Raw genomic sequence first — 110,669 nt, 5'->3', positions numbered from 1 at the left:
GCAGGGGCTCGAGCTCGTCCCCCTCGTCCCCCACCGCCTCCAGGAATTGAGGCCACAACCGGTCGAACGCCGCCCGGTCCCACCAGCCCGCAGCACGAAGCTCCTCTACCTCAAGGTAAAGCTTTTTGAGCCGCTCGAAGTCGGCCTTTTGGGGGCGTGGGCGGTTATGGGCAAGGGTCATGGTAAACCCAACTCCTCTCGAACCTTTCTGATCATAGCATAGCCGACAGGGTCATGCTTTTGGAGCAGGTCACGTTCGTAGGTATATGCCGCGAAACACTCCGCGAAATACTCCTTGGTGCCCACCGAGGCGCGGAACGTGAGCGGTGTGCCCAGTTTGGCAGCTTCTATAACAGCGCCTTCAAGTGGGGTGGCGAAGATTTTTCGGCTGAACACGTGGTGTGCTAGTTCATGGATCAAGCTGCGCTGGATGGCCTCTAAGAGGGTAGGGGCCAAAGCGGATACGGTGGGAGTTGCCCCCAATTTGAACGGCTGAGCGAAGGTCCGTTCGCTCCTGCGTGCATTGACCCATAACTCCTGCGTCTGCTCGTCATACTCCCCGTTAATTTGGCGGCCCCCTACTACCTGGGCCCTTACCACATCCAACCGAGCCAGAGGGTGTTCCCGCAAAAACCCTTCCAATCCTGCGGTGTTGATGGCACGGAATACCTGTTTGGTCTTACTACGCGACAACACGCTGCTGGAGGCGAGAACGTGCACGCCAATTTGAATTTGCTCTCGCTCCACGCCCTTCATCGTACCCTCGAGCACCACCCCCACCACCGTACACCGGCAGTTCACCACTTCCCCCGCCGGAGCCCCCAGGCTGCGGTCACCGGGGTACCGCAGCCTCGAGCCCGCCGGGGTGACGAAGGGCTCACCGATGGGCACGGTCACCCCGTCCATGCGGCGGTGGTCAAACCTCGACGAACCGTGAGCCGCACGCACCCGGTTATCCCGCGCGGTGAGCCAGCGCAGGTGGGTATAGCCCTGGGCCAGCAGCGCTTCGTACTGGGCGCGGTTGGCCCCGGAGTTGTAGAGCGTCCGGACCAGGCGCTCGGCGGAATAGAACTCCGCTCCGTATTCCCGCTGCACAGCCTGGATGATCTGGGCGGTGGTTTTGTTCTCCCCCCGCAGCTCGGCTAACCGCCGGGCCAGGGTAGCCGGGTCGGTGAGGGTGCGCCAGTAGCTCGAGAGGTCGGATTGGAGCAGGGCTTTGAACTCTTTCTCCAGCGTTGCCGTGCGCGGGTCGTTGGGGAGGAAGCCGTATTGCAGGGCGATCTTCCGCCCCAGATCGAGCAGGTCAGGGGCCAGGTCGGTAGCGTCCGGTTGGGGAATTTGCACCGCTGCTTGCCGGATGAGCTGCTCGAGCAGCACCGCCTCGGGGGGCGGGGTGCGAATGGAAATCAAGCGCTCGAGGTCGGGGCGTATCCGGCGCAACACCAAGCGCAGCCAGCGTAGCCGCCAAGCGGCCACTCGTTCCCAGAGCGGCTTGGCGTACTCAGCCACCGCCGCTTCCACCTCAGCCAGATGGCGGCGGCTGGTGCGGGGGCTATTCCGGGCTGCCATCGTCGGGGCCGGGTGGGGGAGTTAGTCCTCCTACCGGAACTAGCCCGGCAGGCACCAGCACCTCATCGTCCCCCCGCGGCTCGTAGCCGATCAGCTCACGGGCTTCGTCACCGGTCAGGATGGGGCGCCCAGCGGCTTTGATGACCGCCTCGATGCGCTGCTGCAGGATGTCCACATCACGGAACTCAGCCACCAGCCGGTAGTCGGTGATGCCCAGCCCAGAGGGCGGGGGAGTGCGCAGCACCCGATTGAACATCGCCAGCAGGGGGGCCGCGAAGGGCTCGAGCACCTGCCGGTCAAAGTTGTCGGATTGCTGCTCGGCGGTGGCCCGATAGCCGCCCTCGGGAAGCCCCAGGTTGATCAGACTCACGTGGCGCACCGCCATGATCTCATCGCGGGCGTTGCTGGCGGTGGTCCCGAAGGTGGGGTCTTCGATCTTCTGGTCCATCGGGGTGACCTTCACCAGGATGCCCCCCGGATAGGAGAGCACCAGATTCCGCCCGGCCATCTCCCCGGCGTTGGCTGAGAGGTAGTTGACGATGAGGGCCCGCACCTGATCCACCTGCTCCTGCGCCGGTTGGGGGCCGCTCCAGCTTGGGTCCTGGGTGACCTCGACCAGCCAGCGGGGGGCGGCGTGAGAGCGGAAGAAGCCCCGCAGGTAGGCCCGGTGGGCGTTGTCCACTTCGACGCTTTGCCGGGCCTCGATCCAGGGCGGCAGCCCGTAGACGTTGCTCACGCTGTTGGGTAGCCGTTGGTGGAGGAACTCGCGCTCGGGGGCCCAGGCTTTACGAGTCCCGAACGGCACGAACCACTGCTGGCCCCAGTAGGGATCGAGCTGGTAGAGCATCGGCCTGCGGATGCCCTCCTCGCGGCGGAGCACGTAACTCACGAATTGCGGAAGCAGCACCACCAGACGTACAGGGGCGCGACCGGCCCGGTCGCGCACCACCTCCACAAAAGCGTTGCCCGTCTGATCCAGATGCAGCGCCAGAGTACGCGCTAGCTCGGGCAGGCTGTACAGACTGAGCCCGTCCTGCCCCAGGTCCTCGCGCTCCAGCCAGGCCATGCCCTGGTCGTACTGCCGCTCGTCGTGGGGGGTCTGCCCCGGCCCCCGCCCCAGCCGGGTCCCGTCGGGGCGGCGAGGAATGGGCTCGAGGTCGTAGCGGGCTGAGGCCAGGGCGTCCCCTAGTAGCCGCCCGATGGCCCCCAGCCAGGGGCTCCCGTACCAGACGTCGATCAGGGTAGCGGGGTCCAGCGGCCAGGGAATGGGGCTGGCCTCGAAAGCGGTGAGGCTGGCTAGGCTCTCCTCGATGCGGGGGTTGGTGGCCGCGTCGGGGGATAGGCGCAGCTCGAGGGGGGGCGGTTCGGCCCACCCGACACTCTGACCGGTCACGTCAAAACGTTCTAGGCTCATCCGGCTTGCTCTCCTTTCACCTGCCAATCACTCGCCAGGCTCAGCCCGTCCCACAGCGCGGCCAGGGCATCCACTTGATCGTCGTGCTCATCGTCCAGGCCGGTGAATGCGGCTAGCTCGCTCAAGAATTGCTCGAGCCAGGGGGCGCTCCTGGGCACCCGGATGCGCCCCTCGTTCCAGGCGGCGATGGCCGCCTGGGCGCGGGTGAACTTGTCCCCCGCCCGGCTTGCGTCGCGCAACACGATGGGCAGGCGGTGATCGCGGCGGAACAGGTCCACCGCGCCCCGCTCCACTCCGTGAGCGTAGATGTACATGGGGCTGGGGTCCATACTGGCCCTGCGGGCGAACACCGGAGCCTCCACCTGGGCCCGCCAGCAGTCCTCGAGGTAGAGCACGCCCTCGCGCTCGAGGTAGCGCCCGGTGAGGATCACGCTGTAATCGCTGTGGGTGCGGGTGGAATACGCCAGGTCGAACCCGCGCCCACGGCGATAGCCGTCTACCGGCAGTTGGTCGTAATAGGTGGGCTCGCGGAACAGAGTGCCTCCCCGCGGCCTGGGCTGGCCCAGGTAGAGCGCATGCCAGTCGTACTCACCGATCTGGCGGCGCTGGGCCTCGAGCCACTGCAGGGGGCGACGCTGAGGCCACAGGGGCTCTCCCGCCTCGTTGATGGCCGGCAGGTTGACCCACTGCCAGCCCTCGGCGATCAGTCGCCCGGCCAGGTCGTCGGGGTGCCAGCGAGTAGCCACCACCACCACCGACGCTCCGGGGTGTACGCGGGTCAGGGCGGTAGAGGTGAACCAGGCCCAGGTGCGCTCGCGGTGGGTGGAGGATTCCGCCTCCTGGCGGTTTTTCACATAGTCGTCTACAATCAGCACCCCATCCACGGCGTAGCCGGTGAGCGGCCCGCCGATGCCGGTGGCCACCACTCCTCCCCCCTGGGCGGTGCGCCAGCGGTCGAGGGATTCGCTTTCGAGGGCTAACCCGGCTTCCCTGGCTAATAGCGCGGCTTGATACATCTGGTCGCGGGCGAACTGGGAAGCGTAGGTCACGTACGCATGACGGCGTGTAGGGTCGTGCAGCAGTCGCCAGATGAGCGAGTGCAGCACCACCGTGGATTTACCGTGCTGCGGGGGCGTGCTAATCACGGCCCGCACCGGCTCCCGCTCAGCCCGCTCGAGGGCCGTCACCACCGGCTCGAGGTGGCGGGGGGCCTCGAGGTGGGGGCTGACGCGGGGAATGAACTCCAGGAGTCCCTCAGCGTCAGGCCTGGGCGTGGATGGGAGGCTGCGAGGGAGCCACCGCTCCAGCTTCCGCACGCTGCGCTCTATCCGCTCCAGCGAGTCGAGCACCGATCACCTCCTTGGTCATGGACACCTCGGACAGAATTTTCAGCGCCCCCGCCACCGCATGGATCGCGTTGGGGTCGCCAGGGTCAGCCTCCCGGGCGGCGCGCTGGAGGAAGCGGATGGCCTCGCGGATAGCGGGGGCCAGCTCATTGGCCCACTCGCGCTCGAGGGCAGACTTTTTAGTAACAACAAATTGTAACAATTTAGGATCGTTTTGCATCCGCTTACGGTAGCGGTGTAGCGTCATCAACGATATTCCGTAGCGCTGCAATACTGTTGCCTCATCCGTGAACGCTGTCTCAGCCAGCACCGTGGCAGCGCGCTCGTAGTTAAACACCCTAGCCATTGCTTTCCTCCGCGCAGTACCGCACCCGCACCCCACCCCTACGCCAAGCTTCCCCCCACTCTTCCTGAAGAGCGCTGGAAGGGCGCACAATCCGCGTAACGCTCAAGCTGCTAATCTGCCCCCGGCGCTGGAAGAGCAGCCCCGACAGGGCGATCAGCACCGGCTCAGCCGCCGCCGTGATGCGCGGGATGCGGTGCTCGGCCAGATCGTTGGCCGTCGGTCGGTCCATCTCCAGGGGATAGTACAGGTCGAGTTGCAGCTCGAGAAAACCCTCGGGGATCAGCGGCGAGCGCTCGATCTGATCCAGCACGGCCCGGCTAGCGTGCATGCGCCAGCGCTCGAACTCAGGGGTGCCGAGCTTGGATTGAGGTCTACCGGGGATGAGCAAGACGCCCTCGGGGATGGCAGTTCCTCCTGCCGTTTCCCCTAAAGCGGGGTGTATGGATTCAGTATAGCGCAATCAATCCCCCCTCATAGTCGCCCCCGCCGCTCCCCAGGGGCTAGCTACTCCCATCCTTTGTCGCTTTCAGGGATCGGACCTGATAGCATTTGGCGGTACCTCGCGGCTAGGCCGCAGAAGGGTCAGATATTGCCATTCGCTTTGCTAAATCTTCGTAGGCAGCCCCTTGGCGCTCGAGCATCTGCCAGATTCGCCAAGCCAACCGAGCCCCATATCGCATCTCGTCGTCAGTTCGAGCTCCGTCCGGATCTTTCAAGTTACTCAAATACTCCCGGTACATCTCCAGATAATCAGGGAGCGCTTCGACAGGATCTTGCTCAAGGCTGGTGGAATCGTGCCGGGGGCCGTGGGTCTGAAGGGCGCAGCGGATGTCCAACAACAACGTGTAGAGCATTTTGTAGCCAGCGTCCCAAGGTTCTACCTGGCCGGGCAGTTCGTGAATGGCCCGCTCGATCTCGGCCAGATCGTGCAGGCGCGAGTTGGTGTTTGCGACCCCTTGAATGGGCATAGGTTCCTCCTTTTCTAGACCGATGAGCATTTCTATCCAGCTAGAGGCAGTGTTTGGGTAGGGAGTTTCCTGAATCAGCGACTCCACCAGGTAAATTTGCCAGCCCAGATCTTCCCGGGCTGCCTGATTTTCTTGATGGATGGCCCCGCGTTCCGTCCAGGGGGTTTTAATCAGCTCGCGCCAATGCCGATACCGTTCTAACCAGCCACGCAAAAGCGCGTAGCGCTTTTTCTGAGGATTGGCCCGCAGTTCTTTGAGCAAATGTATCGGAGGGCGGAGGCCGTGGCTTTCCAAACCATTCAAACAGTCCTGGCATAGCGTTCCAACCATTCGGCGCAATGGCGGTTCTGGTTGCAACTGGCGGCATTGTTCAGCGAGGGAGGAGCCCCAGAACCGGGCAATGCGGAGGAGGGGGGTGGGTTCAGTCATAAAGGTTCCCCTGTCCCACAGTGGGAGCGTAGTGGCCCCGCTAGTGGCCCCGCCTTTACCTCGTTCTGATCGATAAAAACTCTAAACGGGGCCACTGGGGCCACCAAAATAACCAACTTACAGAACAAAAATTCGGCAAAAATTTTTGCCCCCCGTACTAACAAAGTACTTAAGTACTTAATAGATGGGGGGGCTTCTACCTCCCGTTTCACGCGTATAGGGGTGATATAAAGAGTGGCCCCAGTGGGAACACTATGTGTTTTATTTGTCCTACACACAGAATTCCCCGGGGCCACTAGCGGGGCCACTACGGGGCCACGTGGCCCCGATTTAAGCTCCATTCTCATTCTCTTCGCCATAAACCATAGGAACAGCTACCCAGCGGTATTGTTCGCCCTTGTAGCGAGTTTTCACCTTATAGCGCCGTTTCCCCTCTACCTGCTCCACCTCAATCCACCCAGCTCGAGCCCACTCCGGCAGATGCACTTCCAACCCCCCATACCGCCGCATGACCCGCTCCACCTCCTGTCCGTTAGGGTTGATAAACCAAACCCCTCCCTTGTAAAACGCCTGTAGCTCCTCCCGTACCCGGATCTCATCGGTCGGCTGGTCGCCAGCTCCGGCATAACTGCGCAGAAAGTCGCGCAGCGCCTCCATCGCCCGCCCTGCCAGGCTGCCGTGCCGCTCGCGTAGCTCCACCAGGCTGCGGGCCAGGTAGGCCACAGCCGCTTCATCCTGGCTCTCCCCCTCCCACCCTCCAAGCACTTGAAGGATTTGTACCCCTAGCCCCACCAACCCGCACAGGTCGGTCATATCTGCCGGGGCGCCGGTCTCCAGGGCCAATCGGCCTAAGACATCGATTACCTCCCGCACGTTGAGGTCGGCGTACAACTCGAGCAGCGGGGTGCGGGCTTGCCCCCAATGCTGAGCCGCTTCGCGCAGGATTCGGGAACGTTCGGCCCCCTCCGGTCCTTTGCCCACGCCAAGAGGGTAGTCATCGAGCTCCACCATCCGGTTCACCGCCCCTGAACCCAATGTCTCCCGCAATGCGCTCACCTCGCCAGTGAGCAAGGCCACCCCTCGCCACCGCCGGGCCGGGCGCTCGCTGCCATCGCGCTTAAGCCGGGCTTTTTCGGCGCCTCCAGAAAGCAAGTGCACCAGTTCCCCTACTTTGCGGTCGTCATAGCGTTGTAAGTCGTCTAAACCTAGCGGCAGATCCTGGCGGGCCATCATTCGACCCATCAATCCGTTCACCGTGGCGTCTTCGAGGTAAAGCGTTTCGTTGTACTCCGGGCTCCCCCAGATGCTCAGCGCGAAGTACACCGCCGTGGTCTTCCCCGAATGGCTGGTGGTGGATAACGCCAAGATGGGGTTCTTGACCAGCCGTGCGGCCCGCACCAAAGGCGCTGTCGCACTGAGGGCTGCTGCGATAAGGGCCGGGGTCACCCCCCAGCTTAGAAGGGCTCTCAGGCCCTCCAGCCACCCTTCTAGATTGCCCCTTGGTCGCCAAGGCTCGGGATCCACCTCCAGCACTTCCACCTCGCCGCCGGGCAGGATGAACGTTTTCCCCTGCCAACCCAGGTGCGAGGTGACTCGCCGGTGGGGTAGCGCCCAGCGGTTGTGGGAGAGGTACATCTGTAAAAAGCGCGACAGCTGGGCAGCGTTGGGTTCGTCCACTGGCAACCCCTGGGCGGCCAAACGTAACAGCCCTTGCCGGGTCATGGCCTCCCCCATCGGTACCAGCCTCTCTACCACCGTGCCATCCAGGTCGGGCCAGAATAGCCGCAGGTGCTTTTCGCCGGTGGCCAGATCGGTGTACACCTCGCGCACCCCAATGGGGCGGGGGGCCAGTAGCTCTATGTCCTCCACGATCCCCCAACGGGTGCTGCGCACTTCGACCTTTACCAGCCGCCCCGCCTCGTCCAGGCGGTACTCGGGAGGGAGGGATAGGCTCTCGCCAGGGACGGCGCCTTCCAGGGCCTCGCTTTCGGAGGCGGAAAGCACCCCCAAGCTCACTCGGCCTTTCCCCTCCAGGCCAGGCACCATTTTGCGCAAACTGGAAAACCCCAGAATCGACAGCCCCTGCTGATATCGGCGGTAGCTGTTGGCCACCGCGCTGCGGCGGTTGGCGGGCTCCTCATCCCCTGCCTCGCGGCAAATCCGCTCTACCAAATCCAGCGCCACCTTCTCCGGCACCCCGTGGGAGGCGCACCATCCGCCAAAGGCCATGGCCTTCTGGTTACGCTCACCGACATGCCAGTGCTCCACCAATAAGCGTAAATCGTGCTCGGAGGGTTCCCAGGGGGAGAGCCCGGCTCGCATGGCCCGCTCCAGCGACGGGGGAAGCGCCGGAGGATCCTCGACCTGCAGAATTGCCTCCAGCCGTTCTCGCGGGAGGCGCTCGTCACCCAGGTACAGTAGCTCGACCGGCAGCGGTCGCTGGGGGTTTTTACTGTGGCATGTGCCGGGAACCCGCAGGATTCTGGCGCGGTCGTAGGCGGACTCCTCGGGGTTATAGGAGCGAAACAGCTTGATCAAGCTTTTGTTGAGCCCCTCCAGCCACTTCCCCTCCTGGGAAGTGGTGAGCCCCCAGTACACATGTAGCCCCTGCCCGCTATACACGGCGGCCAGCGGGGGTAGCCCCAGCTCTCGAGCTTCGGGTTCCAGGTCCGCCCAAAGCTGCTCCGCGCTCCGGCGAAGGATCTCGGGGGGTGCCTGTTTCACGCTCTTCTTGTCCCAATCGGGAAGGTAAAGGCTCCCTGCTAAATCCAGCTCGAGCCAAGCAACACTGCCTTGCCGTACGTGGGCGGCGTTGCCCTTACGGGTATCGCGCAAGAGAACCCCGAAGTAGATCTCTTCACGAGGAAACTCATAAAGCCCATCAAAATTCTCGGGCGGGGGCCACTCCTGCCAACTCTGCTTTTTAGAAGGCAAAGCGCGAAACTCCAAAAACCCGCGCTCCTCCGGAAGCCTGAGGTGCTGGAAAAAGGCGTAGGTGGTAGGAGGAGTTAAAATCCCGGTCATAGCAGCCTCTCCAGTGCTTCGACCCCGTCTATGACGTGCACCTCGCACCCTTCCTGGCGCAAACGTTCATGGAGCGCTTCTTGCTCGGGGCGTGGTCTCTGGCCGGGCCTTTTGACCTCGAGCCACAAGCTGCGCCCCTTCCGCACGGCGTAGAGGTCAGGAATCCCCTTAGTCTGAAATACCGTCCCCCCTCGCCGGGCGTTACCTTTGATCTCCAACACTACCCAGCCCGTAGCCCGTAAGTACCTCACAATCCCTTGCTGGATTTCCGCCTCGCTCATGGCCTCAGCCAGACGACGGCGGAAGCTGTGGATATCCATGGCCCCGGGCATCAACGAACCCCCACCGGCTGGGAGGCGTAACGCTGGAACCGCGCGAGCAAGCTGCTCGGCTCGGAGGGCATAGGCTTGGTGGCGTTGGCCCACCAGGTCTTGGTTCCCATTTGAGTGAGGATCGCGAGCTGTTCCTCAGCTCGCGAGATCGCCGTATACCACCAGCGCCGGGAGTCAAAACCAACTGCCCCCGGCTGCAAGATAAACACCTCCTTCCACCCTGACCCCTGGGCCTTGTGAGTGGTGATGCAATAGCCCAACTCGAGAAGATCTGGAGCCAGTTCCAACGGAACTTCTACACTTCGCCCTTCAATTTCTACAATTACCGAAACCGGTTCGTAGGTTTCGCGGTCGAGCCTAACATCCCGGACAATCCCGGTCTGACCGTTCATCACCTCCAGGGAGTAAATGTTTGCCCGCACCACGATTTTGTCCCCCGTCTTCACCGCGATCGGGGCTCGTTCTTCCCTGGGGAGGGCGCGGGGCCAGTACTCGAAAGCTTTCCCCCCGTGGGGGTTGAATATTTTTTGCAACTCCAGGTTGATCCGCTCGCGGTCAGCGTTTCTGTACGTGATGGCCTGCCAGTCCAGCAAAGGGGGTAGCCGACCCGGGTCGAGCAAGGCTTCACACCAGTAGTTGAACTCGTAGGCAGAAAGATTGGTGGCGCAGATCGAGGCGTGCAAAGGTGGGGGCTGGAGGGCTCGAGTTCGTACTGCTTCGGCCAGCTCAAAAATTTCCCGCTGGTTTTCCTGGCGATAGTTTTGGGTCAAAGTTACGGTGTGAACCCCAGCGTCGATAAAGTCTTTGAAGGGGAACCCGGCGTCTATTGGTGGCAACTGAGCCACATCGCCGACTAGCACCAACGTTGCCGAGGGCTCTAGCCGCGCCACTACCTGGGCCAGCAGCCAATTGGGCACCATGCTGGCTTCGTCGATGATTACAACGGACTCCGTAAAGCGTTCCCTGCGGAATCCCTCCCCGGGTTTGTAATCCAATCCGCGATGCAGTGTGCTGACTTCGGCAAAATCCTCACAACCACGCTCGGCGAGCGCCTGCCTGACCCGCTGGGCGGCCTTTCCCGTAAACGCCATGATTCTTGCTGCCCCGGCCCCTAACCGCCTCACTGCCTCAGCGATCACCGTGGTTTTACCGGTTCCTGCCCCGCCCGTGACGCAAAGAGCGGGGACAAATCCGGGGCAGGACATCTTTAATACCGCATCTACCTGAGCCTCGTTTAGATAAGTAGGAATGCCGTTAGGCATGATAAAAGGGTTAGTGGTTGGCCGCGTTGCCTTTCCCAAAAAGCGGGCCAAACTTTGTTCGGCCCTGAGCTCGGGCTCCAGCCAAACGTACTGTGCAAACTCCGGGGAATCTTGCAAATCAGGTTCTAGGAGGATGTCACAAAAAGCTCCCCATAGCTCGTGCCGACGATCAAAAAGTCCGATCTCCATTCGTCTGGCCTGGTAGAGGTCGAGGGGCATCCGCCCCCCGGCTTGCCGCAAAACCCAGTCGTTGCCGTAGCCGTGTCGGATGGGGTCATCAGGGGAAATCCCAAAATGCGCCTGGGCGATGCGGTCAGCCCGACGAAAACCGATGCCCTCTACTTCCATCAGCCGATAAGGATTTTCAGACAAGGCCGCCAAGGCTTCGGCTTCACTCCCAAAGTGGTTGGCGATCCGCTCGGCCAAACCGGGCCCCACCCCAGTGAGTTTGGTGAGTTTGCTATGGTCCATAGTCGTCCCTTCGAGCGTCAAGAAGCCCCTACCCAAAATCCTGGGTAGGGGCTTGCGGGATTCCTAAACAGGGCGCTTCTTCTTGCCGCTCTCACCACTGGAAATCGGCAATACGTTTTCGAGCTTGCTGTATTCGATCTCTTCGCCGCTGCTGTCACGCTTGGGTTTGCCGTCTTTGTCTTTTTTCTTTTGCGTGGAGAACACCAAAAGCACCTTGCTATCGGAGCTGATCAGTTCCTTGCCGTGGACCTTGATGCTCCTGACCTGGAGCGGGCGCACCTCGTCTTTTTTGGCAAACAAGTTAGGCATCTTATCTCGGGATAGCACGTCCTCCCAGGTGTCGAAGCCCGGCCCCAGATCGATCTCCACAGCTCCAGCGTCCTCTTCGGTGAGTGGGCGGCCAAAAAGGGCCCCTACATGCTTCCAAAAGCCGGCCTTTTCGTTGAACTGGAACGCCCGAGGGAAACGCATCGGCTGAGTCTGGTAGATATCTCCTTCAGCATCCTTGTAGGTGAAGCGGAAATGGGGATAAGGCTGATCCCGACTACCGTCGGGCTTGAAGGGCTCATACAGCCCAGCCTCGATCTTCTCCAAGGTGAACTCGAGCGGGGTGTTGGGGGGGAAGACCACGCTTTCAGTGCCAAAATCGTTTTGTTGCGGTTTTCCCATCACAAACGGCATACACACACTCCTTTTGCCCCCTTGGGGCTACACATTGCCAGCGGCATTCGCCGCGATTGGCCGATCAGAATCAAGCCGCGCCAGCCGCAACACCTGCCGCTCGGTCCAGGTCTGGCAGGTGTTGGTCTCTCGAGGATTTTTGGCCGGGGTGGTGGCGGGGCGATCCCAGCGGAACTGCCCCGCGCCATATACCGCGCGGAAACGGCGGAAATCGCGGAGGTCGTCGGGCATCACGGCAGCCTCCGATCCATCCAATCCAGGCCCCAGGGGACGCCGAAGGCCAGCCCCCAGGCGATAAGGGCCAGGAAGAAGGCCGCGAAGAAAGCAGGCCAGTCGAAGCGCTTACGCATAGAACTCCCCCGTGCGGTAGGCTTCCCGAAGCGGGCGCTTTACCCGCACGTGCTCGATGCCGTCTGAGCGCTCGAGGGCCTCAATCTCGTTGATGAGCCGCTTAGCGTCCTGCCAGCCCTGATAGGGCCGGGCGGCGTACTCTGGGGCCTCGGCGTCGTCCTCGAGGTTATTGACCAAAAACAAGGCGTATTGCTCATTGCCGCCATGAGCCCGATGTAGGGCAATCCGTAGGGCCTTCTCGAGCCTTTCTTTCATACCTCCACCTCCCTCAGCCGACCGTCGCACTCGGCATCGCAGCGGAGGCCATACGCTGCGACCCACTCGGGGTTATGGATCGCACCGCAACGCTCGCATTCAAATAGCGATCCGGCCATGCGCAGGGCGGTGCGCAGGTTGCGCCGCAGGGACCGGGCCTCGAACAGGGCCTCGTCAACCCAGCCCCATTCGAGGCTGTCCGGGGCCAACCGCGAGCGCTCCTCGCGCAGCCGGGCTACGTGATCCTCGACCTGCTGCAGCATCCACTCCAGCCGCGCCTTGTCTGCCTGTGCTATACTGTCCTTGAGCATTTGATCCTCCTTTCCCCCCCCGGAGCCGCCGGGGGGATTGCCTTATCGGGGGGCTGTCGCCTCCCGTTCAGCCCCAACGAATTCCGCAATGGCATTGACTGGTACGAGCCAGCGGCTACCGTTGCGGACAGCCCGGATATGCCCCGAGCGAATCTGCTCGTAGATTTGCCTGCGGCCCATGCGCAAAATGGCTGCTACCTCATCCGGGGTGTAGGTCACACGGCGGCCAAAGCCGAGGGATTCGGCTACTTGCCAGATGAGGGTGGGGTCAGTCATCGGGGGGCCTCCTGTTTGGATTCTATCAACAGTGCTGCTGATAGCTCTGAGCTAGGAATATCCAGTGCCAACGCTATTTTCTTCAGTGTAGCCAAGCTAGGGGTACTGATTCCTGTTTCTATGCTCGCCACTAAAGATCGAGAAATCCCGGCCATCTGCGCTACTTCTTCTTGCGTTAGATCGCGCATACGACGGGCCTTTCTGATCAGTTTGCCTAAGTTGCTGGTCATCTATCAGCCATACTGACACAAAGCTTACGATCAGTCAACACCCCTGACAGGCTGTCAGCTAGACTAACAATCAAAGGGGGAGGTATGGTTTTGGTAGAGGATCAAGCGGCAGATGCTATTCGTCGGCGCATACGCGATTTAGGTTTATCGCAGCCTAAAGTTTCCCGTATGGCAGGGAAAAGCGCATCGTGGTTGGCTACTCAGGTATTGCCCAATCCTGAAAGCTCTTTGCGTTATTTGTGGGCTAAGGAGCCCATTACTTTAGAACGCCTTCTTCGCGCTCTCCAATGGACCCCCGAGCAATTCACTCGAGAAACCGGTCTCGAGCTTCCCGGCTTCTCCCGTCCCCCCGACGCCCTCCCCGTCCGCCGCTACCGCATCCCTATAGTAGATGCCGGAGCGGGCCTCCCAATGTGGAACGAGGGAGGGGAGTTTGTCACCCTCGACCTCCCCGAGCTGCGGGGTAAACCGGAGTCTGAGCTATTTGCCGTTCGGGTGCGCGGCGACAGCATGAGCCCCACTTACCTCAATGGCGACGTGGTGGTGTGCTGGACCGAGGGGCAACCCGAGGCGGGCCGGGTGGTGGCAGTGCACCAGCACGGGGATGGGATCATCCTCAAGCGGTTGCAGTACGCTGGGAATCAGCCCATGCTGTACTCGGATAATCCCGCCTACGCGCCCGTCATGATGGGAGAGTATGACCGCATTTATGGCGTGGTACTGGGTATGTGGAGACCGGCACGGTAGGAAAGAGTAAATGACCTGACGATAGGCGAACATTGGTGTAAGTTCAAAGAAATATGAAGAACCTTTATATAACAGCTGTGTTAGTGGGAGGAATCTATGAATGCCCCTAAAAAGGTGGCTGAGCGTGTTAGTGCGGCCCTCAAGCGGTTTATACCCGTCCTTAATTCTGCCTATACCCGGGATGTGAACGAGTCAGATACGGTTATGATCGTATCCGACATTCTCCAAGAGCTATTTGGGTTTGACAAGTATTCAGAGATCACTTCTGAACTGGCCATCCGAGGCACATACTGTGACCTGGCGATTCGTACAGATGGAGCGATCCAGATGCTTATCGAGGTCAAAGCTATTGGCCTCGAGCTCAAAGACCAGCACGTCAAGCAAGCCGTGGATTATGCGGCCAATCAAGGCGTTGAGTGGGTTGCGTTAACCAATGGGCGAATTTGGCGAATCTATCGCGTGATCTTTGCCAAGCCAATCACCCAAGAGCTAGTGTTCGAAGTCAATTTGCTTGAGTTCAATCCTCGCCTGGCCAGTCATGTAGACACCTTGTACTTGCTTACTCGAGAAGGCTTGAGCAAGTCCGCCCTCCCTCAGTATTACGCCCAGCAGCAACTTGCCAACCGCTTCTTCATGGCAGCTCTGCTACAGACTCCGCCGGTTCTTGAAGTTATCCGTAAAGAGATCCGTCACTTCAATCCAGATATAAAGCTAAGTCTTGATGAAATTCAGCGGGTCCTGGTGAACGAGGTCATCAAGCGAGAAGCGCTCGAGGGTGAGCGTGCAGCCGAAGCTGCTAAAACGCTCAAAAAGCTTGAAGCTAGGCGCAAACGCACTAAAGCAAAACCGAAAGCGGCTGAAACGCCCACAGACAACAACCTTGGAGAAGGAGAATTTAAACCCACGAACTGACTTATGCCCTCCCATCCCACCCCCCGCCGCAACCCTTTGGCTTCAGTTAACCAGAGCTGTACTTAGGCGAAAGCTCGAGTGAGGATTGAAACGCTGAATGGTAAATGACCCTAAGTTGGGCGAACATTGATGTAAATTCAAAATAGATTAGGTGAAGCTTTGGAGGGAGATATGCTATACCTTTTATGGCCAATCGTTTTCATAGGGTTGTTGGTTTTCGCTTTTCGTAAACCCAAGGGGAAACGTTGGGGCTGGGTGCTAGGAGCAATCTTATGGCTATTAGTCTATCCCTCGCTTCTAGTCGCTATGACTCCTGGTTCTACTACAGCTACTACTCCCAAGCCAAGCATTGCGGCCAAACAGGGTCCTGGCTCGTTGCGAATTATTGTAACCCCCAGCGACGCTCGCGTTACCGTTCAAGGCCCGAATAATTACTACCGCAAAGCAACGGGATCAAACAAATTTGGTAATTTACCGCCTGGAGACTATACAGTTACCATCAGCAAGCCTGGTTATGACACACTAACTAAAATAGTCAGCGTGACCGCTGGGAGCAATCAATCCTTTACCTACCAAATTAAGAGCCTGGCCCAGATCACCGCTGAAAAGCAGGCCGCTGAACTGGCGGCACAAAAAGAAGCAAATTGCTCAGGTATACAACTTATCATTGAGGATTGGCATTGGAGCCAGATTAGCGACAGTTTTGTAAAGGCCGAGGGTAGGGTGACAAACGTGTCAGGCCAAAGCTTGGATAAAGTTGTTGCTAAAGTTTCTTTCTTCACCAAAAACGACGAGTTCATTACTTCTCAAGATGCTCTTATAGATTACCAGCCGGTGCTTAACGGTCAAACCAGCCCTTTCAGCGTAATTGCTACTTATAACCCGGCTATGCGCACCGCCCAACTTGAACTAGCTGAGTTTTGGGGAAGCACATATCGGTACACAGATCGCAAAACTTGGAACAAGTACGCGTGTGGGTCTTGATCAATGAGAGTGACCAAACCACTTACAGATTCTCTAGTTAAGGTGGTATAAATGGTGAACGGAGATTTTTATGCCCCACAAGCCTACCCCGGAAAGCGAACTCGAAAGGCTCACCCGCAAGGTCAGCCGGGTAACTTTGGCCATGATCGAGGGGCTAGAAGCAGGTTTTCGTCAGGCTGGGGTAAAACCGGAGGATCTCGAAGCGCTGGCAGCTCAGTTCGAGCAAGATCAGCAGAGTCGGCGCGCCCGGATGGAGGCCGAGCATGAGCAGCGCGTTCGATCTCTTCGGGAGCGATTCGGGCGTTCTTAAACACTTTCTCTATCTCGACGATTACCGGGTAGCCTCTTATATTTCGCAATTCAATGGGGGCTACACTTTCCTCAAACAACTGCGCGAGTTTTCGGCTGATGCGACGCAGGATGTACCCTTGGGGTATGAGAAAGAGACGAAGATCGAGCAAAAGGCTTCGGGCAAAGCGGGCGCTGGGGTCTTAGGGGTAGAAGGCGAGAGGGCTCAATCAGAAACCACCAAGCTGGTTCGGGGCGGCCAAACGCGCTACCAAGCCGCCTCGACGGGCCTCGACGAAATCCGGGTGGCTCACGACAACCTCTACCTCGATTTGGAGGCTGAGCTGCTCAAACGCAAGTTGATCCGGAGCGCCGATGTGCAGCTGAGTCCCGGAATCGTCAGCTGTACCGGGTTTGGCCGCTTCGTGGAGCTAGCTCCAGTGCTCGAACTCTTTCAACACCCTGAGGACCTGGCGCCTCTCTTTGAAGGCGAACTGGCAAAGACGTTTAAATCAATGACCAAAAATGGCAAAGCTTTTGCGCGGTTCTTCAAAGCCACAGCCTTTACCCCGCTGACGCTGGTAGTACATACAAAAACTAGGACCATTGCTGCTCCTCTAAACCTCACTCATCTACGTTTGACCCTTGAGCAGCTCCGGGCGGGCTACGCGGGGGATCAGCTGATCACGCTGGTGGGTTATTTACCTCAGAAAAGCGTAGAGCCTAGGAATATCAACCTCTTCGCCGACATAAACCTTGGGGCATTGCTACCCACCATCATTGGCGAGTTTGACGCGATAATTGAGCCTTTGGCTATTTACATAGAGCAGCCGATCGAGTAGATCGTCAATCGTCCCCCACTGAACAACCCCTATTATGAAACGCGCCAACAATGAAGGCACCATCTACAAACGCGCAGACGGGCGCTACGAGTATTCGTTGATGATCAGCGGTAAGCGCCACCGGGGGTACGCCAAGACCCGCAAAGAAGCCGCCAAGAAGCTAGCTGAGTTGCTGGTGGCCTATGGCCGCAATTTGCTCCCTGACCCCGACCGGATCACCCTCAAAGAGTTTTGTGAGCGCTGGCTGGCTTCAGTAGAGCGCCGGGTCAAACCTACCACCCATTACGGGTACAAAGTCGCCCTTGAGAAACACGCAATCCCTATATTGGGGGATATAGCGGTGCAGCGCTTACAGCCGCTGCACTTGACTCACCTTTACGCTGATTTGCTTAAGAAGCGCATTCACCCCAATGACCCCAAGCGGCTTAAGACCCTCTCCCCAACGACCGTCCGGCTGGTGCATCGGACCTTGCACGCCGCGCTCGAGGACGCCGTGCGTTGGGGATTGTTGCCCTGGAACCCAGCGGACCGGGTCAAGCCCCCTCAGGCACCGCGCTACACCGGTGAGGTGTGGACGCCCGAGGAAGTCTGGCGCTTCCTGGCTGAGGCTCAACACTCCCGCTTGTATGCCCTTTTTTTCTTGGCCCTCATGACCGGGATGCGCCGAGGCGAACTGCTAGGGCTGAAGTGGGCGGACATTGATTGGCAGGAAGGCGCGATCTGGGTGCGGCAAAACCTCACCAAAGCTGGCAGCAAGCGGGTTGTTCAATCCCCTAAAACGTACCGCTCGAGCCGTCCGGTAGACGTTTCAAGCGATGTGCTTGAGGTGTTGCAGCAACATCGGGAGCGGCAAGAAAAGGATCGCCTGGGGATAGGGGACGCCTGGGCTGACGAGGGCTGGGTGTTTACAACTTCTGTGGGAACCCCCGTCGAGCCGAGCAACCTGCGTCGGGAGTTTCTAGCCATCATCAAGCGGGCTAAAGTCAAAGAAATTCGCTTCCATGATTTACGGGATACTCACGTCTCTCTGCTGGCCCTGGCCGGGGTTGATCCCAAGGTAGTCTCAGAGCGGGTAGGGCACGCCAGCGTAGCCTTCACCCAACAAACGTACCAACATCTGTTCAGGGCGCAGCGTAAAAAAGCCGCCCTGGCCGTTGGTGAGTTGCTTGGCCCCAGGGAGGACAGACCCACCGCTTAAGGAGCGTTGCCGTCAGGTTGCCGTCAGGAATCAATAACCGGGAGTCATTGCAACTCCCGGTTATCACATTTTACATCGTTCTACACGGATATTTTTTTGGAGCCGAAGGTGGGATTTGAACCCACGACCGCTCGATTACGAATCGAGTGCTCTACCGCTGAGCTACTTCGGCAAGACCGGTCCGCCTAAGGGCGAACGCTTAGGTATTCTAGCGGTCCCACGCTCGGGAAGCAAGCGACAGCTCTTACCCCCCCTCGAGCCCGCGCATTTTTAGGCCTCAACGTGGTACCATTCAGCCTTAGATGAACCGTAAAGACGGCCGTACTCCCCTTCAGATGCGCCCGCTTTCCATTCAAATCGGCTATAACCTCTACGCCGAAGGTTCGGCGCTAGTAGAATTGGGCCATACCAAAGTGCTGGTCACAGCCTCTCTCACCGACGGGGTGCCCCGCCACGTCAAATCGCGCGAGGGCTGGCTGATGACCGAGTATAACCTACTACCCCGCTCTACCAAGGAGCGCAAAGAACGCGAACGGCAAAAGCTCTCGGGGCGCACCGCTGAGATCCAGCGGTTTATGGGCCGGGCCTTCCGCGCGGTATTGAACCTCGGCTTGCTCCCCGGCAAGACGGTGGTGATCGATGCCGATGTGCTCCAGGCCGACGGAGGAACCCGCGTGGCCTCGCTGATCGGGGGCTATGCAGCTTTGCACCAAGCCCTCGATAGGATGGTGCGCTCGGGGGCCCTGGACGAGTGGCCTTTGCAGGAATTTGCCGCCATCAGCCTGGGTTGGTTTGGCCAGGAGCGCATCCTGCTGGATCTCACCCATGTGGAAGACGAAAATGCTTGGGCCGACCTGACCGTCGTCGCGACCAAAGAAGGCGAGGTGATCGAGGTGCACGGCGGGGGTGAAGGCCGGGCAGTACCCCAGCCGGTGTACAAGCAGATGCTCGAGATCGGCCTAGGCTTCATCCCTGAGCTGGTGCGCCGTATACACCAAGCGCTCCCCTGAAATTGGGTAGGCTAAAGAGGAATGCGTGTCCTGGCGACCACCACCAACCCCCGCAAGGCCCAGCGGCTCCAAGAGTTGTTGCGCCCGCTGGGCTGGCAGGTGATCTCGCTGGCTGAAGTGCAGGTGTCCATCCCCGAAGTGCCCCACCTGAGCCCTTTAGATAGCGCCCTGGTGCGGGCCGCCGCCGCCGCCAAAGCCAGCGGCATCCCGGCCATTGCCGATGAGTCGGTGTTCGAGCTACAGGTAAACGGCAAGCTCGAGCACTACTCGGTGCACTTTGGCCCCTGGAATACCGCCTTGGAGCGCAACCTGCGCCTTTTGGAGCGGCTGCGCGGCCTGCCCATCGAGCGCCGTGGGGCCCGCTTCATCACGGTGGTGGCCTTGGCCCAGCCCTCCGGGGCGCTCGAGGTTTTCCAGGGCGAGGTCGCCGGTCTTATCCTTCAGCGCGTGGAGCGTCAGGGCGGAATCGGCTATGATCCCCTTTTCTTCGTCACCGAAATCGGCAAGACCCTAGCCGACATGACCCCTGAGGAGCGCGAAGCCGTCTCTCCCTGGCGGCGGGCAGTGGAACGCCTGGTACAAGCCCAGGCAGCCTTCAACCCCCGATCCGAGCCCACCAAGCCCCAACCCGAGGTCGCCAAACCCGACCCCCCCAGTCCCCCACCTGTTCTTCCTATGCGTGTCCTGGTAGCTACTTCCAACGCCGGAAAATTCAAGGAACTGCGCGAAGGCCTAGCCCCCCTGGGCTGGCAGTTGTTCTCGTTGCTGGATTACCCCTTCAAGATGCCCCACGAGGACGGCTCGACCTTCGAGGATAACGCCATGCTCAAAGCCGCCTTCGCCACCAAGCAGGTAGGGATACCCGCGCTGGCCGATGACTCGGGGCTCGAGGTGGAAGCCCTTCAGGGCGAGCCCGGGGTGTACTCGGCCCGCTACGGCGGCAAATCCAGCGACATCGAGCGCAACCTCTACCTGCTGGACCGCCTCAAGCACGTCAAGGGCGAGGAGCGCCGGGCCAGGTTCGTGGCGGTGCTGGTGCTGGCCTACCCGGATGGGCACCTCGAGGCCTACCGCGGAGAAGCCCACGGCCTCATCCTGGAAGCGCCACGCGGCGAAGGCGGCTTCGGCTACGATCCTCTTTTCTACGTGCCCGAAGCCGGAAAAACCTTCGCCGAGATGAGCCTGGAGGAAAAGGCCCGCTATTCGCACCGGGGTAAAGCCCTACGCGCATTGCTCGAGGCGCACCGAAACGGCCCGCCCCCCCGGGAAATCGTGGCGCTCGAGTAGGGGTTTGCTACATCCATCCCGTCTACGGTTTGGCGCGGCATGGCAGCGGAAAGGGGGTCGTCCCCGGTTCGGCTAGCGGCATCAAGCGAGGCGTCACCCGCGGGTGAGGTCTTGGCGAACCGCGAGCTGTAGCGCCAGCGACGAGTTCCTAGCGGTAGCAGCCGGCATCGCCCAGGGCACATTAGTTGAGCCCAGGCTATACGAATCCCAAAAGAGGCCCTATGCTACGTTCATCGCTGAGCACCTCGGGTAGGAGGTTTTTATGAGAAAGATCTGCACAGCTCTTGCACTGGTTAGCTTATTGATGGTCTCCGTCGCCGTGGCTCGTCCCCCCTACCGCCTCCAGGCCATCGCCCAATTCCACCTGGTCGCTGACAAGGACAACACCCGCACCGTAGGCTGCATTTACTGCCACGTGAGCCCTAACGGCGGCGCGCCCTGGAATCCTTTCGGGGAGAACGTGCGCGCGCACTTCAAGGGCAACATCGCTCAGGCCCTTTACGATGCGCTCAAGGCCAACAAAGACTCCGATGGCGATGGCTACACCGATGTGCTCGAGGTCTTCGCCGGAACCCTGCCGGGCGATCCCAACAGCAAACCCCTGGTAGACCCCGCTTTCTTGCAGCAGTCGCTGGACAAAGCAGGCGGTGTGGACCTGTATAAGCCCGCTCAGTAGGGGCCTCGCAAACTCCGCCGAACAGATTTACATTGAGGATATGCTCAAGGGCAAAGTCGCTTTAGTCACCGGGGCTTCCCGTGGAATCGGCCGCAGCATAGCTCGAGCCCTGGCCTGGGAGGGCGTGCGGGTGGGTTTGTTTGCCCGCAGCCAGGAACAGCTGGCCGAGGTGGAGCAAGAACTCAAATCCGCCCGGCCCAACGGGGGGGAGGTGCTGAGCCTACCTGGGGACGTCACCCGCCCCCAAGACGCCGAGCGCGCGGTGGCCCAGCTCGAGGCCACCTTTGGCGGGCTCGATTACCTGATCAACAACGCTGGGGTGGGAATCTTCAAACCCGTTCAGGACCTGAGCCCAGAGGAGTGGCAACAGGTGTTGGAGACCAACCTCAGCGGCCCCTTCTACATGACCCGCGCCGCCATTCCCGCCCTGCTGCGGCGAGGAGGCGGCTACATCATCAACATCGGCTCTCTGGCCGGGAAAAACGCCTTCGCCGGGGGTGCCGCCTACAACGCCAGCAAGTTCGGCCTGATCGGCTTCTCGGAGGCCGTGATGCAGGACCTCCGCTACTACGGCATCCGGGTGAGCACCATCCTGCCTGGCTCAGTAGACACTACCTTTGGCGGCAACTCCACCGGCGCCGGGTGGAAGATCCAGCCCGAGGACATCGTGGAGGCGGTGCGCTACCTCCTTACCAGCAACCCCCGCACCATCCCCAGCCAGATCGAACTGCGCCCTAGCCAGCCTCCCAAAAAGCAGTAAAGCGTTGCAAAGAACGAGTCCGACGTGCCGCCGAGCCTTGGCTATCGAGCCTCCAGCGATCCTCGAGGGAGATATGTCCCTGCTTTACGGCCAGGGCAAATGGCATAAAATGTACCCGACGCGGCATGAGGGGCTCTAGCTAAAAACCTAAGGCTGCTTTGTATGCGTGTGGAAGCGCTGCCAAAGTGCTGGCGTCGTTCGGTTCTAAGGAGGAGTGATGAAAAGGAGCCTTCTAGCAGTAGCCGTGTTGGCCATGGGCTTGGCTATGGCCCAGGGCAAGATCACGGTATGGACCCACTACAGCGGCCCCGAACTGGCCTGGCTCAAACAGCAGGCGGAAACCTTTAAGAAAACCAGCGGCACCCAGGTCGAAGTGGTAGAGGTGCCGTTCGGGGATATTCAGAACAAGTTCATCTTGGGCGCCCCGCAGGGCCAGGCGGCTGACCTCATCGTGAGCATCCCCCACGACTGGGTGGGCGCTATGGCTTCGGCAGGGGTGCTCGAGCCCATGGGTAAATACGCCACCTCGAGCTACCTGCAAGGGCTAAGTGATGTAGCAACCCAAGCGCTTTCTTACAAGAACCAGCTCTTCGCCCTGCCCATGTTCGCCGAGTCGGTAGCGCTCATCTACAACAAGAAGTACGTCAAGGCCGCGCCCAAGACCTGGGACGAATTCCTCAAGATCGCCCAGGACAACACCAAAGGCAACACCTTCGGCTTCCTCTACAATATCGGCGATCCCTACTTCAATTACGGCTTCTTCGCGGCCTATGGGGCCTCGGTTTTCGCCGGCAGCGGGGGAAACCTCAATACGGGCGAAGTGCGCCTAGGCGGGGAGGCCGGGGTCAAGGCGCTGAACTTCATCAAGGACCTGCGGTACAAGTACAAGCTGGTCCCCGAGGGGGTGGATTACGGGGTAGCCGACGGGGCCTTCAAGGACGGCTCGCTGGCTATGATCATCAACGGCCCCTGGGCGATCGGTGATTACAAGAAAGCCAAGATCGACTTTGGCATCGCCCCCTTCCCCACCCCGCCCGGCGGCTCGGCCTGGAAGCCTTTTGTAGGTGTACAGGGGGTAGCCATCAACGCCTACTCCAAGAACAAGACCGCTGCCGCTAACTTTGCCAAGCTCCTCGTGAGCGAACAAAGCCAGATCTCCTTCAACCAAGCCGGGGGGCGCATCCCGGTCTCCAAGGCTGCGGTGGCCAAGCTGAAAAACGATCCCGTAGTGGCTGGGTTCTCGCCGGTCATCGCCAGCGGTACCCCCATGCCCAACATCCCCGAGATGGGCAAGGTCTGGGGCCCCTGGGGCAACGCCATCCAGCAGGCCGTCCAGAAGCCCGACACCAACGTCCAGAAGATCGTTGACGACATGGTGGCGGAGATTCGTAAGGGCATCACGGGCAAATAAGCTCCATGCTGGCCCCCACCCGTGCGGTGGGGGCCAAAGTTTTACCCGTCCTCGCCCTGACCTTATCGAAATCAAAACCTATCAAAAAGGATTTATCCCGAGGCGGAGAAAAGCGGGTAGATCGCGAAAAAATCCCTTCCCCATGCCCAGACTTTCTTTGGAAGCACGTTAGAATCTGCCTGAGCTAATAGGAGGACTTGGCTATGTACCGATCCCCTCCCGGCGCGCGGGGTTTTTTCCTGACCATCGGTCTGCTGGGCGGAGCCCTGGTGGCGTCCTTTGTGCTCGGCCTGCTGACCTACTGGGGATTACAAGCGGCATTCCCCCGCCCGTTGGATAACCAGTATCCTGGCTACCTCACCTTGATCTTCACCGCGGTGTTTCTGTTGCCACTCACGGTCTTGCTCGCCCGGCGCTTTCCCTTCATCGCCGATTGGTACTACCTGCTCCCGGCCATCGTGTTCTTGCTGGCCTTCACGGTGTACCCGATTATCCTCACGGTCTACTTCGGCTTCACCGACTACACCGGGCTCAGGAACGGCAAGGCCGACCGCTCCACCGAGACCCCGATCGTGCGGGTGGAGGGCAACACCCTCATCGCCGCCTCCAATGCCGCCCAGAGCCTGCGCTGCGAGAGAGCAGACTGTGCGGGCGAGCGCCTGGAGATCACCACCACCATCCAGCGGGCCACCGTGAGGGTAATCCGGGTCGAAGGCCCCCAGATCGTGCTGAATGCCCCTCCGCCCTTCACCCCCAACCTGGCCTATCACATCAACGCCTACCGCTTCATCGGTTTCGGCAACTACGTGGAGATCTTCTCCCGAGCCAGCACCATCCTCTGGCCGGTGTTCGTGTGGAACGTGGCCTTCGCGGCGGGCGCGGTGGCGGTAGGGGCCCTGGCCGGACTCATCTTGGGGCTGCTGCTCAGCAACAAACAGCTCAAGCTGCGCGGCTTTTACCGCACCGCCCTGATCATCTCCTGGGCTATCCCAGGGGTGATCAGCTACCAGGTGTGGAGTGCGATGCTCAACGTGAATTTCGGCCCGGTGAACCGCCTGTTGGGGCTGCTGGGCACCTACCCCATCCCCTGGCTCACCGACCCCGAATGGGCCAAGGTGGCGGTGCTCCTCACCAGCCTGTGGCTGGGCTTCCCTTACTGGATGACCGCTACCTTGGGCGCCCTCACCACCATCCCCGACGACGTGTACGAGGCCGCCAAGATCGACGGGGCCACGGGCTGGCAGACCCTCACCGGCATCACCCTGCCCCTGCTGCGGCAGCCCTTCACCCCCCTGCTCCTGGGCTCCTTCGCCTTCAACTTCAACAACTTCGGCCTCATCTACCTCCTCACCGGGGGAGGGCCCGCCGCCCAGGGGCGGCCTTCCACCGCCCAATCCACCGACATTCTCATCTCCTGGGCTTACAAGACCGCCTTCCAGGCCGACGGCGGGCAGGCTTATGGGCTGGGTGGGGCTATCTCGGTGATCATCTTCGTCATCACCGTGGCCATTAGCCTCATCAACTTCCGGGTGACCGGGGCGTTGCGGGAGGTGCGGTGATGCGGGTCTCCCGCTGGCTTTCCTGGGTCATCGGGGCGGCCATCCTGGGCTGGTTGGTGTTCTTTTACGCCCCCGAGCTGGCCGGGCGGGTGCAGCCGCGGGTTCCCTTCGGCTTCGTGCGCCTCGAGCACGGCTGGCTTTACGCGCTAGGCGGACTTTTAGCCATCGTGGGGGTGATCCTGGTCTACAGCCTGGCCCTCACCGCCTACCACAACCGGCGCCGCGGAAGCCGCAAGAGCCCCTGGCCGCTGTTCGGTCAGGGCGTGACCCACCTGCTCTTGTGGATCTTTTTGCTGTTTGCCTACTACCCGGTGGTGCAGATCGTGGCGGCCTCCTTCGACCCCACCAACAGCCTCTACAAGTTCGGCGCCCCCAAAACCGGCAACCTGCTCATCGACTCGAGGGTCCTCCCCGACTTCTCCCAGGCCAGCCTCGAGAACTACGCCAAGCTCTTCGACGGGGTGGTGGTCTACGGCTACCAGTGGCTGCTCCTGGCTGCCGTTGCGGTCACCCTGCTGCTGTTGCTGGGGGTCGCAGTCTACCGGCGGCTGATCGGGGACACCCAGGAGAATAGCCGCTTGGCCAGCCTCCAAAACCGCTACCTAGCGGCTTTTGCCCTGGTGACCTTCCTGCTGGTCGCGCTGATCTCGCCCTCCCAGTTCACCAGCCCCAACACCGAGGCCAAGTTCGTCCTGTGGGTGCGCAACACCCTCTTCGTCTCGGGGCTCACCGGGCTCTTGGCGGTGCTCCTCACCGCCACCGCGGGGTACGCCTTCGCCCGCTTCAACTTTCCCGGGCGCTACCCCCTGCTCCTGGTCTTCATCTTCGTGCAGATGTTCCCCGGCTTTTTGGGGCTCATCGCCATCTACACGCTGATGTCCAACCTGGACCTGCTCAACACCTACACCGGCCTGATCCTGGCCTACTCGGGCGGGATCATCAGCTTCGGCACCTGGGTGTACAAGGGCTTCCTCGAGAGCATCAGCAAAAGCCTGGAGGAAGCCGCCACCATCGACGGGGCCACCAAGTGGCAGGTGTTTTACAAGATCCTCCTGCCCCTTTCGTCCCCGATGTTCGTGTTCATCTTCCTGTTGCAGTTCGTGGGTACCTATTCCGAGTTCATCGTAGCCAACCTCTTCCTTACCGGCTCCGAGACCTGGACGGTAGGGATGGGGCTGCGGAACTTCACCACCGGCCAGTTTCAGACCAAGTGGGGTCTCTTCGCCGCAGCCTCGGTGCTGGGCTCGATCCCGATTCTCCTCACCTTCTATGGGTTCCAGCGGTACTTTGTCTCTGGCTACACCGCTGGCTCGGTAAAGGAATAGAGCGATGCATTATCACGACTGGGAACCCTTTTGCGTCAGCCCCATGACCCCCGAGCTGGGGGCCGAGGTGACCCTCCGGGTGCGGACATCGGCCAAGGCCGGGGTGTTACTCCTCGAGCGTTTTGGCGAGGTCGAGCGCAGGCCGCTGCAGGCAGTCCAGGGTGGGCTGGAGATCACCCTGCCCATGCACGCTTCGCCCATGCGTTACTGTTTTTTTCTCCCCGAGGAGAAAGTCTACCTCACCAGCGGCGGGCCCTCGAGCACCATGCCCCGCTACGATCGCTTCTTTCACCTGCTCGCGGCCCCCAGCGTGCCGGAGTGGGCAGTGGGGGCGGTGTTTTACCAGATCTTCCCGGACCGCTTCAACAACGGCGACCCCTCCAACGACCCCCAAGACGGCGAGTGGATCTACCTGGGCCAGAAGATCGTGAAAAAAGCCTGGGACGATCCGGTAGACCCCAAGCTCGGACCGCTGCAGCACTACGGGGGCGACCTCGAGGGCATCCGCCAGGCCCTCGGCTACCTGAAGGAGTTGGGGGTCGAAGCGCTCTACCTCACCCCGATCCTGCCCAGCCTCTCCAACCACCGCTACGACGGGCTGGATTACCTCAACGTGGACCCTTACCTGGGGGGCAACGAAGCTTTTGATAGGCTGGTCGCCGACCTCCACGCCCAGGGCTTGAAAATCGTGCTGGACGGGGTATTCAACCACATAGGCGACACCCACCCGGACTTCCAGAAAGCCCTGCACGACCCCGATGCGCCCGAGGCCGGCCAGTTCACTTTCCACGCCGACGGCAGCTACGCCGCTTTCATGGGAGTCAAGACCTTGCCCAAGCTCGACTACGCTAGCCCGCTGGCCGTCGAGCGCTGGCTGGACGGCTACCACGCCCCGCTGCGCCACTGGCTGCGCAAGGGCGCCGATGGCTGGCGGCTGGACGTGGCCCACCAGATCGGCGAGGGCGGCACCGACCGGCGCAACCTCGAGCTGCTGCGCCTCATCCACCGCAACAGCCGCGAGGAAAACCCAGAGGCCTTCGTGTTCGGAGAGCTTTTCTTCGACACCATCCCCTACTTGCGGGCCCACATCTTGGACGGCTCAATGCACTACCACGGCTTTGCCAACCCGCTGCTCGAGTGGCTCAGCGGCAGGAATATCTACGGCTGGGAGGTAAAGGTGAGTGCCGCAGAGGCCTGGCAGACGATGTGGGACCATTACGCCGCGCTCCCCTTGCAGGTTCGCCAAACCATGTATACCCTCCTCGACAGCCACGACGTACCCCGGGCTTTCTGGCGGCTGCGAGGGGATGTTGCGCTATACAAGATGGCCCTGGGCGTGCTGCTCACCTTCCCCGGTGCGCCCGGCCTATACTACGGCGACGAAATCGCCCTCAACCAGACCAACCCCTACGAGGTCTGGAACGGCGACCCGATGTGCCGGGGAACCTTCCCTTGGGACGAGTCGAAATGGAACCGGGAGGTGCTCGAGTGGACCCGTCAGCTCATCCGCCTGCGCAAAAACACCCCCGCTTTACGCCGGGGCGGGCTCCTGCCGCTCCAAGCCCCCGCCGGCGCGATCGCCTACAAGCGGGTTTACCAGGGCGAGGAGGTCTGGGTGTACGCGGCTCCCACCCCGGTGCGCCTCGAGCTGCCGCCCAGCCAAAACCTCCTAAGCGGAGAAAAGACTGGCGGCCAGATCGCGCTGCGTGGTCTGGGAGTCTTCCGGGTAGCATAGCCGAGTATCCCGCGGACGTAGGGCCCCGGGGCGGGAAATCAGGTTGCCAGCGCACCAGCGGTCTGGTAACTCGATTCGTGCTGATCGCATGTCCTACGTCATACGTCGTACGTCCTACGTCATACGTTGTACGTTAAACGATGAGGATCGTTCCTCGGGTGTACCGGCCCCGCCGGTCCCGATAGGGAATCTACCTCTAGGTGTACGGCGGTACGCCGTCCCGATAGGAAATCTACCCCGGGTGTACCGGCCCCGCCGGTCCCGATAGGGAATCTACCTCTAGGTGTACGGCGGTACGCCGTCCCGATAGGAAATCTACCCCGGGTGTACCGGCCCCGCCGGTCTCCCGCGTTTAGCGTTTTGCGTACGACGTAAGTCGTGTTTTGCGTACGACCCAGCCAATTGCAGGCTGGTTTAGGATAGCTCGAGGGGCATCGGCTATACTGAGCCTTTGGTATGCGCGATGCTTTAGAGGCCCTCGAGTTTTACCGTATCCGTCAGGCTTTGGCGGACCGCGCCTCCACCTTTATGGGCCAGGAGGCGGCTCTTGCTATCGCGCCCAAAGCCTCTCTCGAGGAGGCCCTGGCCCAACAGGCCATCGTTGCCGAGGCCCTGGCATACCCTTACCGCCTGGGGGGGATTAGGGATATCCGGGCTCCACTGGCCGCGGCCCGCGAGGGGAAGCGGCTCGAGGGAATGGAGCTACTGAACATCGCCCACACGCTCGAGGCGGCTACTGCGCTCAAACATGAGCTGCTGGAAGTCGGTGAGCGGCTCTCGGCCCTGGCCGCACGCATCGGGGAACACACCCTCTACCGCCGCCGGGTAGCGGAGATCCTGGACTTCGACGGAAGCGTCAAGGACTCAGCTAGCCCCCGGCTAGCCCAGATTCGCAAACGGTTAGGCCCGCTGCGCGAACAGATCCAGCAGCGTCTTTACAGCATCATGGACCGGGCAGGTAGCGCCATCCAAGAGCGCTACATCACCCTGCGCCGGGAGCGATATGTGATCCCCGTCAAGGCCAGCCTTCAGCATCAGGTCCCGGGGATCGTGCTCGACCAATCGGACAGCGGGGTGACGGTCTTCCTCGAGCCCAGCAGCGTGGTGCCGCTCAACAACCAACTGTATAGCCTGCGCCTCGAGGAGGAAGCCGAGATCGCCCGCATCCTCTTCGAGCTCACCGATCTCTTGGCGCAAGACCCGGAGCTGGACGGGACCCTTTGGGCCCTTACCGAACTCGATCTGGCTCGGGCCGCCGCCGCGCTGGCCGAGGACTGGAAGCTCAGCAAACCGCGTTTCAACACCGAGGGCACCTACCACCTCGAGCAGGTTTGGCACCCGCTCATCCCTGGCGCGGTGGCGAACGACCTCGAGCTTTCCCAAAGCCCACGGCTGCTGCTCCTCACCGGCCCCAACATGGGCGGTAAGACCGCCTTGCTCAAGACGCTGGGGTTGGCCGTGTTGATGGCCCAAAGCGGGCTTTACGTAGCCGCCAAGGCTGCTAACCTGGCTTTTCCGGACAAAGTATTTGTGGATATCGGCGACGAGCAGTCGCTCGAGGCCAGCCTCTCGACCTTCGCTGCGCACCTAATCCGGCTGAAGGAGGTCCTGGCTGAGGCTACCCCGAGGAGCCTGGTGCTCATCGACGAGCTGGGTTCCGGCACCGACCCCGAGGAAGGAGCGGCGCTCTCGCAGGCGTTTTTGGAAGCCTTGCTCGAGCGTGGGGCGCGGGGCCTCATCACCACTCACCTCTCCCCGCTCAAGGCCTTTGCCCAAGAAACCCCGGGCGTGCACAACGCCTCGATGCGCTTCGACCTCGAGCGCCTGGCGCCCACCTACCAGTTGGAGGTGGGTACGCCGGGCCGCAGCTACGCCCTGGCCATCGCCCGACGGCTAGGCTTCCCCGAAGCCCTCAACGCCCGCGCCGAAGCGCTGTTGGGTCCCGAAGGGGGGCGGGTCGAACGCCTGTTGGCCGCGCTGGAGGCTGAGCGGGACAGCCTCCGGCAACGGCTGGTCGAAGCAGAGCAGCTCCAAGCCCAGGTCCGGCGGGAGCGGGAAGAGCTTCGGGCCCGGCTGCATGAGCTCGAGCAAAACCGCGAACTTCTCCTGGAAGAAGCCCGCCGCGAGGCAGAAGCCCTGGTGAGGGAGGCCCAAGAGCGGTTGCGGCAGGTGCGCCTACGAGGCAAGAGCGAGGGGCAGGGTAAAGCCCTGCAAGAGCTGCTGCAACTGCGGGGCCGCTACCACAAAGCGCCCAAACCCCAACCCTCGAGCCCTGGCGTGGTGGCCGGGGCCACCGTGCGGGTGCCCGAGTACAACGCCCAGGCCCGGGTGCTCGAGGTGCGGGGCGGCGAGGCCTTGGTGCAGATGGGCTCGGTCAAGATGAGCCTGCCCCTCTCGAGTCTGCAGGCGGTGGAACCCCCCAAGACTTCCAGTGGCGGGATGCGGGTCAGGAGCAATTTCGAGGCCGAACTCAACCTGCGCGGCATGACCGTGGACGAGGCACTACTGGCGATTGATGACTTCCTCACCGAGGCCAAGAGCCTGGGCGAGACCCCGCTGCGGCTGTTGCACGGCAAAGGTACCGGTGCCCTGAGGAACGCCATCCGCGAGGCCTTGCGGCGCGACAAGCGGGTGGAGACCTTCCACGACGCGGTGCCCTACGAGGGGGGGCACGGGGTGACAGTGGTGCATTTGCGGAAGTAGCCGAACCCCCTCTTGCGAGGGGATTCATCGTTTGGCTTCATGGAGCCGGACGGCTGTAGAACGGGAGTCCTGCCGCGAAGGCTGGGCGGTGAAACCGCCGAGTTCCGCGGCTGGGGTTGGGGTTCCCCCCACCCCGTGTCCGCCGCGGCAAACTTCACAACCTGCTTATCCGCGCTTTGTGATCCTAAAGCCGCAGGATGAACTCTCCTTCAAGGGCCTCAAGCCTGGATTTTGGGCGGCGGTGGGGCTTCCGGCCGCGCTTGGGCCTGGGCTTGCTGTAAGCCGAATAAAAACGAGAACTTGACCAGGTGCAACACCCGCTCGGCTTGTCCCGAGCGCACCAGATCCCGCACGAACTCCTCGAGCCCCGGCGGTTCGGGGAACTGCTGAAGCGCCTCCCGGTTGTCTTCCAGCATCTTCTCGAGCCATTCGCGAAAGTCCATGAAAATATTAGACACCCAAACTTTGCGGAGAATGGCCGGTGAGGTCACATACCACGGGTTCAGTTTCGGCTTAGCCCGGGTGAGAACGTGCCTCGAGCCAAGCCAGTATGGCCTCTGCCGCCGCCAGGTTGGTGGCCAGGGGGACGTTATGCACATCGCAAACCCGCATCAGCGCTTGCACATCGGGCTCGTGGGGCTGGGCGGCCAGGGGATCGCGCAGAAAAATCACCGCAATCACCTTCTCTTCCGCCACCATTGAGCCGATCTGCTGATCACCCCCAAGCGGCCCGGAGAGCAGGCGTATCACCTCGAGCCCCGCTTTTTGTTGCAACAGCCGCCCGGTGGTGCCGGTGGCGACAAGCGGATACTTCGCCAATAGCTCACGGTGATCCTTGGCGAAGACCACCAGGTCAGTTTTCTTGCCATCGTGTGCGATGAGGGCCAGCGCCTTGCTCATGAGCTTAGCTTATAGGGTTCTTATCAGACGGCGATACCCAGGTAACATAAGGGCGACCATGACCTTGAAAGAAGCCCAAGCTCGAGTGGACGCCTGGATATCTCAGTTTGAAGAAGGCTACTTCCCCCCCCTGCTCAACCTGGCCCGGCTCATCGAGGAAGTAGGAGAGGTGGCCCGGGTGGTCTCGCACCAAAACGGGAAGAGACCCAAACCCGGCGAGGACCCGGGAGATCTGGGCCTCGAGCTGGCCGATGTGCTCTTCGTGCTGATCTGCATGGCCAACCGCGACGGGATTGACCTCGAGGCGAAGTTCGAGCAGGTGCTGGAGAAGTACCGAATCCGCGACAGCGAGCGCTGGACCAAGAAAAGTTCCTAGCGGCGCAACCCCAACCCCTCCAGGGCCCGCTCGATCACCGGGTCGAGCCCGGTGCGCAGCCAAGCGGCGGGATCATCGCTAGCGGGCGCATCGGGCTGGACAAATTCCGGCAGGGGGGAGCCGTCGCTGTTGAAGGTCCGCACGTAGGTGATGGCCACCGCCGAGTGGTCCAGGAGCGGGAAAAAGTCGGTGGCGGTATTGGCGACCCCAGCGGTGCGCTCCCCCACCACCTGGGCCCGCCCGGCCCGCTGCAACAGGTAAGCGAATATCTCGGCGCAAGAGGCGCTGCGCCGGTTGACCAGCACTGCCACCGGGCCGCGCCAGAGGGCAGGGGCGGGAATGGAGTAGCCGCGCGGGTCGCGGGGGTCGTTGCCTAGGGTGGCCCCCTGGCGAAACCCCAGCGGGGAGCGACCCAGTCGGCTTTGCATGAAGATCTCGTAGTCGCCGATAAAGGCCGCCGCTGCCGAAAGGCACTCGGTCTCCTCGCCGCCCCCGTTGTTGCGCACGTCGAGCAGGATGGCCCGGGCATGCTGTTCTTGCGCCTGGCGCACCAGGGCATGGACCCGTGGCCCTACCTGGCCGTAGGTGGCGAACTGGGGGATGCGGATCACCACCACGCCGCGGAGGGTGGGCAAGTTATAGGCATAGGGCAGCTCGAGCGGAACCATCGCCCGGCGCCTTAGGCTGACCTCGAGCTGCTCCGGGTGGGTCACCTCTCCCCGAGCGATCTGCAAGCGTACCGGGGCATCGCTAGTCAGCTGTTGGTGCAGCGCTTCGGTGCTCGCAGGCGGCGCACCGTTTACCCCCACGACGCGGTCGCCGGGCCGTAACCCCGCCTCCTCTGCTGGGCTTCCCGCTACGATGTCCTGGATCAGCACCGCCCCCGGCCCAGCTGGGCCCAGTTGCAGCCCTACCAGCGGGCGGATCGCTGCCGTGCCGCTCGCGCGCTCGAGCGCGCGGCGGAAATCCTCCGGTGCCAGGTAGTAGGTGTGCCCGTCCCCCAGGTCGCGGAGCATCTGGGCAATGAGCGGACGGGCCACCTCGAAGCCACACGCCTCCCCCTGAGGGGCGCAAGCCCGCTCGAGCTGCTCATGGTAACGGGCCGTCACCTCCTGCGGAGGGGTTTGGGCGGGGCCGTAGTAGTAGAACTCGAGGTAAAAGCTGGCCTCGCGAAAGAGTTCGCTGGCCGGGCTGGCAAAAGCCGAAGCCAGAAAAACCGCCAGGGCCAAGGCACGTAAGGGCATAGCCGGAATGTAGCAGCGATTCCCTCGGGGTAGGTGTAGAACGGATGAAAGGCCCCGACACTCGCTGCACCCTCCCAACCCAAGCCCCTCCTCTTTCGGCAGCTTGCGGCTAGGGTTTTTTGTGTCTCGCGCCTGCCGCCCTCACACCCCGTACAGCGCCCCGAACTTGGCGTTCAGGTAACGGATCAGGTGCTCGGGGTTGAGGTCTTCGCCAGTCACCTGCCGCACGAGGTCGCGCGGCCAGTAGCGACTGCCCTGTTGGTGGATGTTTCTCCGCTGCCACTCGAGCAGGGGGGCAAACTCCCCGCGGGCAAACTGCTCCTCGAGGTTTCCCAGCTCCCTCTCGGCCTGCTGGAAAAACTGCGCCCCGTAGAGATTGCCCAAGGAGTAGGTGGGGAAGTAGCCGATCAGCCCGGCGCTCCAGTGCACATCCTGCATCAGCCCGTCCTTGATCTCCGGAGACTCAATGCCCAGATACTCCCGGTACTTGGCGTTCCAGGCCTCGGGGGCATCCTCTAGGGAGAGGTCTCCGCGCAGGATGGCCAGCTCGAGTTCGAAGCGGATCATGATGTGCAGGTTGTAAGTCACCTCGTCGGCCTCGATGCGGATCAGGCTGGGCTGCACGGCATTGACCGCGAAGTGGAAGTCCTCCAGGCGCACCTCTCGCAAGGCCTCGAAGTGCTCTTGGGCCTTGGGGAAAAAATACCGCCAGAAGCCTAAAGAGCGGCCCACCAGGTTTTCCCAGGTGCGGCTTTGCGATTCATGGATGCCCAGGCTGACCTCGGTGCCCATGGGGGTGCCGTAGTGTTCGCCGAGGAGCCCCTGCCCGTAGAGGCCGTGCCCCATCTCGTGGATGGTGCCGAAGAAGGCCGGGTTGAAAAACTGCTCATCGTAACGGGTAGTAAGCCGCACATCACCGGGGCCAATGCCCTGCATGAAGGGGTGAGCGGTCACGTCCAGGCGGCCTGCTTCCAGGTCGAAGCCGATTCGCGCGATGACTTCCTTGCTCAAAGCCTCTTGGGCGGCCCGGGGGTAGTAGCGGCGCAAGACCGCGGTATCGGGCTTGCGGGAACTCCCCTCGATCCGCCGCAGCAGGTCCACGGTGGCCTCGCGGAGCCGCCGAAAGACCGGCTCGAGCTGGCTGGCAGTGGCTCCTGGCTCGTACTGGTCGAGCAGGGCGTCGTAGCGCTCTTGCTGGTACCCGATGGCGTCGGCGGCCTCGCGGGTGAGGTCGAAGATCTTTTGCAGGATCGGCTTGAAGGAAGCCCAATCGTTCTTGGGGCGGGCCTCCTCCCAGATGGCCTGACCCTCGCTGGTGGCCTGAGCCAGTTCCACCGCCAACCGCTCGGGGATCTTGGTTTGCAGATCGTAGCTGCGCCGCCACTCCCGCACGTTGACCGCCTCCACCGAGGCGGGGTCGTGCACCAGATCGCTGCCCTCGACCCGCGCCAACATCTCCCCGATGCGCGGGTCGGTGCTTCTTTGGTGCAGTAGCCGGGCGAGGGCGGCCTGCATCATGGCCCGGTGCGCATGGCCTTTGCGCGGGATGTAGGTGGCCTGATCCCACCCGGCCAGGGCCCCGAACGACCCCAGGTAGGCGGTCTCTTTGCTGTGTTGGAGGAGCCAGTTGTAAGCTTCTTGCGCGGTCATAGCCTGACCATCATACCGGGAAGGAGGCCCCTCAGCCCGCACCCCGTACCTAAGGGGTTTGGTAACAAGATGTACGGCGAGGGCGATCCACCGCGTTTGGCGCCCGCCTATCCCTTCACCGCCCCCGCGGTGAGACCCGCCACGATGCGCTGTTGGAAGATCAGCACCAAGATCACGAGCGGCACCGTCACGATCACGCTGGCCGCCATAATCGAGCCCCAGGGGATCTCAAAAGGGGTCGCCCCGCCAAAGGAAGCAATGGCCACCGGCACGGTCTTGACCTGGTTACCGATGGTGAAGGTGAGGGCGAATAGGTACTCGTTCCAGGCGGCGATGAACGCCAACAGCCCGGTGGTCACCAACCCCGGACCGGTGAGCGGGAGCATCACCCTGAGCAGGGTCTGCATCGGGGTGGCTCCATCTACGTAGGCGGCCTCCTCGAGCTCCCGCGGCAGTCCCCGGAAATACCCGGTCAACACCCAAACCGTAAAGGGCAGGGTGAAAAGCAGATACGAGAAAATCAAACCCCAGTAGGTGTTAAAAATGCCCAGTTGCCGCAGCAGCACGAACATGCCCGACAACACCGAAACCTGGGGAAACATGGTCATGGCCAGTACCAAATAGAGCACCGCGTTCTTGGGCGGGAAGCGCAAGCGCCCCAAGGCATAAGCTGCCAGCACCCCCAGCACCAGCGAAAGCAGCGTAGAAAGCCCCGCCACGATGAGCGAGTTGACCAGGTTACGCCCGAAGGCCGCCCCGCTGAAGACGTTTTGGTAATGGGTGAGGGTAAAAGGGATGGGCAAAAAGCTGGGGTTGGCGCTGAAGAGCGCGTCGCTGGTCTTGAAGCTGCTGATCACCGCCCAGTAGAAGGGAAAGACGCTGTAGACGATGATGAAGACCACCAGGAGGTAGAAGAGCGCTCGACCTACCCAGTAGGTCACCTTTTTGCCGGTGCGGGCGCGCCGCACGGGTGCGGTTTGGGCATTATTCATTGACGCCCCTCCCCACCGAACGCATATAGATAAACACGAAGATGAAGATGATCACCAAGATGGCTACCGAGATGGTCGAACCGTAGCCCAGATCCTGGAAGTCGATGAGCTGTTGGCGGTTGTACACCGCCAGGCTTCGGGTGGCGGAGTTTACCCCGGTCATCACGAAGATCACGTCGAAAACCCGCAGGGCATCCAGGGTGCGGAAAATCAGCGCCACCACTAAAGCCGGGGTCAGAAGCGGTAGGGTCAGGCTCCAAAACTGCTGCCACTTATTAGCCCCGTCGATGTCGGCCGCCTCGTAGATATCCGAGGGGATGAGCTGCAATCCCGCCAACAGCAAAAGCGCCATGAAGGGGGTGGTCTTCCACACGTCTACTGCGATGATCGAGGGCAACACCGTGGCGGGGTTGGCCAGGAAGGCGACCTTATTGGCCAGCAGGCCCAATTTGACCCCCAGCACGTTGATGACCCCGTAGATGTCGTTGAGCATCCACTTCCACATCTGGGCCGAGACCACCGTAGGGATGGCCCAGGGGATCAGGATGGCGGTACGCACCAGGCCCCGTCCTTTGAAGTTGGAGTGGATAACCAGCGCGATCGCCAATCCTAAGATGGTCTCGAGCGTCACCGAGAAAAAGGTAAACTTCAACGTATTCCAAAGGGCTTCTCTAAATTCGCCGTCTTGGGTCAACAGGTAAGTGTAGTTTCTCAGCCCGATCCACACCGGGGGTTCCACAAAGGCGATATCTGCTTTATGAAAGGAGTAATAAAACACCTGGGCCAGCGGATATCCAGCCACCAGCGCTACCACTAACAGGGTAGGCGTCACCAGCAACCAGGCCAGCCGGGTTTGTCGTACGGTCAGCATAGCTTTCCCCTATGGCGTCAAGTCTATCAGGAAGCGTGATCGCGGGGACCTTAGGCCAACCCTGAAAAGGGCATATGGGGCGCAGCCGGGCTGCGCCCCATACGGGCTCGAGGTTACGGCCCGACGATACGCTTGAGTTTGGTCTCGATTTCCCGAACCGCCTGGGCGGTGGGCTTGGATCCGGTGATGGCGTCGTGTACCCCCGTCCAGAAAGCCTCGGAAGCCTGGTTGTACTTGGCCCCGGTTACCCCGGAAGGACGGCCGACGGCGTTTTGGAACACCGGCAACAGCTCCTTGAACCAGGGGTTCTTGGCCAGGACATCCTTGTCGTTGTAGAGGGCGGGGCGGGTAGGCAAGCGCGAGAGGGAGATGGCGTTGTCCTTTTGCACCTCGACGCTGGTGTAGTACTTGACCAAATCGGCGGCGACCTTCTGGTTCTTGGAGTACGCCGAGACCATCAGCTGCCAGCCCCCTAGGGTAGCGGCGTTCCGGCCTCCAACCCCGGCGCCCTTGGGCAGCACCGTCACGCCGATTTTGCCCTTGACCGCGCTGCCCTCGGATTGGCCCAGGCTGTAGGCATAGGGCCAGTTGCGCATGAAGGCGGCGTTGCCGCTTTGGAAAGCGTTACGGGCTTCTTCCTCGGCGTAGCTGGTCACCCCAGGAGGGGCGATCTTCCCGATCCAACCCCGCACCATGTTGAGCGCAGCGATGGCCTGAGGATTGTTGATGGTCACCTTACCATCAGGCTCGATGATCCGGCCTCCACCATTGGAGTAAATCCACTCGAGGGCGTCGCAGGTAAGCCCTTCATAGGCCTTACCTTGGAAAACAAAGCCCCAGAAGTCCTTGTTGCCCGCCTGACGCTCGCCAGCCTGGATCTTCTCGGCCATCTGCTGCAGTTCAGTCCAGGTGGCCGGGGGCTTGGAGTAGCCGTACTTCTTCAGCAGGTCGGTACGGTAATAAAGCAGCCCGGCGTCGGTAAAGAAGGGAATCGAGGTGAGCTTGCCCTTGATGGTGTTGTTCTCCACGATGCGGGGGAAGAACTGGGCGATCTCCTCCTTGGAGAAGAACTGGTTGAGATCGGCGGCGTGAGGAGCCACGATCCCTGGCCAGATCACGTCGATCATGTACACGTCGACATCGGGGCTCTTGGCCGCCCAGTACTGCTGGTAGAGGGCCAAGCGGTCGTTGGTGTCGGCAGGGGCATCGATATACTCGATCTTGTTGCCGGTTTTCTGGGCCCACTCCTCGGCCACTTTCTTCATCCAGCGGCCCCCCTCGCCCACTGCGGTGGAGTCGCCGGCGATGCGAATCGTCACCCCTTGAGCCAACGATAGACCACCCATAGCCAGGGTGAGGGTCAACGCGCCTATCAACCATCGCTTGAGCTTCATTGGGTCCTCCTTTTGGAATTGCTTCCAGCGGGGATTCTACCCTGGCCCACAAAGAGCTGTCAAGGGAAAATCCCTTCCTCCAGGACAAAACGTTTTACCGGATGAACGACCCGACCAAGAGAGGAATCCACCGCGTTTAGCCTCTTGCATACGACGTATGACGTGAGTAAAGCCCCCTGCTCTGGGAGGGTTTGGAGTGGCCAGCGCTGGGCCCATTCGGAAAAGCATGTACACCTAAGCCGCTAGGACAGCTTTTTCAGCGCCTGCACCAGCTGGCTCAGCACGCTCTGGGCGTCTCCGTAGAGCATGCGGGTGTTATCGGCATAGAACAGCTCGTTCTCCACCCCAGCGAAGCCCTTCCCCTGCCCACGTTTGACCACGATGACGTTCTTGGCCTGACCTACCTCCAAAATCGGCATCCCGTACAGCGGGCTCCCCTGGCGGTGGGCGGCTGGGTTCACCACGTCGTTGGCCCCGATCACCACCGCTACGTCAGCCTGAGGAAATTCCGGGTTGATGTCCTCGAGGTCATAAAGCTTCTCGTAGGGCACCCCCGCCTCCGCCAGCAGCACGTTCATGTGGCCCGGCATCCGGCCTGCCACCGGGTGGATGGCGTACTTGACCTCTACCCCTTTGGCCTCGAGCACATCGGCCAGTTCGCGCAGCTTGTGCTGGGCCTGGGCCACCGCCATCCCGTATCCGGGCACGAAAATCACCTTCTGGGCATAGCCCAGCATCACCGCGGCGTCCTCGAGGTCAATCGGCTTGAGGCTCCCCTGGACCTCGCCAGGGGCTTGCTCCACTCCGAATCCGCCCATCAACACGCTCCAGAGTGAGCGGTTCATGGCCTTGGCCATCAGGAGCGTAAGCAGCGTGCCCGCCGCCCCCACCACCGTGCCCGCTACGATCAGCGCAGGGTTCCCGATGGCGAACCCCTCGAAGCCCACCGCCAGCCCGGTGAAGGCGTTGTACAGCGAGATCACCACCGGCATGTCCCCCCCGCCGATGGGCAGGGTCATCATCACGCCAAAGGCCAGCGCCGCCAAGAAGAACAGGAAGATCAGCCCCAGAGCGTCGTTCGCCAGCAAAACCCCCCCCATCAGCAAAGCGAGCACCAACACCGCCAGGTTGAGCGTGCGCTGGAAGGGGAACTGTATGGGGCGGCTGGAGATCAACCCTTGCAGCTTGGCGAAGGCGATCAGGCTGCCGGTGAAGGAGACCGAGCCGATCAGGCCGCCCAGGATGGCCAGGGCCATCAGCCCGCTGCCCTCGAAGTCCGAGCGCAGCAGTTCCACCGACGCGATGGAAGCCGCCGCCCCGCCGCCCATGCCGTTGTAGACGGCCACCATCTGCGGCATGTCGGTCATCTGCACCCGCTTGGCCGCGACCCAGGCCACTCCGGTGCCAAGGGCGATCGCCAGGAGCATCAGCAGGAAGTTGCCGGGGAGGCTAATGGGGGTGAGGAAAGTCACCAGCGTAGCCGCCACCATCGCCCCGCCCGCCCATACGATGCCGCTTTTGGCCGTCGCGGGCGAGGCCATCCGCCGTAAACCCAGGATGAAGAGAAAAGCGGTCAGGAAGTAGGCTGCTTGGATAATCGTGTCCATAAGGCTTGTCTACGCCTCCAGCGCCTAGCGTTTGGCCCCCGGCTTCCGCTCGAACATCTCCAGCATCCGCTCGGTCACCGCGTAGCCCCCCGCGGCGTTGGCCGCGCCCAGCATCACCCCGATGAAGCCGATGGCCTGCTCGAGCGGGGTCTCGGCCTTGCCCAATACCACCATGGCCCCCACCAGCACGATGCCGTGGATGAAGTTGGAACCGGACATAAGGGGGGTGTGGAGGATCACCGGGACCCTCGAGATCACCTCGTAACCGGTAAACGCCGCCAGCAAGAAAATGTACAGCGCCGCCCAAGTGGGATCCATCAGCGCGCCTCCTTTTTGATCAGCTCTTGGGTGGGCCCGTGCACCACCTGGCCGCCCTGCACCAGCAAAGCCCCGGCCAGGATCTCATCGGACCAGTCAGGGGCCAGCTCGCCGTGGTTGATCAGAAGCTTGGAGAGGTTATAGAGGTTCTTGGCGTACATCTCGCTGGCGTGGACGGCTAGCTCGCTGGGAAGGTTTAGGGGACCGTAGATCCGCACCCCGCCCACTTCCACCACCTCGCCAGGGCGGGTGAGTTCGCAGTTCCCTCCCGACTCCGCCGCCAAGTCCACGATCACCGCACCGGGGGCCATCCGGGCCACCATATCCTGGGTGATCAAAACAGGGGCCGTGCGCCCCGGAATCTGCGCGGTGGTGATCACCGCGTCCATCCCGCCTATTTCCTTGGCTAAAGCTTCTTGCTGGATACGCCGCTCCTCCTCGGTGAGCTCGCGGGCGTAGCCTCCTTCTCCCTCGGCGCTGATGGGCAGCTCGATGACCTTAGCCCCCAAGGAGAGGGCCTGCTCGGCGGCTGCTTTGCGTACGTCGTAGGCCCAAACGTTGGCCCCCAAGCGCCGCGCCGTAGCGATGGCCTGCAACCCCGCCACCCCTACCCCCATCACCAGCACCTTGGCCGGGCGGATGGTCCCGGCGGCGGTGGTGAGCATGGGGAAAAATCGGCTCGAGAGGTTCGCCGCTAACAGCGCGGCCTTGTACCCCGCCACGGTGGCCTGGCTGGAGAGGGCGTCCATGCTCTGGGCCCGGGTGATGCGGGGGATGAGCTCCATCGCCAGCGCCGACAAACCCCGCTCGGCCATGGCCCGTACCCGCTGGGGATCGCGGTGGGGGTACTGGAAACTAACCAGCACCGTACCCGCGGATAGTTGGTGGATCGCTTCCCAGGGCAGCGGCCCCACCGAGAAGACCACCTCGACCCCCGAGTATAGCTCGTGAGCCTCCACAATCTCGGCCCCGGCTTGGTGAAACGCCTCATCGGAGAAAAACGCCCCCTCCCCGGCCCCGTGCTCGAGCCGCACCGCGCAGCCCTCCTTGACCAGCCGGGCCACCACCTCCGGAGTGAGGGCTACCCGGCGCTCCTCTGGTGCGGCTTCCTTTGGCACAGCCACGTGTACCATCGCCACCTCCACTTATGCAGTGAAGTATATCCCACTAGCACGGCAGTGGGCGTACATGCGAAAATCGGGGCCATGCACCCTTCGCTCCCACGGCCCTCGAGCCTCACCGTCCTCTTTGTCCTGGTCGCCGGGGTGTTGGCGGTGTCCTTTGGCTCGATCTTTGTTCGGTTAGCGACCGAGGCCGCCGCGGTACAGGGCGTGGGATTCAGCCTGGTGGTGAGCGCCCTGCGGCTCACCCTGGCCTCGCTGGTCCTGCTCCCCGCCTGGAGAGCGTTGCGCAAGGCCAAGCTAAGGGCCGGAGCCTGGCGCTATGCCATCCTGGCGGGCGTGTTTCTGGCCGTTCACTTCGCCACCTGGATCACCTCCATCTCCTACACCTCCATCGCCGCCAGCGTGACCCTGGTCAACACCAACCCCATCTGGGTCGCCCTGATCTCCTGGGTCTGGCTCAAGCAGCCCCCGGCACGGCTTACGATCTTGGGGATCACGGTGGCCTTCATCGGAGGGCTGATCATCGCCCTGGGGGGAGGCTCCAACCCCGGCCCCAACCCGGCTTTGGGAAACTTCCTGGCCGTGGCGGGAGCGGTAGCGGTCTCGTTTTATTTTCTGCTGGGGCGGGAAGCCCAACAGCGGGGGTTTCCCATCGGTCTTTACGCCGCGGTCGCCTATAGTGCGGCTGCCCTCGTACTGCTGCCGCTCCCTTTTCTATTCGGTACTCCCTACCTGGGCTACCCTACCCAAGCCTATGCGTGGATCCTCCTTATGGCCTTGATTCCCCAGCTTATCGGGCACACCAGCTTCAACTGGGCGGTGCGTTGGGTGGCCCCGGTGCTGGTGACGCTGGCGATCCTTTTTGAGCCGGTGGGGGCGAGCCTGCTGGCCTATTTCGTCTTCGGCGAACTTCCCGGCCTGCCCGTCCTGCTTGGGGCGGGAGTACTGCTGGTGGGGGTCGTGGCGGCGGTGTTAGGGAGCCGGGAAACTCGCTAGTCCGCTGATCCTCACGCTTCTGTGTGGCGGCTCTCCTAAACTTCCCTATGTGCGTCCGCTCTGGCTCGTCCTGATCCTGGCTTGGGGATGGGCTGTGGCCCAGCTCTGCGACCAACCCTTCTCCCCTACCCGCGAGGGCCTGGAGTGGCAGTATCGCATCACCGGCGGCGAGAGCGCTGGGGTCTATATCCAGCGCAAGACCAACCTCAGCAGCCAGGGTTTTGTTCAGGTGAGCAAGGGGGAAAAGCTCGAGCGCACCGAGCGTTACCGCTGCACCCCGGAAGGGCTGGTCCCCATAGACTTCGCCGGTTTCGAGGGTTTCAAGGTCGAAGTGGGTAATGTTACCGGGGTGGCCATCCCTCCTTATGACAGGTGGGCGGTGGGAAGCTCCTGGGGGTACGTGGCGGATATCCAGGGCGAGACCACCCAAGGGCCCAAGATCTGGGGGAAAGGAACGCTCGAGGTGCGCTACCGGGTAAGCGGCAAAGAAACCGTGAGCGTCCCGGCAGGGCGCTTTGAGGCCTTTAGGGTGGAGACCACCACCACTTTTAAAATCGACGCCAGGTTTGGCCTCTTGAGCTTCCCCTTCAACCAGCAATTCCAAAGCACCAGCTGGTACGCCGAGGGAGTAGGGCTGGTCAAGACCGTCTCGAGCCGCCAGACCATTGAACTGGTGGCCTTCAGGCGGTAGATCGGGCTGCACTTCCCACAAAACCTAGGCCTTCAAGACCACGATCCAAAACCAAACCCCTACCGCAAACACCGCCGCCACCCCCAGCAGCAAGCGGAAAAAGCGCACCAGGTACACCGCCCCGAAAAAAAGCCCCGCCCCCAGCGCCGCCAGGATAGCCCCAAACGCCGAAATCCGCCTGGCGATCCCCTCCAAGAAACCGGGGAAGTCCACCCGTACGTTCGCCAAAGCCCGGCTGAGGCCCGCGTCGGGAGGGTAGTTGGCCAGCGTGTACGCCCACCAGGCCAACAGGGCTCCTAGCACGATCAAAAGGCCACCGAGGAGTTCTAACCACAAAGTCGAACTGGATGTCGGGCGCATGGCCTTAGGTTGACACTCCCTCGCCGTGGCGGGAAGCCGGTGGGGCCCTTGGTTCATCACCGCTCGCGTGTAGGTCTTACCGGGGCTCCCCAAGCGCTTTGCGTCGCCGTGTGACCGGCGACTTGGACGGCTTGGACACTACGGATGGCCCATCCGCCGCTCGCCATGCTCTGGGACCACGTAGGAGGGGCTGCTACATCCCCTGAAGGCGGTGGGTTTGAAGCCCCCCGCTGACCCCGACCTCTCCCGTGACCCGCGCTCAGCCCTTCACCACCGTCAATCTCCTCGACCTTGGGAGGCCCTGCTGGGGGCGAGCCAGTACACTTTTAATTCTAAAGCGTGATTGTAGGCTAACCCCATGCGTTGGCCCCTGCGAAGCCTCTGCTTGCGGGTCAAGGATTTAGAGGCCGAGCTGGACTTCTACCGCGACCTGCTCGGCCTAGAGGTCCTCGAGCAAGGCGGCGACCTGACCCGGCTAGCCCCCCAGGGTAAAGGGTTTACCCTCGAGCTGCTCCACGATCCCAGCGCGCCGCTGCGCCCTCAACCCTCGTTGGGCCTGTACCACTTCGCCCTGCTCCTGCCCGACCAGAGCAGCCTGGCGGCGGTGTTCCGGCGGCTCGTTGAAGCCCGCTACCCGAGTTGGGAAGGGGCTTCCGACCACGGGGTCTCGGAAGCCTTGTACCTGCGCGACCCGGAAGGCAATGGGCTCGAGCTATACCGCGACCGCCCCCGCTCCGAGTGGCCTCGAAGCCGTAGCGGGGTGGCGATGTACTCCCGGCGGCTCGACCTGGATCGGTTGCTCACAGCGGCCCCCAGACCCGCCCCCCTCTCCCCCGATACCCTCCTCGGCCACCTCCACCTTCACGTGGCGGACCTCGACGAAGCCGAACGGTTTTTCGCCCAAAGCACAAACATGCAACTCACCCAGCGCAACTACCCTGGCGCGCGCTTTCTCGCCGTGGGGGGCTACCACCACCACCTAGGGATCAATACCTGGGCAGAGGGCCGCACCGCCCCCGAAGGCAGCACAGGCTTGATCAGCTACACCTGGCAAAGCGGGGAAAGCCGGGATGAGCTTGAGACCCGGCTAAACCACCTGGGTCTCGAGTTTATGGCTTCTTCGCAGGGCTTTACCTTGACCGACCCCAACGGGGACGCGCTCCATCTGCTTGCCTACCCCTACTCTCCGGAGGCGGATCCCAGCGCTCGACGTACGGCCTAAGGCGCGGGACGTTATGGCGAAGATCAGCCGAGGCGCTCGAGGAGCGATGGGTTTGATTCCCCGCGCCTTGCGTTTTGCGTACGAGGTTTGACGTGCGGTTGGCACCAATCAAGTTACCCGTGCACGCAGAGACTTTGGAGGGACGCCTAACGGTGGTAGGGCTCGCCGCGCTTCAAGGTCTCGACCCGATATAGCTGCTCGAGCAACACCACTAAAGCCAGCTCGTGCTGGAGGGTGAACCTGGATAGGCTTAAGAGCCAGTCGGCCCTCCGACGCAATTCCTCGGTGTGCCCATTCGCCCCGCCGATCAGGAAAGCCACCCCCTTTTCGCCGTGCAGCTCCCAGTCCAAGAGCTTCTTGTGCAGGCTGAGGGTATCGACCAGTTCGCCGCGCTCGTCCAGCACTACCCGCAGGTAGCCCTGGCTAACTTCGAGCAGCCTCGAGCTTTCCTCCCCCGGCTTTCCCTCCCGCACCTGGAGCAGCTCGAATCTGCCGGTTTTATTCAAGCGGTGCGAATATTCTTCCACTCCAGCCCTGGCATAGGCCAGCTTGGGTTTACCTACCGCGGCCACCCGGATCCGCATAGCCCTTCGCCTCGCAGTATACGTCGGCAAAGTATACGGCCCTTCGACGGCAGGGTATAATTGACCCTTAAGGAGGCAGCCGCAGCATGAACCGGGCCTACGCTATCCCAAGCCCCATCGGGCGGCCCATGCTGCCCTTCCCCCGGTTTTGCTAGAAGCTTACCCAGCTTCGGCAAACGATCGGCCCTTACCCAGGGCCAGGCAATCCCCTCGAGGCGGATACCCCGCTCGAGCCACGGAGGACTGCATGATTAAAGATGCATGGACGTTCAAGCCCTTCTCCGCAGCCCCCATCGCCCTGATGGACGAGCAAGGCAACTGGGTGGCGGACTTCCCCTTGGAGCTTCCCCCCGACTTCCTGCGCGGGCTCTACCGGGACATGCTGGCGGCGCGACTGCTGGATGAGAAGTTCGTCATCCTCATCCGCACCGGTAAAACCAGCTTCATCGCCCCCCACGCCGGGCACGAAGCCGCCCACGTGGGCATCGCCCACGCCATGCAGCGCGGCCACGACTGGCTGTTCCCCTATTACCGCGACATGGGGCTGATGGTGGCGATGGGGATGCCGTTCAAAGAGATCTTCGGGCAGATGCTGGGCAACGCCGCCGACCCGGCTAAGGGCCGCCAGATGCCTTCCCACCCGGGCTCGAGGGCGCTCAACATCTTCACGGTCTGCTCGGCCATCGCCAGCCACATCCCCCCGGCGGCGGGGGCCGCAGTCAGCATGAAGCTCAAGGGGACCGGCCAGGTCTCGGTCTGCACCTTCGGCGATGGGGCGACCTCTGAGGGCGACTGGTACGCGGGCCTCAACTTTGCCGCTGTACAGGGGGCTCCAGCGGTATTTGCGTGCCTCAACAACCGCTACGCCATCAGCGTAGACCTCTCCCACCAGACCGCCGCCCACAGCATCGCCGACAAAGCCCATGCCTTTGGCATCCCCGGCTATCGCGTGGACGGGATGGACGCGCTGGCCAGCTACTTTGTGATGCGGGAAGTGATCGAGCGGGCCCGAAGCGGGCACGGGCCGGCGTTAGTAGAGCTCGAGGTCTACCGCTACGGCCCGCACTCCTCCGCCGACGACGATCTCCGCTACCGCCCCAAGGAGGAGGTGGAAGCGGCCAAGAAGCGTGACCCTATCGAGCGCTTCCGGCGCTTGTTGGAGAAGCAGGGCCTATGGAACCTGGAGTGGGAGGAGCGGCTCCGCGCCGACCTCAAGGCCCGGATCGACCGCGCGCTCGAGGAAGCCGAGGCTATGGGAGAGGTTCCCGCGCTGGCCATGTTCGACGACGTATTTGCCGAACCGACCTGGAACCTGATCGAGCAACGCGCGCTCGTCCAGGAAGAGCTTCGGTAGGGCTCTAACGAATCTTTTGCGTACCAGGACCTGAGACGTACGACGGAGGTACGATGTGCCGACCTTGACGATGATCCAGGCCATCAACGCAGCCCTCGACGAAGAGATGGCCCGCGACGCGCGGGTAATGGTGCTGGGCGAAGACGTGGGCAAGCGCGGCGGGGTCTTCCTCGCCACCGAAGGCTTACAACAGAAGTACGGCCCCGACCGGGTGATGGACACCCCCCTCTCCGAGGCAGCCATCATCGGGGCCGCGGTGGGGATGGCCGCCCATGGGATGCGCCCGGTGGCCGAGATTCAGTTCGCCGACTACGTGTTCCCCGGCTTCGACCAGCTCGTCTCACAGGCTGCCAAGTTGCGCTACCGCTCGGGCGGGCAGTTCACCGCCCCCATGGTAGTGCGTATGCCCAGCGGAGGCGGGGTCAGGGGTGGGCACCACCACTCGCAAAGCCCCGAGGCCCATTTCGCCCACACCGGCGGGCTCAAGACCATCGTGGTCTCTACCCCCTACGACACCAAAGGCCTCTTGAAAAGCGCTATCCGCGACGACGACCCGGTGATCTTCATGGAGCCCAAGCGGCTGTACCGAGCCCTCAAGGAAGAGGTGCCGAGCGAGGAGTACCTGATCCCCATCGGCAAGGCTGCCGTCCGCCGCGAGGGCAGCGACATAAGTTTGATCTCCTACGGCGGGAGCATGATCGAGACCCAAAAAGCCGCTGAGGAGCTGGCTTCTGTAGGTATCAGCGCGGAGGTGATCGATCTGCGTACGGTGATGCCCTGGGACAAAGAGGCTGTGCTCAACTCCGTAGCCAAAACCGGAAGGGTGCTAGTCATCTCGGAAGCTCCGCGCACCGCAAGCATCGCCAGCGAAGTCGCAGCGACCATCGCAGAAGAGTTGCTCGACCAGCTAGAAGCCCCCCCCTTGCGCGTAACCGGCTTCGACACCCCGTATCCTTACGCCCAGGATAAGCTCTATATGCCCACCGTAACCCGCATCCTGAACGCGGCCAAAAGGGCGTTGGACTACTGACCGCTGAACCCCCCAGCCCCTTCGCCCAGGGTCTTGGATGTGGGAAAATCAGCGGGCGGACCCCTCGTTCCGCCCGCGGTGGAAACCCCAGAAGCGACGAAGACCAAAGGAGAGGTATGCCCAAAGAGATCGTCTTGCCTGAGCTAGCCGAATCGGTGGTCGAGGGCGAAATCCTAAAGTGGCTCGTCAACGAAGGCGACGAGCTCAAAAAGGATCAGCCCTTCGTCGAGGTCATGACTGACAAGGTCACGGTGGAGTTACCCAGCCCCTATGCAGGGGTGCTGGTGCAAAAGCTGGTGAAGGAGGGGGATATCGTCAAGGTTCACGCCCCCATCGCCCTCATCGCCGAGCCCGGTGAGGTGACCGGGGCCATCCGTGACCACAAGCCCGCCCCTCCGCCCTCACTTCAGGCGCAAGAGGAGCGCAGCATCGTGGAGCCGGGCAACGCGGTGGAAGACTCGGGGGAGGAGCTTTCGCTATTCAAGCCAGACAAAAAGCAAGAACAGGTGAAAAATCCCTTCACCCAGGCCACTCCGCGCGGGGTTGCCGTAGCCGAGCCACCGCGGGCCGCCACCAACCCCTATGGCCGGGTGATCGCGGTGCCTGCCGCCCGGAAACTGGCCAGGGACCTCGGCCTGGACATCTCTCAGATCCCCGGCTCCGGCCCCAATGGAAGGGTGCGGGTGGAGGACGTGAAGAGCTATGCCGGGTCGAGGCTCGAGAGCCCCGCGCCCATCGCGCCCCAGCCCGCCACCCCAGCACCTGCGCAGGCCCCGGCCCCTGCGGGATTCCCCGCTCCCGTGCAGTACAGGTCGCCCAAGGGCTACGAGGCCCTCGAGGAGCGCCTCCCCCTGCGCGGCTTGCGCCGGGCCATCGCCAACCAGATGGTGGCCTCGCACCTCTACACCGTGCGCACCCTGAGCGTGGACGAGGCCGACCTGACCGAGCTCGTCGAGCTGCGCGTGCGCCTGAAGGCCGAGGCCGAGCGCCAGGGCGTCAAGCTCTCCTACCTGCCCTTCATCTTCAAGGCCATCGCCCGCGCGCTCAAGAAGTTCCCCAGCCTCAACTCCTCGCTGGACGAGGCCCGCCAGGAGATCGTCCTCAAGAAGTACTACAACATCGGCATGGCCGTCGCCACCGACGCCGGGCTGGTGGTGCCGGTCATCAAGGACGTCGACCGCAAGAGCGTGCTCGAGCTCGCCGCCGAGGTGGGCGAGCTGGCCGAGAGGGCCAGGGCCGGCAAGCTCTCCCCCGAGGACATGGTGGGCTCGAGCTTCTCCGTCACCAACATCGGCTCCATCGGCGCGCTCTTCAGCTTCCCCATCATCAACGTGCCCGACGCGGCCATCCTGGGCGTGCACTCCATCCAGAAGCGCCCGGTGGTGATCGACGACGAGATCCGGGTGCGGCACATGATGTACCTCTCCCTTTCCTTCGACCACCGCCTGGTGGACGGGGCCGAGGCGGCGATGTTCTGTAAGGAGGTCATCCGGCTGCTGCAGAGGCCTGATCTGCTCTTGCTGGAGGCCATCTAAAGCAAAACGCAAAACGCTAGACGCAAAACGCGACACATGGGCAACTTCAACAACCGCTTTGGCTTCGAGAACCTCGAGGTCTACCAGCTCGCTCTGGACATGACAGCCGAAATTTACAGGGTCACAGCCGCTTTCCCTAAAACCGAACAGTACAGGCTGAGTGACCAGATCTGCCGGGCAGCCACCTCGATCGCGCTGAACATCGCTGAAGGCCGCGGGCGCGGCACGGATAAGGACTTCTGCCGCTTTCTTCACAACGCTCGAGGTTCTCTTCTCGAAGCCCTCGCAGGACTACAGATTGCCGTTAGGCTTGGTTTCTTGGAAGCGTCGGCCTACGAAGCCTTGAACGATCATGCAGGCAGGCTGAACGCCAAGATCAACGCCCTCATCAGCACGCTCAAGCAGGATTAGCCCCGCGTCTTGCGTTTTGCGTCTGGCGTTTAGCTCATAATAGGAGCGCTATGTCAACCATCTACGATGTCATCGTCATCGGCACCGGCCCCGGCGGCTACCACGCAGCGATCCGGGCGGCGCAACTGGGCAAGAAGGTACTGGCGGTGGAGGCGGAGTACGTGGGCGGAGTCTGCCTCAACGTGGGGTGCATCCCCACCAAGGCCCTGCTGCACGCGGCCGAGGAATTCGAAGGCGTCAAGCACGGCGCGAGCTTCGGGCTCGAGGTCAAAGACGCCAGGATGGACCTCAAGAAGCTGGGAAGCTGGCGCGACGGCATCGTCAAGCGGCTCACCGGCGGGGTCTCGCAGCTTTTCAAGGGCAACAAGGTCGAGCTCAAGACCGGCTTCGCCAAGTTCGTCGGTCCCAAGACCATCGAAGTCGGCGGGGAGCGCATCGAGGGCAAAACCTTCATCATCGCCACCGGAAGCGAGCCCAACACCCTGCCCGGCTTCGAGGTAGATCAGAAGGAGATCATCGACTCTACGGGCGCGCTGCGGGTGGAGGACAACTTCCCCAAGCGCCTGCTGTGCATCGGGGGCGGGGCGATCGGCCTCGAGTTTGCCCAGGTCTACAAGCGCATGGGCGCCGAGGTCACGGTGATCGAGTTCATGGGCCAGATCCTGCCCGCCGCCGACCCCGAGACCGCGGGCCTCCTCGCCAAGGTGCTCACCAAGCAGGGCATCGCCATCAAGACCCACACCAAAGGCGTGAATGTCGAGCGCAAGAAGGACGGCCTGCACGTGACGCTGGAGGACGTGAAGAGCGGGGCGCAGGAAGAGATCGTGGTGGATAAAATCCTGGTGGCCACCGGCCGCCGCCCGCGCGGCAAGGGGCTGGGGCTCGAGGCCATCGGCGTCAGGGTGGACGAACGCGGCTTCATCCCCACCAACGAGCGGATGGAGACGGGCGTGCCCGGCATCTACGCCATCGGCGACGTGACCCGCCCGCCCCTCTTGGCCCACAAGGCCATGAAGGAGGGCCTGGTGGCCGCCGAGAATGCCGCCGGGGGCAACGCGGTGATGGACTACCACATCCCCAACGTGGTCTACACCTCCCCCGAGTGGGCCGCCGTGGGCCTGACCGAGGAGGAGGCCGCCAAGGCCGGCTACAAGGTCAAGGTGGGCAAGTTCCCCCTCTCCGCCTCGGGCCGCGCCATGACCCTAGAGGCCACCGACGGCCTGATCAAGCTGGTCGGCGACGCCGAGACCGACCTGCTCCTGGGCGTGCACATCCTGGGCCCCAACGCCTCCGACATGATCGGCGAGGCGGCGCTGGCCTTAGAGATGGGCGCCACCGTCACCGACGTGGCCCTCACCGTACACGCCCACCCCACCCTTTCCGAGGGGATCATGGAAGCCGCCGAGCACCTGCACAAGCAGGCTATCCATATCGCCAACCGCTAAGGCGACAACGCCCCGGCTCCTGAGCCGGGGCGTTCTCTTCGCGCAGGTGAATCAGTAGACCTGCTCGCGTTGCCCGAAGCTGATGACTCGAGGCGTACCCACCTCGTCGAGTTCGGTGGTGGGGAAATAGGGCGGCGCCTTACCATTGAGCATTCGCTGGTCGTAGGTGAACTTGCGTCCGTAGCCGGTAGAGAACGTTCCGGTCGAGGAATTGAAGGTGCCAAAAGCTCCGTAGTAGTACTCGATAATCCCTCCCAGTAGGTTTACGTCACCAGCAGGTGAAATGCTATTGTAATTCTCGACCCCAACAATGCCCCTAGAGCTCATGAGGACTCCCTGAATCGCAATATTCGCAGGAGCGAGTAATCCGCTGGAGGCATCCCCTCCACCGATCAAGATGTCGCCCGGGTCAGAGGAGGTACCCTGAGCATAAATCCCAAGGATGTTGTTGACATCCAAGTTGTCACAGGTAGCGCGGGTTACGCTTCCATCCGGGTTGCGAGTGGGGCTCGAGCTGCACGGCGGATTCTCGTACTTGAGGTCGCGCGTGATACGGATGTCGTTCCTGGCTGCTATGGTGATCTCCGCGAAGTGAGCTAGCGCGGGAGGAGCATTGTCGGGATTAGAGCTATTCGCAGGCACTCGGCTGGGCCCCCGCAACCGGTCAATGCTTCCTTCGACATAGATGACCCCGTTGAAGTTGTTCTGCACCACCACCCAACTGCTTCCGCTCTTGCGGTACAAAACCTTGCTGGGACCGTCCGTGTAACGATACTCTGTACAACTGCTCGAGCTTGAGCTGGTGCAAGCCTTGATGTACTGGTAGGTGGCCGCAGGCTGCCACTGCCCCGAGGCGTTGCGGGTCAGGAGGTTACCATTGCTGTCGGTCGCGTATAGGTCAAGGGAATAGAGGTTGCTTGCGAAGAGCAGCCCCCGGTCATTGGCAGCCTCACGTTGGCGATTGTCGTTGTCCGGTAGCTTTACGAAGCTCGACCTCCAGCTCACACCATCGGTAAATGCCGGTTGGGTCCCCCTATAGGTCGGGGCAGAGGCGTTGGGGGACATTGAGCTTTCAGCGATAAAATTTTGGCTTCTGCCATCGGCAGACATGAAGCTTGCCCCAGGAGTTATGCTCCCACTGCAACTCGACACCCCCGGAGACGTGCAGCCGGCACTGGTTACCTCGCCTCCGAACCAGGGGTTGCGGTAGAAGCGGAAGTACTGGTTGGTGTGTACTGGGCCATCGAAGAGGGTACGATCCGTGAACCAAATGTCTTCACCGCCACGGGAAGCATGGACGTTGGTAAACAGCGCATAGCGGGCAAAGCTGCTACGCCCAATAGGAAAACGATACTCTCCTTGCAGTACAACGTTACGCCGATAGGTTCCCTGGGTAGCTTCGGCAACCATCACAAAAGGCAGAGAGTACTGCTGAAGGTTGTTGTCCCCGGTGCCACCCCTCGGAGAACCATCCACGAATCGGCCAGATGGCAGTTTAACTCCTGTAGGCAACCCCACACCGCTGGGGTAAGTAGTGGAGCCCGCACAGGCCGTATTAGTGAAGTACACCCGCACCCGCACAGTAGCCCCGGATCCTGCGGGCGCTGGATTAAGATCGCACACCAAGCTGTCAACCTGGGTTTGAAGCTGCCCAGCGACAACTGCCAAATCGCTCGCTACGGTAGCGGGGTCGGGTTGGGTTCCACTGCCATTCCCCCCATAGCTCCAGCGGTTGGTGGTACTCGAGGTCGCGTTCACCACCTGCCGCAAACGATCCCTTACGGGCCCCGTAAGCAAAGCCCCAGCCACGTTGGCCCCACCGCGTGCTAACATCAAGGTCTGAACGACCGCGGTGTCGTCGCGGCTGTGGCGCATCTCATCGATCATTCGGCTGAACATCAGGGCCAAAACCCCACCGATGACCAAGATCGAAACGAGAGCGACGACCAGAGCGATGCCGTGCGACTTTCTCATGAGCATGAGACCACCGTCCCCATGGCGTAGGTACCGTTGTTGAGGAGTTCTACCTGGCCGGTGTACGTTCTGGTGATGGCACGCCCTCGCGAGTTCTCCCGAGCCTCCATCACTACCTGCAAGCGCTGGAGGGCGTAGGTCGTGCCCGCATCGGTAAACGTCATACCCGGGAAAGCACCGCTGGAAAAATTCCATGTCCTCAGGGTGCCACCGGAGCTCGAGTAGATATAGTCGATGCGGAAATTGGTGATGCCAAAGGCCATGGGCTGCTCCGTGCTGCCCTCGCGGGTGTAGAGGGTATTCTGGCTAGGATCGTAGCGAATTCCCATGGCTCGAATCCGGAAAACCAGCGTGCCGGTAGGGGCAAAGGCTAGCGGATTGCGGCAAGTAGCGTGGGAAAGCCTCCACTGGCTGGGCTGCCCGTTCTGGGCTACGCCGGAGACGGGCAGCACGATGGACTGGGCCCCGTTGACCATCAGTAGCTGATCGCCAGGGTTGATCCCCAATGCAGATGCTGTCGTGGCGGGGGATAGAATATCGGCATAGTAGTCCTGCTTGTTGACGACCGGGTACCCGGCTCCGCCGTCGATTAGGCCGATGGAAACAGCCTGAGCGGTAGGTGTGTAAGGCTGATTGATGATTCCACCGAAGATCGCACTGCGCAGGTCCTGCGTAATTACCTCCATCACCCTTCGCAGCTTTGCCTGAGAGTTAGTCACAGCCTCCTGATCGCTCTGCGTTCGCAACGACTGAATCAGGCCGTTGTAGGCAATCGTCATCACCGTGATCAGTACGGCCAGCGCGATCAGGACTTCGATTAGGGTAAAGCCTCTAGCTTTGCGCATGCCTTTCTCCTAGTTGATGCCAGGCAAAGGTGCCGCTGCCCCGCCCGCCACGGGAGCAGCCCCAACGGTTCGAGCTTCCACGCACGACTCCCCCCGCGCGCCACGCCAGCACACCTGAATGCGATAAGCCCGCAGGCTGTCGAGGTTCAGGCCGCCGCTCACCGCCCAAGCAGGGGTTCCTTCGTTATCAATCCTTGCCCGATACAGGTCGGGGTTAGCAAAGCGCCCCTCCCGGGTCAACTCAGGAAAGCTGGTTCTGAGGGTTCCATAGTTCCACTCTCTATACGTGGACGTGCTGTCCGGCATTACTGCGTCGTCGGCCCCTACCAGGCGTCGCCCGAGATAATTCAGCAACTGAGCCGCCTGGGTGCGCCCTCCCGATTCGACGTTTTGGCGTACACTCCCAAGGATTAGAAGGGTAAAAGCCGATAAGGCCACACTCAGAATGGCCAGAGCCACTATAACCTCGATGAGCGTCAATCCCCGCCTGTTCATCGCGACCCCACCTGCTGCACATCCACTTCTCCAATGAGCGAAAACCTAAGGGCGTAAGAACGCCCGTTGACCGTGACGTTGATGGGTTGGCTGAAGCTGGAAGGAAAGATAACCTTGCCAGGGGGTGTGAAACTAAACCAGGTTCCGCTGGGAAGTTGTCCGCTCAGGCTGCTGGTTAGATCCACAAAACGGATCACCTTGGGGGTGGATTCCTGAGTCTGCACCTGGAGACGCTGACCGTTGAGCACCAGATCGAGGCGTTGGCCACGGCTAGCTGCGGCGGTAGCCCCTTGCCAAACGATCTGCCGTATGGAGTTGAGGCTCGCGCTAGCCTGCTGGTTGCCGAGTATTCTGCGGCCCGAGACCACTGTAATCCCAAGCACTATTCCGATTAGCGCAGCAACTAGCAAGAGCTCGATAAGGGTCAACCCTCGAGACCGTTTCATGGTTTTAGTCTAGCTGGGTGGATGTATTGTGAACCACCCCCTATTAGGGGGATTGGGATTTAGTGCGACTTTCAGAGCATTGGGCTGCGGCGTGAAACGCCAAGCGCAGTGAACTACGCTCTCCTAGCAGTGCGTAAATCTTGTCGGGCTGCTTAGGTCGTTTTCGCTGGACACCAGCGCTCAGGCGCCCAAGCATTGACCAGCTGTTTTCCACTCAGACCGGCCTTGGCCGCGAGGACCAAGCCATAGGCGATGGTGGGTAGACCCTCCACGCTATGGGCGTCGGTCCCCAGGGAAAAGCGCAGCCGGTCGCGCCACTTCAGCACCAGCCGCCAGTCGAGGTCACAGCGGTAGTAGTTGCAGTTGATCTCGACGATCACCCCGCGCTCGGCGGCGCGCTCGAGCACCCGCTCCCAGTCGGCCTCGGCCCCCCTGCGCCGCAACAGCAGCCGCCCGGTGGGGTGCCCGAGAATCTTTAGGTAGGGGTTGTCCAGCGCCCTCAGCAAGCGCTGGGTTTGCTCTTCTTTGGGTAGGTTGAGCCCCGAGTGCAGGCTGCCGATCACCACGTCGAAGCCGGCCAGCATCTCTTCGGGGTAATCCAGCGAGCCATCGGGGAGGATATCGGACTCGATGCCCTTGAGGATGCGGAAGGGGGCCAGCTCGGCGTTGAGTTTTTCGATCTCGGCCCACTGCGCCTTCACGCGCTGCGGCTCCAAGCCCCCCGCGTAGGAGGCCGATTGGGAGTGGTCGGAGATGACCATGTAAGCATAGCCCTCGGCGATGGCGGCCTCGGCCATGGCCCGCAGGCTGGCGGTGCCATCGGAGTAGGTGGAGTGACAGTGGATCAGGCCCCGCAAGTCCTCGCGCCGCAAAGGTTGACCGGGTTCCTCCAGGCCCAGGTGCTCCGGCTCGCGCCAGTAAGGGGAAAGCGGCCTGCGACCCAGCCGCTCGAAGACCTCGGCTTCGCTTTGGCCCGCCGGAAGCTCTCCCAGCGACTCGACGAAGGCCCTCGAGCCCGTAGCCTGCAAAAGCACGGTGCCGTAGTCGTGCTGTGCGGCGCAGAAAACTTTGAGGGGCAGGCCCCCCAGATGACCGTGCAGCACCGAGCCCTCAACGCGCTCAATATGGCGCCCGAGGGCATTCTGCACGGCTTCGGGCCGGGCCAGGGCCACGAAGTCGAGGTTGCCGATGGTCTCGAGGCCCCGCCGGAAGCTCCCGGCCACCTCGGCCTGGATGCCCGCACCGGCGAAGTCGGCCAGCAGCAGCTCGGCGGCTGCGGCCGCCTCGCCCCACAAGACGCGGCGCAGGCCCTCGATGGCAAAGCGCGCCGCCTGGACCAGGTTGGCCTCGGTTTTAGCCCCGAAGCCGGGGATCTCCCGCAGCCGTCCGGCCTCGCCGTGGCGGATGAGCTCCTCGAGCGAGTCCACCCCATGCTCCCACAGCGCCCGGATGCGCTTGGGACCCAGCCCCTGCACCCGGAAGAACTCCAGCACGCCCGGCGGTACCTGGGCCTCGAGTTCGGCCATGTAGGCGAACTCTCCACTCTGCACGATCTCGGTGAGCAGGGGAGCCAGCGTCGGACCCACGCCGGGGACCCCCTTGAAGCCTTGGGCGGCCAGGGCCTCGAGGTCGGCCTCGAGCCGCTCGATGTTGCGGGCGGCTCGGCGATAGGCCTGAGCCCGGAATTCACCCTCACCCAGGACTTCCATCAAGTCGGCGGCGTACTCGAGCATCCCGGCCAGCTCTTTGCGGTTCATGGCTATAGCGTAAAGGCAAAACGCGGTTTTTGGGCCTCTGGTGCGTATACTACCCCAGCCCGTACGGCTGTGGCCTTCCCGAGCGAAACACCAGCGCCTGGGCGTAACCGGCCTGTTTGAGCACGGACACCGCCTCGGCGAAGCGGTGAGCGACCTCCCCAGGGGCATGGGCATCGGAACCGAGCACCACGGGGATGCCCAGCTCCCGGGCCCGCTCGAGGAGGGCCGGGCTGGGATAAAGCTCCCCGACCCTCTTGCGCCAGCCCGCCGTGTTCACGTCCAACGTCAGACCCTCCCCTGCGATCACCTGCAAAGCCTCCTCGGCCAAGTCGAGGTAGCCCTCGGCGGGGATATGCCCGAACTTCTTGGGCAAGTCGAGGTGCCCGATGCTGTGGTAGAGCCCCGAACGGGCGGCCTGGGCCACCAGCCTGAAGTACTCGCGATAGACCTCGCGCAACTCGCGCTCGTCGAACTCGGCGGCGAAGGCCGGGTTGTCGAAGGGCCAGGCTCCGATGTAGTGCACGGAGCCGATGACGTAGTCGTAGGGGTAGCCCGCCACCATCCGCCGCACGAAGCCCTCGGTGCCCGGATGATAGTCGGCCTCGAGCCCGATCCCCACGTAGAAGTCTCCCGCCTGCTCGCGGGCCTGCTCGAGCATGGCGTGATAGATGGGCAACTGCTCGAGGCGCATGCGGAATGCCGCATCGAACCAAGGAGGCATGGGGCTGTGGTCGGTGATCACGATGCCTCGCAAGCCCGCTTTCCGCGCTGCTGCCACGTACTCGGCGGGCGTACCGACCGCGTGCTGGCAAAGAGGGGTGTGCAGGTGGGAGTCGAACATAGGCCAAACGCTATACGCCAAAGGCCAATCGCTGCAAGGCCCGGCGGTATAATCCCGGCATGACCGCCCTGGCCCTCGCGCTGATCCTGGTCTCGGCGGGGTTGCACGCCGGTTGGAACCTCCTCGCCAAGCGTTCGGGAGGCGGGGCTGTGTTCGTCTGGCTCTTCTGTGCCCTCTCCGCCCTTTTCTGGGCTCCCCTCGCCGTCGGCTTTATGGTGTGGCAACAACCCCACCTCGGCCCCGGGCAGATAGGGTTCATGGGGGGAAGTGTCCTCTTGCACCTGGCCTATTTTTTGACCCTGCAAAAAGGCTACCAGGTCGGGGATCTGTCCTTGGTATACCCCCTCGCCCGAGGCACCGGGCCGCTGCTCTCGACCATCGCGGCCATGGCTTTTTTCGCCGAACGGCCCACCCCTTTGGCCCTGCTGGGGGCGCTGGCGGTGGTGGTCGGGGTGTTCGTGATGGCGGGGGGTGGCCGGGCTTTTTCGGGTTCGAGCGAGAAGCCCCGTTGGGCGGTGCGCTACGGGCTGCTTACCGGCGGCCTCATCGCGGCCTATACGCTGTGGGACAAGCACGCCGTGAGCGCGCTGCTCCTGCCGCCGATTTTGCTCAATTGGGGCAACGACCTGGGCCGCACCCTCCTGCTCTCGCCGCTGGCCGTTCAGCGCTGGGGCGAGGTGCGGGAGGAGTGGCGGAAGAACCGGCTCGAGGCCATCGGGATCGCTATTCTCTCCCCACTGTCCTACATCCTGGTGCTCACCGCCCTGAAGTTCACCCCGGTCAGCTACGTAGCCCCGGCCCGCGAGGTGAGCATCCTGATCGGCGCGGTGCTGGGGGCCCGCTTCCTGGCCGAAGGGGAGGTGCGGCGGAGGCTGTGGGCGGCGAGCGGGATGGTGCTGGGGGTGGTGTTTTTGGCGTTGGGCTGAGGCCCAACCTACCTCGAGCCCTGCACCCCCAGGCTTTTCAGGACTTGGGCGGCTTCGCCGTAGCTAGGGCGGAGCCTGAGGGCAGCTTGCAGATCGGTTTTGGCCAAACGCAAGTTGCCCAAGGCGGCTTGCGCTCGGCCCCGCCAGTAGAGGGACTCCTCGAGGTCCGGGGCCTTGGCCAGGTTCGCGCTGGCCAGCCGCACCACCTCGGTGTAGCGCCCGGCCCGGTAGTAGGCTTCGAAGGGCCCGAACTGGTACCACAGCATCCGCCAGGGCCAGCCCAGGGCGCGGGCCTTGTCGAAAGCCTCGGCGGCTCCTTCGACGTTGCCTTGCTCGAGCAGCGCGCTGCCCAGGTTGAACCAAGCGTGGACGTTTGCGGGCTCGGCTTTGGTTTGGGATAAGGCCACCTCGAGCGCCCGCTTCCACGCCCATTCGGGACGGGCATGCGGGCCTAAGACCCGTTCGACTTCCCCGGCCTCCTTAGGGGGATACACCACCAAGTAGGTGCGGTTGAAGTGGCTCCACACCGCGTCGAAATCGCTGTATCCCAGCGTGACCTTGGGGCCATAGTAGGAGTCGAAAGCGAAGAAGCGTTGGCTTCTGTCGTCGTAGCCTACCAGCAGGCGGTAGTGCCCCATCCAGCCGTGCTCCGGCACCACAAACCCGCTCTCGGCGATCACCGGGAACCCGGCGGCCAGGAGCTGCTTGAGCAGCTCCAAGTCTCCGGCCACCCCGTAATGAACCCGGTAGCCCTGGCTACGGGCATAGGCCGCCAGCTCCTCGGGGCCCACATTTTTGTCGGCTCGGTTGGGCTTGAGCACCGGGGCGATCTGGTACTGGGTCAGGCGGCTACCCCAAAAGCTCATCGCCATGCCGAGCGTCGCCGGGCCGCAGTTGTTGAACCGCTGGTATTCGTGGCGGATGCCCTCGAGCCGGAAGCTATCGGGCTGGGCGGCCAGGGCCAGGCTCAGGAGAAGGGCTGGGGCGAGGGAGCGCATGGGGTTAAGTATGGCAGAGCCCCCCCAGAGGGTTGTGAGGGCTCCGACCTGGGGGATAGGGGTCAGCAAAACCTCGAGCCTGCCGCTTCGATCAAGCCAGCTTCGGTCGGGATACGCCCCGAGCTCAGTTCGGAAACCAGATGCTTACTCATCCGCCCCAGACCGTCCCGTACCCGGCGCCACTGCTTTAGGTCCTGGCTGGAGGGATCAGGGAAGGAGACGTGCAGGCGGTGGGTCTTGGCCGGATAGACCGGGCAATTCTCGGCGGCGCTATCACAGACGGTGAGCACCAGGTCGAAATTCCAGGGGTCGGGAAGGTCGTAGAGGGTCTTGGAGGTATGACCCGAAAGGTCAATCCCCACCTCGCCCATCACCTGGATAGCCTCGGGCTTGACCTGGGTGGCCTCGGTTCCCGCAGAAAAGATCTCGGCGTCTAAGCCGGCCTGCTGGGCATGATGGCGCAGCCAGCCCTCGGCCATCTGGCTGCGGGCTGAGTTATGGGTGCACAGTACCAGAATGCGCATGACTTCAGCTTACCGGAGGCCAAGCCGATGTCGGTCAGGGCAATGTCAAGTAAAAACCCTCCTATTGGATCGGGAGCATCGTGCGACAGCTATGCGCTAGGTCATGGGCAAAACGCTAAATACGGAGGATCGTCCCCTCCTGGCGTATTAATCGTTGAACAACTTGGAAAAGGCCTCTTTGCCGCCCTCCTTATTCTTGAGGCGGTAGAGGTCGCCTTTGCGCTCCAGCTTTTGTTCGCGCAGGAGGGCCTCGAGCGCTTTTCTCAACTCCTCGCGCGCGAGGGGTTCGCCCTCTTCGTCCAGCCAGCGCTGAATGTCCTTTTCGCTGGCGAAGCGCAGCCTCTCCACCGCCCGCAGCACCCAGCCTTTGGTGTCCATGCCGCTATTTTAGTGCGCCATCCGGCGACAATAGACCCATGGACCCTTACCGGGAGTACCAGGATTACGTCGTCGCCCACCGCCTGAGGGCAGCCTTGGGCCAGCCCACCGGGCGGCCTTTGCCCTTGAGCGAGTATGCCCGCTTGCGGCTACGGCGGAGTGAGCTGGTGCGCAGGCTGGTAGCGCGGCAGGGTGACCCCTATCTCCTGGCGCAGATCGAGCAGTTGACCGAGGAGCTCAACTACGGCTTCTGGTCCAACCCCACCACGATGAAAGCCTTTCTGCGCCGCTTCGCCCCCTTGCGTATCCCCGCCTTGAGTTCTCCTCAAGATTTCGAGGGCTTGCTCACCCAGGAAGAGCGCTCGAGGCTACCTGAGCCGGGCTTGGCGGGGCGCTACTACCTGGGCTGGTTACGGCTGCCCCAGCTGGTGATGGAGCCCCTCGCCTTCGAGCAGGCCATGCGCGAGCAGGAGGTCTGGGGCGAGCGGCTTGGGCTGTTCCTGGATGTGTTTCACCAGGTCCCGCGCAGGTAAATCGATCGTCCCGGGGGCCAAGAAGGCTCACCGCGAGGAAACCAGCCGCTCGAGCTCGTCGATCAGGCGCTCCAGCACCCCAAACGCGCGCCGGATTGGCTCAGGGCTTTCCATGTCGATCCCGGCGATTCTAAGGGCGTCCAGGGGGAAGACCGAGTCCCCCGCCTTGAGGAACTCGAGGTAGCGCCGAGCAGCGGGCTCACCCTCGCGCAACACGTCTTGGGCCAGGGCGTTGGCCGCCGAGATGCCGGTGGCGTACTGGTAGACGTAGTAGGGGGAATAGAGGTGGGAGAAGTTCATCCAGCTCGAGCCCAGCCGCTCGGGGTCTATCTCGACCTCCCCCCCGTAGCCCTCGGCGAAGAGCTCGGCCATGCGGCCGGTAAGGAAGGCCGCATTCAGGGCCTCGCCGCGTTCGAGCTTCTGGTAGCACTCCAGCTCAAAACGGGCCAGGGTGGGCATCACGAAGAGGTAGCGGTGGAAGTTGGCAAAAGCCTCCTCGAGTACCGCGATCTTGAAGTCGTCGTTGGGGGCTTCCTCGAGCAGCCGGGCGCGGGTCAGGGCCTGGTTGAAGTTGCTGGCGACCTCCGCCACGAAGAGGGAGTAGCGGCAGTACACGTGCGGCTGGTGGAGCCGGGTGAAATACGAGTGCATCGAGTGGCCCAGCTCGTGGGCCAGCGTGCTCATGGAGAAAAGGTCGTTCTGGAAGCTCATGAAGATGAACGGGTGGGTGCCCTTGAGCCCCGAGGAGTAGGCCCCCGCCCGCTTGCCTTGGTTGAGCCCCCAGTCCACCCAGCGCTCCTCGAAAAGCCCTTTGCGCATCGGCTCCACGTACTCTGGCCCCAGCGGCTCCATCCCCCGGATGACCATCTCCGCGGCTTCTGCAAAAGAGAGGGTGGGGCCGCTACGCAACGGAGCGGGTGCGTCGTAGGTGGGTACGTCGTAGGTGTGCAAGACGCCGCCGTTGGCCCTCTTGCGAATAGCCCAGTAGCGGTGCCAGAGGGGGAGGTGAGCCCGGAAGGTCTCCAGCAGGTTGTCGTAGACCTTCTTGGGAATGTGGTTGAGGGCCAAAGACATCTCGAGCGAGCTGGGGTAGTTCCGGGCTCTGGCCTGGAAGACAAAAGCCTTCATGCTGCCCTGGAGGGTAGCGGCCAGGGTGTTCTTGAGGGCTAGATGGCCATCGGCGTAGTGCTCCCAGGCCAGTTTGCGCACCAAGGGGCTCTCGTGCACCAACAGGCCGCCGATGGTGGCGTGCGAAACCGGCAGGCGCATCCCGTCGAACTCCACCGGGCGGAAGGCCATGTCGGCGTTGGTGGCGGCGGCCGCAGCTGCGCTGAGGCTAGCCAAGGGGTCGCCGACCTGGGCCATAACCTCCTCCACCTCGGCGCTGCGGATGTGCGCGCGACGTAGCTGGAGCCGCTCCAGGTAGTGCCGGTATACGGCCAGCCCCGGCTCTTGGGCCATGAACTGCTCGAGCTTGGCAGGTTCGATGCGCAGGATCTCGGGCACGATAAAAGCCGCCGCGGCATTCACCTGGGCGATCAGGCCGCTGGCCTGGGCGTTCATGGCAGCATAAGTGGGGTTGGCCCCATCGGTGGAGAGGTTGAGCGAGGCGTAAAGCCCCACCTTCTGAGCCGCCAGGCTCAGCCGGTCACGGGTCTGTAGGGCCAGCAGAAGGGTTTGGGCCGATTCCCCCAGCCGCCCCGCGAAGGCTCGGAGGGCGTCCAGGGAAGCCAAGACCTCCTGGAAGGCCCTCTTCCACTCGGCCTCGTCGGCGAACACGGTTTCAATGCTCCATTGCTGTTCTTTGGGCAACTCCGAACGTTTGGGGAGGACCTCTGACATGCCCCTATCCTAAAACACAAACTGACTGAAGGGTCAGCGCTCGAGAAGGGCACAGCGCCGCCGCGACCTTTCGGAGAGGCGCGGAGGCCCGTACACTTGGGCTATGGATGTGGGAGAAGCACGCAGGCGGATCAAGGAAGCCAAGCGTGTCGCGGTGCTTACCGGGGCGGGGATTTCCGCCCCCTCGGGCATCCCCACCTTCCGCGACGCAGCGGGGCTATGGAAGGGTTTTCGCCCAGAAGACTACGCCACCCCCGAAGCCTACCGCCGCGACCCCCTTAAGGTGTGGGAGTGGTATGCCTGGCGCTACGCCAACGCGATGCAGGCCCAGCCCAACCGGGCCCACCGGCTCTTGGCCGAGCTAGAACGCCAGCTCACCACCCCTTTTCCCCGGGTGGGCGATCGGCTCACCTCCACGCTGCGCGAAGGAAGCGGGTTTCTCCTGGTCACCCAAAACGTGGACGGGCTCCACGCCCGGGCCGGTTCTACCCACCTGGTCGAACTCCACGGCTCGATCGGGCGGGCCCGCTGTGAGGAATGCGGGGCTCGTTTCCCCCTCCCCGATCCCAGCTTGTTCATCCCCCCGCCGGTCTGCCCCAACTGCGGCGGGCGGGGCCGCCCGGACGTGGTCTGGTTCGGCGAGCCGCTGCCCCCGGGATCCTTCGAGCGGGCCGAGCGCGCTTTCGCCAGGGCGGAGGTGGCCTTGGTGGTGGGAACCAGCGCAGAAGTCGAACCTGCGGCTAGCCTGGGTCGAGTGGCGAGCTGGGCCGGGGCCTACTTGATCGAGATCAACCCGAGCACAACCCCGCTCTCAGGGCTGGCCGATTGCAGCCTACGGATGGGAGCGGTGGAGGGGCTAGAGCTGCTGCTCTCGCCGCAAAACGGAGCAGCACCCCTGGGGCTGGAATAACCCAGGTGGTCAGGCCTCCTTCTCCCCTCCCCGTCGCCCCCTAAAGACCAACCGGAAGGGCACTTCCGCCAACCCCAGATCCTCCCCGATGCGGTTTCTGAGGTATCCTTCGAAGGCCCTCGTCACAAACTCGGGATAGTTGACAAAGAACACGAAGGTTGGAGGGGCGATTTCCGGCTGGGTGACGAAGAAGATCTTGAGCGGCTTGCCCTTGAAGTTGGGCAGGGCCACCTTGGCCGTCCAGGCCGAGAGGTAGCGGTTGAGGTCGGCGGTTTCGAAGCGCTGGCGGGCCAGGGCGTATAGCCGGGTGGCCTCGGTGAAGAGCTTGTGCAGGTTGAGCCCCGTTACCGAGGAAACATAGACCCGCGGTAGGTGTCCTAGGTGGGCCAGCCGCTCGCCGATCTCCCGGCGCACCTTGGGCTGGTCGTCTTTTTTCACCAGGTCCCACTTGGTAACGGTGAGAATCACCGGTTTCCCCGCCTCGAGGGCCTCGTTGGCGAGCTTGAGTTCGCGGTCGCCGAAGTTGGCCGGATCGATCACCAAGAATACGATATCGGCCTCCTCGATGCTCTTGTGCGCGCGGGCGATGGCCAGTTCCTCCACCAACGTCTCGGGGCGCTTGCGAATCCCGGCGGTGTCCACCAACTGGAAAAGCGTACCGCCGTAATCAAACTCCACGTCGATCGAGTCACGGGTGGTTCCGGGCTCCTCCGAGACGATGACCCGCTCCTCGCCCAAGATGGCGTTCAGCAGGCTCGACTTTCCCGCATTGGGGCGGCCTACGATAGCGATCTTGATGGGTACTACCTCGGGCTCAGATTCCCCCTCTTGGCGCACGGGCAGTTTGCTCCAGATTTTGTCCTCGAGCTCCTCTAACCCCCGGGCGTGGCTGCTGGAAGTCGCTATCGGTTCGCCAAAGCCTAAGGCCCAGAGGTCTCCCAGGTAGTGCTCGTGCTTGGGGTCATCTACCTTGGTGGCCACCAGCAGCACATTGGGATGTTTGCGCCGCAGAAAATCCGCCACCTCCAGATCCGCCGGGCTGATATCGGCCCGACCGTCCACGGTGAAGAGCACCAGGTCGGCATCCTCGAGCGCGGCCTCCACCTTTTCTTTGATCTTCTGCTCCCACACGTCGCCTGACCACAGCCCCCCGGTGTCCACCAGCTTGAAGCGGCCCCGCTCGCTTTCCACGGTAGCCTCCTTGAGGTCGCGGGTTACCCCGGGCTGGTCGGCCACCACGGCGGCGTTCCGCTTACCCAACAAGCGGTTGAAGAGGCTGGACTTGCCCACGTTGGGGCGACCCACGATCACGACTTTGTACATAGCGACACCTGCTCCACAAGCCTCTCATAGTAACACGCGGGCTCAAAGGGTGGGCGGAACGAGGTCGGTATCGGTTTCTGGGGGCATTTTATACCCCCAGATGCGCGCCAGGGTCATCATCTGGCCCTTGTGGTGGAACTCGTGGGTAATGGGGTGCATCAGCAGCCAGCGCTGGGAGACAGGCATGCGCCAGCCCCGGATTGGGTGAGTCCACTCGTAGACCTCATCCAGACGGGTGAACTTTTGGAAAGCCTCCTCCACGGTCGCGTCTACCTGGTCAAATAGCCTTCGCATCGCCGGGACATCGGGGATATCCTGGCCTTGTACGGATAGGCTTGCATTGCCGAGCCCCACATTCCCCACCCACCACAAATAGCACTCTGCCACGTGGGCGTGTAGGTTGCGGAGGCTACCGAAGCCGAAGTCGGGGTGCTCACGGGTATAGACCTCGAGCGGTAACCCTTGGCAAAAGTCCAGCACTTGGGCCCGGGTGCGCCGAACCCACGAATAGGTGAGCACAAGCCCTTGGTCCATAGCTCCGATGATACAAGCGAGTAGGCCGCCCGGCGGGCGGCCTACGGGGATGGCTAGCTTAGCGTACGGCGGCGTTGTAGCGGGCGATGGCCTCGTTGGACTTCTGCGCCGCCTGGTTTAGCGCTTCTTCCACGCTGGCCTTGCCCGCGATGGCCAGTTCCATCGCCTCTTCGATGTGCTGGCGGATCTGCGGCATCACCCCCGCCACCGCGCCCTGGCTGGACTTGGTAGGCGGGCTGGAGAGAATGATGTCCACCGGCGTTTTAGCGTTGGGGTTTTCCTTCCAGTAGGCCTTGGTCTCGGGAAGCTCGAGGGCCGCCCTCGAGACCGGGTAATAGCCGGTGGCCTTGTGCCACTCGAATTGCACTTTGGGGGAGATGGCGTACTTGATGAAGTCCCAGGCGCACCTGGTCTCGTTGTCGGGGTGGCCTTTGAAGACGTACAGGGCCGCCCCGCCGATGGCGGTGCCGCCTTTGGTGCCCGCCGGGCGGGGTAGCGGCGCGGTCTTGAACTGGAAGCGCCCGCCCACCTCGCGCTGTACCGCCCCCAGAGTGGCGGTGGACTCCACGAACATCGCGGCCTTGCCCGAGGTGAAGGCTTGGCGCTGAGCGGCGCCGTCGCGCCCCACGTTGGGCATCAGGCCCTCGCGGGTCATGTCCACGATCCACTTCACCGCCCGCACCCCCTCGGGGCCGTTGTAGGTCACCGCGGTAGCCCGCTTGGTGCGCCCGTTGTCGTTGTTGACCACGTAGCCGCCCTGGTTGTAGATCAGCTGCTCGATAAACCAGCCATATACCCGGATGGTAGCCCCGTACTGGATCACGTTGCCATTGGCGTCTTTCTTGGTCAGCTTGCGGGCGTAGTCCACGAACTCCTCGAAGGTCTTGGGCGGACGGGTAAACCCGGCGGCCTTGAGCGCGTCCACGTTATAGTAAAGCTCCGCCGTGGAGGCATTGAAGGGGATGCCGTAATACTTGCCGTCGAGGTTATAGTAGCGGGCCAGCGGGAAGAGGATCCCCGAGAGGTCGTACCTGTCCTGGCGAGCCAAGTCCGAAGCGGGGATAATCTGCCCGGATTCGGCCATGGCCTGTAGGCCTATGTCGTAAATCTGCTGAATGTGCGGGGGGTTCTTTCCCCTAAGGGCGGCTTGCAGCTTGGTCAGGCCGTCGTCGTAGGAACCCACGTAGGTGGCTTCCACCGTACAGGCGTTTTGCGAGGCGTTATATGCCTTGACCATGCGGTCCACCGCCTCGCCGTTGACCCCGCCCATAGAATGCCAAAAGCTCACCTTGACCGGGGCCTGGGCCGCCGCCAGTCCTAAGCTCATCGCTACAAGGCCGATGCCGACGCTTCTCCATCGTTGACCTTTCATTAAAGCCTCCTTGGTGAGGTGTCCCTCGCCTAATACCTTACCGACTTTGCTGGGGAGTTGTCAGGGACCGATCAGCCCTTGACCCCACCCACCGAGATGCCGCGCACAAAAGCCCGCTCGAGCACGATGAAAGCGATCAGCGTAGGGGCCAGCACCAGGATGGCCCCGGCGGCCACGAACCCGTAGTTGGAGCCCTCCTGGTCCACCAGGAAAAAGCGCAGCCCAATCTGGGCCGTGCGCCAGGTGGGGGAGCTGGTCACGACCAGCGGCCAGAGGTACTGGTTCCAGGTGTTGAGGAAGGTCAGCAGGGCCAGCGAAGCCAGAGCGGGCCGGGCCAGCGGTGCGGCCACGAAGCGCAGCTGCTGCAAGGGGGTAGCCCCATCTATCTTGGCGGCGTCGAAGTACTCCTCGGGGATTTGCAAAAAGTTCTGCCGTAACAGGAAGATGCCGAAAGCTCCGGCCAAAAAGGGCAGCACCAACCCCCAGTAGCTATCCAGCAGCCGCAGGTGGGATATGGTCAGGTAGTTGGGAATCAAGGTGAGCTCCCAGGGCACCATGTAGGTGGCCAGCACCCCCAAAAACAGGGCCCGCTTGGCCGGGAAGTTAAGCCGGGCGAAGCCGAAGGCGGCCAGGGCCGAGGTCAGCAGTTGGCCCAGCGTTACCCCTACGGCGACCAGCAAAGTGTTGAACAAGTAGCGGGCCAGGGGGGCTTTTTCTAAGGCGCCCCGATAGTTCTCGAGCGAGAACTCCCGGGGAATCAGGCGGGGTGGGTACTCGAACACCTCTCCCGGCGGCTTGAGCGAGGCCGACAACAGCACCAGCACCGGCATCAGCACCAGCAGCGCGAGCAGGGTGAGCCCGGCGTAGGAGAGGATCCACTCGCCCCAGGGGCGACGTTTGCGGGTTTGTGGGAGGGGTTGGCTGGCGTTCATTGGTAATGCACCCTTCGCTCGAGGCGGTTTTGCAGCAGGGTAAAGCCCAGGATCACGATAAAGAGCAGCACCGCTTGGGCGGTGGCGTAGCCGAAGCGGAAGTTGATAAACCCTTCGGTGTAGATGCGGTATACGGCCACTTGGGTAGCGCTTGCCGGGCCGCCCCGGGTCAGCAGGTCAATGGGGCCGAAGGTGGTCATGGCGTGGATCACCCCCACGATCGAGGCGAAAAACAAGGTGGGAGAGAGCAAGGGCAGGGTGATGCGGGCGAAGATATTCAGGGGGGTAGCCCCGTCTAGCCGCGCGGCCTCGATCAGGTCCTCGGGGATGCCCTGCAAGGCGGCCAGCAGCAGGATGGCATTCAGCCCAAGCTGCTGCCAAGCTACCGCCAGGGCTACCGCAGCCAGGGCTACGCTGGGGTCTTGCAGCCAGGAGACCGGGGGCAGGTGGAACAGGCTGAGGGCGTAGTTGATATACCCCACCACCGGGTGGTACAGCCAGCGCCAGGCGATGGCCGCGGTAGCGGTCGGCACCGCCACCGGGAGGAACAGCAGCACCCGGTAGATGCGGATCCCCGGCAGGGTGCGGTGCAAGAGCACCGCCGCCAGCAACCCTCCGCCGATCGAGAGCGGCACGGTCATCAGGGTGAAGAGCAAGGTGGTGAGCAGGCTGCTATGAAACTCACGGTCGTGCAGCAGGTCTTGGTAGTTTTGTAGCCCCACCCACACCGAGTTCCCTGAGAACGGGGCTTCGCTGTGCAGCGAGAGCCAGAAGGCGCTCAGGGCTGGGTAGACGGTGAAGGCCATTATAAAGAGCAACGCGGGGGCCAAAAACCACCAACCGGCAACACTTCTTCGACGACTTCCCTGGGCCCTGCGCAGCCCAGAAGCAGTAACCTGAGCCATATTCGCGCCTAATATACAACCCCTGGCGGGCAACGCTCGACTTTCTTTCGCCGGCAGAAGAGGGGCTCGATGGAATACACTGGGGCCAGGGCAACTTGCTGGGCAGGGGGTTAGAAGCATGCGTAGATCTCTTTTGGGGTTTCCCCTTCTAGCGTTGGTGTTGACGGCTTGTCCGTCGAGCAATCCTGCCGGGTCGGGCTCGATCTCGGGGGTGGTGATCGCCCCGGGGGCCATCCAGAACGGGGCTGCCGGCCTCGGTATCAACCCTGCCTTGCGCAACGACCTCAATGCCCACCGCGGTGAGGAGATCGTTCCCGGCGAGGTCATCGTCAAGTTCAAACCCACGGTGAGCTTGCAGTCGGCCTCGAGCCTCAGGGTGAACGGCCAGACCCTGAGCCTGGTGCGGCCGCTGGCGCTCGAGCGCACCCAGCTGTACCGGGCCTCGGGGTTAGATACAGCCGGAACCCTGGCCCTGGTAGAGCGCCTCGCCGCCCGCGCCGACGTGGAATACGCGGTGCCGAACCGCATCTGGCGCGCCCTCAAGACGCCCAACGATCCCTACTACGGCGCCCAGTGGCACTACCCGCTGATGAACCTCCCGGCGGCCTGGGACACCACCACCGGTTCGGCCAGCACCAAGGTCGCGGTGATCGACACCGGGATCCTGCCCCACCCCGATCTGGCCGGAAGGGTAACGGGCGGCTACGACTTCATCTCCGATCCCGCCGTCGCGGGCGATGGGGATGGCCGCGACTCCGACCCCACCGACGAGGGGGATGCCGAGCAGGCCGGCGAGCCGAATTCCTACCACGGCACCCACGTGGCCGGTACGGTGGGCGCGGCCACCGACAACAACCAAGGGGTAGCCGGGGTGAACTGGGCCGCCAAGATCGTGCCGATCCGGGTCTTGGGCAGGGGGGGCGGCACTACCGCCGACATCGTGGAGGCCATCAGGTGGGCGGCGGGCGGTTCGGTGAGCGGGGTTCCCGCCAACCCCAACCGGGCCGATGTCATCAACCTGAGCCTGGGGGGGCAGGGGAGCTGTGATCCGGCCTGGCAGGAGGCCATCAACTTCGCCACCTCGCAGGGCGCCATCGTGGTGGTGGCGGCGGGAAACAGCAACACGGACGCCTCCGGCTTCACCCCCGCGAGCTGCCAGAAGGTCATCACGGTGGGCGCGGTCGGCCCCGACGGGAAGCGCGCCCCCTACTCCAACTATGGCCCGCGCATCGACGTGATGGCCGCGGGCGGTGACCTCAACCAGACCTTCACCTTCAACGGACGATCTTACCCGGCGGGGGTGCTCAGCACCTTGAGGGATGATGCCAACCAAAAATGGGTTTACGCCTTCTACCAGGGCACCTCGATGGCCGCGCCGCACGTGGCGGGCATCGTCTCCCTGATGAAGGCGCAGGCCCCCAGCCTCACCTTTGACCAAGCTCTACAAAAACTCAGGACTAGCGCGACCCCTCTGACGGCCTCGCAGTGCAACCGCCCCTCGGGGAGCGATTGCGGGGCGGGCTTGGTGGACGCGGCCAAAGCCCTGACCAGTGGTTCCACGCCCGCGCCCCCGCCCCCGCCATCCACCCGCCCGGTGACGACGTACGTGGTGGCCTTCTTCTGCACCACCCGGAGCTGCCTGGACGCGGGGGGCGATTTGGCCATAGATTTCAGCCGCTCCAAGCTCAACGTGGTCTTGCAAACCCAAGAGCGCACCCCCTACTCCATCGGCGGCCTCGAGCCCGGGACCTACCTGGCCGCGGCCTTCCAGGACATCAACGGCAACGGGGAGTACGACAGCGAACCCCTGGGGGCCTACCCCAACCCGGTCCGGGTGGCCAATGGAAACGTCCCGAACATCGACATTCAGCTCCTGCCCTACTCGGCCAGCGGGGCCTGGGCGCAGTCGGGGTTCCCCCGTGAGCAGGTCGCCCGGCTGATCGAGCAGAAGCTCAGGTAGACCGCGCCTCCCCTCCGATCCAGGGCCGCGTTGTTGCGATGAGCGAGGCGAGTTCGCTTACGGTTGCCGACCCAAGCGGTGGTTAGAGTGGAAGCATGAAGATCTACACCAAAACCGGCGACCAGGGCGAGACCGGCCTCTACGGCGCCGAGCGGGTTCCCAAGGATCACCCCCGGGTGGAGGCTTACGGCACCGTGGACGAGGCCAACAGCGCCCTGGGGCTGGCCCGTAGCCTCCTCCCGGCCCAACACGCCGACCTCCAGGGCGACCTCGAGTACCTCCAGAACGCCCTCTTCGACTTAGGGGCTGACCTCGCCACCCGCCAGGGCTCCCCCTACGCCAAAAACGTGGTCCGCCTCGACGCAGCAGACGTGGAGCGGCTCGAGCAGCTCATCGACCGCTACCAGGAGGAAGCCCCCCCCTTCACCGGCTTCATCCACCCCGGTGGCCACCCCGCCGCCGCCGCGCTGCATCTGGCCCGCACCGTGGTGCGCCGGGCCGAGCGCTGCGTGGTGAAGCTTTCGCACCAGGAGGAGATCAACCCCGAGGCCCGGCGCTACCTCAACCGCCTCTCGGATCTGCTCTTCACCCTGGCGCGGGTGGTGAACCGGCGCGAAGGCTTCTCGGAGGAGAAGTGGTTGGTGAAAAAGCGCCGCTAAACGCATATGCGCCTCGTTAGTCTGACCGCTTCCAACACCGAGATCGTCTGGGCCCTGGGCTGCCTGGAGCAGCTGGTAGGGGTGGACGACCACTCGGACTTTCCGGCGGAGGTTGCGCACCTCCCCCGGGTGGGGCCGGATTTGCAGGTGAATCTGGACAAAGTGGAAGCCCTTAGGCCAGACTTGGTGCTCTCGAGCCTTTCCGTGCCCGGCATGGAGCGGGTGGTAGAGGGCCTGGAGCGGCGCGGTATTCCCCAGGTGATCCTGGACCCCGAGACCTTGGCCGACGTGTACGCCGACATCCGGCGGGTCGCGGAGCTTTTGGGGGTCCCGCAGCGGGGGACCCACGTGGTGCAGGCCATGCAGCGGATGATCGCTGCGGCTCGAGGCGGCTTGCCCAACTGGGTGCGCCCGCCGCGGGTGATGGTGGAGTGGTGGCCGCGCCCGATGATCGCGGCGGGGCGAAGAAGCTGGGTGACCCAGATGCTCGAGGCCCTGGGGGCCCAGAACGCCTTCGCTCACCTGGAAGTGCGCTCGAAGCCGCTGAGCGAGGCCGAGGTGGAGGAGGCCCAGCCCGACCTCATCACGGTGTCGTGGTGCGGGGCGAAAAAACTGCGGCCCGAAGTGGTGCTGAAGCGGAAGTTGCGGATTCCAGCCATCCGCTACGGGCAGGTTTTTCCCCTCGAGGAAGCCTACTTAGGCCGCCCGGGGCCACGTTTAGCCGAAGGGGTACAGCGCCTGGCCAACAGGCTGCAGCGCGTCCCGGTGTGGACCAAGCCGATTTCAGGGGTAAAAGGGGGCGGGGGTGAAGGAATTTAAGGTGGTGGCCTTCTGGGTGCGCCCCAAGGACGAGGCGGGGTTGCCGGGGGCGGAAAACCTCCTCGAGCCCCTTTTGCGCACCTTCTACCAGGCCTTTCCCGAATACGAAGGCTGCCTGAGCGGGTTTCCGGCCCCTCGCAAGCCACACGGAGCCTTCGTCTACGTATCGGGCTCTTGTAACGGCTTGCTGCCGGGGGCCTCGGAGTATCTGCAGGGGTTGCTCGAGCGGGCCTTCCCGCAAGCCGAGGTACGTTGGTACGGGCGGCCCTGGAGCGATGGGCGCCCCCACCGCCTCACCTCCGGCGAAATAGGCTGACGGCCCCCAGGGTAGTGCGGCTCGCGCCTAGCTCTACTTTTCGCACGGCTGAACAAGAGACGACTCCGGGACAGCGCCACGCGCCCGGACCCCCCAGTTCCTCCCGCCTGCGCTTGGGGTACAATCGAGCGTGTCTGGTGAACTGAGCCCGGAGGCGTTGCTTCCCTTGCTCGAGACCCCGCTGGGGCAGAGGTACTGCTACCTGGAGCGCACCACCTCCACCCAGGACGTGGCCAAAGCCTGGGCCGAGGCGGGGGCGCCCGAAGGAGCTTTGGTGGTGGCGGAGGTGCAGGAAAAGGGCCGGGGGCGGCGGGGGCGGCCCTGGCAGAGCACGCCGGGAGAAAGCCTCACCTTCTCGCTGCTGCTGCGCCCCCGTATCTCTCCGGAGCGCTTCCCCCTCCTCTCCTTCGCCGCCGGAGTCGCCCTGCGCGAGGCCTGTGGGGTGGGGGGGCTCAAGTGGCCCAACGACCTATTGGCCTCCGATGGGCGCAAACTGGCAGGGATCCTGCTCGAGGCCGGGCGAGGATACGTGGTTTTGGGCATCGGCCTCAACGTCCGCGCCGCCCCACCGGGCAGGGCGGCGCTGGTGGAGTTCGCTCCGGCGGGCCGGATCGAGGTACTGGCTGGCTTTCTCAATCGCCTGGGGCGTCTGTACCCTGGGCTCGAGGGGCAGCCCAACCAGATACTTTCCGCCTGGCGGCGCTACAGCCTCACCCTGGGCCAGGAGGTGGTGCTCGAGACCCCCCAGGAGACCCTGCGGGGCCGAGCCGTGGATATCGCCGAAGACGGTTCCCTGTGGCTGGAGGTCTCAGGTACAATGCGGCGCGTCACCTCGGGTGACGTGGACTTGGTAGGTAACATTCAGGAGGTGTGGACATGAACCCAACCCAAACCCTTCCTTATCTGCCTCTTGCCAAATCCCTTTTGCCCGCCCGTACCCTGACCCGCGACGTGGTTTTGGTGCTGGCGGGTTGCCTGTTCGTGGCCTTGACCGCGCAGTTTGCGGTGGGTTCCCCGGTGCCCATCACCGGGCAGACCTTCGGGGTGCTCTTGGTGGGTGCGGCGCTGGGCGGGCGGCTGGGATTTTTGGCCCTGGTCACCTACGTCTTGGCCGGCAGCCTAGGGGCTCCCTTCTTCGCCGGGGGGGCCTCGGGAATCGGCAAAGGCCTGACGCTGGGCTATCTGGTGGCTTTCCCCATCGCCGCCTGGCTGGTGGGCTACTTGGTCGAGCGCTATGGGGCTGACCGCAGCTTCTTCAAGACCCTGGGCCTGATGCTAGCAGCCAGCTTGCTCATCTACGCCATCGGAGTGCCCTGGCTGGGCTATGTAGGCTTCAAGTTGGGCATCTTCAAGGACTGGAACACGGTGATCATGGCCGGGATGACCAAGTTCCTCATCGGCGACTTCATCAAGGCGGTGCTGGCGGCCTCTTTGCTGCCGCTAGCGTGGCGCTTCGTGGGACAGAAGTAACCGCAGCCCAGAGGGGCCGGGCATGCGGCGCTCTGCGCCGGGTCCGGCTTTCGATTTACAATTAGGCCATGGTCGAGGTCCCCGAGATTCCCAGGCAGGCCGAGGTAGCGCTGCCGGCTTCCCAGACCGCTCTGATCGTGGTGGACATGCAAAACGACTTCGTGGAGCCCGAAGGGGCGCTCTTCGTCCCGGACGCGCCCAAGACCATACCGCCCATCGCCGAGCTGCTCGAGCGGGCCCGCGCCGCCGGGGTCAGGGTGGTCTACACCCAGGACTGGCACCCCAAGGACGACCCCGAGTTCAACATCTGGCCGCGCCACGGGGTGCAGAACACCTGGGGGGCCGAGATCGTGGAGGCGCTCAAGCCCCGCCCCGAGGAGACCGTCCTCCGCAAGGCCCGCTACGACGGCTTCTACGGCACTCCGCTCGAGCACCTGCTGCACCTGTGGGGCATCAAGCACGTGGTGGTGGTGGGCACGGTGGCCAACATCTGCGTGCTGCACACGGCGGGCAGCGCTGCGCTGCGCTGGTACGACGTGGTCCTGCCCGAAGACGGCACCAGCGCCCTCACCCCCTTCGACCTCGAGGCCGCGCTGCGCCAGGTCACCTTCTTGTATCAGGGTAAGGTCACCACCTGCGCCGGGGTGCGGTTTGTCTAGGCCCCAGCGGCAAAAGGCGGGCACGGTCACGTTCGGCGACCCGCGGATGGCCGAGCTCCAGCGGCGCTTCGGCCCCGCCCCTTTCCAGCCTCACGCCGCCGAGGTGCGGCCCGCCTACCCCACCCTGGTGAGCTCTATCGTGGGACAGCAACTCTCCGGCAAGGCGGCCCAGACCATATGGAAGCGGCTCGAGGGGCGCTTTCCCATCGAACCCGCCGTCCTGGCCACCGCCCACCCCGACGAGCTGCGGGCTTTGGGCCTCTCGCGGGCCAAGGTCGGCTTCATCCATGACCTCTCGCGCTTCGCCCTTGAGGGCGGTCTCGAGGGCCTCGAACAGCGCTCCGACGAGGAGATCATCGCCCACCTCACCCAGCTCAAGGGCATCGGGGTCTGGACGGTGCAGATGTTCTTGATGTTCGGCCTGCGCCGCCCCGACGTGTGGCCCCTCCTCGACCTCGGGGTGCGCAGGGGCCTCGAGCGGGTCTACGGGGTGAGCGATCGAGCCGGGCTCGAGGCCCTGGGCGAGCGCTTCCGCCCCTTCCGCTCCCATGCTGCTTGGTACATGTGGCGGGTGGTGGAGAACGCCGGGGCGGGTGGTTTTTAGCTGATGGCTGGATGCCTGGCGTCGGGCGCGGGTCGTACGCAAAACGCAATACGCCTTGTTCCCCTTTAGCAAGGGGGGCTGGGAAGGGTAAACCGCAGGCTACGAGTTAGCGGATAATAGCCGAGCGCTTCTTGCTCCCAAATTATCGCCTGCCGAATACGATCAGCATGCCGTTGCGATCGTCGCTGATGTAGAGCCTGCCGTCGGGGCCGGCCTTGACGTCCACCGGGGCCCCCAGCTTGCCGCCGGGCAGCACCCAGGCCTTGATCAGGTCGGCGGGGTCGCCGTTGGGGATGCCCTTGGCGTCTGGGGGGAAGGCCACCAGGCGGTGGCCGTACTTGCGGTAGCCGTGGTAGCCCACCACCAGCCAGCCCCGGTAGGGCTGGGGACCCTCGCTCCAGTAGGTCATGCCCAGCGGGGCGGCGTGGGCGGGGAGCAGCACGGCGGGCTTGCGGGTGTTGGCACAGGGGTAGCCGGGGAACTCGGGGGCGTTGCGGGCGTTCTCGTAGCAGTAGGGCCAGCCGTAGTTGGCACCGGCCTCGAGCACGTTCAGCTCGTCCTTGGGGTGTTCCTCGTCGTCGAGCTTGGGGTCGGCGGCGCTGATGGCGTCGCGGGAGTTCTCCCCCTGGAGCACGGTGCCCGAGGGGTGCACGGCCAGGGCCATGGAGTTGCGCAGGCCACTCGCCAGCACGCCCCAGCCGCTGACCTTCCCGCTCTCCCAGTCGAAGGTGTAGCGCCGCACCAGCCCGTTGGTCTGGGCTTCGCGGCAAGCGGCCTGGCCCCTGTCCTGCTGGCAGTTGTCGCTGGCGCTGCCGACGTTGACCAAAAGGCGCCGGTTGGTATCGAAGACCATTTGGGTGAGGGGGTGGCGGCCGTTGCCGGGGAGGTTGGTGATGACGTACTCCTTGGCGGGCTTGTCCAGGCTGAAGCGGAAGATCCGGCCCACCTCGCCCACGTAGACCTTGCCGTCGGGGCCCAGGACGATGCCGTTGGGGCGGTCGAGCTGGGTGAACAGGCGCTGGGGGGCGTAGCCTTTAGCCTTGGCCAGCAGGGTCACCGCGCCGCGGTGGGGGCTCCAACCGCCCATCTCGACCACCAGGAGGTCACCGTTGGCCAGGGGAAGCACGCCCCTGGGGAAGTTCAGGCCGCTGCGGACGACCCCGGCGCAGAAGCCGGCGGGGGTGACGACCTCGAGCCCACGAAAACCCAGGCAGCTTTGGGCCAGGGCGGGGGTCAGGGTTAGGGCTAAGGGCAAGAGGAGTTGTCTCACGCCTCCTACCCTAGGCCACGGGGCCCCCAAGCTCAACCCTGGGCCAGCCGCCGCCCGGCCTCGAGCACCCGTACCCCGTGCCGGACGGCCTGCCGCGCTGCCTCAGAGTCGGCGTAGCCCGAGCGGTAGAAGTCCCAGGCGCACAGGTAGAAGCCCGCGTAGTCGGCGGCCAACCCGGCCTGCCCGGCGGCCTCGAGCCGCCCCACCAGGTGGGTGCGGTTGTGGCCCCAGGCCTCCTCGAAGCTGCTGCCCAGCAGCGAGAGCGCCCGCGAGGCGGTGGGCCCTACCCGCCAGGTGAGCTGGCGCAGGCAGTGGAAGAGGTACTTGCCGGGCATGTCCATGAAGTTGAGGGGGAAGGCCCGCAGGTCCTCGGGTTTGGCGTGCTCGAGCAGGCTCCAACGGTCGGCCTCCCGCACGGCCTCGCGGTCGGTGAGCGGGTGCACCTCGGCGTAGGGCTTGCCGAAGAGGGTCTGCACGACGGAAGCGGGGGAGGGGGAGAAGGTGGGGCTCTCCAGAAAGCGGTTGATGACCAGGATCTGAGGGCGGGGCAGGTGCAGGGGCTGGGGGGCGCGGCGGAAGAAGCGGCGCTCGAGGTCGGCCTGCACCGCCAGGGCCCGCTCGAGGTCGTCGAGCAGGCCGGGGTCGTGCAGGAGGAGCTGCACGTCGAGGTCGGAGAGCTCGGGCACGTAGTCGAGGGGGCTGTCCCAGGGCTTGAGGGCCGAGCCTTTGGCGTAGATGCCCACGAAGGCCCCCTCGCCGAGCTGGCCCAGCAGGGCTTCCACCACCGACTCCAGCATCATGCTGACCTCGAGCCGCAGCCGGGCCTTGGAGGGGTAGGCTTGGTCCCAGGAGGGCAGTCGCAGGGGCATAGGCCGCCCATCCTAGCAGGGTCTTTACTCGGGCTCAACGGGGATCAGGGGCCGGGCCTCGAACTGCGTCGAGAGCACCACGGTCGAGGTGGTGCGCGAGACGCCGGGCACCCGCTTGATGCGGTAGAGCAGCCGCTCGAGGTCTTCGGGGGTGGCGGTGCGGGCCTTGAGCAGCACGTCGATGTCGCCGGCGGCGCTGTGGCACTCCTCGACCTCGGGGAAGTCGGCGAAGGTGGGGGCCACGTCGGCGCAGGCGGTGTCGTTCTGCAGCCGTACCGCGATGAAGGCCGTCACCTGCAGCCCGATGGCTTTGGGGTTGACCTGAATTCTGTACGCCTGGATGACTCCTTTGCGCTCGAGCTTCTTCACCCGCTCGTGTACCGCAGCCGCCGAAAGCCCCACTCGAGCCCCAATTTCCGCATAAGAAAGGCGGCTTTCTTTTTGCAGCTCGAGCAAAATCGCCCGGTCGATGGCATCTAGCTGAACCATATTCGGCATTGTAACACGGTCCCGAATAATATATAGACAAATTATGCCTTTATCATATATTATTGATTTATTCGCGGTGTTTCCCGGAGGTGATCATGACTTTACCCCATGAAGGCCGAACCGTATTCGATCTCGCACCTCTTCTGCGTCGGCGGGAGCCCTCGGGGGCGAGGCAAGCTCTCGTCCAACCTCCGGCAACCCCACAGCTAAGACGCAGCGAGGCCTGAGGATGCAGACCCATCAGGTATTACCCCGTACCGCTGGCGACCGCGGGTTGGTCCTCGCCGCCCTGCTGGCTTTGTACCTGATCTGGGGCTCGACCTACCTGGCCATCGTCTACATGGTCGAGACCATGCCTGCGCTGCTGGCGACCGGGGTTCGTTTCCTGGTCGCCGGCGGCGGGATGTTCCTCGTGCTCCGATTGCGCGGTGCCCCCGCCCCGACCCGCCGGGAGTGGTGGGGCGCAGCCTGGGTAGGCACGCTGCTGATGGGCGGGGGCATGGGGATGGTGGCGCTGGGCGAGTCGCTGGGGGTGGCCTCGGGGCTGGCGGCCACCATCATCGCCACTATGCCGCTGTGGCTGGCCCTGTTCGGCCGCTTGTGGGGCGAGAAGACCCGCGGCCTCGAGTGGCTGGGCATGGCGCTGGGCTTCGCCGGGGTGGCGCTGCTGATGCTCGAGGGCAACCTGCGCTCGAACCTGCTGGGCACCCTCCTGATCTTCCTGGCCCCGGTCTGCTGGGCCTTCGGCTCGGCCTGGAGCCGCCACATGACCTTGCCCAAGGGCATGATGGGCAGCGCTGCCGAGATGCTGGTGGGGGGTGGGGTGCTGGTAGTCATGGGCACGCTCCTGGGCGAGCGCTTCACCCAGCTTCCCAGCCTCTCGTCCCTGGCTGCCTGGGCCTACCTGGTGGTCTTCGGCTCGGTGGTGGGCTACAGCGCCTACATGTTCTTGCTCTCGAGGGTCCGCCCCGCGCTGGCCGGCAGCTACGCCTACGTCAACCCGGTGGTGGCGGTGCTGCTGGGGGTGGCCCTGGCCGCCGAGCCCATCACCCTCGTCACCCTGGTGGCCCTGCCGGTGATCCTGCTGGGCGTAGGGCTGGTGGCCGTGGCCCGGCGTTAGGGTGTAGCCTGACACGAGCGGAGGGTTTGTGGCGAACTCCCATCGGTTTTTCTACGGCTGGATTGTGGTGGCGGTGGCGGTGCTGGCGACGCTGGTCGCCGCCGGGATTCGCTCGGCGCCAGGGGCTTTGCTGGTGCCGCTGGAGCAGGATTTGGGCTGGAGCAAGACCACCCTCTCGTTGGCGGTGTCCATCGGCCTGGTGCTCTTCGGGTTGGGGGGGCCTTTCAGCGGCTACCTGATGGACCGCTACGGCCCGCGCCGCATCACCCTCTTCGGGCTGCTGCTGATGGGCCTGAGCATGGCGGGCAGCGCCCTCATGACCCAGGTTTGGCAGCTCCACCTGATCTGGGGCGTGGTGAGCGGGGTGGGTACGGGCATCGTGGGCAGCGTGCTGGGTGCCACGGTGGCCAACCGCTGGTTCATCCGGCAGCGGGGGCTGGTCACGGGGATTTTCGGCGGGGCCACTTCCGCGGGGCAGCTCATCTTCATCCCGGCGCTGGTGGCCTGGGCCACGGGCCTGGGCTGGCGCGAGGCCAGTTGGATCATGGCGGGGATAGCCCTGGCGGTGATGCTGCCCATCTTTCTGCTGATGAAGGACAGCCCCGCCGAGATCGGGGAGCGGCCCCTGGGGGCCGCGGCGGAGAGCGCCTCCGCCAAGATCACCGCCGACGCCGGGATCATGGGACAGGCGGTGCGCTCGAGCACCTTCTGGCTGCTGGCGGGTACCTTCTTCATCTGCGGCGCGACCTCCAACGGCCTGATCGGCGTCCACTTCATTCCCTACGCCGTGGACTGTGGCATCTCGCAGGGGATGGCTTCGGGGATGCTGGCCCTGCTGGGCGCGATGAACTTCGTGGGCACCATCGCCTCGGGCTGGCTCACCGACCGCTACGACCCCCGCAAGCTGCTGTGCGTGTACTACGCCTTCCGCGGCTTCTCCCTGCTGCTGCTGCCCTATGCGGTGACCCCCGAGACCATGGTCCCCTTCGCCATTCTCTTCGGCCTCGACTACATCGCTACCGTGCCTCCCACCGTGGCCCTGGTGGCCGACAACTTTGGGCGGCAGAACGTGGGCACGGTCTATGGCTGGGTCTTCGCGGCACACCAACTCGGGGCGGCCTTTGCTGCCTGGGCGGGCGGTAGCGTGCGCGACGCGCTGGGCGAGTACAACCTGGCCTTCTTCGCCGCCGGGGCGCTGGCGATCATGGGGGGGATGCTTTCGCTGGGCATCCGGCGGGCGTTGCGGGCGGCGGCGGCTTGAGGGGTTGTCGATGGTCGTACGGCGTACGCAAAACGCAAGACGCCCTTTGTTTACCCTCCCCGCGCGTGGAGAGGGCCGGGGTGGGGTTCTCCACCCGTCTCCTGTCTCTACGGCCTATAATCGGGCCGATGATTTTCCCTTTGCAAAAGGCCCCCGCCGCGGGCGAAGTGGCCGATCTCCAGAAGCTCCAGGCCGCCGGGTTGCCGGTGGTGGATACCGTGGTCTTGCAGGGCCTCGAGGCCGAGTTCTACCAACTGGCCAACCTCCCCGAGCAGATCCGCTGGGCTTTCGAGGGGGTCTTCGGGGCGCGGATTGACGAGGAGCGGCTCGAGGCCGCCTGCGCCCAGGCCGAGCGCCTGGTGCGGGAAAGCTACCTGCTGCCCGAGCGAGCCGAGGAGCTGCGCCGGGCTTTGCCGGAACCCCCCCTGCTGGTGCGCTATGCCGGGGAAGCGCCCTTCGCTTTGGGGGCGGGCAAGCAGGAGACGTTATGGGCTCTGAAGCGCCTTTGGGCCAGCCGCTGGGAGGTGGATGCGGTGCTCGAGCGAGCCCCACAGCTCTCCCCTCCCGAAGCCCTCAGCCTCCTCCAGCAGACCCCCGCCCTCCCTGATCCCGAAGAAGACCTCTCGGCCGTGGCCTCTCGGGTCCTGGGCAGGACGGTGCGGATCTGGAGCACAGCGGGCAAGATCGTCTGGGTCGCCGAGGTATAAGATTCGAATCCGGCGCGCTTTTGGAATGCCTCAGGCAGGATCGTCCTGCACCCTTTGGAGGCCTACCCTGCGCGACCGCCTCTACGAGGCGATATCTGGTAGCCCGCAAGATGTTGATAACGCAAATCGGCACCCCCGCAAAGAGCTTCAGCGGCTATAGTTCGGGGCTTCCTTGACGATGGTGACGTCATGGGGATGGCTCTCGACAAGGCCAGCGTTGGTGATGCGGGTGAAACGGGTTTGGGTGCGAAAAGTTTCCAGATCCGGCGCCCCGCAGTATCCCATCGCCGAGCGCAACCCGCCCACAATCTGGTAGATCACGTCCCCCACTGGGCCTTTGAAGGGAACCATCCCCTCGATGCCCTCCGGTACGAGCTTTTTGGCCTCGGTTTTCTCGGCGCGCCCGGCTTCTTGGAAGTAGCGGTCCGCCGAGCCTTGGCGCATCGCCCCTAAAGAACCCATACCCCGGTAGAGCTTGTAGCGGCGACCGTCCTTGAGCACTTCCTCGCCCGGGGCTTCCTCGGTCCCGGCCAGCATCGAACCCAGCATGACCGTGTGGGCTCCGGCCGCCAGGGCCTTGGCCACGTCGCCCGAGTATTTGATACCCCCATCGGCGATCACCGGAACGCCGCTGCCCTCCAAGCCCCGCACCGCCTCCAGGATGGCGCTGATCTGGGGAACCCCCACCCCGGTCACCACCCGCGTGGTGCAGATCGAGCCGGGTCCAATTCCCACCTTCACCGCATCCGCCCCGCGCTCGGCCAACGCCCGGGCCCCTTCGGCGGTGGCCACGTTCCCGGCGATGATCTCTACGCTGTCCCCGTAGATGTTCTTAAGGGCCTCCAGGGCCTCGAGGATGCCCTTCGAGTGCCCGTGGGCGCTATCCAGCACCAGCACGTCCACCCCCGCACCCACCAGCAGGGCAGCCCGCTCGAAGAGGTCTTTGGATACCCCCACCGCCGCCCCCACCAGCAGCCGACCTCGAGCGTCCTTGGCCGCCATAGGGTACTGCCGCCGCTTGACCAGGTCTTTGAGGGTCAGCAAACCCTTGAGCTTACCCTCGGCATCTACCAGCGGCAGTTTTTCCACCTTGTGCTGGCGCAGGACGTTCTCGGCCTCCTCGAGCGTGGTCCCCGGCGGGGCGGTGACGAGGCGCTCGAGCGGGGTCATGACCTCCACGACGGGGCGCCTGAGGTTGTGTTCGAAGCGGATATCGCGGTTGGTGACCAGGCCCATCAGCTTTCCGTACACGTCAATCACCGGCAAGCCGCCGATCTTGTACTCGCGCATCAGGCGCTCGGCGTCCTCGAGCGTAGCGGTGGGGGGCAGGGTCACCGGGTCCTGGATCATCCCGGCCTCGCTGCGCTTGACCTTGCGCACCATCTCGGCCTGCTCCTCGGCCGTCATGTTCTTGTGGATCACCGCCAGGCCACCCTCGCGGGCCATCGCCACGGCCATCCTTTCCTCGCTCACGGTGTCCATCGCCGCGGCGATGATGGGCACATTGAGCCACAGGCGTTTGGTGAGGCGGGCTCGGGTAGACACGTCCTTGGGCAGCACCTCCGAGTATGCCGGAAGCAACAGCACATCGTCAAAAGTTAGGCCCTCGAAGGCGATTTTGTCCTGGGTTGTGCCCTTGCGCACGGGAGTCTCGAGCATATTCCCTTGAGTATACAGGCAAGGGGTGTGGAGTTTGTGGACTACACGCCCACCGGGGATCCGCCCCTCCGAGACGAGCAAGCATCGAAAACCAACACAAGGCTTCGCAAGCAAGAGGAGAAGAGGGGGGATGTAAGATGGTGGGCATGAAAGTTTTGGTGACAGGCGGGGCCGGGTACATTGGCAGCACTATCGCCAACGCGCTCAAGGATGCGGGACATACCGCGGTGATCCTGGATTCGCTGGTGACAGGCCAGCGAATATTTACTGAGGGGCACATCTTCTATGAAGGAGACATCGCCGAGCGGACTTTGCTCGAGCGGATCTTTCGCGAACACCCCGACATCTATGCCACTATCCATTGCGCGGCCCTCATCGTGGTGCCGGAGTCGGTGGAAAAGCCCTACCTCTACTACCGCGAGAACGTCTGCAAAAGCCTGGAGCTATTCAAGAACCTCGAGGAGCTGGGTTACCCGAGGGTGGTCTTTAGCTCCTCGGCCAGCATCTACGACGCGGTTCCCGGCTTCAAGGTGACCGAGGACTCCCCCCTCAAGCCCCTCTCTCCCTACGCCCGTACCAAGTACATGATGGAGATGGTGCTGGAGGACCTCAGCCGGGCCACCCGGCTGCGCGCCATCGCCCTGCGCTACTTCAACCCCATCGGCGCAGATCCCAAGTACCGCAGCGGCATCCACGTGCGCGAGCCCAGCCACGTGCTGGGCAAGATGGTGGACGTGGCCCTGGGCAAGCTCCCGGAGTTTCAGATCACCGGGACCGACTGGCCCACCCGCGACGGCTCCGGCATCCGCGACTACATCCACGTCTGGGACCTGGCCATGGCCCACCTGAAGGCGGTGGAGCAGTTCGAGCAGGTCTTGGAGAAAACCGGGCAGACCTACGTGGTCATCAACCTGGGCACCGGGAACGGGGTGACCGTAAAAGAGCTGGTAGCGGCCTTCGAGCGGGTCTACGGGCGGGAGATCCCCAAACGCGAGGCCCCGCCCCGCCCCGGCGACGTGGCCGGGGCCTACGCCAACGCCGAGCGGGCTTGGGAACTTCTGGGCTGGAAGGCCGAACGCAGCATCGAGGAGGGGATCGCCAGCGCCCTCGAGTGGGGAAAGCGGCGCAAAGCCGTCCTGGGCTACGCCTGAAAGTTGGCGAGCGCACTTGTGGGGCACAGCCGCCCAGGTACACACTAGGCCTGGTGCTTTGTGTTCCCATTCCTCGCCCACCTCAACGCCACCCGACCGCGCTGGGTCTTGCTCGCTTGGTTTGCCCTGTCGCTGGTCTCCCTTCCCCTGGCTGCGCTGGCCCCAGGCCGCCTGGGCGCTAACACTTCGGCCGTCAAGGGAAGCGAGTCGCAGCAGGTGATGCGCATCTTGAACCAGGCCTTTGGCCTCGAGAGCCTAGACCGCACCCTGGTGGTGAGTGCGTCGGCCCTCCCCCCTGCCGACCCTCGCTTCCTCCAGGCTTATGGCTCCCTCACCGAGCGGCTGAAACAGTTGGACGGGGTGCGCACCCTGACCCGCTTCGACGCCGAGAGCCCATTGAAGCTTTCGGGGAAGGTCGGCGGCCAGTACGTCACCGCGACGATTGTGGAGACCCGGTTGGCGAACGCCGACCCGGTGATCCGGGCCATCCGGCGGGAAACCCAAGCCGTGAACCTCCCCCAGACCCGGTTCTACGTCACCGGCGCAAGCGCGGTCACCCAGGACTTCCTCCACCGCCTCGAGGCCGACGCTACGCGCTCAGAGGTCACCGCCTTGCCGCTGACCGGACTGGTGCTGGTCTTGGCGTTCGGCGCCCTCGTGGCCGCAGGGATCCCCCTGGTGGTGGGGATGCTCTCGATCACCCTGACCCTGGCGTTAGTGTGGGGCCTCACCCACCTGATCCCGGTGGCCAGCCTGGCGCGGAGCGTGGTGACGCTGCTGTGTTTGGGCGCGGGGATCGACTACGCCCTGTTGATGGTCAACCGCTTCCGCGAGGAGCTGGCCCGGGGGCTTTCCGCTCGGGAGGCGGCTGCCGTCACCACCCGCACCGCCGGGCGCAGCGTGGCCTTCAGCGGGCTTACGGTGGGGATCGCCATGAGCGCGCTGCTCGTCCCCGACCTGGCGTTCGCCCGCTCGATGGGCCTGGGCGGGGTGCTGGCGGTGGCGGTCACGGTGCTCACCTCGATCACCCTGGTTCCGAGCCTGCTGGCCCTCTTGGGCGAGCGGGTCAACTCTCCCCGCCGGCTTCAGTTCCGGCTCACCGCCTCGGGAAGAGCCAGCGCCTTCTGGGGCCACTGGGGCGAGCGGGTGATGGAGCGGCCTTGGCGGTTCACGCTGCTGGGGGTGGGGTTCTTGCTGGGGCTGGCCTGGCCCACCCTCTCGATGCGGCTGGGGTACACCGGTGCCTTTGGGCTTTCCTCGCAGGTGGAAAGCCGCAGGGGCCTCGAGCTCATCCGCCCGCTCGAGCTGGGCGGAAGCCTGGACGCCTTCGAGATCCTCTTAGACCTAGGGCAAGGCGGCTTCGAGGCCGAGGCCCGAAGCAAGTGGAGAAAGCTGGATGGAGAGCTAAACCGCTGGCCCGAGGTGCGGCTGGTGATCTCGCCGTTCCTCGCCGCGCGGAGCCCATCAGATGGGGGCCTGGGCGATCTGGCCTCGCTCACCCAGCGCTCGATCAGCCAGGACCGGCGCTACCTGCGGCTGACAGTGATCCCTAAGGAGCACATCCGGCCCGAGGCGATCCGGAGCTGGGAAACCCGTCTGCGTGAAGCAGCGCACCGGGCAGGATTCCGGAAAGTGCTGTTGGGCGGAGCCCCGGTGGGTTCCCAGGAGTTCACCGACGCCCTGGTGGGGGCCATGCCTCTGGCGATCGGGCTGGTCTACGCCGCCACCTTCGTGCTGCTGGGGGTGATGTTCCGCTCGCTGGTGATCCCCCTCAAGTCCATCGTGATGAATAGCCTCACCGTGGGGGCGGCCTATGGGGTCATCACCCTGATCTTCCTACCGCAAGGCGCGGGCGTGATCGACTCGAGCCTGCCGCTGATCCTCTTCGCGGTGATCTTCGGCCTCAGCATGGACTACGAGATCTTCTTGCTCTCGAGGGTACAAGAGGGCCACCTGAAAGGGCTCGAGACCCGCCTGGCGGTGAAAGCTGCCCTGGAACGCACCGCCTCGGTGATCACCAGCGCCGCGCTGATCATGGTGATCGTCTTCCTGGCCTTCGTGCAGGGCGACGTGGTGGCCAACAGGACCATCGGCTTAGGGCTTGCGGTAGCGGTCATCCTGGACGCCAGCCTGGTGCGCTTGGTGCTGGTGCCGGCGGTGTTGGTGCTAGCCGGGCGGTGGAATTGGTGGCTCCCCGGCTGGCTTAAAAACTGGATGCCCCGCGTGAGCCTCGAGCGCTAACCCAGCGGCCTTGGTTGCCTACGCCTGACCGCCGGTGGTAATACTGGAGCACGTATGCGGCATATTTATGGAAAAGTTTCAAAATGGTGGATCGTTTTGGCCTTGCTCGTGGCGCTTGGCCAGCAAAGCCCCCCTGCCCAAGGGTGGGGCGTGGCCGTAGCGGCCTTGGGCCAGGCGGCTTCCTGTCCGGCAGATTCCGGCGTAGCACGTACCTTTCAGATACAAGGCAGGGGAGCCTCGAGCCCCCTGGTGGGGCAGGTGGTGACCACCGAAGGGGTGGTGGTGGGGGATTACCAGGAGCCAAACCAGCTCCAAGGCTTTTTCCTCCAGGACCTCCCCGGCGACGGCGACCCCGAGACCTCGGATGGCCTGTTCGTCTATACCCCTTCGGGCTTCCCGGTGAACGCGGGGGACTACGTGCGGGTCACCGGCAAGGTGCGCGAGTACGCCTCTCCAGGGGATGCTCAGGGCACCCTAACCGAACTCGAGGAGGTGCGTAGCGTCCTGGTGTGCGCCACGGGGGTCGCCGTAGATCCCACCCCGCTGGCCCTGCCGCTGGCGAGTCCAGGCGACCTCGAGCGCTACGAGGGGATGCTGGTGGGCTTTCCCCAAACCCTCACCGTCAGCGAGGTGTATAACCTGGGCCGCTTTGGGGAGATCGGCCTCTCGGCGGGCGGGCGGCTGTTCCATCCCAACAACGGCAACGGCTTGGGCGACACGGCAAAGGGCAATCCCTTGCGGCGCATCCTGCTGGACGATGGCAGCAACGGGCAAAACCCCCGCCCTATCCCCTACCTTTCGGCAGCGGATACCTCGGGCACCCGGCGGGTCGGGGACAGCGTGGTAGGGCTCACTGGGGTCCTCTCTTACGGCTTCTCCAGCTACCGAGTAGAGCCGGTGGGCACCGTCAATTTTATCCCTAGCAACCCCCGGCCCGAGGCCCCCGAAGACGTGGGGGGCTCCCTCAGGGTAGCCAGCTACAACGTGCTCAACTACTTCACCACCCTGGGCGCCCGCGGCGCCAGCAACCAGGCCGAGCTCGAGCGGCAACGGGCCAAGCTGGTAGCTGCCCTACGCACCCTGGACGCCGATATAGTGGGGCTGATCGAGATACAAAACAACGGCGACGCTGCGCTAGAGGACCTCGTTCGGGCGCTCAACGCAGCGCTGGGCGGCGAGGCCTACACCGCCCTGGCGACCGGCAGCCTCGGCACCGACCAGATCAAAGTCGCCCTGATCTACAAACCGGCCCGGGTCAGGCCGGAGGGAGCCTTCCGGGTGGACGATGACCCGGTCTACTCCCGCCCTCCGCTGGCCCAAACCTTTCGTGACCGGGCCACCGGGGGACGCTTCACGGTGGTGGTCAACCACTTCAAATCCAAAGGCTGCGAGGGGGCCAGCGGGGACCAGGCGGATACCGGCCAGGGCTGCTGGAACGCCCTGCGCGTACGACAAGCCCAGCGGCTCGTGAGCTTCCTCAACGACCTCAGGGCCACCGATCCCGACGTGCTGGTGGTGGGCGATCTCAACGCCTACGCCGAGGAGGACCCGCTGAAGGTGCTCGTAGGGTCCGGCCTGGAAAACCTGATCCTGCGCATCCCGGCCGCCCGGCGCTACAGCTACGTGTTCAACGGCGAGTCCGGCAACCTCGACCACGCCCTGGCGACCTCGAGCCTCGCTTCGCAGGTTACCGGGATCACCGAGTGGCACATCAACGCCGACGAGCCCCGGGTGCTCGATTACAACACCGAGTTCAAACCCGACGACCGCTACGCCCCCACCCCCTTCCGCTCCTCCGACCACGACCCGCTGCTGATCGGGCTGAACCTGAGCGCCGATCCCTAGCCGAGCGCGAGGTAAAATCGGAGCGATGAGATCCGCTGCCGGACTCCTTACACGGCGCGCCGCCGGGGTAGCGCCATGAAGCTCTACCTGGACTCCGCCGACCTCGAGCGCCTCTCCCCCCTGCTCGAGACCGGTGTCTTTTACGGGGTGACCACCAATCCCCTGCTGCTGCGGGAGGCGGGCCTGGGCAAAAGGCAGCTTTCGGCGTTCGCCGAGGGTGTCCTGGAGCGGGGAGCGCGGGAGGTCTACTTCCAAAGCTGGGGGGGCGAGACCCAGCCGTTGCTCGAACAGGGGCGCGAGCTGGCCCGGCTGGACCCCCGGGTGGTGGTCAAGCTGCCCGCCACCCGCGAGGGGCTCACGGTGGCCTCACGGCTGGCCGCCGAGGGGGTTCGGACCTGCGTCACCGCGGTCTACGCCCCCTTCCAGGCCCTGCTGGCCGCGGCGGCGGGGGCCGCTTACGTAGCTCCCTATCTGGGCCGCATCAACGACAGCGGGCGCGACGGCCACGCGGTCATCGCCCAGATGGCCCATGCCCTGCGCCAGACTGGCTCTTCCACCGAGATCCTGGCCGCTTCGATCCGCTCCACCGCCGATTTGGTCAGCCTGGCCCAGGCGGGGGTGCGCTGCGCCACCGTATCGCCGAGCATCGCCGAGCGGCTATTCCAGGAGCCTCTGACCCTCGAGGCCACCCGCAGCTTTGAAAATGCCGCGAGCGAGGTGAACCGATGATCGTCGTCGCCGGTGAGGCGCTGATTGACCTGAGCCCCACCCGAGTAGAGGGGCGGCTGGCCTATATCCCCCACCCCGGGGGCTCGCCCTACAACGTGGCGGTGGGGGTGGGGCGCCTGGGGGCGCCGGTGCGGTTTTTAGGGCGAATCTCCCGCGACGGGTTCGGGCAGCTATTGCGCGCCCATATCCGCCAGAGCGGGGTGGGCCTCGAGTACGTGGTGGAAGGCCCCGAACTCACCACCCTGGCCCTGGTGACCCCCACCGAAGGGGGTGAGTTCTTCTCCTTCTACTGCCAAAACACCGCCGACACCCTGCTCCGGCCCGAGGATCTGCCCAGCGCACTTCCCCCGGGCGCCGCGCTGCACCTGGGCTCGATCTCGCTGCTGCTGGAACCGACCGCTTCCACCCTCGAGGGCCTCTTGGCCCGCGAGGCGGGCCAGCGCCTCGTCAGCCTGGACCCCAACGTGCGCCCCTTTTTGATCCCCGACAAGGCCGCCTACCTGCGCAAGCTCGAGGGCTGGCTCCGGCAAGTGGATCTGGTCAAGGTCAGCCAGGCTGATTTGGAGTGGCTCTACCCAGGCCAGGCCCTGGAGGAGATCGCCGCCGGGTGGAGGGGCTACGGCCCCGTCCTGGTGATCGTAACCCAAGGTGGACGCGGGGCTTTTGCCCAGCGGGGAGAAGAGACCCTGCAGGTCGCGGCCCCCCCGGTCACCGTCGCCGATACCGTCGGGGCGGGGGATGCGTTCATGGGGGCCTTGCTCGCTTGGCTGTGGCGGGCGGGTGCGCTGTCGCGAGCGGCCCTCGAGGCCCTCTCGAGCGAGCAAGTCCGCCAGCTCCTAGGCTTTGCGGCGCAGGTCGCAGCCATCACTTGTACCCGCCCTGGAGCCGACCCGCCCTGGCGGGAGGAGGTAGCCTGGGAGCAGAATTGAAATCCCAAAAGCGGACAGGCTGGATAGCTCTTGCTCGCACCCAGGGGTGCTTTGGGCGGACTTCAATAAAACCCCTCCGCTTCCACGGGGGGCCAACAAGCATGAGAGATTCCTGAGCAAGAAGCCCTAGGCTTGATTAAGCGATTTGGAATAGGGTAGCTTTCTTAGCGTGTCGGTGGAAGTTTGTCTGCTTGAGGGGAAAGCTTAAGGCTTAATCTTCCTTTACCGTCTTCCCATCCCCAGGCCGTGAGGTCTGCGCACATACTGAGGGCCTAGATGCGCGTATTCTTTCTGGTGCTTCTCTCGCTGGCGCCGCTCCCCGGCCTCCCCTGGATCCCTCCGGGGAGCGAATTGCGGCTGGTGTCCCCGGACCTGCGTACCGTCTACGCCTCGTATGTGGTCTCCGAGGACCGGCGCCTGGTGGCCAGGGCCAAGGGGGTCAGCGTACCCATTGCCCGGGACATCCTGCTTTTTATCCAAACTGGGGGTAAACCCTACATCTATAGTGGACTGAGCGCCCCCAGGGGTGATGTATGGCTGAATGTCGAAGGGGGTCAGATCAGCTTGAACGAGTTGCTGACCCGCACCTACCGGCTGAGTTTGCCGGATGGCAAAGTGTTACCGGAGGAACGATGAAGCGCATCCTGCTGATCGAGGACGACCCGGAGATCGCCCATCTCCTCCAGCTCGAGCTGGGGGACGCGGGGTTCGAGGTGGACTGGGCACCCGGCGGCATGTCGGGCCTGGTGCGGTTACGCGAAGCCCCCCCCGACTTGGTCATCCTGGATCTGGGACTGCCCGATCTGGACGGAGGCGAGGTGGCGCGGCGCATTCGGGTTGGGGCGGAGGTGCCCATCATCGTGCTGACCGCCGCCGACAGCGTGGAGCGCAAGGTCACCCTGCTCTCGGAGGGAGCTGACGACTATATCGTCAAGCCCTTTCACCCCGCCGAACTATTGGCCCGCATCCAGGTGCAGCTGCGCCACCGCGAGGGGGGCGAACAGGTCACCATCGGAGGGCTCGAAATCCACCTCTCCAAGCGCCAGGTCTTTTACGAGGGTCAGGAAGTGCGGCTCTCGCCCAAAGAGTTCGAGCTGCTCTCGCTTCTATGCACTCGCCCCGGCAAGGTATTCAGCCGCGTGGAGATCGAAGAGCACCTCTGGGGCCGCAGCCTCGAGCGCGACTCCAATGTGGTGGATGTGCACGTCGCCAACCTGCGCTCCAAGTTGCGTGAAGCCGGGGCCTACGGCTATTTGCGCACCGTGCGCGGGGTAGGGTACGCCCTGCGGCAGCGGGAAAAAGAATAGCGCTCAGCGCAACGCGCGATACGCCCAACGCTTACAATAGACGGGCTTCCGCAGTTCTGCGCCGAGCTTCGGTCATGTCCTTCCGCGTCCGGCTCACCCTCATCTTCACCATCGTCTGGGGCATGTTGGTGCTCCTGGCAGCCCTAGCCGCTCAGGTAGGGGTCACCCGGGGCCTTTTCGCCTATGTGGAGAACGCTCTGCTCCACGATACCGAGCAGCTGGCCAAGTTTTACTCCGCCGGGCTCACCGGGACGGCTCCTCTAGAGGGTACCGGCAACATCAACGTCAGCTTTTACGACCTGACGGGCCACCGCTTTCTTCCCCGCGAGGATAACCCCGAGCAGATCATCCCCCAAGAGGTCATCCTCACCGCCGGGAACAGCCCGCGCATCTACACCAGCCTGCGTTTCATCGCCGCCTATCAGCGGGTCTCCTTCGGCACCATCGCGCTCAGTCAGGATATCGGTTACATCTACGCGCTTTCCGACCAGGTGGCGCGCAGCGTGGCCCTGAGCCTCCTCTTCTTGTTGCCGGTGGGGGTGCTCCTCATCATCGTGACCTCCCAGCTCACCCTGCGCCCCTTGCAGGAGGCTAGCCGAGCCATCCAGAACCGGGGGCCGGAAAACCTCTCGGAGGTCCGATACCCCGGCCCCCCCGACGAGCTAGGGCGCATCGTGGACCGGGTGAATAGCCTGCTCTTTGCGGTGCGCGAAGCCCGCGAGCGCGAGCGGGCTTTCCTGGCCGAGGTCTCGCACGAACTGCGCACCCCCCTGACTTCGCTCACCGGCTACCTCGAGCGCCTCTCCCGCAACCCGGCTGAACAAAGCGCGCTCGAGGGGGCCAAACGCACCACCGAGCACCTGACCCGCATGGTGGGCGACCTCTTGGCCCTGGCCCGGGGCGAGGCCGAGCGCAGTGTGAACGCCCACATCGTGAGCTTAGGAGAGGTGCTCAGGCAGGTGGTGCAGGAATACCCCGGCGTGACCTTGCGCCTCCCCGAGGAAGACCTGGAGGTGCTGGGCGACCCCGACCGGTTGATGCAACTGGCGCGAAACCTCATCTCCAACGCGGTGCGGGCCGCCGAGCGCCCTCAGGGGGTGCGGGTCATGGCCTGGCGGGAAAACCTGGACCCGTTCGAGACCCTACCCCCTACCCAGGGCACCCCCCCCGAAGGCTGGGCGGTGTTCGCGGTGCGCGACGACGGTCCCGGCATCGACCCGGAGATCCTGCCCCGGCTCTTCCAGCGCTTTGCCCGCGGTCCCCAAGGCGGAACCGGGCTGGGGCTGGCCATCGCCCGGCAGATCGCCATGGCCCACGGGGGCAAGATCGAGGTCACTTCCAAGCCGGGGGATACCCGCTTTACCGTGTACCTACCCCTATTGAGCGACATCGAAGAGGACTGACGCCCCAACGCTCCTACCCAGCAGGAAGCGCAACGCCCCCGGCAGCCGCCGGGCCCAGTCGGACTCGTTGTGCTGGCCTTGACGGTCCTCCACGTAGAGATAATCGGGGCCGGGGCGCAGCCCTTTATGCTGCAAGAGTCGGTGCATCCGGCGCACCTCGGCCAGGTAGCGGCGGCTCGAGACCTCGGAACGGGTTACCTCCTTGAACCCCACATCCATGTACACCCGCCCCGGCACCCTCGCATGCCCCTCCACATAGTCGAAGATGGCGCGGTTAGCAAACCAAAAAGCCGGGCTCACCACCCCCGCCGCCCCGAACACCTCGGGGTAACGGAATAGGGCGTAGAGGCTGATCAGGCCGCCCAGGCTCGAGCCCATCACATAGGTATGCTCGCGGGTGGGCAGGGTACGAAAATCCCGGTCGATCCGGGGCTTGATCGTCTCGACGATAAACGCCAGATAGGCTTCGCCCTTGCCCCCGCCGTGCTCAGGATCGGGAAAGGGGCTGTACTCGCGAAGGCGCTCGGCCCTTGCGTTGGGTATGCCCACCACGAGGGCCTCGAGGCCCTCTTTGGCCAGCCCCTCCATGGTCTCGTCTACGCGCCACTCGCCCACGTAGCTGGTGTAGTTATCGAAGAGGTTTTGCCCATCGTGCATGTACAGCACCGGGTAGCGCCGCCCATCGCTACCGTAAGAGGGAGGTAAGTACACCAGAAGATCCCGGTGGTTGTCCAGCTCTGGGCTGTAGAAGTCCTTGGCCACCAGAACCCTTCCTACCACGGTGTGGTCGGGGCCAACAGGGTAAGGCCGCCATATATCGGCATAGAGTTCGGTGGGTCGCATCAACACGGCTATCATTCTACGCCCCCTGCCCGGCGGCGCTGGGCTAAGAGGCGGTATACTCAGCCTATCCATGCGGGTAGCCCTCTTCGTAACCTGTCTGGCCGATCAGTTCTTCGCCGAAGCCGGGGTGGCGGCGGTCAAGCTCCTGCGGCACCTGGGGGTAGAGGTAGACTTTCCCCCAGCCCAGACCTGCTGCGGCCAGCCCGCCTACAACGCGGGCTACTGGAGTGAGGCCCGCCAGATGGCCGAGCACACCCTGGGAGTGTTCGAGGACGCCGACTACGTGGTGCTGCCCTCGGGCTCCTGCACCACCATGCTGCGGGCCTTCTACCCCGAGCTCTACCGCGACAACCCCAGGATGTTCGCCCGCGCCAGCAGCCTCAGCGGCAAGAGCTACGAACTAGCCGAGTTCATCGTCAGGGTGCTGGGCATCACCCGGCTGGGACAGGGCCTCGCCGGGCAGCGCATCGCCTATCACCACGGCTGCCACGCCCTGCGCGAGCTGGGCCTCAAGGACGAGCCCATCGCCCTGCTGCGGAGCGCCGGAGCCGAGATCGTCGATTGGCCCGCCGCCACCGAGTGCTGCGGCTTCGGCGGGCTGTTCTCGGTCAAGCTGCCCGAGGTGTCGCTGGGCATGGCCGACCGCAAGCTCTCGACCCTGCCCGAGATCGACGTGCTCACCAGCGCCGACGGCGGTTGCCTGCTGCACCTGTCGGGCCGCATCCACAACCGCGGGCTGCCCCTCTGCGTGAAGCCGCTGGCCGCGGTGCTCTGGGAAGCAGCGCAAAACCGCAGAACGCAAGACGCCTGAGGAGAATCCCCATGCAGGTTAGATCCAACGAATACCCCAAGGAAGCGGCGCGGGTCATCCGGGAAGAGCCCCAGGTGCGCGAGTCGGTGACGGGGGCCACCCTGAGCTTCGACGCCAAGCGCCGGGCGGCCTATGCCGAGGTGGACTCCGAGCAGTGGCGCCACTTCGCCGAAGGGGTCAAAAACCACGTCCTGATGAACCTCGAGCACTACCTCGAGCAAGCCGAAGCTGCGCTAAAGCGCAACGGTGTCCAGGTGCACTGGGCCGAAGACGCCGAGGAGGCCCAGCGCATCGTGGCCACGCTGGTGCGCGAGCGGGGCGTGAAGCGGGTGGTCAAGGCCAAGAGCATGCTCTCGGAGGAGCTGGGCATCAACCCGCTGCTCGAGAGCCTGGGCGTGAGCGTGCTCGAGACCGACCTGGGCGAGTACATCATCCAGCTCCTGGAGCAGCCCCCCAGCCACATCGTCGGCCCGGCCATCCACTTAGGCCTCGAGCAGATCCGCCGGCTCTTCCACGAGCGCTTCGGCACCCCCCTCGACGCCGCGCCCGATGCCCTGGCGGCGGCGGCCCGCAAGCTGCTGCGGCAGGGCTTCCTCGAGGCCGAGATGGGCATCAGCGGGGCCAACTTCATGGTGGCCGAGACCGGAACCATCGCCCTCATCGAGAACGAGGGCAACATCCGCCTCTCCACCTCCGCCCCCCGCCTCCACGTCGCGCTGGTGGGCATCGAGAAGCTCCTGCCCCGCTTCTCTGACCTCGCGGTGTTCCTCTCGCTCACCGCCCGCGCTGCCACCGGCCAGCGCCTGGGCACCTTCGTCTCGCTGATCCAGGGCCCCCGCCGCTCGAGCGAACCGGATGGCCCCGAGGAGGTCCACGTCGTCTTCGTGGACAACGGGCGCAGCAGCGTCCTGGCCGACGAAGAAGCCTGGGAAACCCTGCGCTGCGTGCGCTGCGGGGCCTGCCTCAACGCCTGCCCGGTCTACCGCCAGACCGGTGGCCACGCCTACGGCTACGTCTACTCCGGCCCCATCGGCGCGGTGCTGAGCCCGGGGCTGGTGGGCCTGGAGAACACCAAACCCCTCCCTTACGCCTCCTCGCTGTGCGGGGCCTGCTACGAGGCCTGCCCGGTGAAGATCCCCATCCCCAAGCTGCTGCTCACCTGGCGCCACCGCGCCGTGGAGGAGGGCCTCACCCCCCGCTTCGAAAAGGCCGCCATCCAGGGCTACGCCCTGGCCATGACCCGCCCCTGGGCCTACCGCCTGGCCGCCAAAGCCCTGCGCCTGCTGCCCGAGAAAGCCCTCGACAACACCGTAGTCCCGGTGCTCAAGGCCTGGGTGGAGGGCCGGGCCGGGCTGAAGCCGAGCCCCAGGAGCTTCAGGGAGTTGTGGGAGGAGGGGATCTAGACGAGACGGCGGCTCGCGCCGCCGTCGAAGGGGATGGTCAGCCCGGTGATGTAGCCGGCCTGCCTCGAGCACAAAAATGCCACCAGATCGGCCAATTCCCCTGGATCGGCCGCCCTGGGAATGGGGAAGGTTCGGGTCATCTCCCGCATCGCATGGGCGTCGCCCACCGGCCCTGGGGCCACGCAGTTGACGGTGATGTTCGGGGCCAGCTCCTCCGACATCACCTTCGTCAAAGCCGCCACCGACGTCTTGGCCACGGCGTTCTCGGCGAGTTCGGTGAGCAGCCCCGGCGTGCCTGGCGAGACGTAAAAAGCCCCCAGGTTGACGATGCGCCCCCAGGGTGCCGCCTTGAGGCTGGGTAGGGCGGCCCGGACCACCCGCAGGATGCTCACCACGTTGACCTCGTAGCCCAGCCGCCACTCCTCGAGCGAGACGGTGCTGAAGGGCCCGGTTCTGACGATCCCGCCGGGGTTGTTGACCAGGAGGTCGAGGCCCCCGAACTCCTCCGTGACGGCCTGGAGCAACCCTTCTACCTGGGCGTCGTCCCGGACGTCGGCGGGGTAGGTGAATGCCCGGATCCCTTGCTCGCGCAGGAGGTGCCCGGCTTCCTCGAGCCTCTGCGAGTCGCGTCCGCAGATCGCCACTTTGGCCCCCTCCAGTCCCAGCCGCTGGGCGATCGCGAGGCCGATGAGCCGGCTTCCGCCCGTCACCAATGCGACTTTCCCATCAATCCCGAGGTCCATACGGCGGCTCTATTATACTTTTGAGTAGATGAAAGAGCGCATCCTGGCGCGCGTACGTCGGGCCCTCGAGCACCGCCCCAGCCCCGTCCTGCCCGACCCCCTCACCCTGCCCGGCCTCTCCCGCGAGGAAGCCCTCGCCCTCTTCACCGAGCGGCTGGGCGGCAACGGGGGCGAGGTGGTGCGGCTCGCTGGGCTCGAGGAGGCCCAGTCTTGGTTGGCCGAGTTCGTCCGGGCCTTTAGCGGGGCAGCTGTAGGCTCTCTCCTCCCCGCCCCGCTCACGCCCCCTCTTCCGGCCCTGCCCCCCGAGGAGGCCCCGCTGGGTATTTCCTGGGCCCTGGGGGCGGTGGCCGAGACCGGTTCGGTGATCGTAGGCAGTGCCGAAGGCCGCCGTCTTCAGCTGCTGCCCCCCACCCACCTGGTGTTCCTCCCCCAGAGCAAGGTCTTCGGGACGCTGGCCGAAGCTTTAGCCGAACTCAAAGGCCAGCTCCCCTCGGCCATCGCCCTGCACTCCGGACCCAGTAGATCAGCGGACATCGGACAGGTCATGGTGCGGGGCGTGCATGGGCCGGGGCGCCTCATCGCCGCCATCATCGCCTGGGAGGGTTGACGGCTCGCAAAGCGCTCCAGTCCACACACGCCCGAGCCTCTGGGCGCTACACTCCCTCCATGAAGGCCCAAACCTTAGGGGAGTTGAAGCGCACCTATCCGATAGAGAAGCTCCGCCGCACGGTGAAGGAGGAGGCGCGGGAAAACCTCATCGCCAAGCTGCGAAGGGGGGAGCGGCTCTTTCCCGGCATTCAAGGGTACGAAGATACCGTGATCCCCTCGTTGGTCAACGCCATTTTGGCCAACCACAACTTTATCCTGTTGGGCCTGCGCGGTCAGGCCAAAAGCCGCATCCTACGCCAGCTCACCGAGCTGCTAGACGAGGAAATCCCGGCTTTGCCCACCGACTTGCGCGACAACCCCATCGCGCCGCTTTCGGCGGAGGCGAAGCGCCTGTTGGCCGAAGCCGGAGACGATGCCCCCATCGTCTGGGTTCCCCGCGACGAGCGCTACGTGGAGAAGCTGGCCACCCCCGATACCACCGTGGCCGACATCCTGGGCGATATCGACCCCATCAAGGCCGCCAAGCGCGGGATGGGCCTCTCGGACCTCGAGGCCATCAACTATGGCCTTTTGCCCCGCGCCAACCGGGGCATCTTCGCGGTGAACGAGCTGGCTGACCTGGCCCCCAAGGTACAGGTGGCCCTCTTCAACATCCTGCAAGAAGGCGACGTGCAGATCCGGGGTTACCCGATCCGGCTCGAGCTGGACGTATGGCTCACCTTCACCGCCAACCCTCAGGACTACACCGCGCGGGGCAAGATCGTCACCCCGCTCAAAGACCGCATCGGCTCGGAGATCCGTACCCACTACCCCAAGACCCTCGAGGAAGGGCTTTCGATCAGCCTACAGGAAGCCTGGATCGAGCGGGCCGAAGGGCTCGAGGTCCCCGACTTCGTGGCCGAGTCTTCCGAGGCGGTGGCCTTCGTGGCCCGTGAGGACAAGCGGGTGGACAAGACCTCCGGGGTTTCGCAGCGCCTTTCCATCAGCCTTTTGGAGCTAGTGGCCTCCAACGCCGAGCGCCGGGCCCTACGCTATAACGAGCGCCCGGTGGCGAGGCCGATAGATCTTTATTTCGCCCTGCCGGCTATCACCGGCAAGATCGAGCTCGAGTACGAGGGCGAACTCCAGGGAGCCGAGCGGGTGGCCCGCGACCTGTTGCAAAAAGCTTTTGGCCTGGCCTATGGGGAACGTAGCCGGGGCCTGGAGGTGACGCCAGTGGTGGACTACTTCGCCCAGGGCAACCTGCTCACCCTACCGGATGGCCCCAGCAAAACCGTACTGCGCGAGATGGAGAAGGTCCCCGGCCTCCTCGCCGCCGCCAAGAAGCTCGCCGGGGGCAACCCAAGTCCAGAGATGCTGGTCTCGGCGGGCGAGTTCATCCTGGAGGGCCTGGCCGGGAGGCGCAAGATCGCCCGGGGGGAGGAGTCCTATAGCGCTCCGGTCGAGCGCGAGCGGGAGCGCTGGGGGAGCGGGAACTGAGATGCAAGGCGCCAAACGCAAGACGCAAGACGCCAACCGCTGGGGCTGGGCGTTTGGCGTTGGGTGCCGCCGGAGGCAGCATGCGCGTTCGCTATAGCAAGTACGAAGCCAGCCTCGACGACCTGACGAGCTCCGAGCTCATGGACATGCTCGAGGACTTCCTCCTCGACTCAGGCTTCCGCGACCCCTACAACCGCTACGACCCAGACCCCAACCGCGCCCCCACCATGGAGGACCTCTACGACGCCTTGTTGCAAGCCTTGCTGGAGCAAGACCGCATTCCCGAGGAGTGGCTAAGGGAGGCCCGCTTCGCCAACCGAAAGGAAGACACCCGGCTCTACCAGGAGATCCAGAAGCTCATCCAGCGGTTGCGCGAGGAGGGATTCATCCAGCCGCAGGGCCAGGAGCCCCTCGAGCCCAGCGCCGGAATGGGCCAGCAGGGCCAGGCCCAGGATGTGCGCATCGAACTCACCCAAAAGTCGGTGGACTTTCTGGGGCTACGCTCCTTGCGTTCTCTGATGGGGGCCTTGGGGAAGAACCACCCCGGCGCCCACGCCACCCGTCACTACGCCTCGGGGGTGGAGTCCTCGGGGGAGACCAAGCCCTATGAGTTTGGCGACCAACCCAACTTCAACATCGGCGAGACCCTCAAGCAGGTGGTGGTGAAAGGGGTGGAGAACCTCGAGGAGGGCGACCTGGTGGTCGAGCTGGCCGAGTACACCGCCGCGATGAACACCGTAGTGTTGCTCGACTGCTCGCACTCCATGATCCTCTACGGCGAAGACCGCTTTACCCCGGCCAAGCGCGTCGCGCTAGGGCTTTCCCATCTCATCCGCACCCAATACCCGGGCGACCAGGTACGCTTTGGGGTCTTTCACGACTCCGCCGAGGAAGTGCCGCTGGGCAGGCTTCCTACCGTGCAGGTCGGGCCCTACCACACCAACACCGCCGAGGGCATCAAGCTAGCCCGCAAAATGCTCAAGAAAATGGGTGGGGAGATGAAGCAGATCATCATGATCACCGATGGAAAACCCTCCGCCCTCACCCTCCCCAGCGGGCAAATTTACAAAAACGCCTGGGGCCTCGATCCAGTGATCCTGGCCGAGACCCTCAAGGAGGCCACACTAGCCCGCAAGGAAGGCATCCCCATCCACACCTTCATGCTGGCGCGAGAGCCCGAGCTGCTGGCCTTTGTCAAAAAGATCACCCAAATCACCAAAGGCAAAGCCTACCTCACCACCCCGGGGAACATCGGCAAATACGTGTTGCTAGACTTTTTAACCCGCAAGGTGAGCAAGAATTAATTCGTGATCCGCACCTGGAGTTTCGTGGCTTACCTGGCGCTCGTCCTGGAGCGTCTGTCGCAGGCCGTGAAGCCGCACCCGGCTCCGCCCTTGGCGCAATTGCGCAAATATGACCTGGGGCGTACCCAGCTCACGCTCGAGCAACCCTACCACCCCGCCAAGGCTCCCGGAGGATTTATCCTCATTCCCAAAGATCGGTACTTTCACGACAGCGAAGACATCCTCGAGCACATATAAGGATTGTCCCGCCCACCCCGCACGTCCACTTGCTCTGGACGATCCCCTGCGTATAGCGTACGACATGCCCCAAAAATAGGGCGGCAGATTTTACAGCAGCGGCGAAAAAAGAACAGCCCAATCCCACGGCTATTTTTTCATGGAATACTAATTTTTACTGCCGTTTACTAGAGTAAAAGTTAATTTAAGCTCTATCGTAAGCCACATAAAAAGATGAACTTTGCCTTAAGGAAGATCTCAACTGTCCGGCTTGCCTAGCCGGTAAGAATGAACAGGATTGTGCAGTAAGCACGAATACTTAAAATCCCCTGATTTATCCAAAGTGGAGGCAAAGTGAAACAAAGTGGTGTTGAGAAACCGTGGTGGCGGGATAAAACGTTTTATCGAGCAGCATGGCCAGTACTGGTGCTTATAGGGCTTATAGCCGTGGCCTGCAACCGACAAGCCCAGCCCCCCCTCGACGACCAGACCGCTCCCACCGTCACCCTGGAAAACCCGGTGGGAGGAGCCGCCGTCAGCCTCAACCTCACCGTCCAGGGCACCGCTACCGACGACCAGGCCGTCACCCGCATCACCTATCAGCTCAACGGCAGCCCCGAGCAAAACCTCCCCATCACCCCCGCCCCGAAGGTGCCCTTCAGCTTCACCGTCCAGCTAAAAACCGGTCAGAACGTCATCGTCGTCAACGCCTACGACGCTACCGGCAACGTCGGCAGCGCCTCCCTCTCCCTCACCTACGGCACCTCCGGCGCCCCATCCGACACCCTACGCCCCGACATCTCCATCCTAAGCCCCACCCCGGGTACCACCGTCGCCAGCTCGAGCGTCAGCGTCCAGGGTAAGGCCAAGGACAACCTCGCCGTCACCCGCATCGCCTACCAGCTCAACGGCGGCCCGGAGCAGAACATCTCCTTCACCCCGGGAGCCAGCGTCGATTTCACCGCTACCGTAAGCGGCCTCGCCCCCGGCAGCAACACCCTCATCTTCAACGCCTACGACGCCGCCGGCAACAAAGACTCCGCTTCTACCCGCGTCGTCTATAACGGGTCTTCCACCAGCCCTACCCCTACTCCTACACCTACACCTACACCCACCCCCACCCCTACTCCTCCCCCCAGCGGTACAGCCCAGCCCGCTCTGGTCAAGGCCTACTGGATCAATAAGATCCTGGACGCCACGCATACCCAGACCTCAGTGCAGTACATGCAGTACCGCCCGCGTCAGTTCAACGCTGGCCTCTCCCTGATCGTGGATCCGGCCCCTCAACAAGAGCCCGACTTCAAGCTCGACGACCCCGGGGTCTACAAGGGTTGGGATGCGCTCATCATGCCGGCCAACGGCAGCTATGTGGCCTATACCAGCTCGGACAACATGCTCGAGCTCTACCTCAACCGCGAGGCCCGGGTGGGACTGGTCTGGTACGGCAGCCCCACCGACCGACCCTCCTGGATGAGCGACTGGGCTCCGGGTTCTACGGTCAAAGCCGGCGGCAAGACCTATACCGTCTTCCTCAAGAACCTCCCGGCAGGCAGAAATCTCCTACAGGGCATCGACCGTAAAGCTGGGCGCATCTATACCGTGCTGCTGGCCGAAAAAGACGGCACCCCTACCCCCACCCCGGCTACCCCTTCGGGCCAGCCCGTACCCCAGCCCAACACCACCTGCCCCGACTGGGTACATGATCAGTATGTGGTGCAAGGGCACGACGGGAAGATATACCGCACCTGGCACCCTCAGATTGACCCCGTATACTGGTGCTACTTCGGCCACGAACACGGCTCTGATCCCTCCCAGCTGCCCGCCCTCAAGGCGGCTATGGATCGGGGCGACCTTCGTCCAGCCTTCGGCTACGTAAGCACCAAAGCCCAAAAGGACGAGACACACCAGGGCTTCAAGCTCTTCGCCTACGACGACCGCCAAGGGCACAACTGGCTGATCCAGTTCCACATCGGTACCGGCGGTAGGGGCCGGCTGTGCACCCGTTTCCACGAGTACAACGTGTGGGTCGTGGACAGCAGGACCACCGAGCTGTTAGCCGATTTGCACTACATGACCGATACCGGCCCAGCCCTGGACGCCAGCGCCACCGGAACCCCGGACGACCCGAGCAAGGCCAACACCACCCGCTACAAGCCCGCCGAGTGCCCGGAAAACCTGAATATCCCCATGAGCAACGATCAGGGCCGCCGCCGGATTCCCCGCATCGACCGCAACGGCTACGAAACCTGGCAGCCCAGCCTGCCTTCCACCTTGGGCTTCTTCGGCGGGCGCGGCTACAACACCGATAACCCCCAGACCCGCTGCTCCTCTTCCTACGACGCCCAAGGCAACCCCACCTGCGATCAGATGATTCGCAGCCCCTCTGACTACGACTGGGGGGAAAACCGCTGGTTCATCGTCGCGGACGGGGCCACCACGGGGTTTGGCATCGACGCCAGCAAAGCCCTGGCCACGGGGGTGTTCTATACCGATACCACCGGGACCCAGCTCGTCTCCTCGAGCGATCCCACGGCGGTGCGCCAGTACATCAAGCCAGGGCTCTTCGTGCGCCACCTCACCGAGGATCGCTGGATTCCCTATGACGGCTGGTGGGTCGAGTACAGACCGGTGCCGGCAGGGGCGGTGAATTTCGAAAGCCACAACCTCGAGCACTCCTTGCAAGTTCCCAATTAGGCCACCTAGCGGATCTCAAACGTCGTACGCCTCGTAGGCGTACGACGTTTGTCCATGCGTTCCACAGCAGCCGGGTCCACGCTCCGGGCACCCCACCAACTTTTACCGCACAAGGCTCCATCGAGCTTTTCGCGCATGATGTTGCACAGGTAGCAAATAATATTGCTTATAGAGCAAATACATGCTAAACTGCCCCCACCGTTCGTACGGTAAGGAGGAAAGCATGCGCAAAAGTATCGTGGCAATGGTCTTGGTAGGGATGTTGGGAGCCTCCGCTACTCTAGCCCAGGGTTGCTTGGCCAACGCTAGGGCCAACGGCCTGAGCGTTGGCACCAGCCCCGACTACCCCCCTTTTGAGTCGCTGGACAAGGACAACAAGATCATCGGCTTCGACGTGGACTTGCTCAACGCCATCGGGGCGGAGTTGGGCCTCAAGGTCAACTTCATCGGGCAGAGCTTCGACGGGCTGATCCCAGCCTTGCTCTCCAAGAAGATCGATGTTATCGCTGCTGGGCTCACCATCACCGAGGAGCGCAAGAAGTCGGTGGATTTCTCCCGGCCCTATATCTCCGGACCCAACGTGATCATCACCCGCAAGGAGACCAGCGGGATCAGCAAGCTCGAGGACCTAGCCGGTAAAAAAGTAGCGGTACAGATCGGCAGCGCCCAGGAAAAGATCGCCAGCGGGGTCAAGGGGGCCGAGGTCAAGTCCTACAATCTCTATACCGACGCCGCGCTGGCGGTGAACACCCGCCAAGCCGACGCGCTCATCGTGCATCGCTTCGTAGGCCGGGCCTTCCTCAAGCAATACCCCGACCTCAAGATCGTGGCCGAACTCAACCAGGTAGATACCGGGCTAGCCTTGCGCAAAGACTGTAGCGATCTGCGCCAGGCCATCGATGCGGCCATCGAGAAGCTGGAGAGGGTCGGCAAGATGGATGAGCTGGCCGCCAAGTGGTTCAAGTAGGGGGCTCGCCCCTTCCCTCCGCTGAGCCTTTCGTATGGACTTCGGCCTGATCCGCGATAGCCTGCCGTTCTTGCTCCAGGGGGCCTGGGTAACCCTGCGCATCACCGCGCTCTCGCTAGTTTTCGGGGTTCTTCTGGGCACCCTGGTGGCGCTGGCCCGCATGTCCCCGATGCGCTGGCTTTCCGCGCTGACCCTGGGCTATATCGAGCTACTGCGCGGCACCCCGCTGCTGGTGCAGATCTTCCTGATCTTCTTCGGCATTCCCCAGCTTATCCAGCAGCAGATCAACGAGTTCGTGGCCGGGGTGATCGCCTTCAGCATCAACTCCAGCGCCTATGTAGCCGAGATCCTGCGGGCAGGAATCCAGAGCATCCCCAAGGGCCAGCGCGAGGCCGCGCTTTCCCTGGGTCTCAGCCCCACCCAGACCCTGCGCTACATCATCCTGCCCCAGGCCTTCACCCGGGTGATCCCTCCGCTGGTCAACGAGGGGATCGCCCTGCTCAAGAACTCCTCGTTGCTTTCGGCCATCGCGGTGATCGAGCTAACCCGGGCCGGGCAGCTCGTCTCGGCCCGTACCTTCAAGCCCTTCGAGATGTACCTGGCGGTCTCGCTGATCTACCTGATCATGACCCTGGCGCTAAGCTTCGTAGCGCGGCGGCTGGAGGCTCGTTGGCAGGTGCGCTGAGATGCCCCGGAGCAGCCCCTCACCTGTCCCCTTCCCTATTGGCCAACGGCTAAGGGCCACCCGCTTGAGCAAGGGCCTGACCCTGGAACAGGTCGCCGAGCGCAGCGGACTGGACAAGTCTTTTATCAGCCGCCTCGAGCGCGACGCCGCGACGGCGTCGGTGGCCTCGCTGCTCAAGGTCTGCGGGGCGCTGGGTATCCAGCCGGGCTCGCTCTTCGACCCTCCCCAAACCAACCTGGTGCGGGCTCAGGAGGCTCCCCGGGCCCACTTCGGCGGGCAGGGGGCACGGGATTTCATCCTCTCCCGGGGCTTGAACGGGGAGATCATGGTCTTGCGCACCGAGATCGAGCCCGGCGGCCACGGAGGTAAAGAGCCCTACAGCTTCCCTACTAACACCGATTTCATCACGGTGCTCGAGGGGAGCCTGGAGTTCACCGTGGGCGAGGCCCGTTACACCCTATGCCCCGGCGACAGCCTGACCTTCCCCGGACGAGAGCCCCACACCTGGCGCAACCTGGGCAAAAGCCGCGCGGTGGTGCTATGGGTGCTGAGCCCTGCCCCTTAGGAGAGGAAAGCATGAAATACCAACCCGCCGACTCCCTCGAGTCTCCCCGTTTCGCCGGGGTGCGCACCTTCATGCGGCTGCCCCACGTGCGCACCCTGGAGAATGTAGACTTTGTGGTGCTGGGCATCCCCTGGGATGACGCCACCACCCACCGCCCCGGAGCCCGCTTTGGCCCCGAGGGCATCCGCCGGGTCTCGATCATGCTCAGGCCCTGGAACCCCTACTGGGATATCAAGCTCTTCGACTACCTCTCCGGGGTGGACTACGGCGACGTGCCCGTGGTGCCGGGTTACATCGAGGACACCTACGCCCGCATCGAAGCCGAGTTCGAGCGAATCGCCCGGGCTGGGGTCACCCCCATCGCCATGGGCGGCGACCACTCCGTCACCCTGGGCGAGCTGCGCGGCCTGGCCAAGGTGTACGGTCCGCTGGCCTTGGTGCATATCGACGCTCACCTGGACACCCTGGACCAGTATTTCGGGCGCAAGTACAACCACGGCACCCCCTTCCGCCGCGCGGTGGAAGAGGGGCTGGTGGACCCCCACCGGTCCATCCAGGTGGGGATCCGGGGCTCCAACTACGGCCCCGAGGACTATCAGGGCACCCGCGATCTCGGCTACGAGCTCATCACCATGTACGAGCTCCAAGAGATCGGCCTCGAGGCCGCCCTGGAACGCATCCATCGCCGGGTGGGCTCACATCCGTGCTTTATCAGCATCGACATCGACTCGGTAGACCCAGCCTACGCCCCCGGGACCGGCACCCCCGAGGTAGACGGCTTCACCAGCCGCGAGATCGTCCAGCTGGTACGGGGGCTGCGCGGGTTGAATTTCCGAGCCGCCGATGTGGTGGAGGTGCTACCGGCGCTCGATCCCGGCGAGATTACCGCCTACTTGGGAGGCAATTTGATGTACGAGTTGCTCTCGCTGCTGGCCCTGCGCAAAAAGGAAGGCAGATGAGCGGGGCCATCATCCAGATCCAAGGGCTCAGCAAGTGGTTTGGCCGGCTGCACGTGCTGCGGGGAGTGAACCTCGAGGTAGCCGCAGGCGAAAAGGTGGTGATCGTGGGGCCTTCGGGCTCGGGCAAGTCCACCCTGATCCGCTGCATCAACCGCCTCGAGGACTTTCAGCAGGGTGAGGTGATCGTGGACGGGATCCCTCTCCGCTCGGCCAAAAACCTCGAGGCGGTGCGGCGCGAGGTAGGGATGGTCTTCCAGCAGTTCAACCTCTTTCCCCACATGACCGTGCTGCAAAATGCAGCGTTGGCCCCGCAGAAAGTCCGCCGGTGGCCCAAGGAGAAAGCTGAGCAGAAGGCCATGGAGCTGCTCGAGCGGGTGGGCATCGCCGACCAGGCCCACAAGTACCCGGCCCAGCTCTCGGGCGGGCAGCAGCAGCGGGTGGCCATCGCCCGGGCCCTGGCCATGGAGCCCAAGATCATGCTCTTCGACGAACCCACCAGCGCCCTCGACCCGGAGATGGTCGGTGAGGTGCTGGACGTGATGCGCGGCCTGGCCGAAAGCGGCATGACCATGGTGGTGGTGACCCACGAGATGGCCTTTGCCCGAGAAGTAGCCGACCGAGTAGTCGTGATGGACCAAGGACAGATCCTCGAGCAGGCTCCCCCCCAGGTGATCTTCCACAACCCCACCCATGAGCGCACCCGCACCTTTTTACAGCGCGTGCTACACCATTAAGCCATGCTCGAGACCACCCAGACCCGCATCTCCAAGGGGGTGATCGACCTCGGGGTGGGGCATCCCAGCCTGAGCCTCTTGCCGCTGGAGCTGCTGCGCCAAGCCGCCCAGCATCGCCTCTCTCAGGGAGATTCCACCTTCTTGCAATACGGGGCCGAGCCCGGAGACGGTCGCTTCCGCACCGAGCTGGCCCGATTCCTCACCCGGCACTACCGCTTCCCCGCCGAGCCGGAGGGGCTGTTTATCACCGCGGGGGCGTCCCAGGCACTGGATCTGATCTGCGCCGCCTTCACCCAACCCGGCCAGGTGATCTTTGTCGAGGAGCCCACCTATTTCCTCTCCCTAGGGATCTTCCGGGACCATCACCTCGAGGTGGTGGCCATCCCCACCGATGAACAGGGGCTGGATGTGGAGGCGCTCGAGGCCGCCCTTCAACGGCACCGGCCCACGCTGGTCTACACCATCCCCACTTTCCAGAATCCCACCGGAGTCAGCTTGGGCCAAGAGCGCCGCGCGCGGCTGGTGGAGCTGAGCCAGGAATACGGTTTTCTGATCGTGGCCGACGAGGTCTACCAGCTGCTCCACTACTATTGGGATCCTCCCCCTCCGCTGGGCAGCTTCGCCGCTGCGAACACCGTGCTTAGCCTGGGCTCATTCTCCAAAATCCTGGCCCCTGGGCTGCGCCTGGGCTGGATACAGGCAGCCCCACCGCTACTGCAAAGGCTCATCCAGAACGGCCTGGTAGCCAGCGGGGGTGGGCTGAACCCCTTCACCTCGGCCATCGTGCGCAGCGCCCTGGAGTTAGGCCTGCAAGACCAGCACCTGCAAAGGCTGCGCCACACCTACCGCGAGCGGTTAGGGGCAATGCTGGAGGCCCTAAACCGGGCTGGGCTGAGGCCCCGCTATGCCCCTGAGGGGGGGTATTTCGTCTGGCTCGAGCTAGACCCCTCTCTTGACGCCCAAGCCCTGCTGAAACAGGCCATACGGGCCGGGGTTCGCTACCAGCCAGGGGTCAGGTTCTCCAGCCAGGGCCACTTCGCTCACGCGCTCCGGCTCTGCTTTGCCTACTATGACCCTGCCGAGCTGACAGAAGGCATCCAGAGGCTGGCGGCGGTCCTAGGGGTCCGGTAAACGACGTGCGGCGTATAGCCTACCACCCTCCCCTGCTAGAGGAGGGGGCTCGCTGCGTTGATTCGGGTTAGAGCGTCGTGTACACTCGAAGACAGAATCCAAGAGCTTTGGGTTGCACCCGGCAATTGGATTCATTGGCGTAGCATCGCCAAAGAGAGGAGAGGTGAGTTTATAAAGGACGTACCCATCAACGAACGGATCCGGGTTCGCCAGGTGCGGCTCATCGACGAAGAGGGCAACCAGGTGGGGGTGGTGGACACCCGCGAGGCGCTGCGCATGGCGCAAGAGCGCGATTACGACCTGGTGCTGGTGAGCCCCAACGCGGTGCCGCCGGTGGCGCGGCTTCTTGACTATGGCAAATGGCGCTATGAGCAGCAACAAGCCGAGAAGGAAGCCCGCAAAAAGGCCAAGCGCACCGAAGTCAAGAGCATCAAGTTCCGCCCCAAGATTGACGAGCATGACTACCAGACCAAGCTGGGGCATGTCAGGCGCTTCTTGGAGGAAGGACACAAGGTCAAGATCACCATCATGTTCCGTGGTCGCGAGATGGCCCACCCCGAGCTGGGCTCGAGGATCCTCGAGCGGGCCGTGGCCGACTTGGGTCCCGCTGCCGTAGTGGAGCTCAAGCCCGAGATGGCCGGGCGCGACATGAACATGGTGATCGCCCCTGCCGGGAAGGCCCAGCCCGCCTCGTAAACTCTCCTACAACTCCACCCGGTCCCACCCGGGTTTTCGTCTGGCCAAATGCCTTTCTGCCCTTGTGGGGCTCCGCCAACGCGCGGTGGTTCTATAGCGCTGGCCATACAAAACTCCGGGGCAGTGGTGAATTTGGCCTTCTAATGCTATGCTGTCGGATGCTGCCGAGTTCTCGAAGATCGGGTTCGATCCCGGCACTCAGGGCGGCAAGGAGAACAGCATGCCGAAGATGAAGACCCATAAGGGCGCCAAAGACCGTGTCAAAGTGACGGCCGGTGGCAAAGTCATCGCTAAGCGAGCCGGCAAGCGCCACCTCAACTGGCACAAGTCGGGCAGCGCAATCCGCAGCAAGGGCCGCAGCTTCACCTTCTCCGAGAGCGAAGCCGAGCGCGTGAAGGTGCTTCTTCCCTACGAGTAAGAAAAGGTGAACCATGCCACGCGCCAAGACCGGAGTCGTTCGCCGTCGTAAGCACAAGAAGATCCTGAAGCTCGCCAAGGGCTTCTGGGGGCTGCGTTCAAAGAGCGTTCGCAAGGCCCGTGAAACCCTGTTTAGCGGGGCCATGCGCTCCTTCAACGACCGCCGCGAGAGGAAAAGCGATTACCGCAAGTTGTGGATCGTGCGCATCAACGCCGCCGTCCGCCAGCACGGAATGAGCTACTCGGTGTTCATGGGTGGGCTCAAGCGGGCGGGAATCGAAATAGACCGCAAGCTCCTGGCGGATTTGGCCGTGCGCGAGCCAGAAGCCTTCGCTCAGCTCGTCGCCAAAGCCAAAGGCGCCTAGAGCCAGGCCCGATTTGTATAGGGGGGATTCGTGAATCCCCCCGCCTTCCTTTAGGATGGGGCCGTGATCGCCTTCTTAGCGATTGTGGCATACCTGATCGGCTCCTTGCCCTTGGGGTACTGGCTGGTGTACCGCCTCAGCGGAAAGGACCCCCGGCAGGCCTCAGCCTATAATTTGGGTCTCGAGAACGCCCTCCGCCTCCTCGGGGCTTGGCCGCTTTTTCTGGCCTTTGCGGCAGATTTGCTCAAGGGCTTCTTGGCGGTCTACCCGGCCCGCTTTACCGCCACGGGGTTCGAGGCTGGACTGCTCCTAGCCTTTGTAGCCTACCTGGGCCACCTCTACCCGCTCCCCCGCTGGACTCCAAATGCGCCGCTGCGGGGGCGCGGGGCGGGCATCCTGCTGGGTATCGTGGCCGCCCTTTCCAACGTGGGGATGCCCTATCTGCTGGCCCTGATTCCCCTGGCCGTGGCGCTCCTCTTGTACGCTGCTTTGGGTTATGCTTCCCTGGCGGCGCTTTCGCTACCGCTAACCACCGCCTTGATCGCCTTGGGGCAGCCAATCGCCCTGTGGGGCAAGCTGGCAGGTTTGGGGCTAGCCCTTTTGGCCCTGTGGCGCTACAAGGAGAACATCGGGCGCATGCTCGAGGGCACCGAACCCAAGCTGGGCGAACCGCTCCCCCTGCCCTCAGAGAAACAGGCGGTGTGCGCCTTCATGATCCACCCGCTCACGCTGGAGGACCTCTTCCAGACCCCGCGCTTCCGCTGGTTCAAGCCCCTGGTGGACCGGGGCTGGGTCTCGCAGGGGCTGCTCGAGCGCTTCACCGCCCTGATCCGGCCCATGAAGAACGGCGAGTTGCGCGGCATCAAGACCGCCGACGGGCGCGAGATCCGCTGCTACTTGATCTCAGCGCCGCTGCTGCCACACCAGATCACCTCCAACCCCGAGCTCGCCACTCAGAAAGCCATCCAGGCCGCACGATTGGCCAAGGAGCTCGGCTGCACGGTGCTGGGGCTGGGGGCTTTCTGGAGCGTGGTGGGCGAGAAGGGCAAGCGGGTGCAGGAGGCCGTGCCCGAAATCGAGGTCACCAACGGCGGAGCCTATACCGCCGGCACCGTCAAGGCCGCCATTCCCGGCATCATCGCCCACTTTTCCCATACGGGCCACGACCTGCGCCAGACCACCGCCGCGGTGGTGGGCGCCAACGGCGTGGTGGCCTTCGGCATCGCCCGCCAAATCGCCCCCCTGGTGGGCAAGCTCATCCTGGTGGGGCGCAACCTGGAGCGCCTGGAGAAGAGCGCCGAGAGCCTGCGGAAGAACCTCGAGCGCAAGGGCCAGGTGCCCGAGATGGTGGTCACCACCGACATCCGCGCCATCAAGGAAGCCGACCTGATCTTCAGCGCCACCTCCGACCCCCAGGCCGTGATCTTCCCCGAGCACGTCAAGCCCGGCGCCTGGATCTACGACGAGGGCGTGCCCCCCGACGTCCACGAGAGCGTGAAGAAGCTCCCCGGCGTGCGGGTCATCCCCGGCGGGGTGGTGCGCCCCCCTGGAACCATGAGCGGCAACCTCGACCTCCACTTCGGCGAGGGCGCGGTGCCGGCCTGCTTGGCCGAGACCATGATCCTGGCCGCCGAGGGGGCCTACGAGCGCAAAAGCCTGGGCGGGGAAACCAAGAGCGAGAACATCCAGTTCTTCGTCGAGCGGGCCGAGGCGCTGGGGTTCAGGGTGGTGGACTAAGCTACTCGTGGCCCAGCAGGCCCCGCCTCCGGGCGGCCACATCGGCGCTTTGGAAGAAGAACACCCCCAGGCTGTAGACGGCCACCGTTCCCAGCGTCAGGAGCGCCCACCTAAACGGCTCGACCGGAACCCCTGTAAGAATCTCCCGGATGAGGCTTGCCCCGAGGGTCAATGGGAACCACTCCAACTGGGGCACTTCTACGATCACCGCGGGGAATACCAGGAGCTGAACCAGGACGAAAATCTGGTTTACCTCCTTGAACAAGAGGATCAGGGCGGCGAGCATCAGACCTAGGCCCAAAGCTGTCAGCAAAAATAGCAAAAAGGCGGGTAGCAAGAGCCAGCTAAGGACGTAGGTGGACTTGAAGATAAAGGCCAGGGCCACCAACAGTACCCCCATCTGAAGCAGGGACAGCCACGACCTGGCCAGCACCTGAACGACGAAAAAAGCCGTGAGGCCCTGCCCGGAGAGCACCATGTTCTCCAGCGTTCCCGATTTAGCC

General features: G+C 63.7%; 113 protein-coding genes, 1 tRNA gene and 1 pseudogene (2 of these 115 running past the window's edge). 64 read left to right on the top strand and 51 right to left on the bottom strand.

From position 1 onward, the window contains the following. The 16 genes from DNA98_RS00865 to DNA98_RS18450 all read right to left on the bottom strand — a co-directional run. Positions 1-181: the 5' portion of a hypothetical protein gene (locus DNA98_RS00865; protein WP_110524654.1), read on the bottom strand. Its footprint begins 74 nt before the window's first position; the window shows 181 of its 255 coding nt (coding positions 1-181); the start codon lies at positions 179-181; its stop codon lies off the left edge, out of view. Then, positions 178-1,569, bottom strand: coding sequence for a hypothetical protein (locus tag DNA98_RS00860; protein ID WP_110524652.1), 1,392 nt, complete (start codon positions 1,567-1,569; stop codon positions 178-180). The genes DNA98_RS00865 and DNA98_RS00860 overlap by 4 nt, the downstream gene beginning before the upstream one ends. Then, positions 1,553-2,983 (bottom strand): phage portal protein, encoded by a 1,431-nt coding sequence (locus DNA98_RS00855; RefSeq protein WP_129865533.1) that lies wholly within the window; start codon positions 2,981-2,983, stop codon positions 1,553-1,555. Before DNA98_RS00855 ends, DNA98_RS00860 begins: the two co-directional genes overlap by 17 nt. After that, positions 2,980-4,332, bottom strand: a complete 1,353-nt coding sequence (terL, locus tag DNA98_RS00850) for a phage terminase large subunit (protein ID WP_110524648.1) — start codon at positions 4,330-4,332, stop codon at positions 2,980-2,982. The genes DNA98_RS00855 and terL overlap by 4 nt, the downstream gene beginning before the upstream one ends. Continuing rightward, positions 4,244-4,675 carry a hypothetical protein gene (locus DNA98_RS00845; protein ID WP_174719984.1) on the bottom strand — a complete coding sequence of 144 codons (432 nt, stop codon included), beginning with the start codon at positions 4,673-4,675 and terminating at the stop codon, positions 4,244-4,246. The genes terL and DNA98_RS00845 overlap by 89 nt, the downstream gene beginning before the upstream one ends. After that, positions 4,668-5,135 (bottom strand): hypothetical protein, encoded by a 468-nt coding sequence (locus tag DNA98_RS00840; protein WP_129865534.1) that lies wholly within the window; start codon positions 5,133-5,135, stop codon positions 4,668-4,670. Before DNA98_RS00840 ends, DNA98_RS00845 begins: the two co-directional genes overlap by 8 nt. A gap of 106 nt (positions 5,136-5,241) precedes the next feature. Further along, the gene (locus tag DNA98_RS00835; RefSeq protein WP_146237968.1) at positions 5,242-6,072 is read right to left on the bottom strand and encodes a hypothetical protein; all 831 of its coding nucleotides are present in this window, start codon (positions 6,070-6,072) and stop codon (positions 5,242-5,244) included. 330 nt (positions 6,073-6,402) lie between these two features. Next, positions 6,403-9,096 carry a DUF927 domain-containing protein gene (locus DNA98_RS00830; RefSeq protein ID WP_110524642.1) on the bottom strand — a complete coding sequence of 898 codons (2,694 nt, stop codon included), beginning with the start codon at positions 9,094-9,096 and terminating at the stop codon, positions 6,403-6,405. Further along, on the bottom strand, positions 9,093-9,428 hold the full coding sequence (locus tag DNA98_RS00825; protein WP_110524640.1) for a VRR-NUC domain-containing protein: 336 nt from the start codon (positions 9,426-9,428) through the stop codon (positions 9,093-9,095). Before DNA98_RS00825 ends, DNA98_RS00830 begins: the two co-directional genes overlap by 4 nt. Further along, positions 9,428-11,161, bottom strand: a complete 1,734-nt coding sequence (locus DNA98_RS00820) for an AAA family ATPase (protein ID WP_129865537.1) — start codon at positions 11,159-11,161, stop codon at positions 9,428-9,430. Before DNA98_RS00820 ends, DNA98_RS00825 begins: the two co-directional genes overlap by 1 nt. Positions 11,162-11,224: 63 nt before the next feature. Continuing rightward, on the bottom strand, positions 11,225-11,755 hold the full coding sequence (locus DNA98_RS00815) for a hypothetical protein (RefSeq protein WP_129865538.1): 531 nt from the start codon (positions 11,753-11,755) through the stop codon (positions 11,225-11,227). 114 nt (positions 11,756-11,869) lie between these two features. Continuing rightward, positions 11,870-12,073, bottom strand: a complete 204-nt coding sequence (locus DNA98_RS00810; RefSeq protein ID WP_110524634.1) for a hypothetical protein — start codon at positions 12,071-12,073, stop codon at positions 11,870-11,872. Positions 12,074-12,184: 111 nt separating this feature from the next. Beyond that, entirely contained in the window at positions 12,185-12,448 is a 264-nt protein-coding gene (locus tag DNA98_RS00805) for an SAM-dependent methyltransferase (protein ID WP_110524632.1), read from the bottom strand. Next, positions 12,445-12,759: a hypothetical protein gene (locus DNA98_RS00800; protein WP_110524630.1), complete on the bottom strand. Its 315-nt coding sequence runs from the start codon at positions 12,757-12,759 to the stop codon at positions 12,445-12,447. The genes DNA98_RS00805 and DNA98_RS00800 overlap by 4 nt, the downstream gene beginning before the upstream one ends. A 42-nt stretch (positions 12,760-12,801) precedes the next feature. Further along, a complete protein-coding gene (locus DNA98_RS00795) occupies positions 12,802-13,035 on the bottom strand; it encodes a helix-turn-helix domain-containing protein (RefSeq protein ID WP_110524628.1) in 234 nt (77 codons plus the stop codon). Then, positions 13,032-13,265 (bottom strand): helix-turn-helix transcriptional regulator, encoded by a 234-nt coding sequence (locus DNA98_RS18450; RefSeq protein ID WP_110524626.1) that lies wholly within the window; start codon positions 13,263-13,265, stop codon positions 13,032-13,034. Before DNA98_RS18450 ends, DNA98_RS00795 begins: the two co-directional genes overlap by 4 nt. A gap of 228 nt (positions 13,266-13,493) precedes the next feature. Between DNA98_RS18450 and DNA98_RS00785 the strand changes: the two genes are divergently transcribed. The 6 genes from DNA98_RS00785 to DNA98_RS00765 all read left to right on the top strand — a co-directional run bounded on the left by DNA98_RS00785 (position 13,494) and on the right by DNA98_RS00765 (position 18,236). Then, a complete protein-coding gene (locus tag DNA98_RS00785; RefSeq protein WP_233492986.1) occupies positions 13,494-14,012 on the top strand; it encodes a S24 family peptidase in 519 nt (172 codons plus the stop codon). A gap of 96 nt (positions 14,013-14,108) precedes the next feature. After that, positions 14,109-14,924, top strand: a complete 816-nt coding sequence (locus DNA98_RS00780) for a type I restriction enzyme HsdR N-terminal domain-containing protein (RefSeq protein ID WP_110524623.1) — start codon at positions 14,109-14,111, stop codon at positions 14,922-14,924. A gap of 171 nt (positions 14,925-15,095) precedes the next feature. Continuing rightward, positions 15,096-15,908, top strand: a complete 813-nt coding sequence (locus DNA98_RS00775) for a PEGA domain-containing protein (protein ID WP_110524622.1) — start codon at positions 15,096-15,098, stop codon at positions 15,906-15,908. A gap of 70 nt (positions 15,909-15,978) precedes the next feature. Continuing rightward, positions 15,979-16,218: a hypothetical protein gene (locus DNA98_RS17585; protein WP_129865539.1), complete on the top strand. Its 240-nt coding sequence runs from the start codon at positions 15,979-15,981 to the stop codon at positions 16,216-16,218. Then, a complete protein-coding gene (locus DNA98_RS00770; protein WP_110524620.1) occupies positions 16,172-17,038 on the top strand; it encodes a hypothetical protein in 867 nt (288 codons plus the stop codon). The genes DNA98_RS17585 and DNA98_RS00770 overlap by 47 nt, the downstream gene beginning before the upstream one ends. Before the next feature lie 34 nt (positions 17,039-17,072). Next, complete coding sequence (locus DNA98_RS00765; protein ID WP_110524618.1) at positions 17,073-18,236, top strand: site-specific integrase; 1,164 nt, start codon at positions 17,073-17,075, stop codon at positions 18,234-18,236. Positions 18,237-18,333: 97 nt separating this feature from the next. Here the strand turns inward: DNA98_RS00765 and DNA98_RS00760 are convergent. Further along, positions 18,334-18,408, bottom strand: a tRNA-Thr gene (locus DNA98_RS00760). A 130-nt stretch (positions 18,409-18,538) separates the two neighbouring features. Here DNA98_RS00760 and rph point away from each other — a divergent pair. The 10 genes and pseudogenes from rph to DNA98_RS00715 all read left to right on the top strand — a co-directional run bounded on the left by rph (position 18,539) and on the right by DNA98_RS00715 (position 30,702). Further along, entirely contained in the window at positions 18,539-19,246 is a 708-nt protein-coding gene (gene rph, locus DNA98_RS00755) for a ribonuclease PH (RefSeq protein WP_110524616.1), read from the top strand. 21 nt (positions 19,247-19,267) lie between these two features. Next, positions 19,268-19,816, top strand: a pseudogene (locus tag DNA98_RS17980) (non-canonical purine NTP pyrophosphatase); the annotation flags it as partial. 105 nt (positions 19,817-19,921) lie between these two features. Further along, positions 19,922-20,533 (top strand): RdgB/HAM1 family non-canonical purine NTP pyrophosphatase, encoded by a 612-nt coding sequence (rdgB, locus tag DNA98_RS17975; protein WP_233493024.1) that lies wholly within the window; start codon positions 19,922-19,924, stop codon positions 20,531-20,533. A 262-nt stretch (positions 20,534-20,795) separates the two neighbouring features. Beyond that, positions 20,796-21,209, top strand: coding sequence for a thrombospondin type 3 repeat-containing protein (locus DNA98_RS00745; protein WP_110524612.1), 414 nt, complete (start codon positions 20,796-20,798; stop codon positions 21,207-21,209). A 40-nt stretch (positions 21,210-21,249) separates the two neighbouring features. Continuing rightward, positions 21,250-21,969 (top strand): SDR family oxidoreductase, encoded by a 720-nt coding sequence (locus DNA98_RS00740; RefSeq protein WP_110524610.1) that lies wholly within the window; start codon positions 21,250-21,252, stop codon positions 21,967-21,969. A gap of 217 nt (positions 21,970-22,186) precedes the next feature. Next, on the top strand, positions 22,187-23,380 hold the full coding sequence (locus DNA98_RS00735; protein ID WP_110524608.1) for a maltose ABC transporter substrate-binding protein: 1,194 nt from the start codon (positions 22,187-22,189) through the stop codon (positions 23,378-23,380). 203 nt (positions 23,381-23,583) lie between these two features. Next, positions 23,584-24,939 (top strand): ABC transporter permease subunit, encoded by a 1,356-nt coding sequence (locus tag DNA98_RS00730; protein WP_110524606.1) that lies wholly within the window; start codon positions 23,584-23,586, stop codon positions 24,937-24,939. Further along, positions 24,939-26,264 (top strand): sugar ABC transporter permease, encoded by a 1,326-nt coding sequence (locus DNA98_RS00725; protein ID WP_165363879.1) that lies wholly within the window; start codon positions 24,939-24,941, stop codon positions 26,262-26,264. Before DNA98_RS00730 ends, DNA98_RS00725 begins: the two co-directional genes overlap by 1 nt. 4 nt (positions 26,265-26,268) lie before the next feature. Beyond that, positions 26,269-27,999: a glycoside hydrolase family 13 protein gene (locus DNA98_RS00720; RefSeq protein WP_110524602.1), complete on the top strand. Its 1,731-nt coding sequence runs from the start codon at positions 26,269-26,271 to the stop codon at positions 27,997-27,999. 456 nt (positions 28,000-28,455) lie between these two features. After that, positions 28,456-30,702, top strand: a complete 2,247-nt coding sequence (locus DNA98_RS00715; protein WP_110524600.1) for an endonuclease MutS2 — start codon at positions 28,456-28,458, stop codon at positions 30,700-30,702. Positions 30,703-30,920: 218 nt separating this feature from the next. Here the strand turns inward: DNA98_RS00715 and DNA98_RS00710 are convergent, their stop codons facing one another. Beyond that, positions 30,921-31,145: a hypothetical protein gene (locus tag DNA98_RS00710; RefSeq protein ID WP_110524597.1), complete on the bottom strand. Its 225-nt coding sequence runs from the start codon at positions 31,143-31,145 to the stop codon at positions 30,921-30,923. Positions 31,146-31,215: 70 nt separating this feature from the next. Further along, positions 31,216-31,602, bottom strand: a complete 387-nt coding sequence (mgsA, locus tag DNA98_RS00705; protein ID WP_110524595.1) for a methylglyoxal synthase — start codon at positions 31,600-31,602, stop codon at positions 31,216-31,218. A gap of 58 nt (positions 31,603-31,660) precedes the next feature. On the opposite strand from mgsA, the gene DNA98_RS00700 reads away from it, so the two are divergent. After that, complete coding sequence (locus DNA98_RS00700; protein WP_165363881.1) at positions 31,661-31,978, top strand: nucleotide pyrophosphohydrolase; 318 nt, start codon at positions 31,661-31,663, stop codon at positions 31,976-31,978. Here the strand turns inward: DNA98_RS00700 and DNA98_RS00695 are convergent. The 8 genes from DNA98_RS00695 to DNA98_RS00660 all read right to left on the bottom strand — a co-directional run bounded on the left by DNA98_RS00695 (position 31,975) and on the right by DNA98_RS00660 (position 41,187). Next, positions 31,975-33,222 (bottom strand): S41 family peptidase, encoded by a 1,248-nt coding sequence (locus tag DNA98_RS00695; protein WP_110524591.1) that lies wholly within the window; start codon positions 33,220-33,222, stop codon positions 31,975-31,977. The genes DNA98_RS00700 and DNA98_RS00695 overlap by 4 nt on opposite strands. Positions 33,223-33,363: 141 nt before the next feature. After that, positions 33,364-34,872, bottom strand: a complete 1,509-nt coding sequence (locus DNA98_RS00690) for a carboxypeptidase M32 (RefSeq protein ID WP_110524589.1) — start codon at positions 34,870-34,872, stop codon at positions 33,364-33,366. A 107-nt stretch (positions 34,873-34,979) separates the two neighbouring features. Further along, positions 34,980-35,864 (bottom strand): carbohydrate ABC transporter permease, encoded by an 885-nt coding sequence (locus DNA98_RS00685; RefSeq protein WP_233492984.1) that lies wholly within the window; start codon positions 35,862-35,864, stop codon positions 34,980-34,982. Further along, positions 35,857-36,735 carry a carbohydrate ABC transporter permease gene (locus DNA98_RS00680; RefSeq protein WP_110524587.1) on the bottom strand — a complete coding sequence of 293 codons (879 nt, stop codon included), beginning with the start codon at positions 36,733-36,735 and terminating at the stop codon, positions 35,857-35,859. The genes DNA98_RS00685 and DNA98_RS00680 overlap by 8 nt, the downstream gene beginning before the upstream one ends. A gap of 113 nt (positions 36,736-36,848) precedes the next feature. Continuing rightward, a complete protein-coding gene (locus DNA98_RS00675; RefSeq protein WP_110524585.1) occupies positions 36,849-38,129 on the bottom strand; it encodes an ABC transporter substrate-binding protein in 1,281 nt (426 codons plus the stop codon). Positions 38,130-38,371: 242 nt separating this feature from the next. Continuing rightward, positions 38,372-39,736 carry an NAD(P)(+) transhydrogenase (Re/Si-specific) subunit beta gene (locus DNA98_RS00670; RefSeq protein ID WP_110524583.1) on the bottom strand — a complete coding sequence of 455 codons (1,365 nt, stop codon included), beginning with the start codon at positions 39,734-39,736 and terminating at the stop codon, positions 38,372-38,374. A gap of 24 nt (positions 39,737-39,760) precedes the next feature. Then, positions 39,761-40,054 carry an NAD(P) transhydrogenase subunit alpha gene (locus tag DNA98_RS00665; protein ID WP_110524581.1) on the bottom strand — a complete coding sequence of 98 codons (294 nt, stop codon included), beginning with the start codon at positions 40,052-40,054 and terminating at the stop codon, positions 39,761-39,763. Beyond that, entirely contained in the window at positions 40,054-41,187 is a 1,134-nt protein-coding gene (locus DNA98_RS00660) for an NAD(P) transhydrogenase subunit alpha (RefSeq protein ID WP_110525362.1), read from the bottom strand. Before DNA98_RS00660 ends, DNA98_RS00665 begins: the two co-directional genes overlap by 1 nt. A gap of 72 nt (positions 41,188-41,259) precedes the next feature. Here DNA98_RS00660 and DNA98_RS00655 point away from each other — a divergent pair, with 72 nt between their 5' ends. Continuing rightward, the gene (locus DNA98_RS00655; protein WP_110524580.1) at positions 41,260-42,174 is read left to right on the top strand and encodes a DMT family transporter; all 915 of its coding nucleotides are present in this window, start codon (positions 41,260-41,262) and stop codon (positions 42,172-42,174) included. Between the two features lie 49 nt (positions 42,175-42,223). Then, complete coding sequence (locus DNA98_RS00650) at positions 42,224-42,865, top strand: hypothetical protein (RefSeq protein WP_110524578.1); 642 nt, start codon at positions 42,224-42,226, stop codon at positions 42,863-42,865. Positions 42,866-42,889: 24 nt separating this feature from the next. Here DNA98_RS00650 and DNA98_RS00645 read toward each other — a convergent pair whose 3' ends face one another. Further along, positions 42,890-43,225: a hypothetical protein gene (locus DNA98_RS00645; protein WP_110524575.1), complete on the bottom strand. Its 336-nt coding sequence runs from the start codon at positions 43,223-43,225 to the stop codon at positions 42,890-42,892. A 358-nt stretch (positions 43,226-43,583) separates the two neighbouring features. Here DNA98_RS00645 and DNA98_RS00640 point away from each other — a divergent pair, with 358 nt between their 5' ends. Then, the gene (locus tag DNA98_RS00640; protein WP_110524573.1) at positions 43,584-44,447 is read left to right on the top strand and encodes a VOC family protein; all 864 of its coding nucleotides are present in this window, start codon (positions 43,584-43,586) and stop codon (positions 44,445-44,447) included. Positions 44,448-44,593: 146 nt separating this feature from the next. Here the strand turns inward: DNA98_RS00640 and DNA98_RS00635 are convergent, their stop codons facing one another. Continuing rightward, positions 44,594-45,031, bottom strand: coding sequence for a 23S rRNA (pseudouridine(1915)-N(3))-methyltransferase RlmH (locus tag DNA98_RS00635; protein ID WP_110524571.1), 438 nt, complete (start codon positions 45,029-45,031; stop codon positions 44,594-44,596). Positions 45,032-45,278: 247 nt separating this feature from the next. On the opposite strand from DNA98_RS00635, the gene DNA98_RS00630 reads away from it, so the two are divergent. The 5 genes from DNA98_RS00630 to lpdA all read left to right on the top strand — a co-directional run bounded on the left by DNA98_RS00630 (position 45,279) and on the right by lpdA (position 50,806). Next, positions 45,279-46,385 carry a thiamine pyrophosphate-dependent dehydrogenase E1 component subunit alpha gene (locus DNA98_RS00630; protein ID WP_110524569.1) on the top strand — a complete coding sequence of 369 codons (1,107 nt, stop codon included), beginning with the start codon at positions 45,279-45,281 and terminating at the stop codon, positions 46,383-46,385. Between the two features lie 70 nt (positions 46,386-46,455). Next, entirely contained in the window at positions 46,456-47,415 is a 960-nt protein-coding gene (locus DNA98_RS00625; protein ID WP_370444428.1) for an alpha-ketoacid dehydrogenase subunit beta, read from the top strand. 116 nt (positions 47,416-47,531) lie between these two features. Beyond that, the gene (locus tag DNA98_RS00620) at positions 47,532-48,950 is read left to right on the top strand and encodes a dihydrolipoamide acetyltransferase family protein (RefSeq protein WP_110524565.1); all 1,419 of its coding nucleotides are present in this window, start codon (positions 47,532-47,534) and stop codon (positions 48,948-48,950) included. 36 nt (positions 48,951-48,986) lie between these two features. Then, the gene (locus DNA98_RS00615; RefSeq protein WP_110524563.1) at positions 48,987-49,361 is read left to right on the top strand and encodes a four helix bundle protein; all 375 of its coding nucleotides are present in this window, start codon (positions 48,987-48,989) and stop codon (positions 49,359-49,361) included. 50 nt (positions 49,362-49,411) lie between these two features. Further along, positions 49,412-50,806: a dihydrolipoyl dehydrogenase gene (gene lpdA / locus DNA98_RS00610; protein WP_110524561.1), complete on the top strand. Its 1,395-nt coding sequence runs from the start codon at positions 49,412-49,414 to the stop codon at positions 50,804-50,806. A gap of 51 nt (positions 50,807-50,857) precedes the next feature. Here lpdA and DNA98_RS00605 read toward each other — a convergent pair whose 3' ends face one another. The 6 genes from DNA98_RS00605 to DNA98_RS00580 all read right to left on the bottom strand — a co-directional run bounded on the left by DNA98_RS00605 (position 50,858) and on the right by DNA98_RS00580 (position 57,164). Continuing rightward, positions 50,858-52,639 carry a DUF4900 domain-containing protein gene (locus DNA98_RS00605; RefSeq protein WP_370444427.1) on the bottom strand — a complete coding sequence of 594 codons (1,782 nt, stop codon included), beginning with the start codon at positions 52,637-52,639 and terminating at the stop codon, positions 50,858-50,860. Positions 52,640-52,776: 137 nt separating this feature from the next. Then, positions 52,777-53,625 (bottom strand): type II secretion system protein J, encoded by an 849-nt coding sequence (locus tag DNA98_RS00600; protein WP_110524556.1) that lies wholly within the window; start codon positions 53,623-53,625, stop codon positions 52,777-52,779. 9 nt (positions 53,626-53,634) lie between these two features. Beyond that, positions 53,635-54,120 (bottom strand): prepilin-type N-terminal cleavage/methylation domain-containing protein, encoded by a 486-nt coding sequence (locus tag DNA98_RS00595; RefSeq protein WP_110524554.1) that lies wholly within the window; start codon positions 54,118-54,120, stop codon positions 53,635-53,637. Continuing rightward, positions 54,117-54,566, bottom strand: a complete 450-nt coding sequence (locus DNA98_RS00590) for a prepilin-type N-terminal cleavage/methylation domain-containing protein (RefSeq protein ID WP_110524553.1) — start codon at positions 54,564-54,566, stop codon at positions 54,117-54,119. The genes DNA98_RS00595 and DNA98_RS00590 overlap by 4 nt, the downstream gene beginning before the upstream one ends. Before the next feature lie 152 nt (positions 54,567-54,718). Next, the gene (locus tag DNA98_RS00585) at positions 54,719-56,323 is read right to left on the bottom strand and encodes a DNA polymerase/3'-5' exonuclease PolX (RefSeq protein ID WP_110524551.1); all 1,605 of its coding nucleotides are present in this window, start codon (positions 56,321-56,323) and stop codon (positions 54,719-54,721) included. Between the two features lie 49 nt (positions 56,324-56,372). Next, positions 56,373-57,164, bottom strand: a complete 792-nt coding sequence (locus tag DNA98_RS00580; protein WP_110524549.1) for a histidinol-phosphatase — start codon at positions 57,162-57,164, stop codon at positions 56,373-56,375. A 59-nt stretch (positions 57,165-57,223) separates the two neighbouring features. Between DNA98_RS00580 and DNA98_RS00575 the strand changes: the two genes are divergently transcribed. Continuing rightward, positions 57,224-58,090, top strand: a complete 867-nt coding sequence (locus DNA98_RS00575) for an EamA family transporter (protein ID WP_110524547.1) — start codon at positions 57,224-57,226, stop codon at positions 58,088-58,090. An 8-nt stretch (positions 58,091-58,098) separates the two neighbouring features. Here DNA98_RS00575 and DNA98_RS00570 read toward each other — a convergent pair whose 3' ends face one another. The 3 genes from DNA98_RS00570 to DNA98_RS00560 form a co-directional block, all read right to left on the bottom strand. Continuing rightward, positions 58,099-59,088: a C39 family peptidase gene (locus DNA98_RS00570; RefSeq protein ID WP_110524545.1), complete on the bottom strand. Its 990-nt coding sequence runs from the start codon at positions 59,086-59,088 to the stop codon at positions 58,099-58,101. Between the two features lie 62 nt (positions 59,089-59,150). Beyond that, the gene (locus DNA98_RS00565; protein ID WP_110524543.1) at positions 59,151-59,612 is read right to left on the bottom strand and encodes an arsenate reductase ArsC; all 462 of its coding nucleotides are present in this window, start codon (positions 59,610-59,612) and stop codon (positions 59,151-59,153) included. 147 nt (positions 59,613-59,759) lie between these two features. Beyond that, positions 59,760-59,990, bottom strand: coding sequence for a hypothetical protein (locus DNA98_RS00560; RefSeq protein WP_110524541.1), 231 nt, complete (start codon positions 59,988-59,990; stop codon positions 59,760-59,762). Between the two features lie 38 nt (positions 59,991-60,028). Between DNA98_RS00560 and DNA98_RS00555 the strand changes: the two genes are divergently transcribed. Then, positions 60,029-60,523, top strand: coding sequence for a hypothetical protein (locus DNA98_RS00555; protein WP_110524539.1), 495 nt, complete (start codon positions 60,029-60,031; stop codon positions 60,521-60,523). Between the two features lie 27 nt (positions 60,524-60,550). Here the strand turns inward: DNA98_RS00555 and pepF are convergent, their stop codons facing one another. Beyond that, on the bottom strand, positions 60,551-62,365 hold the full coding sequence (gene pepF, locus DNA98_RS00550) for an oligoendopeptidase F (RefSeq protein ID WP_110524537.1): 1,815 nt from the start codon (positions 62,363-62,365) through the stop codon (positions 60,551-60,553). Between the two features lie 103 nt (positions 62,366-62,468). On the opposite strand from pepF, the gene DNA98_RS00545 reads away from it, so the two are divergent. Beyond that, a complete protein-coding gene (locus DNA98_RS00545) occupies positions 62,469-63,275 on the top strand; it encodes an NAD-dependent deacylase (RefSeq protein WP_110524535.1) in 807 nt (268 codons plus the stop codon). Between the two features lie 9 nt (positions 63,276-63,284). Here DNA98_RS00545 and der read toward each other — a convergent pair whose 3' ends face one another. From der to DNA98_RS00520, 5 genes are all read right to left on the bottom strand, one after another. Further along, a complete protein-coding gene (gene der / locus DNA98_RS00540; RefSeq protein ID WP_110524533.1) occupies positions 63,285-64,598 on the bottom strand; it encodes a ribosome biogenesis GTPase Der in 1,314 nt (437 codons plus the stop codon). A gap of 42 nt (positions 64,599-64,640) precedes the next feature. Next, positions 64,641-65,132 carry a DinB family protein gene (locus DNA98_RS00535; protein ID WP_110524531.1) on the bottom strand — a complete coding sequence of 164 codons (492 nt, stop codon included), beginning with the start codon at positions 65,130-65,132 and terminating at the stop codon, positions 64,641-64,643. 58 nt (positions 65,133-65,190) lie between these two features. After that, on the bottom strand, positions 65,191-66,459 hold the full coding sequence (locus DNA98_RS00530) for an ABC transporter substrate-binding protein (protein WP_233492982.1): 1,269 nt from the start codon (positions 66,457-66,459) through the stop codon (positions 65,191-65,193). Positions 66,460-66,575: 116 nt separating this feature from the next. Beyond that, the gene (locus DNA98_RS00525; RefSeq protein ID WP_110524527.1) at positions 66,576-67,436 is read right to left on the bottom strand and encodes a carbohydrate ABC transporter permease; all 861 of its coding nucleotides are present in this window, start codon (positions 67,434-67,436) and stop codon (positions 66,576-66,578) included. Further along, positions 67,433-68,341, bottom strand: a complete 909-nt coding sequence (locus tag DNA98_RS00520; protein WP_110524525.1) for a carbohydrate ABC transporter permease — start codon at positions 68,339-68,341, stop codon at positions 67,433-67,435. Before DNA98_RS00520 ends, DNA98_RS00525 begins: the two co-directional genes overlap by 4 nt. A 118-nt stretch (positions 68,342-68,459) precedes the next feature. Between DNA98_RS00520 and DNA98_RS00515 the strand changes: the two genes are divergently transcribed. The 8 genes from DNA98_RS00515 (at position 68,460) to DNA98_RS00480 (ending at position 74,828) form a co-directional block, all read left to right on the top strand. After that, a complete protein-coding gene (locus DNA98_RS00515; RefSeq protein WP_110524523.1) occupies positions 68,460-70,301 on the top strand; it encodes a S8 family serine peptidase in 1,842 nt (613 codons plus the stop codon). A 95-nt stretch (positions 70,302-70,396) separates the two neighbouring features. After that, positions 70,397-70,960, top strand: a complete 564-nt coding sequence (locus tag DNA98_RS00510; protein ID WP_110524521.1) for a cob(I)yrinic acid a,c-diamide adenosyltransferase — start codon at positions 70,397-70,399, stop codon at positions 70,958-70,960. A gap of 6 nt (positions 70,961-70,966) precedes the next feature. Next, a complete protein-coding gene (locus DNA98_RS00505; RefSeq protein ID WP_110524519.1) occupies positions 70,967-71,779 on the top strand; it encodes a cobalamin-binding protein in 813 nt (270 codons plus the stop codon). Continuing rightward, positions 71,766-72,095, top strand: a complete 330-nt coding sequence (locus DNA98_RS00500) for a hypothetical protein (RefSeq protein ID WP_110524517.1) — start codon at positions 71,766-71,768, stop codon at positions 72,093-72,095. Before DNA98_RS00505 ends, DNA98_RS00500 begins: the two co-directional genes overlap by 14 nt. A gap of 130 nt (positions 72,096-72,225) precedes the next feature. Continuing rightward, a complete protein-coding gene (locus tag DNA98_RS00495) occupies positions 72,226-72,975 on the top strand; it encodes a biotin--[acetyl-CoA-carboxylase] ligase (protein ID WP_110524515.1) in 750 nt (249 codons plus the stop codon). Continuing rightward, complete coding sequence (locus tag DNA98_RS00490) at positions 72,972-73,565, top strand: biotin transporter BioY (RefSeq protein ID WP_110524512.1); 594 nt, start codon at positions 72,972-72,974, stop codon at positions 73,563-73,565. Before DNA98_RS00495 ends, DNA98_RS00490 begins: the two co-directional genes overlap by 4 nt. 68 nt (positions 73,566-73,633) lie before the next feature. Then, positions 73,634-74,224 (top strand): cysteine hydrolase family protein, encoded by a 591-nt coding sequence (locus DNA98_RS00485; protein WP_110524510.1) that lies wholly within the window; start codon positions 73,634-73,636, stop codon positions 74,222-74,224. After that, positions 74,217-74,828, top strand: a complete 612-nt coding sequence (locus DNA98_RS00480; protein WP_233492980.1) for a DNA-3-methyladenine glycosylase — start codon at positions 74,217-74,219, stop codon at positions 74,826-74,828. Before DNA98_RS00485 ends, DNA98_RS00480 begins: the two co-directional genes overlap by 8 nt. A gap of 142 nt (positions 74,829-74,970) precedes the next feature. Here DNA98_RS00480 and DNA98_RS00475 read toward each other — a convergent pair whose 3' ends face one another. The 3 genes from DNA98_RS00475 to DNA98_RS00465 are packed head-to-tail and all read right to left on the bottom strand — an operon-like array spanning position 74,971 to position 77,456. Then, complete coding sequence (locus tag DNA98_RS00475) at positions 74,971-76,098, bottom strand: sorbosone dehydrogenase family protein (RefSeq protein ID WP_199489344.1); 1,128 nt, start codon at positions 76,096-76,098, stop codon at positions 74,971-74,973. 32 nt (positions 76,099-76,130) lie between these two features. Beyond that, on the bottom strand, positions 76,131-76,967 hold the full coding sequence (locus tag DNA98_RS00470; protein WP_110524506.1) for a hypothetical protein: 837 nt from the start codon (positions 76,965-76,967) through the stop codon (positions 76,131-76,133). Between the two features lie 24 nt (positions 76,968-76,991). Then, positions 76,992-77,456 carry an Lrp/AsnC family transcriptional regulator gene (locus tag DNA98_RS00465; RefSeq protein ID WP_110524504.1) on the bottom strand — a complete coding sequence of 155 codons (465 nt, stop codon included), beginning with the start codon at positions 77,454-77,456 and terminating at the stop codon, positions 76,992-76,994. Positions 77,457-77,685: 229 nt separating this feature from the next. On the opposite strand from DNA98_RS00465, the gene yedA reads away from it, so the two are divergent. The 3 genes from yedA (at position 77,686) to DNA98_RS00450 (ending at position 80,544) form a co-directional block, all read left to right on the top strand. Further along, complete coding sequence (gene yedA, locus DNA98_RS00460; RefSeq protein ID WP_110524502.1) at positions 77,686-78,576, top strand: drug/metabolite exporter YedA; 891 nt, start codon at positions 77,686-77,688, stop codon at positions 78,574-78,576. 28 nt (positions 78,577-78,604) lie between these two features. Continuing rightward, positions 78,605-79,837 carry an MFS transporter gene (locus DNA98_RS00455; protein WP_110524500.1) on the top strand — a complete coding sequence of 411 codons (1,233 nt, stop codon included), beginning with the start codon at positions 78,605-78,607 and terminating at the stop codon, positions 79,835-79,837. A gap of 128 nt (positions 79,838-79,965) precedes the next feature. Beyond that, the gene (locus DNA98_RS00450; protein WP_110524498.1) at positions 79,966-80,544 is read left to right on the top strand and encodes a hypothetical protein; all 579 of its coding nucleotides are present in this window, start codon (positions 79,966-79,968) and stop codon (positions 80,542-80,544) included. 147 nt (positions 80,545-80,691) lie between these two features. Here the strand turns inward: DNA98_RS00450 and guaB are convergent, their stop codons facing one another. Continuing rightward, the gene (guaB, locus tag DNA98_RS00445) at positions 80,692-82,203 is read right to left on the bottom strand and encodes an IMP dehydrogenase (RefSeq protein WP_110524496.1); all 1,512 of its coding nucleotides are present in this window, start codon (positions 82,201-82,203) and stop codon (positions 80,692-80,694) included. Between the two features lie 146 nt (positions 82,204-82,349). On the opposite strand from guaB, the gene galE reads away from it, so the two are divergent. From galE to DNA98_RS00405, 8 genes are all read left to right on the top strand, one after another. Further along, on the top strand, positions 82,350-83,354 hold the full coding sequence (galE, locus tag DNA98_RS00440; RefSeq protein WP_110524494.1) for a UDP-glucose 4-epimerase GalE: 1,005 nt from the start codon (positions 82,350-82,352) through the stop codon (positions 83,352-83,354). A gap of 60 nt (positions 83,355-83,414) precedes the next feature. Next, positions 83,415-85,595 (top strand): MMPL family transporter, encoded by a 2,181-nt coding sequence (locus DNA98_RS00435; protein WP_110524492.1) that lies wholly within the window; start codon positions 83,415-83,417, stop codon positions 85,593-85,595. A gap of 54 nt (positions 85,596-85,649) precedes the next feature. Then, the gene (locus DNA98_RS00430) at positions 85,650-87,440 is read left to right on the top strand and encodes an ExeM/NucH family extracellular endonuclease (RefSeq protein ID WP_110524490.1); all 1,791 of its coding nucleotides are present in this window, start codon (positions 85,650-85,652) and stop codon (positions 87,438-87,440) included. 75 nt (positions 87,441-87,515) lie between these two features. Beyond that, positions 87,516-88,169: a transaldolase family protein gene (locus DNA98_RS00425; RefSeq protein WP_110524488.1), complete on the top strand. Its 654-nt coding sequence runs from the start codon at positions 87,516-87,518 to the stop codon at positions 88,167-88,169. Then, positions 88,166-89,098 (top strand): carbohydrate kinase, encoded by a 933-nt coding sequence (locus DNA98_RS00420; RefSeq protein ID WP_110524486.1) that lies wholly within the window; start codon positions 88,166-88,168, stop codon positions 89,096-89,098. Before DNA98_RS00425 ends, DNA98_RS00420 begins: the two co-directional genes overlap by 4 nt. Before the next feature lie 276 nt (positions 89,099-89,374). Continuing rightward, on the top strand, positions 89,375-89,734 hold the full coding sequence (locus tag DNA98_RS00415; protein ID WP_110524484.1) for a hypothetical protein: 360 nt from the start codon (positions 89,375-89,377) through the stop codon (positions 89,732-89,734). Further along, positions 89,731-90,405, top strand: a complete 675-nt coding sequence (locus DNA98_RS00410) for a response regulator transcription factor (RefSeq protein ID WP_110524482.1) — start codon at positions 89,731-89,733, stop codon at positions 90,403-90,405. Before DNA98_RS00415 ends, DNA98_RS00410 begins: the two co-directional genes overlap by 4 nt. Before the next feature lie 74 nt (positions 90,406-90,479). Beyond that, positions 90,480-91,808 (top strand): cell wall metabolism sensor histidine kinase WalK, encoded by a 1,329-nt coding sequence (locus DNA98_RS00405; protein ID WP_110524480.1) that lies wholly within the window; start codon positions 90,480-90,482, stop codon positions 91,806-91,808. Here DNA98_RS00405 and DNA98_RS00400 read toward each other — a convergent pair. After that, positions 91,782-92,651, bottom strand: coding sequence for an alpha/beta hydrolase (locus DNA98_RS00400; RefSeq protein WP_233493023.1), 870 nt, complete (start codon positions 92,649-92,651; stop codon positions 91,782-91,784). The two genes, DNA98_RS00405 and DNA98_RS00400, sit on opposite strands and share 27 nt — an antisense overlap. 70 nt (positions 92,652-92,721) lie before the next feature. Between DNA98_RS00400 and DNA98_RS00395 the strand changes: the two genes are divergently transcribed. Next, the gene (locus tag DNA98_RS00395; RefSeq protein ID WP_110524476.1) at positions 92,722-93,462 is read left to right on the top strand and encodes a (Fe-S)-binding protein; all 741 of its coding nucleotides are present in this window, start codon (positions 92,722-92,724) and stop codon (positions 93,460-93,462) included. Positions 93,463-93,473: 11 nt separating this feature from the next. Further along, positions 93,474-94,865 carry a LutB/LldF family L-lactate oxidation iron-sulfur protein gene (locus DNA98_RS00390; protein WP_110524474.1) on the top strand — a complete coding sequence of 464 codons (1,392 nt, stop codon included), beginning with the start codon at positions 93,474-93,476 and terminating at the stop codon, positions 94,863-94,865. Here DNA98_RS00390 and DNA98_RS00385 read toward each other — a convergent pair. Next, a complete protein-coding gene (locus tag DNA98_RS00385) occupies positions 94,862-95,608 on the bottom strand; it encodes an SDR family NAD(P)-dependent oxidoreductase (RefSeq protein WP_110524472.1) in 747 nt (248 codons plus the stop codon). The genes DNA98_RS00390 and DNA98_RS00385 overlap by 4 nt on opposite strands. Positions 95,609-95,636: 28 nt before the next feature. Between DNA98_RS00385 and DNA98_RS00380 the strand changes: the two genes are divergently transcribed. The 15 genes from DNA98_RS00380 (at position 95,637) to DNA98_RS00310 (ending at position 110,166) form a co-directional block, all read left to right on the top strand. Next, positions 95,637-96,215 carry an LUD domain-containing protein gene (locus tag DNA98_RS00380; RefSeq protein WP_110524470.1) on the top strand — a complete coding sequence of 193 codons (579 nt, stop codon included), beginning with the start codon at positions 95,637-95,639 and terminating at the stop codon, positions 96,213-96,215. Positions 96,216-96,274: 59 nt separating this feature from the next. Beyond that, complete coding sequence (locus DNA98_RS00375; protein WP_110524468.1) at positions 96,275-97,696, top strand: magnesium chelatase; 1,422 nt, start codon at positions 96,275-96,277, stop codon at positions 97,694-97,696. An 80-nt stretch (positions 97,697-97,776) separates the two neighbouring features. After that, a complete protein-coding gene (locus DNA98_RS00370) occupies positions 97,777-99,000 on the top strand; it encodes a VWA domain-containing protein (protein WP_110524466.1) in 1,224 nt (407 codons plus the stop codon). A 3-nt stretch (positions 99,001-99,003) separates the two neighbouring features. Next, complete coding sequence (locus DNA98_RS00365; protein WP_110524464.1) at positions 99,004-99,237, top strand: hypothetical protein; 234 nt, start codon at positions 99,004-99,006, stop codon at positions 99,235-99,237. 426 nt (positions 99,238-99,663) lie between these two features. Next, the gene (locus tag DNA98_RS17580; protein WP_233492978.1) at positions 99,664-101,910 is read left to right on the top strand and encodes an Ig-like domain-containing protein; all 2,247 of its coding nucleotides are present in this window, start codon (positions 99,664-99,666) and stop codon (positions 101,908-101,910) included. Positions 101,911-102,133: 223 nt separating this feature from the next. After that, a complete protein-coding gene (locus DNA98_RS00355) occupies positions 102,134-102,877 on the top strand; it encodes a basic amino acid ABC transporter substrate-binding protein (RefSeq protein WP_110524460.1) in 744 nt (247 codons plus the stop codon). A 34-nt stretch (positions 102,878-102,911) separates the two neighbouring features. Continuing rightward, a complete protein-coding gene (locus tag DNA98_RS00350) occupies positions 102,912-103,562 on the top strand; it encodes an amino acid ABC transporter permease (RefSeq protein ID WP_110524458.1) in 651 nt (216 codons plus the stop codon). A 1-nt stretch (position 103,563) separates the two neighbouring features. Next, on the top strand, positions 103,564-104,127 hold the full coding sequence (locus DNA98_RS00345; RefSeq protein ID WP_110524456.1) for a helix-turn-helix domain-containing protein: 564 nt from the start codon (positions 103,564-103,566) through the stop codon (positions 104,125-104,127). Positions 104,128-104,138: 11 nt separating this feature from the next. Next, positions 104,139-105,086 (top strand): agmatinase, encoded by a 948-nt coding sequence (speB, locus tag DNA98_RS00340; protein WP_110524454.1) that lies wholly within the window; start codon positions 104,139-104,141, stop codon positions 105,084-105,086. After that, positions 105,083-105,820: an amino acid ABC transporter ATP-binding protein gene (locus DNA98_RS00335; RefSeq protein ID WP_110524452.1), complete on the top strand. Its 738-nt coding sequence runs from the start codon at positions 105,083-105,085 to the stop codon at positions 105,818-105,820. The genes speB and DNA98_RS00335 overlap by 4 nt, the downstream gene beginning before the upstream one ends. 3 nt (positions 105,821-105,823) lie before the next feature. After that, entirely contained in the window at positions 105,824-106,951 is a 1,128-nt protein-coding gene (locus DNA98_RS00330) for a PLP-dependent aminotransferase family protein (protein ID WP_110524450.1), read from the top strand. 171 nt (positions 106,952-107,122) lie between these two features. Beyond that, the gene (gene infC, locus DNA98_RS00325) at positions 107,123-107,647 is read left to right on the top strand and encodes a translation initiation factor IF-3 (RefSeq protein WP_110525358.1); all 525 of its coding nucleotides are present in this window, start codon (positions 107,123-107,125) and stop codon (positions 107,645-107,647) included. A gap of 220 nt (positions 107,648-107,867) precedes the next feature. Then, positions 107,868-108,065 (top strand): 50S ribosomal protein L35, encoded by a 198-nt coding sequence (rpmI, locus tag DNA98_RS00320; protein ID WP_110525356.1) that lies wholly within the window; start codon positions 107,868-107,870, stop codon positions 108,063-108,065. Positions 108,066-108,078: 13 nt separating this feature from the next. After that, a complete protein-coding gene (gene rplT, locus DNA98_RS00315; protein ID WP_110524448.1) occupies positions 108,079-108,429 on the top strand; it encodes a 50S ribosomal protein L20 in 351 nt (116 codons plus the stop codon). 63 nt (positions 108,430-108,492) lie between these two features. After that, on the top strand, positions 108,493-110,166 hold the full coding sequence (locus tag DNA98_RS00310; RefSeq protein WP_110524446.1) for a glycerol-3-phosphate acyltransferase: 1,674 nt from the start codon (positions 108,493-108,495) through the stop codon (positions 110,164-110,166). 1 nt (position 110,167) lies between these two features. On the opposite strand, the gene DNA98_RS00305 is transcribed toward DNA98_RS00310, so the two are convergent. Beyond that, positions 110,168-110,669, bottom strand: the 3' portion of a protein-coding gene (locus DNA98_RS00305; RefSeq protein WP_233492977.1) for an ABC transporter permease. It continues 251 nt past the right edge of the window; only the last 502 of its 753 coding nucleotides appear in the window; the start codon falls outside the window, past its right edge — the gene reads right to left on this strand; its stop codon occupies positions 110,168-110,170.

It is taken from the genome of Meiothermus sp. Pnk-1 (genome assembly GCF_003226535.1).
Lineage (GTDB): Bacteria > Deinococcota > Deinococci > Deinococcales > Thermaceae > Allomeiothermus.
The sequence above is the reverse complement of the archived record's forward strand: the minus strand, read 5'-3'. Positions and strand labels throughout refer to the sequence as shown.

Coding starts and splice junctions, on each gene's coding strand:
- DNA98_RS00740 (WP_110524610.1), top strand. CDS start 21,250: ATGCTCAAGGGCAAAGTCGCTTTAGTCACCGGGGCTTCCCGTGGAATC.
- rdgB (WP_233493024.1), top strand. CDS start 19,922: ATGCGTGTCCTGGTAGCTACTTCCAACGCCGGAAAATTCAAGGAACTG.
- DNA98_RS00565 (WP_110524543.1), bottom strand. CDS start 59,612: ATGCGCATTCTGGTACTGTGCACCCATAACTCAGCCCGCAGCCAGATG.
- DNA98_RS00575 (WP_110524547.1), top strand. CDS start 57,224: ATGACCGCCCTGGCCCTCGCGCTGATCCTGGTCTCGGCGGGGTTGCAC.
- DNA98_RS00820 (WP_129865537.1), bottom strand. CDS start 11,161: ATGGACCATAGCAAACTCACCAAACTCACTGGGGTGGGGCCCGGTTTG.
- DNA98_RS00860 (WP_110524652.1), bottom strand. CDS start 1,569: ATGGCAGCCCGGAATAGCCCCCGCACCAGCCGCCGCCATCTGGCTGAG.
- DNA98_RS00425 (WP_110524488.1), top strand. CDS start 87,516: ATGAAGCTCTACCTGGACTCCGCCGACCTCGAGCGCCTCTCCCCCCTG.
- DNA98_RS00620 (WP_110524565.1), top strand. CDS start 47,532: ATGCCCAAAGAGATCGTCTTGCCTGAGCTAGCCGAATCGGTGGTCGAG.
- DNA98_RS00710 (WP_110524597.1), bottom strand. CDS start 31,145: ATGGACTTTCGCGAATGGCTCGAGAAGATGCTGGAAGACAACCGGGAG.
- DNA98_RS00385 (WP_110524472.1), bottom strand. CDS start 95,608: ATGGACCTCGGGATTGATGGGAAAGTCGCATTGGTGACGGGCGGAAGC.
- mgsA (WP_110524595.1), bottom strand. CDS start 31,602: ATGAGCAAGGCGCTGGCCCTCATCGCACACGATGGCAAGAAAACTGAC.
- DNA98_RS00695 (WP_110524591.1), bottom strand. CDS start 33,222: ATGCCCTTACGTGCCTTGGCCCTGGCGGTTTTTCTGGCTTCGGCTTTT.
- DNA98_RS00580 (WP_110524549.1), bottom strand. CDS start 57,164: ATGTTCGACTCCCACCTGCACACCCCTCTTTGCCAGCACGCGGTCGGT.
- DNA98_RS00625 (WP_370444428.1), top strand. CDS start 46,456: ATGATCCAGGCCATCAACGCAGCCCTCGACGAAGAGATGGCCCGCGAC.
- DNA98_RS00680 (WP_110524587.1), bottom strand. CDS start 36,735: ATGCTGACCGTACGACAAACCCGGCTGGCCTGGTTGCTGGTGACGCCT.
- DNA98_RS00400 (WP_233493023.1), bottom strand. CDS start 92,651: ATGCGACCCACCGAACTCTATGCCGATATATGGCGGCCTTACCCTGTT.
- DNA98_RS00715 (WP_110524600.1), top strand. CDS start 28,456: ATGCGCGATGCTTTAGAGGCCCTCGAGTTTTACCGTATCCGTCAGGCT.
- DNA98_RS00855 (WP_129865533.1), bottom strand. CDS start 2,983: ATGAGCCTAGAACGTTTTGACGTGACCGGTCAGAGTGTCGGGTGGGCC.
- DNA98_RS00390 (WP_110524474.1), top strand. CDS start 93,474: ATGCAGGTTAGATCCAACGAATACCCCAAGGAAGCGGCGCGGGTCATC.
- DNA98_RS00590 (WP_110524553.1), bottom strand. CDS start 54,566: ATGAAACGGTCTCGAGGGTTGACCCTTATCGAGCTCTTGCTAGTTGCT.
- DNA98_RS18450 (WP_110524626.1), bottom strand. CDS start 13,265: ATGACCAGCAACTTAGGCAAACTGATCAGAAAGGCCCGTCGTATGCGC.
- DNA98_RS00640 (WP_110524573.1), top strand. CDS start 43,584: ATGCGTTGGCCCCTGCGAAGCCTCTGCTTGCGGGTCAAGGATTTAGAG.
- DNA98_RS00645 (WP_110524575.1), bottom strand. CDS start 43,225: ATGCGCCCGACATCCAGTTCGACTTTGTGGTTAGAACTCCTCGGTGGC.
- DNA98_RS00630 (WP_110524569.1), top strand. CDS start 45,279: ATGATTAAAGATGCATGGACGTTCAAGCCCTTCTCCGCAGCCCCCATC.
- DNA98_RS00510 (WP_110524521.1), top strand. CDS start 70,397: ATGAAGATCTACACCAAAACCGGCGACCAGGGCGAGACCGGCCTCTAC.
- DNA98_RS00505 (WP_110524519.1), top strand. CDS start 70,967: ATGCGCCTCGTTAGTCTGACCGCTTCCAACACCGAGATCGTCTGGGCC.
- DNA98_RS00675 (WP_110524585.1), bottom strand. CDS start 38,129: ATGAAGCTCAAGCGATGGTTGATAGGCGCGTTGACCCTCACCCTGGCT.
- DNA98_RS00805 (WP_110524632.1), bottom strand. CDS start 12,448: ATGAAAGAAAGGCTCGAGAAGGCCCTACGGATTGCCCTACATCGGGCT.
- DNA98_RS00795 (WP_110524628.1), bottom strand. CDS start 13,035: ATGACTGACCCCACCCTCATCTGGCAAGTAGCCGAATCCCTCGGCTTT.
- DNA98_RS00765 (WP_110524618.1), top strand. CDS start 17,073: ATGAAACGCGCCAACAATGAAGGCACCATCTACAAACGCGCAGACGGG.
- DNA98_RS00775 (WP_110524622.1), top strand. CDS start 15,096: ATGCTATACCTTTTATGGCCAATCGTTTTCATAGGGTTGTTGGTTTTC.
- DNA98_RS00600 (WP_110524556.1), bottom strand. CDS start 53,625: ATGCGCAAAGCTAGAGGCTTTACCCTAATCGAAGTCCTGATCGCGCTG.
- DNA98_RS00560 (WP_110524541.1), bottom strand. CDS start 59,990: ATGGACACCAAAGGCTGGGTGCTGCGGGCGGTGGAGAGGCTGCGCTTC.
- DNA98_RS00405 (WP_110524480.1), top strand. CDS start 90,480: ATGTCCTTCCGCGTCCGGCTCACCCTCATCTTCACCATCGTCTGGGGC.
- DNA98_RS00605 (WP_370444427.1), bottom strand. CDS start 52,639: ATGTTAGCACGCGGTGGGGCCAACGTGGCTGGGGCTTTGCTTACGGGG.
- rpmI (WP_110525356.1), top strand. CDS start 107,868: ATGCCGAAGATGAAGACCCATAAGGGCGCCAAAGACCGTGTCAAAGTG.
- DNA98_RS00515 (WP_110524523.1), top strand. CDS start 68,460: ATGCGTAGATCTCTTTTGGGGTTTCCCCTTCTAGCGTTGGTGTTGACG.
- speB (WP_110524454.1), top strand. CDS start 104,139: ATGAAATACCAACCCGCCGACTCCCTCGAGTCTCCCCGTTTCGCCGGG.
- rplT (WP_110524448.1), top strand. CDS start 108,079: ATGCCACGCGCCAAGACCGGAGTCGTTCGCCGTCGTAAGCACAAGAAG.
- DNA98_RS00490 (WP_110524512.1), top strand. CDS start 72,972: ATGAACCCAACCCAAACCCTTCCTTATCTGCCTCTTGCCAAATCCCTT.
- guaB (WP_110524496.1), bottom strand. CDS start 82,203: ATGCTCGAGACTCCCGTGCGCAAGGGCACAACCCAGGACAAAATCGCC.
- DNA98_RS00335 (WP_110524452.1), top strand. CDS start 105,083: ATGAGCGGGGCCATCATCCAGATCCAAGGGCTCAGCAAGTGGTTTGGC.
- DNA98_RS00655 (WP_110524580.1), top strand. CDS start 41,260: ATGCACCCTTCGCTCCCACGGCCCTCGAGCCTCACCGTCCTCTTTGTC.
- DNA98_RS00370 (WP_110524466.1), top strand. CDS start 97,777: ATGCGCGTTCGCTATAGCAAGTACGAAGCCAGCCTCGACGACCTGACG.
- DNA98_RS00690 (WP_110524589.1), bottom strand. CDS start 34,872: ATGACCGCGCAAGAAGCTTACAACTGGCTCCTCCAACACAGCAAAGAG.
- DNA98_RS00745 (WP_110524612.1), top strand. CDS start 20,796: ATGAGAAAGATCTGCACAGCTCTTGCACTGGTTAGCTTATTGATGGTC.
- DNA98_RS00530 (WP_233492982.1), bottom strand. CDS start 66,459: ATGAGCTTAGGACTGGCGGCGGCCCAGGCCCCGGTCAAGGTGAGCTTT.
- DNA98_RS00535 (WP_110524531.1), bottom strand. CDS start 65,132: ATGGACCAAGGGCTTGTGCTCACCTATTCGTGGGTTCGGCGCACCCGG.
- galE (WP_110524494.1), top strand. CDS start 82,350: ATGAAAGTTTTGGTGACAGGCGGGGCCGGGTACATTGGCAGCACTATC.
- DNA98_RS00615 (WP_110524563.1), top strand. CDS start 48,987: ATGGGCAACTTCAACAACCGCTTTGGCTTCGAGAACCTCGAGGTCTAC.
- DNA98_RS00465 (WP_110524504.1), bottom strand. CDS start 77,456: ATGGTTCAGCTAGATGCCATCGACCGGGCGATTTTGCTCGAGCTGCAA.
- DNA98_RS00375 (WP_110524468.1), top strand. CDS start 96,275: ATGAAGGCCCAAACCTTAGGGGAGTTGAAGCGCACCTATCCGATAGAG.
- DNA98_RS00845 (WP_174719984.1), bottom strand. CDS start 4,675: ATGGCTAGGGTGTTTAACTACGAGCGCGCTGCCACGGTGCTGGCTGAG.
- DNA98_RS00485 (WP_110524510.1), top strand. CDS start 73,634: ATGGTCGAGGTCCCCGAGATTCCCAGGCAGGCCGAGGTAGCGCTGCCG.
- DNA98_RS00570 (WP_110524545.1), bottom strand. CDS start 59,088: ATGCGCTCCCTCGCCCCAGCCCTTCTCCTGAGCCTGGCCCTGGCCGCC.
- DNA98_RS00665 (WP_110524581.1), bottom strand. CDS start 40,054: ATGGATCCCACTTGGGCGGCGCTGTACATTTTCTTGCTGGCGGCGTTT.
- DNA98_RS00520 (WP_110524525.1), bottom strand. CDS start 68,341: ATGGCTCAGGTTACTGCTTCTGGGCTGCGCAGGGCCCAGGGAAGTCGT.
- yedA (WP_110524502.1), top strand. CDS start 77,686: ATGCAGACCCATCAGGTATTACCCCGTACCGCTGGCGACCGCGGGTTG.
- DNA98_RS00545 (WP_110524535.1), top strand. CDS start 62,469: ATGGATGTGGGAGAAGCACGCAGGCGGATCAAGGAAGCCAAGCGTGTC.
- DNA98_RS00735 (WP_110524608.1), top strand. CDS start 22,187: ATGAAAAGGAGCCTTCTAGCAGTAGCCGTGTTGGCCATGGGCTTGGCT.
- DNA98_RS00725 (WP_165363879.1), top strand. CDS start 24,939: ATGCGGGTCTCCCGCTGGCTTTCCTGGGTCATCGGGGCGGCCATCCTG.
- DNA98_RS00635 (WP_110524571.1), bottom strand. CDS start 45,031: ATGCGGATCCGGGTGGCCGCGGTAGGTAAACCCAAGCTGGCCTATGCC.
- DNA98_RS00770 (WP_110524620.1), top strand. CDS start 16,172: ATGAGCAGCGCGTTCGATCTCTTCGGGAGCGATTCGGGCGTTCTTAAA.
- pepF (WP_110524537.1), bottom strand. CDS start 62,365: ATGTCAGAGGTCCTCCCCAAACGTTCGGAGTTGCCCAAAGAACAGCAA.
- DNA98_RS00700 (WP_165363881.1), top strand. CDS start 31,661: ATGACCTTGAAAGAAGCCCAAGCTCGAGTGGACGCCTGGATATCTCAG.
- DNA98_RS00380 (WP_110524470.1), top strand. CDS start 95,637: ATGAAAGAGCGCATCCTGGCGCGCGTACGTCGGGCCCTCGAGCACCGC.
- der (WP_110524533.1), bottom strand. CDS start 64,598: ATGTACAAAGTCGTGATCGTGGGTCGCCCCAACGTGGGCAAGTCCAGC.
- DNA98_RS00595 (WP_110524554.1), bottom strand. CDS start 54,120: ATGAACAGGCGGGGATTGACGCTCATCGAGGTTATAGTGGCTCTGGCC.
- DNA98_RS00720 (WP_110524602.1), top strand. CDS start 26,269: ATGCATTATCACGACTGGGAACCCTTTTGCGTCAGCCCCATGACCCCC.
- DNA98_RS00780 (WP_110524623.1), top strand. CDS start 14,109: ATGAATGCCCCTAAAAAGGTGGCTGAGCGTGTTAGTGCGGCCCTCAAG.
- DNA98_RS00420 (WP_110524486.1), top strand. CDS start 88,166: ATGATCGTCGTCGCCGGTGAGGCGCTGATTGACCTGAGCCCCACCCGA.
- DNA98_RS00830 (WP_110524642.1), bottom strand. CDS start 9,096: ATGACCGGGATTTTAACTCCTCCTACCACCTACGCCTTTTTCCAGCAC.
- DNA98_RS00835 (WP_146237968.1), bottom strand. CDS start 6,072: ATGACTGAACCCACCCCCCTCCTCCGCATTGCCCGGTTCTGGGGCTCC.
- DNA98_RS00685 (WP_233492984.1), bottom strand. CDS start 35,864: ATGAATAATGCCCAAACCGCACCCGTGCGGCGCGCCCGCACCGGCAAA.
- lpdA (WP_110524561.1), top strand. CDS start 49,412: ATGTCAACCATCTACGATGTCATCGTCATCGGCACCGGCCCCGGCGGC.
- DNA98_RS00525 (WP_110524527.1), bottom strand. CDS start 67,436: ATGAACGCCAGCCAACCCCTCCCACAAACCCGCAAACGTCGCCCCTGG.
- DNA98_RS00800 (WP_110524630.1), bottom strand. CDS start 12,759: ATGCTCAAGGACAGTATAGCACAGGCAGACAAGGCGCGGCTGGAGTGG.
- DNA98_RS00395 (WP_110524476.1), top strand. CDS start 92,722: ATGCGGGTAGCCCTCTTCGTAACCTGTCTGGCCGATCAGTTCTTCGCC.
- DNA98_RS00410 (WP_110524482.1), top strand. CDS start 89,731: ATGAAGCGCATCCTGCTGATCGAGGACGACCCGGAGATCGCCCATCTC.
- DNA98_RS00810 (WP_110524634.1), bottom strand. CDS start 12,073: ATGCCCGACGACCTCCGCGATTTCCGCCGTTTCCGCGCGGTATATGGC.
- DNA98_RS00355 (WP_110524460.1), top strand. CDS start 102,134: ATGCGCAAAAGTATCGTGGCAATGGTCTTGGTAGGGATGTTGGGAGCC.
- DNA98_RS00345 (WP_110524456.1), top strand. CDS start 103,564: ATGCCCCGGAGCAGCCCCTCACCTGTCCCCTTCCCTATTGGCCAACGG.
- DNA98_RS00450 (WP_110524498.1), top strand. CDS start 79,966: ATGATTTTCCCTTTGCAAAAGGCCCCCGCCGCGGGCGAAGTGGCCGAT.
- DNA98_RS00350 (WP_110524458.1), top strand. CDS start 102,912: ATGGACTTCGGCCTGATCCGCGATAGCCTGCCGTTCTTGCTCCAGGGG.
- DNA98_RS00585 (WP_110524551.1), bottom strand. CDS start 56,323: ATGAACCGCAAAGAGCTGGCCGGGATGCTCGAGTACGCCGCCGACTTG.
- DNA98_RS00660 (WP_110525362.1), bottom strand. CDS start 41,187: ATGGTACACGTGGCTGTGCCAAAGGAAGCCGCACCAGAGGAGCGCCGG.
- DNA98_RS17585 (WP_129865539.1), top strand. CDS start 15,979: ATGCCCCACAAGCCTACCCCGGAAAGCGAACTCGAAAGGCTCACCCGC.
- rph (WP_110524616.1), top strand. CDS start 18,539: ATGAACCGTAAAGACGGCCGTACTCCCCTTCAGATGCGCCCGCTTTCC.
- DNA98_RS00730 (WP_110524606.1), top strand. CDS start 23,584: ATGTACCGATCCCCTCCCGGCGCGCGGGGTTTTTTCCTGACCATCGGT.
- DNA98_RS00415 (WP_110524484.1), top strand. CDS start 89,375: ATGCGCGTATTCTTTCTGGTGCTTCTCTCGCTGGCGCCGCTCCCCGGC.
- DNA98_RS00555 (WP_110524539.1), top strand. CDS start 60,029: ATGGACCCTTACCGGGAGTACCAGGATTACGTCGTCGCCCACCGCCTG.
- DNA98_RS00470 (WP_110524506.1), bottom strand. CDS start 76,967: ATGCCCCTGCGACTGCCCTCCTGGGACCAAGCCTACCCCTCCAAGGCC.
- DNA98_RS00670 (WP_110524583.1), bottom strand. CDS start 39,736: ATGGACACGATTATCCAAGCAGCCTACTTCCTGACCGCTTTTCTCTTC.
- DNA98_RS00430 (WP_110524490.1), top strand. CDS start 85,650: ATGCGGCATATTTATGGAAAAGTTTCAAAATGGTGGATCGTTTTGGCC.
- DNA98_RS00330 (WP_110524450.1), top strand. CDS start 105,824: ATGCTCGAGACCACCCAGACCCGCATCTCCAAGGGGGTGATCGACCTC.
- DNA98_RS00825 (WP_110524640.1), bottom strand. CDS start 9,428: ATGCCCGGGGCCATGGATATCCACAGCTTCCGCCGTCGTCTGGCTGAG.